Source organism: Brevundimonas goettingensis (assembly GCF_017487405.1).
Lineage (GTDB): Bacteria > Pseudomonadota > Alphaproteobacteria > Caulobacterales > Caulobacteraceae > Brevundimonas > Brevundimonas goettingensis.
Genome location: NZ_CP062222.1, coordinates 1,993,694 through 2,107,648, shown reverse-complemented (window position 1 = coordinate 2,107,648; position 113,955 = coordinate 1,993,694). Strand labels below are relative to the sequence as shown.

General features: G+C 68.0%; 104 protein-coding genes and 2 tRNA genes (2 of these 106 only partly in view). 58 read left to right on the top strand and 48 right to left on the bottom strand.

Going from position 1 to position 113,955, the window contains the following annotated elements; genetic code table 11:
• The 3 genes in view from flgE to IFJ75_RS19720 are tightly spaced (at most 47 nt apart) and all read right to left on the bottom strand, a layout consistent with a single transcriptional unit that may run on beyond the window.
• Positions 1-257, bottom strand: the 5' end (the start) of a protein-coding gene (gene flgE, locus IFJ75_RS10480; protein WP_207867960.1) for a flagellar hook protein FlgE. It extends 1,216 nt beyond the left edge of the window; the window shows 257 of its 1,473 coding nt (coding positions 1-257); it begins with the start codon at positions 255-257; its stop codon lies off the left edge, out of view.
• A 47-nt stretch (positions 258-304) separates the two neighbouring features.
• Positions 305-1,018: a flagellar hook assembly protein FlgD gene (locus tag IFJ75_RS10475; protein WP_207867959.1), complete on the bottom strand. Its 714-nt coding sequence runs from the start codon at positions 1,016-1,018 to the stop codon at positions 305-307.
• A gap of 4 nt (positions 1,019-1,022) precedes the next feature.
• On the bottom strand, positions 1,023-2,780 hold the full coding sequence (locus IFJ75_RS19720) for a flagellar hook-length control protein FliK (RefSeq protein WP_225896774.1): 1,758 nt from the start codon (positions 2,778-2,780) through the stop codon (positions 1,023-1,025).
• Positions 2,781-3,175: 395 nt separating this feature from the next.
• Between IFJ75_RS19720 and flgK the strand changes: the two genes are divergently transcribed.
• The 8 genes from flgK to IFJ75_RS10430 all read left to right on the top strand — a co-directional run bounded on the left by flgK (position 3,176) and on the right by IFJ75_RS10430 (position 12,616).
• On the top strand, positions 3,176-5,299 hold the full coding sequence (gene flgK, locus IFJ75_RS10465) for a flagellar hook-associated protein FlgK (protein WP_207867958.1): 2,124 nt from the start codon (positions 3,176-3,178) through the stop codon (positions 5,297-5,299).
• The gene (locus IFJ75_RS10460) at positions 5,296-6,225 is read left to right on the top strand and encodes a flagellin (protein WP_207867956.1); all 930 of its coding nucleotides are present in this window, start codon (positions 5,296-5,298) and stop codon (positions 6,223-6,225) included. The genes flgK and IFJ75_RS10460 overlap by 4 nt, the downstream gene beginning before the upstream one ends.
• Before the next feature lie 76 nt (positions 6,226-6,301).
• Positions 6,302-7,543, top strand: a complete 1,242-nt coding sequence (locus IFJ75_RS10455; RefSeq protein WP_207867954.1) for a putative DNA modification/repair radical SAM protein — start codon at positions 6,302-6,304, stop codon at positions 7,541-7,543.
• The gene (locus tag IFJ75_RS10450; RefSeq protein ID WP_207867952.1) at positions 7,543-8,991 is read left to right on the top strand and encodes a UdgX family uracil-DNA binding protein; all 1,449 of its coding nucleotides are present in this window, start codon (positions 7,543-7,545) and stop codon (positions 8,989-8,991) included. Before IFJ75_RS10455 ends, IFJ75_RS10450 begins: the two co-directional genes overlap by 1 nt.
• A 108-nt stretch (positions 8,992-9,099) precedes the next feature.
• Entirely contained in the window at positions 9,100-10,218 is a 1,119-nt protein-coding gene (locus tag IFJ75_RS10445; RefSeq protein ID WP_207867950.1) for an ABC transporter permease, read from the top strand.
• Entirely contained in the window at positions 10,215-11,027 is an 813-nt protein-coding gene (locus IFJ75_RS10440) for an ABC transporter ATP-binding protein (RefSeq protein ID WP_207867948.1), read from the top strand. Before IFJ75_RS10445 ends, IFJ75_RS10440 begins: the two co-directional genes overlap by 4 nt.
• A gap of 15 nt (positions 11,028-11,042) precedes the next feature.
• On the top strand, positions 11,043-11,981 hold the full coding sequence (locus IFJ75_RS10435; RefSeq protein WP_207867946.1) for an MlaD family protein: 939 nt from the start codon (positions 11,043-11,045) through the stop codon (positions 11,979-11,981).
• Positions 11,978-12,616 carry an ABC-type transport auxiliary lipoprotein family protein gene (locus IFJ75_RS10430; RefSeq protein WP_207867945.1) on the top strand — a complete coding sequence of 213 codons (639 nt, stop codon included), beginning with the start codon at positions 11,978-11,980 and terminating at the stop codon, positions 12,614-12,616. The genes IFJ75_RS10435 and IFJ75_RS10430 overlap by 4 nt, the downstream gene beginning before the upstream one ends.
• On the opposite strand, the gene IFJ75_RS10425 is transcribed toward IFJ75_RS10430, so the two are convergent.
• From IFJ75_RS10425 to IFJ75_RS10410, 4 genes are all read right to left on the bottom strand, one after another.
• The gene (locus IFJ75_RS10425) at positions 12,613-13,479 is read right to left on the bottom strand and encodes a toxic anion resistance protein (RefSeq protein WP_207867943.1); all 867 of its coding nucleotides are present in this window, start codon (positions 13,477-13,479) and stop codon (positions 12,613-12,615) included. The two genes, IFJ75_RS10430 and IFJ75_RS10425, sit on opposite strands and share 4 nt — an antisense overlap.
• Before the next feature lie 94 nt (positions 13,480-13,573).
• On the bottom strand, positions 13,574-14,224 hold the full coding sequence (locus tag IFJ75_RS10420; RefSeq protein ID WP_207867941.1) for a 3-oxoacid CoA-transferase subunit B: 651 nt from the start codon (positions 14,222-14,224) through the stop codon (positions 13,574-13,576).
• 13 nt (positions 14,225-14,237) lie between these two features.
• Positions 14,238-14,450, bottom strand: a complete 213-nt coding sequence (locus IFJ75_RS10415) for a hypothetical protein (protein WP_207867940.1) — start codon at positions 14,448-14,450, stop codon at positions 14,238-14,240.
• Positions 14,451-14,454: 4 nt separating this feature from the next.
• Positions 14,455-15,159, bottom strand: a complete 705-nt coding sequence (locus tag IFJ75_RS10410) for a CoA transferase subunit A (RefSeq protein WP_207867938.1) — start codon at positions 15,157-15,159, stop codon at positions 14,455-14,457.
• A 481-nt stretch (positions 15,160-15,640) separates the two neighbouring features.
• On the opposite strand from IFJ75_RS10410, the gene IFJ75_RS10405 reads away from it, so the two are divergent.
• The 9 genes from IFJ75_RS10405 (at position 15,641) to IFJ75_RS10365 (ending at position 25,092) form a co-directional block, all read left to right on the top strand.
• A complete protein-coding gene (locus IFJ75_RS10405; RefSeq protein ID WP_225896773.1) occupies positions 15,641-16,525 on the top strand; it encodes an SGNH/GDSL hydrolase family protein in 885 nt (294 codons plus the stop codon).
• Positions 16,522-17,367: a GDSL-type esterase/lipase family protein gene (locus tag IFJ75_RS10400; RefSeq protein ID WP_207867935.1), complete on the top strand. Its 846-nt coding sequence runs from the start codon at positions 16,522-16,524 to the stop codon at positions 17,365-17,367. Before IFJ75_RS10405 ends, IFJ75_RS10400 begins: the two co-directional genes overlap by 4 nt.
• A complete protein-coding gene (locus tag IFJ75_RS10395; RefSeq protein WP_207867933.1) occupies positions 17,368-18,786 on the top strand; it encodes an MBOAT family O-acyltransferase in 1,419 nt (472 codons plus the stop codon).
• A 16-nt stretch (positions 18,787-18,802) separates the two neighbouring features.
• Entirely contained in the window at positions 18,803-19,300 is a 498-nt protein-coding gene (locus IFJ75_RS10390; RefSeq protein WP_207867931.1) for a hypothetical protein, read from the top strand.
• 91 nt (positions 19,301-19,391) lie between these two features.
• Positions 19,392-20,738 carry a tyrosinase family protein gene (locus IFJ75_RS10385; protein ID WP_207867929.1) on the top strand — a complete coding sequence of 449 codons (1,347 nt, stop codon included), beginning with the start codon at positions 19,392-19,394 and terminating at the stop codon, positions 20,736-20,738.
• Positions 20,735-21,514, top strand: a complete 780-nt coding sequence (locus IFJ75_RS10380; RefSeq protein WP_207867927.1) for a zinc metalloprotease — start codon at positions 20,735-20,737, stop codon at positions 21,512-21,514. Before IFJ75_RS10385 ends, IFJ75_RS10380 begins: the two co-directional genes overlap by 4 nt.
• Positions 21,515-21,588: 74 nt before the next feature.
• The gene (locus tag IFJ75_RS10375; protein ID WP_207867925.1) at positions 21,589-22,734 is read left to right on the top strand and encodes a GNAT family N-acetyltransferase; all 1,146 of its coding nucleotides are present in this window, start codon (positions 21,589-21,591) and stop codon (positions 22,732-22,734) included.
• Positions 22,731-23,627, top strand: a complete 897-nt coding sequence (locus IFJ75_RS10370; RefSeq protein WP_225896772.1) for a hypothetical protein — start codon at positions 22,731-22,733, stop codon at positions 23,625-23,627. The genes IFJ75_RS10375 and IFJ75_RS10370 overlap by 4 nt, the downstream gene beginning before the upstream one ends.
• Positions 23,628-23,763: 136 nt before the next feature.
• Positions 23,764-25,092 (top strand): FAD/NAD(P)-binding protein, encoded by a 1,329-nt coding sequence (locus IFJ75_RS10365; protein ID WP_207867923.1) that lies wholly within the window; start codon positions 23,764-23,766, stop codon positions 25,090-25,092.
• A gap of 15 nt (positions 25,093-25,107) precedes the next feature.
• On the opposite strand, the gene IFJ75_RS19955 is transcribed toward IFJ75_RS10365, so the two are convergent.
• From IFJ75_RS19955 to cyoA, 10 genes are all read right to left on the bottom strand, one after another.
• Positions 25,108-25,236 carry a hypothetical protein gene (locus IFJ75_RS19955; RefSeq protein WP_263972974.1) on the bottom strand — a complete coding sequence of 43 codons (129 nt, stop codon included), beginning with the start codon at positions 25,234-25,236 and terminating at the stop codon, positions 25,108-25,110.
• A gap of 137 nt (positions 25,237-25,373) precedes the next feature.
• Entirely contained in the window at positions 25,374-25,991 is a 618-nt protein-coding gene (locus tag IFJ75_RS10360; RefSeq protein WP_207867920.1) for a hypothetical protein, read from the bottom strand.
• A gap of 125 nt (positions 25,992-26,116) precedes the next feature.
• Entirely contained in the window at positions 26,117-26,341 is a 225-nt protein-coding gene (locus IFJ75_RS10355) for a hypothetical protein (RefSeq protein WP_207867918.1), read from the bottom strand.
• Between the two features lie 314 nt (positions 26,342-26,655).
• Positions 26,656-27,195, bottom strand: a complete 540-nt coding sequence (locus tag IFJ75_RS10350; protein WP_207867916.1) for a response regulator transcription factor — start codon at positions 27,193-27,195, stop codon at positions 26,656-26,658.
• On the bottom strand, positions 27,195-28,529 hold the full coding sequence (locus IFJ75_RS10345) for an ATP-binding protein (RefSeq protein WP_207867914.1): 1,335 nt from the start codon (positions 28,527-28,529) through the stop codon (positions 27,195-27,197). The genes IFJ75_RS10350 and IFJ75_RS10345 overlap by 1 nt, the downstream gene beginning before the upstream one ends.
• Before the next feature lie 2 nt (positions 28,530-28,531).
• On the bottom strand, positions 28,532-29,305 hold the full coding sequence (locus IFJ75_RS10340) for an SURF1 family protein (protein WP_404822016.1): 774 nt from the start codon (positions 29,303-29,305) through the stop codon (positions 28,532-28,534).
• Between the two features lie 22 nt (positions 29,306-29,327).
• A complete protein-coding gene (cyoD, locus tag IFJ75_RS10335; RefSeq protein WP_207867912.1) occupies positions 29,328-29,840 on the bottom strand; it encodes a cytochrome o ubiquinol oxidase subunit IV in 513 nt (170 codons plus the stop codon).
• Positions 29,837-30,469, bottom strand: coding sequence for a cytochrome o ubiquinol oxidase subunit III (gene cyoC, locus IFJ75_RS10330; RefSeq protein ID WP_207867910.1), 633 nt, complete (start codon positions 30,467-30,469; stop codon positions 29,837-29,839). Before cyoC ends, cyoD begins: the two co-directional genes overlap by 4 nt.
• Before the next feature lie 3 nt (positions 30,470-30,472).
• On the bottom strand, positions 30,473-32,470 hold the full coding sequence (gene cyoB / locus IFJ75_RS10325) for a cytochrome o ubiquinol oxidase subunit I (RefSeq protein WP_207867908.1): 1,998 nt from the start codon (positions 32,468-32,470) through the stop codon (positions 30,473-30,475).
• A gap of 14 nt (positions 32,471-32,484) precedes the next feature.
• Entirely contained in the window at positions 32,485-33,738 is a 1,254-nt protein-coding gene (gene cyoA, locus IFJ75_RS10320) for a ubiquinol oxidase subunit II (RefSeq protein WP_404822015.1), read from the bottom strand.
• Between the two features lie 105 nt (positions 33,739-33,843).
• Between cyoA and IFJ75_RS10315 the strand changes: the two genes are divergently transcribed.
• From IFJ75_RS10315 to IFJ75_RS10305, 3 genes are all read left to right on the top strand, one after another.
• Positions 33,844-35,178 carry an MFS transporter gene (locus tag IFJ75_RS10315; protein ID WP_207867906.1) on the top strand — a complete coding sequence of 445 codons (1,335 nt, stop codon included), beginning with the start codon at positions 33,844-33,846 and terminating at the stop codon, positions 35,176-35,178.
• A gap of 91 nt (positions 35,179-35,269) precedes the next feature.
• Entirely contained in the window at positions 35,270-35,575 is a 306-nt protein-coding gene (locus IFJ75_RS10310) for a UBP-type zinc finger domain-containing protein (protein ID WP_225896771.1), read from the top strand.
• Positions 35,576-35,677: 102 nt separating this feature from the next.
• On the top strand, positions 35,678-35,935 hold the full coding sequence (locus IFJ75_RS10305; RefSeq protein ID WP_207867904.1) for a hypothetical protein: 258 nt from the start codon (positions 35,678-35,680) through the stop codon (positions 35,933-35,935).
• A gap of 211 nt (positions 35,936-36,146) precedes the next feature.
• On the opposite strand, the gene IFJ75_RS10300 is transcribed toward IFJ75_RS10305, so the two are convergent.
• The 3 genes from IFJ75_RS10300 to IFJ75_RS10290 all read right to left on the bottom strand — a co-directional run bounded on the left by IFJ75_RS10300 (position 36,147) and on the right by IFJ75_RS10290 (position 37,142).
• Positions 36,147-36,302 (bottom strand): hypothetical protein, encoded by a 156-nt coding sequence (locus IFJ75_RS10300; protein ID WP_207867902.1) that lies wholly within the window; start codon positions 36,300-36,302, stop codon positions 36,147-36,149.
• A 57-nt stretch (positions 36,303-36,359) separates the two neighbouring features.
• Positions 36,360-36,815: a helix-turn-helix domain-containing protein gene (locus IFJ75_RS10295; RefSeq protein ID WP_225896770.1), complete on the bottom strand. Its 456-nt coding sequence runs from the start codon at positions 36,813-36,815 to the stop codon at positions 36,360-36,362.
• A 251-nt stretch (positions 36,816-37,066) separates the two neighbouring features.
• Positions 37,067-37,142 (bottom strand) — tRNA-Lys (locus tag IFJ75_RS10290).
• Positions 37,143-37,326: 184 nt separating this feature from the next.
• Here IFJ75_RS10290 and IFJ75_RS10285 point away from each other — a divergent pair.
• Both IFJ75_RS10285 and IFJ75_RS10280 read left to right on the top strand, forming a co-directional pair.
• The gene (locus tag IFJ75_RS10285) at positions 37,327-38,766 is read left to right on the top strand and encodes an amino acid permease (protein ID WP_207867900.1); all 1,440 of its coding nucleotides are present in this window, start codon (positions 37,327-37,329) and stop codon (positions 38,764-38,766) included.
• A complete protein-coding gene (locus IFJ75_RS10280) occupies positions 38,766-39,119 on the top strand; it encodes an Hpt domain-containing protein (RefSeq protein WP_207867898.1) in 354 nt (117 codons plus the stop codon). Before IFJ75_RS10285 ends, IFJ75_RS10280 begins: the two co-directional genes overlap by 1 nt.
• Here the strand turns inward: IFJ75_RS10280 and IFJ75_RS10275 are convergent.
• From IFJ75_RS10275 to IFJ75_RS10260, 4 genes are all read right to left on the bottom strand, one after another.
• A complete protein-coding gene (locus IFJ75_RS10275) occupies positions 39,116-39,388 on the bottom strand; it encodes a type II toxin-antitoxin system RelE/ParE family toxin (protein ID WP_207867893.1) in 273 nt (90 codons plus the stop codon). The genes IFJ75_RS10280 and IFJ75_RS10275 overlap by 4 nt on opposite strands.
• A complete protein-coding gene (locus IFJ75_RS10270; protein ID WP_207867891.1) occupies positions 39,381-39,569 on the bottom strand; it encodes an antitoxin in 189 nt (62 codons plus the stop codon). The genes IFJ75_RS10275 and IFJ75_RS10270 overlap by 8 nt, the downstream gene beginning before the upstream one ends.
• A gap of 24 nt (positions 39,570-39,593) precedes the next feature.
• On the bottom strand, positions 39,594-39,926 hold the full coding sequence (locus IFJ75_RS10265) for a chorismate mutase (RefSeq protein ID WP_207867889.1): 333 nt from the start codon (positions 39,924-39,926) through the stop codon (positions 39,594-39,596).
• Positions 39,927-39,988: 62 nt separating this feature from the next.
• Positions 39,989-40,813 (bottom strand): ferredoxin--NADP reductase, encoded by an 825-nt coding sequence (locus IFJ75_RS10260; RefSeq protein WP_207867886.1) that lies wholly within the window; start codon positions 40,811-40,813, stop codon positions 39,989-39,991.
• A gap of 120 nt (positions 40,814-40,933) precedes the next feature.
• Here IFJ75_RS10260 and IFJ75_RS10255 point away from each other — a divergent pair, with 120 nt between their 5' ends.
• The 5 genes from IFJ75_RS10255 (at position 40,934) to IFJ75_RS10235 (ending at position 47,256) form a co-directional block, all read left to right on the top strand.
• Positions 40,934-43,207 carry a S9 family peptidase gene (locus tag IFJ75_RS10255; RefSeq protein ID WP_207867884.1) on the top strand — a complete coding sequence of 758 codons (2,274 nt, stop codon included), beginning with the start codon at positions 40,934-40,936 and terminating at the stop codon, positions 43,205-43,207.
• A 234-nt stretch (positions 43,208-43,441) separates the two neighbouring features.
• A complete protein-coding gene (locus tag IFJ75_RS10250; RefSeq protein WP_225896769.1) occupies positions 43,442-45,022 on the top strand; it encodes an amidase in 1,581 nt (526 codons plus the stop codon).
• 54 nt (positions 45,023-45,076) lie between these two features.
• On the top strand, positions 45,077-45,571 hold the full coding sequence (locus tag IFJ75_RS10245; protein ID WP_207867883.1) for a low affinity iron permease family protein: 495 nt from the start codon (positions 45,077-45,079) through the stop codon (positions 45,569-45,571).
• On the top strand, positions 45,568-45,843 hold the full coding sequence (locus IFJ75_RS10240) for a SemiSWEET family sugar transporter (RefSeq protein ID WP_207867881.1): 276 nt from the start codon (positions 45,568-45,570) through the stop codon (positions 45,841-45,843). The genes IFJ75_RS10245 and IFJ75_RS10240 overlap by 4 nt, the downstream gene beginning before the upstream one ends.
• 54 nt (positions 45,844-45,897) lie before the next feature.
• Complete coding sequence (locus tag IFJ75_RS10235) at positions 45,898-47,256, top strand: dicarboxylate/amino acid:cation symporter (RefSeq protein WP_404822014.1); 1,359 nt, start codon at positions 45,898-45,900, stop codon at positions 47,254-47,256.
• Here IFJ75_RS10235 and IFJ75_RS10230 read toward each other — a convergent pair.
• Genes IFJ75_RS10230 through IFJ75_RS10220 form a run of 3 tightly spaced genes read right to left on the bottom strand, consistent with a single transcriptional unit; the run spans position 47,253 to position 50,343 of the window.
• Entirely contained in the window at positions 47,253-47,528 is a 276-nt protein-coding gene (locus IFJ75_RS10230) for an Hpt domain-containing protein (RefSeq protein WP_207867879.1), read from the bottom strand. The two genes, IFJ75_RS10235 and IFJ75_RS10230, sit on opposite strands and share 4 nt — an antisense overlap.
• On the bottom strand, positions 47,525-47,902 hold the full coding sequence (locus IFJ75_RS10225) for a response regulator (RefSeq protein ID WP_207867876.1): 378 nt from the start codon (positions 47,900-47,902) through the stop codon (positions 47,525-47,527). Before IFJ75_RS10225 ends, IFJ75_RS10230 begins: the two co-directional genes overlap by 4 nt.
• Positions 47,902-50,343, bottom strand: coding sequence for a response regulator (locus tag IFJ75_RS10220; protein WP_207867874.1), 2,442 nt, complete (start codon positions 50,341-50,343; stop codon positions 47,902-47,904). The genes IFJ75_RS10225 and IFJ75_RS10220 overlap by 1 nt, the downstream gene beginning before the upstream one ends.
• A gap of 78 nt (positions 50,344-50,421) precedes the next feature.
• On the opposite strand from IFJ75_RS10220, the gene IFJ75_RS10215 reads away from it, so the two are divergent.
• From IFJ75_RS10215 to IFJ75_RS10205, 3 genes are all read left to right on the top strand, one after another.
• Positions 50,422-50,811 carry a response regulator gene (locus IFJ75_RS10215; RefSeq protein WP_207867872.1) on the top strand — a complete coding sequence of 130 codons (390 nt, stop codon included), beginning with the start codon at positions 50,422-50,424 and terminating at the stop codon, positions 50,809-50,811.
• Between the two features lie 55 nt (positions 50,812-50,866).
• The gene (locus tag IFJ75_RS10210) at positions 50,867-52,558 is read left to right on the top strand and encodes an MFS transporter (RefSeq protein WP_207867870.1); all 1,692 of its coding nucleotides are present in this window, start codon (positions 50,867-50,869) and stop codon (positions 52,556-52,558) included.
• 220 nt (positions 52,559-52,778) lie between these two features.
• Positions 52,779-55,262 carry a TonB-dependent receptor gene (locus tag IFJ75_RS10205; protein ID WP_207867868.1) on the top strand — a complete coding sequence of 828 codons (2,484 nt, stop codon included), beginning with the start codon at positions 52,779-52,781 and terminating at the stop codon, positions 55,260-55,262.
• 143 nt (positions 55,263-55,405) lie between these two features.
• Here the strand turns inward: IFJ75_RS10205 and IFJ75_RS10200 are convergent, their stop codons facing one another.
• Genes IFJ75_RS10200 through IFJ75_RS10190 form a run of 3 tightly spaced genes read right to left on the bottom strand, consistent with a single transcriptional unit; the run spans position 55,406 to position 59,488 of the window.
• Positions 55,406-56,551 (bottom strand): acyl-CoA dehydrogenase family protein, encoded by a 1,146-nt coding sequence (locus tag IFJ75_RS10200; protein ID WP_207867866.1) that lies wholly within the window; start codon positions 56,549-56,551, stop codon positions 55,406-55,408.
• A 1-nt stretch (position 56,552) separates the two neighbouring features.
• Complete coding sequence (locus IFJ75_RS10195) at positions 56,553-57,734, bottom strand: acyl-CoA dehydrogenase family protein (protein WP_207867864.1); 1,182 nt, start codon at positions 57,732-57,734, stop codon at positions 56,553-56,555.
• Entirely contained in the window at positions 57,731-59,488 is a 1,758-nt protein-coding gene (locus IFJ75_RS10190; RefSeq protein ID WP_207867862.1) for an AMP-binding protein, read from the bottom strand. The genes IFJ75_RS10195 and IFJ75_RS10190 overlap by 4 nt, the downstream gene beginning before the upstream one ends.
• A 145-nt stretch (positions 59,489-59,633) precedes the next feature.
• On the opposite strand from IFJ75_RS10190, the gene IFJ75_RS10185 reads away from it, so the two are divergent.
• Genes IFJ75_RS10185 through IFJ75_RS10170 form a run of 4 tightly spaced genes read left to right on the top strand, consistent with a single transcriptional unit; the run spans position 59,634 to position 64,549 of the window.
• Positions 59,634-60,878 carry a TetR/AcrR family transcriptional regulator gene (locus IFJ75_RS10185; protein WP_207867860.1) on the top strand — a complete coding sequence of 415 codons (1,245 nt, stop codon included), beginning with the start codon at positions 59,634-59,636 and terminating at the stop codon, positions 60,876-60,878.
• A gap of 25 nt (positions 60,879-60,903) precedes the next feature.
• Positions 60,904-62,100 carry a lycopene beta-cyclase CrtY gene (gene crtY / locus IFJ75_RS10180; RefSeq protein ID WP_207867858.1) on the top strand — a complete coding sequence of 399 codons (1,197 nt, stop codon included), beginning with the start codon at positions 60,904-60,906 and terminating at the stop codon, positions 62,098-62,100.
• Positions 62,097-63,614 (top strand): phytoene desaturase, encoded by a 1,518-nt coding sequence (locus IFJ75_RS10175; protein ID WP_207867856.1) that lies wholly within the window; start codon positions 62,097-62,099, stop codon positions 63,612-63,614. Before crtY ends, IFJ75_RS10175 begins: the two co-directional genes overlap by 4 nt.
• Complete coding sequence (locus IFJ75_RS10170; protein WP_207867854.1) at positions 63,611-64,549, top strand: phytoene/squalene synthase family protein; 939 nt, start codon at positions 63,611-63,613, stop codon at positions 64,547-64,549. Before IFJ75_RS10175 ends, IFJ75_RS10170 begins: the two co-directional genes overlap by 4 nt.
• A gap of 1 nt (position 64,550) precedes the next feature.
• Here the strand turns inward: IFJ75_RS10170 and IFJ75_RS10165 are convergent, their stop codons facing one another.
• From IFJ75_RS10165 to IFJ75_RS10155, 3 genes are read right to left on the bottom strand one after another with little or no spacing between them, the layout of a single operon-like run.
• The gene (locus IFJ75_RS10165; protein ID WP_207867852.1) at positions 64,551-64,880 is read right to left on the bottom strand and encodes a type II toxin-antitoxin system RelE/ParE family toxin; all 330 of its coding nucleotides are present in this window, start codon (positions 64,878-64,880) and stop codon (positions 64,551-64,553) included.
• On the bottom strand, positions 64,877-65,116 hold the full coding sequence (locus tag IFJ75_RS10160) for a type II toxin-antitoxin system ParD family antitoxin (RefSeq protein ID WP_207867851.1): 240 nt from the start codon (positions 65,114-65,116) through the stop codon (positions 64,877-64,879). Before IFJ75_RS10160 ends, IFJ75_RS10165 begins: the two co-directional genes overlap by 4 nt.
• Before the next feature lie 41 nt (positions 65,117-65,157).
• Positions 65,158-65,652: a sterol desaturase family protein gene (locus tag IFJ75_RS10155; RefSeq protein ID WP_207867849.1), complete on the bottom strand. Its 495-nt coding sequence runs from the start codon at positions 65,650-65,652 to the stop codon at positions 65,158-65,160.
• Between the two features lie 53 nt (positions 65,653-65,705).
• Here IFJ75_RS10155 and fni point away from each other — a divergent pair, with 53 nt between their 5' ends.
• A complete protein-coding gene (fni, locus tag IFJ75_RS10150; protein WP_207867847.1) occupies positions 65,706-66,737 on the top strand; it encodes a type 2 isopentenyl-diphosphate Delta-isomerase in 1,032 nt (343 codons plus the stop codon).
• Positions 66,738-66,924: 187 nt separating this feature from the next.
• Here fni and hutH read toward each other — a convergent pair whose 3' ends face one another.
• From hutH to hutG, 3 genes are read right to left on the bottom strand one after another with little or no spacing between them, the layout of a single operon-like run.
• The gene (hutH, locus tag IFJ75_RS10145) at positions 66,925-68,454 is read right to left on the bottom strand and encodes a histidine ammonia-lyase (RefSeq protein WP_207867846.1); all 1,530 of its coding nucleotides are present in this window, start codon (positions 68,452-68,454) and stop codon (positions 66,925-66,927) included.
• 2 nt (positions 68,455-68,456) lie between these two features.
• Positions 68,457-70,127, bottom strand: a complete 1,671-nt coding sequence (gene hutU, locus IFJ75_RS10140) for a urocanate hydratase (RefSeq protein WP_207867844.1) — start codon at positions 70,125-70,127, stop codon at positions 68,457-68,459.
• Between the two features lie 9 nt (positions 70,128-70,136).
• The gene (gene hutG, locus IFJ75_RS10135; RefSeq protein WP_207867842.1) at positions 70,137-70,949 is read right to left on the bottom strand and encodes an N-formylglutamate deformylase; all 813 of its coding nucleotides are present in this window, start codon (positions 70,947-70,949) and stop codon (positions 70,137-70,139) included.
• A gap of 50 nt (positions 70,950-70,999) precedes the next feature.
• Here hutG and IFJ75_RS10130 point away from each other — a divergent pair, with 50 nt between their 5' ends.
• The 5 genes from IFJ75_RS10130 to IFJ75_RS10110 all read left to right on the top strand — a co-directional run bounded on the left by IFJ75_RS10130 (position 71,000) and on the right by IFJ75_RS10110 (position 79,161).
• The gene (locus tag IFJ75_RS10130; RefSeq protein ID WP_207867840.1) at positions 71,000-72,430 is read left to right on the top strand and encodes a formimidoylglutamate deiminase; all 1,431 of its coding nucleotides are present in this window, start codon (positions 71,000-71,002) and stop codon (positions 72,428-72,430) included.
• Positions 72,427-73,146 (top strand): histidine utilization repressor, encoded by a 720-nt coding sequence (gene hutC / locus IFJ75_RS10125; protein ID WP_207867838.1) that lies wholly within the window; start codon positions 72,427-72,429, stop codon positions 73,144-73,146. The genes IFJ75_RS10130 and hutC overlap by 4 nt, the downstream gene beginning before the upstream one ends.
• Complete coding sequence (gene hutI / locus IFJ75_RS10120; protein WP_207867836.1) at positions 73,143-74,369, top strand: imidazolonepropionase; 1,227 nt, start codon at positions 73,143-73,145, stop codon at positions 74,367-74,369. The genes hutC and hutI overlap by 4 nt, the downstream gene beginning before the upstream one ends.
• Positions 74,370-74,425: 56 nt before the next feature.
• A complete protein-coding gene (locus IFJ75_RS10115; RefSeq protein WP_207867834.1) occupies positions 74,426-77,488 on the top strand; it encodes a class I SAM-dependent DNA methyltransferase in 3,063 nt (1,020 codons plus the stop codon).
• A 77-nt stretch (positions 77,489-77,565) separates the two neighbouring features.
• The gene (locus tag IFJ75_RS10110; RefSeq protein WP_207867832.1) at positions 77,566-79,161 is read left to right on the top strand and encodes a phytoene desaturase family protein; all 1,596 of its coding nucleotides are present in this window, start codon (positions 77,566-77,568) and stop codon (positions 79,159-79,161) included.
• Between the two features lie 3 nt (positions 79,162-79,164).
• Here IFJ75_RS10110 and IFJ75_RS10105 read toward each other — a convergent pair whose 3' ends face one another.
• A complete protein-coding gene (locus tag IFJ75_RS10105; RefSeq protein WP_207867831.1) occupies positions 79,165-79,539 on the bottom strand; it encodes a response regulator in 375 nt (124 codons plus the stop codon).
• Complete coding sequence (locus IFJ75_RS10100) at positions 79,536-81,053, bottom strand: sensor histidine kinase (protein ID WP_207867830.1); 1,518 nt, start codon at positions 81,051-81,053, stop codon at positions 79,536-79,538. The genes IFJ75_RS10105 and IFJ75_RS10100 overlap by 4 nt, the downstream gene beginning before the upstream one ends.
• A 135-nt stretch (positions 81,054-81,188) precedes the next feature.
• Here IFJ75_RS10100 and IFJ75_RS10095 point away from each other — a divergent pair, with 135 nt between their 5' ends.
• The 3 genes from IFJ75_RS10095 to IFJ75_RS10085 all read left to right on the top strand — a co-directional run bounded on the left by IFJ75_RS10095 (position 81,189) and on the right by IFJ75_RS10085 (position 84,407).
• Positions 81,189-82,745 (top strand): carboxylesterase/lipase family protein, encoded by a 1,557-nt coding sequence (locus IFJ75_RS10095; RefSeq protein ID WP_207867828.1) that lies wholly within the window; start codon positions 81,189-81,191, stop codon positions 82,743-82,745.
• 552 nt (positions 82,746-83,297) lie between these two features.
• A complete protein-coding gene (locus IFJ75_RS10090) occupies positions 83,298-83,837 on the top strand; it encodes a hypothetical protein (protein ID WP_207867826.1) in 540 nt (179 codons plus the stop codon).
• 183 nt (positions 83,838-84,020) lie between these two features.
• Positions 84,021-84,407 carry an invasion associated locus B family protein gene (locus tag IFJ75_RS10085; RefSeq protein WP_207867825.1) on the top strand — a complete coding sequence of 129 codons (387 nt, stop codon included), beginning with the start codon at positions 84,021-84,023 and terminating at the stop codon, positions 84,405-84,407.
• A gap of 174 nt (positions 84,408-84,581) precedes the next feature.
• Here the strand turns inward: IFJ75_RS10085 and IFJ75_RS10080 are convergent, their stop codons facing one another.
• The gene (locus tag IFJ75_RS10080) at positions 84,582-85,934 is read right to left on the bottom strand and encodes a GH1 family beta-glucosidase (protein WP_207867823.1); all 1,353 of its coding nucleotides are present in this window, start codon (positions 85,932-85,934) and stop codon (positions 84,582-84,584) included.
• Between the two features lie 256 nt (positions 85,935-86,190).
• Here IFJ75_RS10080 and IFJ75_RS10075 point away from each other — a divergent pair, with 256 nt between their 5' ends.
• The 8 genes from IFJ75_RS10075 (at position 86,191) to IFJ75_RS10040 (ending at position 98,451) form a co-directional block, all read left to right on the top strand.
• A complete protein-coding gene (locus tag IFJ75_RS10075; protein ID WP_207867821.1) occupies positions 86,191-87,264 on the top strand; it encodes a LacI family DNA-binding transcriptional regulator in 1,074 nt (357 codons plus the stop codon).
• 1 nt (position 87,265) lies between these two features.
• Positions 87,266-90,253, top strand: coding sequence for a TonB-dependent receptor (locus IFJ75_RS10070; protein ID WP_225896768.1), 2,988 nt, complete (start codon positions 87,266-87,268; stop codon positions 90,251-90,253).
• Between the two features lie 95 nt (positions 90,254-90,348).
• Entirely contained in the window at positions 90,349-91,782 is a 1,434-nt protein-coding gene (locus tag IFJ75_RS10065) for a glucoamylase family protein (RefSeq protein WP_207867819.1), read from the top strand.
• A complete protein-coding gene (locus IFJ75_RS10060; protein WP_207867818.1) occupies positions 91,779-93,053 on the top strand; it encodes an extracellular solute-binding protein in 1,275 nt (424 codons plus the stop codon). Before IFJ75_RS10065 ends, IFJ75_RS10060 begins: the two co-directional genes overlap by 4 nt.
• A complete protein-coding gene (locus IFJ75_RS10055) occupies positions 93,050-93,949 on the top strand; it encodes a carbohydrate ABC transporter permease (RefSeq protein ID WP_207867817.1) in 900 nt (299 codons plus the stop codon). Before IFJ75_RS10060 ends, IFJ75_RS10055 begins: the two co-directional genes overlap by 4 nt.
• Positions 93,946-94,761, top strand: a complete 816-nt coding sequence (locus IFJ75_RS10050; RefSeq protein ID WP_207867815.1) for a carbohydrate ABC transporter permease — start codon at positions 93,946-93,948, stop codon at positions 94,759-94,761. The genes IFJ75_RS10055 and IFJ75_RS10050 overlap by 4 nt, the downstream gene beginning before the upstream one ends.
• 155 nt (positions 94,762-94,916) lie before the next feature.
• A complete protein-coding gene (locus IFJ75_RS10045; RefSeq protein ID WP_225896767.1) occupies positions 94,917-98,168 on the top strand; it encodes a discoidin domain-containing protein in 3,252 nt (1,083 codons plus the stop codon).
• A 55-nt stretch (positions 98,169-98,223) separates the two neighbouring features.
• Entirely contained in the window at positions 98,224-98,451 is a 228-nt protein-coding gene (locus IFJ75_RS10040; protein WP_207867813.1) for a hypothetical protein, read from the top strand.
• On the opposite strand, the gene IFJ75_RS10035 is transcribed toward IFJ75_RS10040, so the two are convergent.
• The 6 genes from IFJ75_RS10035 to IFJ75_RS10010 form a co-directional block, all read right to left on the bottom strand.
• Entirely contained in the window at positions 98,439-99,527 is a 1,089-nt protein-coding gene (locus IFJ75_RS10035) for an ABC transporter ATP-binding protein (protein ID WP_207867812.1), read from the bottom strand. The genes IFJ75_RS10040 and IFJ75_RS10035 overlap by 13 nt on opposite strands.
• A gap of 233 nt (positions 99,528-99,760) precedes the next feature.
• Entirely contained in the window at positions 99,761-101,851 is a 2,091-nt protein-coding gene (locus IFJ75_RS10030) for a DEAD/DEAH box helicase (RefSeq protein ID WP_207867810.1), read from the bottom strand.
• Positions 101,852-102,112: 261 nt separating this feature from the next.
• Positions 102,113-103,447 (bottom strand): hypothetical protein, encoded by a 1,335-nt coding sequence (locus IFJ75_RS10025; RefSeq protein ID WP_207867808.1) that lies wholly within the window; start codon positions 103,445-103,447, stop codon positions 102,113-102,115.
• 285 nt (positions 103,448-103,732) lie between these two features.
• A tRNA-Val gene (locus IFJ75_RS10020) sits at positions 103,733-103,807 on the bottom strand.
• Between the two features lie 77 nt (positions 103,808-103,884).
• Positions 103,885-105,174 carry a dicarboxylate/amino acid:cation symporter gene (locus tag IFJ75_RS10015; RefSeq protein WP_207867806.1) on the bottom strand — a complete coding sequence of 430 codons (1,290 nt, stop codon included), beginning with the start codon at positions 105,172-105,174 and terminating at the stop codon, positions 103,885-103,887.
• 128 nt (positions 105,175-105,302) lie between these two features.
• Complete coding sequence (locus IFJ75_RS10010) at positions 105,303-106,052, bottom strand: SDR family oxidoreductase (RefSeq protein WP_207867804.1); 750 nt, start codon at positions 106,050-106,052, stop codon at positions 105,303-105,305.
• A gap of 108 nt (positions 106,053-106,160) precedes the next feature.
• Here IFJ75_RS10010 and IFJ75_RS10005 point away from each other — a divergent pair, with 108 nt between their 5' ends.
• The 4 genes from IFJ75_RS10005 to IFJ75_RS09990 all read left to right on the top strand — a co-directional run bounded on the left by IFJ75_RS10005 (position 106,161) and on the right by IFJ75_RS09990 (position 108,976).
• Positions 106,161-106,577 carry a winged helix-turn-helix transcriptional regulator gene (locus tag IFJ75_RS10005; RefSeq protein ID WP_207867802.1) on the top strand — a complete coding sequence of 139 codons (417 nt, stop codon included), beginning with the start codon at positions 106,161-106,163 and terminating at the stop codon, positions 106,575-106,577.
• Positions 106,578-106,579: 2 nt separating this feature from the next.
• Positions 106,580-107,098 (top strand): hypothetical protein, encoded by a 519-nt coding sequence (locus IFJ75_RS10000; RefSeq protein WP_207867800.1) that lies wholly within the window; start codon positions 106,580-106,582, stop codon positions 107,096-107,098.
• A 253-nt stretch (positions 107,099-107,351) separates the two neighbouring features.
• A complete protein-coding gene (locus tag IFJ75_RS09995; RefSeq protein ID WP_207867799.1) occupies positions 107,352-108,326 on the top strand; it encodes a patatin-like phospholipase family protein in 975 nt (324 codons plus the stop codon).
• 11 nt (positions 108,327-108,337) lie between these two features.
• Positions 108,338-108,976: a Pr6Pr family membrane protein gene (locus IFJ75_RS09990; RefSeq protein ID WP_207867798.1), complete on the top strand. Its 639-nt coding sequence runs from the start codon at positions 108,338-108,340 to the stop codon at positions 108,974-108,976.
• Here IFJ75_RS09990 and IFJ75_RS09985 read toward each other — a convergent pair.
• Positions 108,946-109,680 (bottom strand): HAD-IA family hydrolase, encoded by a 735-nt coding sequence (locus IFJ75_RS09985; RefSeq protein ID WP_207867796.1) that lies wholly within the window; start codon positions 109,678-109,680, stop codon positions 108,946-108,948. The genes IFJ75_RS09990 and IFJ75_RS09985 overlap by 31 nt on opposite strands.
• Before the next feature lies 1 nt (position 109,681).
• Positions 109,682-110,653 (bottom strand): alpha/beta fold hydrolase, encoded by a 972-nt coding sequence (locus IFJ75_RS09980; RefSeq protein WP_207867794.1) that lies wholly within the window; start codon positions 110,651-110,653, stop codon positions 109,682-109,684.
• 89 nt (positions 110,654-110,742) lie between these two features.
• Here IFJ75_RS09980 and glmU point away from each other — a divergent pair, with 89 nt between their 5' ends.
• A complete protein-coding gene (glmU, locus tag IFJ75_RS09975; RefSeq protein ID WP_207867792.1) occupies positions 110,743-112,098 on the top strand; it encodes a bifunctional UDP-N-acetylglucosamine diphosphorylase/glucosamine-1-phosphate N-acetyltransferase GlmU in 1,356 nt (451 codons plus the stop codon).
• Here the strand turns inward: glmU and IFJ75_RS09970 are convergent.
• On the bottom strand, positions 112,095-112,634 hold the full coding sequence (locus tag IFJ75_RS09970) for a hypothetical protein (RefSeq protein WP_207867790.1): 540 nt from the start codon (positions 112,632-112,634) through the stop codon (positions 112,095-112,097). The two genes, glmU and IFJ75_RS09970, sit on opposite strands and share 4 nt — an antisense overlap.
• Positions 112,635-112,701: 67 nt before the next feature.
• Between IFJ75_RS09970 and rpiA the strand changes: the two genes are divergently transcribed.
• A complete protein-coding gene (gene rpiA / locus IFJ75_RS09965) occupies positions 112,702-113,385 on the top strand; it encodes a ribose-5-phosphate isomerase RpiA (protein ID WP_207867788.1) in 684 nt (227 codons plus the stop codon).
• A 20-nt stretch (positions 113,386-113,405) separates the two neighbouring features.
• Positions 113,406-113,955: the 5' portion of a hypothetical protein gene (locus IFJ75_RS09960; RefSeq protein WP_207867786.1), read on the top strand. It continues 47 nt past the right edge of the window; the window shows 550 of its 597 coding nt (coding positions 1-550); it begins with the start codon at positions 113,406-113,408; its stop codon lies off the right edge, out of view.

The window sequence follows — 113,955 nt, the reverse complement described above, 5'->3', positions numbered from 1 at the left end:
ATGCCGAGGTCGGTCGACTCGGTCGTGCGCTGCAGCTGGCCGCCTTGCGAGATGTAGTTACGGGTGTTGGACAGGACGCCGCCCGCCGAATAGCCCGCGCCGCGCGTCTGGCTGTTGACCACGGTAGAGAACTCGCTGGCCACGCGCTTGTAGCCGATGGTGTTCACGTTCGCGATGTTCTGCGAGATGGCGGCCAGGGCGGCCGAGTTGGCGGAGAGGCCCGAGACCCCGGCCAGAAGGGCGCTGTTGATGCTCATGGCGTGTGTTCCTTGAAACTAAAACTGTTGGCGTTCGGGGAAGGGAATCAGGCGTCCGCCGTGGCGGGGGTGCTGGCGTCTGTCGGGGTCTCGGCGACGGCCTTCTTCTGCAGCGAGATGACCGTGCTCAGCGGAATGATGGTGTTGCCGACGTTGAGGTAGGGGACGTTGTCGTAGAGCTCGACCCCGTCGACCGTGCCGGTCATCAGGACCTGGCTGCTTATGGCCGTGCCCGCGGCGTTGGTGGCGCTGACTTTCAGGGTATAGACGCCGCCGTCCGACATCTGGCCGCCGGCGGTGGTCTTGCCGTCCCAGGTGAAGTCGTGGGAGCCGGTCTTCAGCTCGCTGCCCTTGCCGGTCCAGACGACCTTGCCGGCGCTGTCCAGGACCGAGAGGCTGACGTCGGTGGCGTCGGCGCCCAGCTCGTAGCTCCAGCTGGCCTTGCCGTCGGTCAGTTTGTCGGCCGCCCAGACCGCGGTGACTTCCTTGCCGATGTAGTTGGAGCCGTTGGCCAGGCCGCCGCCGTTCTGGGCCGCCAGCAGGCTGGTGAGCAGATCATTGGTCAGCAGTTGCTGTTGCACCCCGGTCATCTGGGTCAGCTGGGCGGTGAAGTCCGTGGAGTCCATCGGCGACAGCGGATCCTGGTTCTTCAGCTGGGCGGTCAGCAGGGTCAGGAAGGTGTCGAAATTCGTCGCCAGGCTGGTCCGGGCGGAATTGGCGTTAGCGGCGGCTGAATCGACTGTGGTGACTGCGGCGACCATCGGATCAGACCTTCATATCCACGCCGCGAGGCGTGAGGGACAGGGAAACCCAGGCGGCGGGAACGGGCGGCAGGGCGTCAGCCTGATCGGAGATGCGCGACGCCGAGGCGAAGGCGCGGCCCTGACGCTGCTCGGAGCCGCGATCGTTGCCGTTCGAGGACGAGGCGTCCTGCTGGGTGAAGCTGAGGGCGTCGTCGGCCAGGGTGAAGCCGGCGTCCTGCAGTTGGCTGCGCAGCTCGTCGGCGCGGGCGCGCAGGTCTGCGGCGGCCAGGGGATTGTCGAAGGCCAGCTGGGCGGTCAGCCGGCCGCTGGCGTCGATGTCCATGCTGACATTGACCTTGCCCAGGCCTTCCGGCGTCAGTCCCATCTCGAACCGGGTCGAACGGCCGGCGAGCTGGCGGGTGATCTGGGCTGCGATCTGGACCGTGGTCTCCAGCGTCGCCCGCGAAAGGCCGGACTGGGCCCCTGACTGGGCGATCGCGGCGGGCGTGGTCTGGATCGAAGCAGTGGTCTGGGCGGTCTGGGCCGTCGGCACGGCGTCGGGGCTCAGGGCCAGCGGCGCGGCGGGGTCCTGCGTCTGGGCCTGAGCCTGAACCTGGGCCGCGAAGGCCGAGGTCGAGGCGGAGACGGGGGCGGCCGAAGTCTGTTCCGGCGTCGTGGCGGCCGTCGCCGTGGCCAGGGCCCTGGTCGCGGCGCCCTCGGAGGCCTCGGCCCGAACAGGGGCGTTTGAGACGGCTTCGCCGCGCAGATGGGCGGGAATGCGCGGGGCAGCCTCGGTCACGTCCTGGGTCTCGGCAGACGTCTCAGCGGCGGTCGGGGCGGCGGGAGCCGGCTGCTGAGCTTCGACCGCGACCGGTTCGGCGACGGGAGCTTCTGCCCTGAATGTAGCCTGGCTCGTCGGGGAGACCGCCTTGTCGGAAGCGGACGCATCCTTGGCGGCGACGGCGGCCAGAACCGGCCCCGGCGGCGGGGCCTTGGCGTCCGCCTTCAGGGCCGAGGCCAGAAGATCGCCCACGACGTCGGCGACGGCGCCCGCGACCGGGCCGGCGGTCTCGGCCGCGGCCTGTGCGAGTTCGATGGCGGCGGTCGCGGCGGCGACAGCCGCCTCTTCGGCGGGGCGTGAGGTCGGGGCGGCCTCAGCGGTCGCTGTGGCGCCCGTCGTCTGCGCGGTGGCCTGAGCCGGAGCCTGGTCGAAGGCCTGCGCCGAGGTTTGCGCCGCCGTCTCGTCCGTCGTCTGGGCGGGCTGAGCCGGAACGGGCTCGAGCGACGGGGCCGTCGTGGCGTCGATCGCGGCGGAGGCGGCCTCGGCGGTCTCGGCCGCTGCGGCGGCGATCTGAACGGCTGGGGTGGAAAACGGAATCAGGGGCTGGGCCGGGGCCGGAGCGGCGTTCAGCAGGATGTCGCCGTCCTGGGCCGTCTCATCGGTCTTGTCGGAAGCGGCGTCGGCGACGACCGTGGCGTCGCTCGCGGCCTCGGCGGGCTTGTCCGCCGTCTCCGCTTTCGGGGCGGCGGTCTCTTTAGTCTGGTCGGCGGCGTCGGCCTTGGCTGTCTCGGCTTTGGAGGCGTCCTGTTTGGCGTCGGCTTTCGCGGCCGCCTTCTTCGAAGCCGCCTGTTTGGCGGCGGCTGCGACGGCGTCCCGGTCATCCCGGTCGGCGGCCATCAGGGCGCCGAAATCGTCACCTGAGGCCGAGGCGGCCGCCTTCGCCGCCCGGGTCGGGGCGGGCGGGACGAGCGAGGCGATGGCGGACGAGGGAAGAGACATGCGTCTGCAGGCGACTTTGAAGAGGTGAGGTCGGCGCCTGCTGCGCCCGGGTCATTCGAAGCCTCCATCGCAAAGGTCGGGCCAGTTCGGATTGTGAAGTCAAGTCTATGAAAATATGGGAGAATGTTCGGGGTGGGCTGGCCCGGCAATCTGCGACCTGCGGCCAAACTTGCCGCGCCTTCGCCGTTTTTTGCCCGGCTCGCGAGGCATTCGTTTCACGGCTGAAAGCTTGGCCCGGTGTTTGCGCTCCTTGCACATCATGATTCAGGCGCGATCCACGATTGTCTTTGGTTTCAACGCATTACAGCGTCGTAGCCTTTCCGTGGCCGGGCAAAAAACGCGCGTTGGCAGGCAGGGCTTGCCGGGCAGCGTTCTGGTGAAGAGGGCCTAGGTCGATGTCGCTCAGCTCGATCCTGAACATCGCGAACAGCGGTCTGGCCACGTCCCAAGCCCAGCTGCGCGTGGTTTCCGACAACGTCGCCAACGTCAACACGCCCGGCTATGTCCGCAAGATCGCCGATCAGGTCGCCCTGACGACCGAAGGGGTCGGTTCGGGCGTCGACATCGCGCGCGTCCGTCTGGCCACCGACCGCTTCCTTCAGGCCGCCAGCCTGAACTCGTCGGCCGAGGCCAATCGCCAGGACGTGAAGTACGAACTCTATGACCGGATCCAGACCCTGTTCGGGGACCCGGGCGGGGACACGGGCTTCTTCTCCCAGATCGACGGCATCTTCTCCGCCTTCGCCGCGACGGCCGAGAACGCCACCTCCTCGCCGTTGCGGCAGGAAGCCCTGTTCAAGACCCAAGCCCTGTTCGACGAGTCCGCGCGCATCGCCGGCCAGATCCAGTCGGTGCGTGAAGACGCCGACGGCCGCGTCCAGACGGCCGTGGAGAAGGCCAACGACCTGCTCAAGCAGATCGAGACCCTGAACACCGACATCGCCAAGGCCCTGGCCACCAACGGCGACGCCTCGGGCTCGGAAACGACCCAGGCGACGCTGATCGGCCAGCTGTCCGAGCTGATGGACGTCAAGGTCACCCAGAGGAACAACGGCGGCGTCACCGTCCGCACCAGTTCGGGCTTGCTGCTGGCGGGCGCCGGTGCGGCGAAGATCGAGTATCGCGCGGCCGGCTCGGTCAATGCCGAGAGCAAGTTCGACGACATCTATATCACCGAGCCCGGCGGTCAGAAGCGCTCCCTGACCGACGGCCTGGTCTCGGGCGAGATCAAGGGCCTGCTGGAGACGCGTGACATCGAGGCCCCCGCCGCCGCCGAGCGTCTCGGCGAGTTGATGACCCATGTCGCGGACGAGTTGAACCGCGCCCACAACGCCAACTCCGCCGTCCCGGCGCCCCAGACCCTGACCGGCAAGAATGTCGGCCAGACGCTGGAGACGGCCCTGGCCGGCTTTACCGGAACGACCAATATCGCGGTGACCAATGCCTCGGGCGTGGTCACCACCCGGGTGCCGATCGTCTTCTCGGGCGGGACCATGACGATCAACGGCGTCGCCGCCACGCCCGCGACCTTCCTCACGACGCTGAACACCCAGCTGGCCGGCGCCGCGACCGCCAGCTTCACCGACGGCAAGCTCAGCATCACGGCGGCCGGGGCCACCGACGGCGTCGTCATCGCCGACGACGCGACCTCGCCCAGCAGCAAGGCGGGCAGGGGCTTCTCCCACTATTTCGGGATGAACGATCTGATCACCGCGGATCGCCCGTCGAACTATGACATCGGCCTGACCGCCAGCTCCCTGCACGGCTTCGCGGCGGGCGAGACGGTGATCCTGCGGTTCGCCGAGCCGGACGGCACGCGCCTGCGCGACCTCACGGTGACGGTGCCGACCGGGACGGGCACGATGTCCGAACTGCTGACGGCGATGAACAACCCCGTGACCGGTGTGGGCCGCTACGGGACCTTCAGCCTGGATTCCACCGGATCGGTGGTTTTCAAGGGCAATACCGACCCGGCCGCGACGATGAGCGTCATCAAGGACACCACCACCCAGGTCCCATCCGGCGTCTCCATGACCGAGCTGTTCGGCCTGGGCGGCGGGGTGCGGGCCTCGCGCGCCGACGGTTTCAAGGTGCGGGCCGACATTTCGGGCAATCCGGCCAAGTTGTCGCTGGCCCAGCTGAACCTGTCGGCGGCCGCCGGGACCACGGCCCTGGCCTCCGGCGACGGTCGCGGGGCCCTGGGTCTGGCCGACGCCGGCCAGAAGACGGTGAGCTTCCAGGCCAGCGGCGGCTCGGCCGCGGGCCAGCAGTCTGTGTCGCGCTACGCCTCGGACTTCTCGGGCGACATCGGCGCGCGCGCCGCGGCGGCCAAGACCCGCGCCGCCAGCGCCGATGCGGTCCACACCGAGGCCCAGACGCGCCAGACGGCCTATGAGGGCGTCAATCTGGACGAGGAGCTGGTCAACATGACCACCTTCCAGCAGTCCTTCAACGCTTCCGCCCGCCTCATTCAGGCGGTCAAGGACATGTACGACACGCTTCTGGGGATGGTCCAATGAGCCGCGTTTCGACCACGGGCAATTATCAGTCGGCACTTCTCAATCTGATGTCGGCCCAGGCCCAGCAGAATGAGGCCCAGACCCGGCTGTCGACGCAGAAGATCGCCACCGACATGAAGGGCTTCGGGCGCGGGGCCGAGAGCCTGACCGCCCTGAAGGCCGCCCAGAACCGCGTCCAGGGCTTCATCGACACCGGCACGGCGGTCGCTGACCGGCTGGAGAGCCAGGACCTTGCCCTGAACCAGGTCGGCGACGGCGTCACCGGCGCCCGCTCGGCCATAGGCAGCGCCCTGGCCACCGAGAACATCAACACCCTGATGCTGGAGCTGCAGGGCCAGTTCCAGTCGATCCAGAACGGGCTGAACGCCCAGCACCAGGGCAACTATCTGTTCGCCGGCTCCGACTCGACCAAGGCGCCGGTCACCGTCTCGACCATGGCCGAGTTGAAGGCCGCACCGAGCATCGCCTCGACCTTCACCAACGACGATCTGCCCCAGACCTCGCGTCTGGGCGAGCAGACAACGGTCCGCACCGGCTATCTGGCCGACGACCTGGGCACGACGATCTTCCAGATTTTCAAGGACATCCAGGCCTATAACGACGATCCGGCGACCGGCCCCCTGACCGGCAAGCCGACCGACGCCCAGAAGACCTTCCTGACCGCCCAGCTCAACCGGCTGGATACGGCCAGCACCGCGACGATCGAGGTCATCTCGCGCAACGGCGCCCTGGCCAAACAGGTCGAGAGCACCAACGCCAGCCACGAGGCCCAGGTCGCCCAGCTCGGCGACATGGTCAACACCAAGACCGAGGCCGATATGGCCAAGGCCGTCACCGACATCCAGCTGGCCCAGCTGGCGGTCCAGGCATCGGCCCAGGTGATCAGCCAGCTCAAGGATACGTCCCTGCTGAACTATCTGCGGTAGGGTGGCCTAAGGGCTTGTCCACATTGATTTTATAGCCACGCTGGACGTGGCTTCCGGTTGAGAACATAACCGGAACATGGCTCAACTCGATCTGCGCAAGAAGTTGTCGGTCCTGGCGGACGCGGCGAAATACGACGCCTCCTGTTCCTCGTCCGGCACGGGGAAGCGGAACTCCATCGGGGGCAAGGGCATCGGCTCCACCGAGGGGATGGGCATCTGTCACGCCTATACGCCGGACGGGCGCTGCGTCAGCCTGCTCAAGATCCTGCTGACCAATTTCTGCATCTACGACTGCGCCTACTGCATCAACCGGGTGTCCTCGAACGTCCAGCGCGCGCGGTTTTCGGTGCAGGAGGTCGTGGACCTGACGCTGAACTTCTATCGGCGCAACTATATCGAGGGGCTGTTCCTGTCCTCGGGCATCATCCAGTCCGGCGACTACACGATGGAGCAGCTGGTCCTTGTGGCGAAGTCGCTCAGGCTCGACCACGACTTTCGGGGCTATATCCATCTGAAGCTGATCCCCGAGGCCGATCCCCGGCTGGTCGAGGAGGCGGGCCTCTACGCTGACCGGCTCTCGGCCAATATCGAGGTGCCGCGCGAGGAGGCCCTGACGCGCCTCGCGCCGCAGAAGGACCTCGCCGTCATCAAGAAGGCCATGGGTCAAGTCCGGCTCAAGGTCGAGGCCGCGAAGCCGCAGAAGAAGGACCGGATCAAACCGCCGAAATTCGCTCCGGGCGGCCAGAGCACTCAGCTGATCGTCGGCGCTGACGGGGCGCCGGACACTGAAATCCTCGACCGCAGCGCCTCGCTCTACGGCGGCTACGGCCTGCGCCGGGTCTATTATTCGGCCTTCAGCCCGATCCCGGATTCCAGCGCGGCCCTGCCTTTGTCGAAGCCGCCGCTGATGCGTGAGCACCGGCTTTATCAGGCCGACTGGCTGATGCGGTTCTACGGCTTCTCGGCGCCCGAGATCGGCGAAGCGACGACCGGCGGTATGCTGGACCTGGCCGTCGATCCCAAACTGGCCTGGGCCCTGAACCGGCGCGAGCTGTTCCCGGTCAATGTGAACACGGCCGACCGCGAGGCCCTGCTGCGCGTGCCCGGCCTGGGGGTGAAGTCGGTCGATCGGATGATTTCGGTGCGGCGCTATCGGACGCTGCGGCTGGAAGACGTGGCGCGGCTGTGTCGGGGCATCGACAAGGTCCGGCCCTTCATCACCGCCCTGGACTGGACGCCCGGCGGCCTGACCGACGCCGTCGACCTGCGCGCCCGGCTGACTCCGACGGTCGAGCCGGTTCAGATGAGCCTGTTCTGATGCGCGTCGCGGTCCTGGCCTCGGAGACCGATTTCGACGGCTGGCGTCTGGCCGCGCGGGCGTTCCGGCTGGCGGGGGTGGCGCCGGGCGAGGCCCGGTTCGTGGTCGGGGAGGACCTTCAGGGCGGGTTGTTCGACGCCGCGGCGGGCGAGGGAGAGTCTGCGCTTCCGGACAAGGCGCGGCCGCTCCGCGTGCCCCAGGCCTTCGTGGATATGGCCCACGACGTGGTCCTGCACCGCACCCCGGACCGGTTCGACCTGCTGTACCGCATCCTTTGGCGGCTTCAGGCCGAGCGCGACCTGATGCGGGTGCGCTCGGACCGCGACGTCTCCGACGCCATGGACCGGCAGCGCAACGTCAGCCGCGCCAGCCACAAGATGAAGGCCTTCGTCCGCTTCCGTCAGGCCTTCGACGAGGAGGGCGAATGCTGGGTGGCCTGGTTCGAGCCCGCGCATAGGGTCCTGGCTCGCACCGCCCCCTTCTTTGCCAACCGGTTCACCACCATGCGCTGGTCGATCCTGACGCCGGACGGCTCATGCTTCTGGGACGGCAAGGCCATGAGCTTCGGCCCGCCCGCCCAGGCCTCGGACGCCCCGCAGGAGGACGAGATCGAGGAGTTCTGGAAAACCTACTACGCCTCCACCTTCAATCCGGCCCGGCTGAAGACAAAGACCATGCAGGGCGAGATGCCCAAGCGATACTGGAAAAACCTGCCCGAAGCCGCCCTGATCCCGGAACTGGTCGCCGCCTCGGCGGTTCGCACGGAAACCATGGTCGGAACTCCGCATTCCGAACCCAACGCCCGGCTGGCCAAGGCGATCTTCCGACACAACCGCGACGGCGCCTTCGAGGAGGGGTTTTCGCCGTCGAACCTCGATGAGCTGCGCCACGGGGTCCAGGCCTGCCGCCGTTGCCCGCTGTGGCGTGATGCGACGCAAGGCGTCTGCGGCGAAGGCCCGCCGCGCGCGAAGCTGATGATTGTGGGCGAGCAGCCGGGCGATCACGAGGACCTTGCCGGCCGTCCTTTCGTCGGTCCGGCGGGACAGCTGCTCAACGATGCTTTCCGCGAGGCCGGCATCGACCGGGACGAGGCCTTCGTCACCAATGCGGTCAAACACTTCAAGCACGAGCCGCGCGGCAAGCGCCGCCTGCACCGAACGCCGACGACCAGCGAGGTCACCGCCTGCCGCTGGTGGCTGGATCACGAGCGGGCTCTGGTTCGGCCCAAGGTGGTGCTGACGCTGGGGTCGACCGCGACACTGGGCGTACTGGGGCGAAAGGTCACGGTGACCCGCGAGCGGGGGATGCCCATTCCTCTGACGGACGGCTCCCATGCTCTCGTCACCGTCCATCCGGCCTATCTGCTGCGCCTGCCCGACGAGGCCGCCAGGCGCCGCGAACACGCCGTCTTCATCCAGGATCTGAAACGCGTCCGTCAGCTGCTGTGACGCGTAACTGCCACGGTCGACTGAACAACTTGACCATATGGGCGTTCAGAGGCCTCGGGCCCGGCTTCGCCATGGGCGTTCGGCACGGGCTCGGCTAAAGGGGAGGGGATGAGCGCAGCGGATTTCCAGATCGATGAGTCGGGCGGCGACAGTGCGGTTCTGCGCCTCAGCGGCGACTGGACCACGGGCGGTCTTGGCCATGCGGCGCGCCGGCTCAGCGACCAGCTGTCCGGGCGTACGGTCTCGCGCATCGACATCTCGGGTCTGGGACGGTTCGACACCGCCGGCGCCCTGATCATCGCCCAGGCGACTGACAAGTCCCTGCCGGCCGATGCCTGGTCCTCACGACCCGAGGCGGGTCGCGTCTATGCGATGGTCGAAAAGCTGGAGCGCGAGAGCGCCCCGCCGCCGCGCAGGCCCGACCCCCTGACGCGAACCTTCGCCAAGATCGGTCAGGGCGTTTACGACATCGGCGGCGAGATGATCCTGTCGATGGCCTTCCTCGGTCGTCTGATCACCGCCTCTGGCGCGGCGGTGCGGCATCCCTCGGACATCCGCTGGCCTGCCTGGTTCAGCCAGGGTGAACGCGCCGGTCTGGACGCCATCCCCATCATCGCCGTGACCAATTTCTTCATCGGCGCCGTCATCGCCTTCCTCGGCGCGAACCTGCTGACCCAGTTCGGGGCTGGGGTGTTCACCGTTCAGCTGGTCGCCGTCGCCACCCTGCGTGAGCTGGCGGTCCTGATCACCGCCATCCTGCTGGCCGGTCGTTCGTCGTCGTCCTTCGCGGCGGAGATCGGGTCGATGCGGATGAACCAGGAGGTCGACGCCATGCAGGTTATGGGGGTCAATCCCTTCCAGGCCCTAGTCATTCCGCGGCTTGCCGCCATGCTGGTGATGATGCCGCTGCTCACCTTCGTCGGCATCCTGACCGGCCTGCTGGGCGGCATGCTGGTGACCTGGAGCCAGCTCGGCTATGGCCCGGCCTTCTTCATCCAGCAGCTGGGCCAGGACAATACGATGGCGACCCATCTGTTCGTTGGCATGGTCAAGGCCCCGGTCTTCGCCATCGTCATCGCCGCCATCGGCTGCCGTCAGGGGATGTCGGTCGCCGGCGACGTCGAGAGCCTGGGACGCAGGGTCACCGCGGCGGTGGTTCAGGCCATCTTCGCCATCATCCTCCTGGACGCCGTCTTCGCCCTGATCTTCCTGGAGCTGAACCTGTGACCAAGGCGAAGACCCCGGAGGCGGAAGCGCCCGCGAACGACAAGGCGCCCGACAACCTCATCGAGGTGCGTGATCTGGTCAGTCAGTTCGGCGATCAGGTCATCCACGACGGGCTGAATCTCGATGTTCAGCGGGGCGAGGTTCTGGGCGTGGTCGGCGGGTCCGGGACCGGCAAGACCGTGCTGCTCAACACCATCATCGGGCTCAAGGAGCCTGATGGCGGCACGATCCGCATCTTTGGCCACGATACCTCGGACCTGAGCCCCGAACAGTCGGCCGACATCGAGCGGCGCACGGGAACGCTGTTCCAGCAGGGGGCGCTGTTCTCGTCGCTGAGCGTGCTCGACAACGTCGCCTCGCCGCTGGTGGAACATACGAAGTTGCCGCGCGAGACCATTCGCGAACTGGCCGAGATGAAGATCGCCATGGTCGGGCTGAAGCCGGAATCGCACCATCAGAAGCCGTCGGAGCTCTCGGGCGGGATGCGCAAGCGCGTGGGCCTCGCCCGCGCCCTGGCTCTGGATCCCGAACTGCTGTTCCTCGACGAACCGACGGCGGGGCTGGACCCCATCGGCGCCGCGGCCTTCGACGAGCTGATACGGACCCTGTCGGACGACCTGGGCCTGACCGTCTTCATGATCACACACGACCTCGATAGCCTTTACGCCATCTGCGACAAGGTCGCGGTCCTGGCCGACAAGGGGATCGTCGCCAAGGCCACGGTGCAGGAACTGGAGCGTTCCGATCATCCGTGGATCAAGGAATACTTCCTCGGACCGCGCGGACGCGCGGCCACCAAGGCCGCCTGAGGAGAGCGGACGACTATGGAAAGAGACGCACACTACGCCGCCGTCGGCATCGCAACGGTCTTCCTGTTGCTGGCCCTGGCGCTGTTCACGATCTGGATGGCTCGCCTCCAGTTCAACAAGGACTATGACGTCTATGACATCGTCTTCTACGGGCCGGTGCGCGGCCTGTCGGAGGGCGGCGAGGTCCATTTCAACGGCATCCGCGTCGGCGAGGTCACCGACCTGAACCTGGATCCCAAGAAGGGCGATCAGGTCATCGCCCGCGTCCGTCTGAACGGCACCACCCCGGTCCGCGTCTCCTCGCGCGCCCAGCTGGAGCCCCAGGGCATCACCGGGCTGAACTACATCCAGATCACCGCCGGGACCGAGGGCAGCGCCCTGCTCAAGAGCCAGTATCCCGAGAACGTCGTGCCGGTAATCCAGAGCCAGCCGTCGCCGATCGCCGAACTTCTGTCCGGCTCGGGCACGGTGCTGGCCCAGACGGTGGACGCCCTGAACCGGATCAACCGGGTCATGTCCGACGACAACATCCGCTCCTTCTCTACCAGCCTGAAGAACATCGAGGCCCTGTCGACCGAGCTCGAAGCGCGCAAGGGGATGTTCAAGGAGCTGGAAGACGCCCTGGCCAAGGCCAATGCGGCCGTTGAGGAATACCGTCAGCTAGCCGTCGATGCCCGTACGGTCGTCAATGGCGACGGACGCCAGGCCATCGCCAACATCAACAAGGCGACCGAGGACGCCCGCACGGCCATCGCCTCGATCAACCGGTCGGCCAATGCGCTGGAGCGTCCGCTGGGCGAGTTCTCGACCACGGGCCTGCCGCAGCTGACCCAGACCATCGAGGAGCTGAACGAGGCCACGGCCTCGCTGCAGAGCCTCATCGACGACGTCCGCGCCAGTCCGCGCGACTTCATCGGCCGTCCCGCATCCAAGGAAATGGAGGTCCAGCCGTGATCCCGACCCGCATCCTCACCGTCGCGGCGGTCGCCTTCGCCCTGTCGGGCTGTTCCCTGTTGTCGACGCCCAAGCCGGTGCAGCTTTACCGGTTCGGCTCCAGCGCTCCGGAAGCGCCCGGCGTCACGCCCCAGGCCATGACGCCCATCCCGGTGGCCCTGCGGCGCATCGACTTCCCCGAGGCGTCCAAGGGTGATCGCCTGCTCGGCGTGACTGGCACGGAAGCCGCCTACATCAAGGGCGCGCGCTGGGTCTCGCCGGCCGAGGTCCTGTTCAACGACAGCCTGGAGGCGGCGTTCGCCAGCAACCCGCGGGTGCGGCTGATCGGTCGGCGCGAGCCCGGGATCGCGACCCGGGTGCTGAGCGTCGATGTGACCCGCTTCGAGGCCCGCTACGACGCACCCGGCGGAACACCCACGGTGGTTATCACGGCCCGGGCCCGGATGACGATCCTGCCCGAGCGTAACGTGACCAGCGAGGAGGTTTTCACCGTCTCCCAGCCGGCCAACGAGAACCGGGTCTCGGCCATCGTCAGCGCCTTCGACATCGCCTCGCGTGACCTGAACGCCCAGATCGCCGACTGGACGGCGACGGCGGCGCCCACCGCGGCTCCGGCTCCGGCGACGACCCGCTAGATCGCCTTGCGGGCGGCCTCGATGCGGGCGTCGGCCTCGACGCGGCGCTGGCGGGCGGTCTCGACCTCGCGGGCGGCGGCGTCGAGCATGGCCAGCACCGTCTGGCGCGAGGTGATCAGCCGGGCCTGATCGGGCGCGACCTTCTTCTGCTTCTTCGGGCCTTTGACGCCCAAGGCCCGGACCCCGAGGTTATCGGCCCATTCGTGGTGCCACTCGATGATGGCGTCGCAGGCCATCTTGAGCCGCCGCGCGGCCTGGCCGTCGGCGTTCTGGCCCACGCGAACCTGAGGCAGGAGGCGGACCCCGGCGTCGCGGGCGTCGGCGAGGCGGTGGCCGCGCTGATGCACGGGATGCAGGACGGGCGCGGGCCCGGGCTCGGTCGCCTGGACCGGGGCGATCTTCCTCAGGCAGGCGGCAACGAAGTCGTCCATCTCGAGCACGCCGTGGCGGATGTCGGTCCAGAGCTGCTCCAGCACGCCCGAGCGGCGGGTCACGGCCCCGACGCGGACCTGAAGGTCGTCCAGGGATTCAGCCAGGGTGCGGGTCACCTCGGCGAAGCGGTCGCGGAAGGCCTTGAGGCGGCGCTTGCGGCTGTCGAACAGGCCGCCCAAGCCCTTGCGAGGCTCCAGATCGGCCGGGTTCAGGCTCTCCAGACCGGCGCGCAGGTGGTGGATGACGGCCAGGGCCTCGGTCAGCTCACCGCTGCGCATCTCGGCCCGGACCCGGTCGGCCAAGGCCGCCAGACCTTTACGGGCGTCCTCGCCGAAGCCGTCGGAGACGGCCTCGGGCGAGAGCTGGGCCACGCGCGCCTCATCCGGGGCGGGAAGACCCGGCCAGACCCGATGCGTATTGGTTGCCGACATGCCGCCCATCTCCTTAACCACTATCGTCAGGGATCGGCCGGTTTGCCAAGCGGCATCGCGTCTCAGGTGCGAGATTTGGTTAAGCGTCAGTCAGTTAGGCGAGCGAAGGCGCCACGGAATAGGTCGCCTGGGTCTTGGCCGCGACCTCGTCGAGGGTCACGCCCTCGGACAGTTCGATCAGCTCCAGCCCGGCGCCGTCCGGCTTGACGTCGAAGACAGCCAGGTCGGTGATGATACGGCTGACCACGCCCGTGCCCGTCAGGGGCAGGGTGCAGGCCTTCAGGACCTTGGATTCGCCGTGCTTGTTGGCGTGATCCATGACCACGACCACGCGCTTGACGCCCGCGACCAGATCCATGGCGCCGCCCATGCCCTTCACCAGCTTGCCGGGGATCATCCAGTTGGCGATGTCGCCGTTCTCGGCGACCTCCATGGCCCCCAGGATCGACAGGTTGATATGGCCGCCGCGGATCATGGCGAAGCTGTCGGCCGAGCTGAAGTAGGCGCTCTCGGGGATTTCGGTGATGGTCTGCTTGCCGGCGTTGATCAGGTCGGGGTCTTCCTCACCGGCCCAAGGGAAGGGGCCCATGCCCAGCATGCCGTTCTCGGACTGGAGGGTGACCTCCATGCCTTCGGGGATGTAGTTGGCGACCAGGGTCGGGATGCCGATGCCCAAGTTCACATAGAAGCCGTCCTGCAGCTCTTTCGCGGCGCGTTCAGCCAGTTGTTCGCGGGTCCGGGCCATTGTTGTTTCTCTTCTAGACGGGTTGGGCCGACAGGGTGGTGACGCCTTCAGCGGTGTCGATGGTCAGCACAACCAGATTGAGGTCCTTGAGGTTTTCGCGCCTCAGATAGATTTCTTCGCCAAGCTCGATTTTGCAGACCATGGCGTCGACCTCAGCTTGGGTGGCCTCGACGGGCGGCATGAGGTCCACGCCTGTCTCGCTATGTTTCCAGACCACCTTCGGCATCGGTTCAGGCGTCCGCGCGCTGACGGACAGTGCGCTGTTCGATTCGCTTCTCGAACTGACCGACGAACAGGCGGTCGACGTAGATGCCGGGGGTGTGGATCTGGTCCGGATCGAGCGAGCCGGTCGGGACGATTTCCTCGACCTCGACCAGGGTCACCTTGCCGGCGGTGGCCATCATCGGGTTGAAGTTGCGGGCGGTCTTGCGGAAGACGAGGTTGCCGCGCTCGTCGGCCTTCCACGCCTTGACGATGGCCAGGTCGGCGACGAGGCCGGTTTCCATGACGTAGTCGCGGCCGTCGAAGTTGCGGACCTCCTTGCCCTCGGCGACCAGGGTGCCGACGCCGGTGGCGGTGAAGAAGGCGGGGATGCCGGCGCCGCCGGCGCGGATGCGTTCGGCCAGGGTGCCTTGGGGGTTGAACTCAAGCTGCAGCTCGCCGGCCAGGTACTGGCGCTCGAACTCCTTGTTCTCGCCGACGTAGGAGGAGATCATCTTGGCGATCTGGCGGGTCTCCAGCAGCTGGCCGAGGCCGAAGCCGTCCACGCCCGCATTGTTGGAGATGACGGTCAGGCCCTTGACCCCGCTGTCGCGCAAGGCGGCGATCAGGTTCTCAGGAATGCCGCATAGGCCGAAGCCTCCGGACATGACGGTCATGCCGTCGAAGGCCACGCCCTCAAGGGCCGCCTTCGCGTCAGCGACGATCTTCCCCATACGCTTCCCTTTTTCACTCTTTGATGAATATTCTTGGGTCCGGTGAATAGTCCGGCCCGAACCGCTTCGCAAGCCGGATCGTAGCCCGTCGGAGCCGCCGGTGAAATGGCGGTCCTGTCCGCAAAGAAACACCGCCACACCGCCAAACACCGCCAAACCCGGGTCTGAACGAATGGCGGTGTCGTTCGGCAAAAACATACTGACAGACTGCCAAATCCTGCCAGATCGCAGTCTCGCCTCCGGTCTGGATTGTTCGTCGAAAAGGCTATCACGGCCGCCGGGCGTGCCTAACAGAAGGCTGCTTATCCCGCCTCCGTCAGGCCCCGCCTGACATCACGGCTCCAGACCGAAAGTTTCGAACGCCACAGTTAACCTTTTTCTTCGCTCACGACGCGCAGGCGGTGGGCGAGGTTCCGGGGATCGGTTATGGCTGTCGGGTCAGTAAACGTGCGGGTGGGGCGTGCGGGCGAACATCAATTCCTTGACGGCGGCGCTTCTGGTCGGCGTGGGCATCGGTCTGGTGCTGACCCCGGACGGTCGGAACTGGCTGCAGCATCCGACCCTGCTGTTCGGCTCGACCGCCAGTGCCTCGGCGGGGCCTGAGCCGGTCTCGGCCGCCGTTCAGCCCGTGGCCAACGCTTCCACCGGCCCGGCCATCACACCGTTGAAGGTGCGGATGGCGAGCGGCAAGCTGCGCGTCGGCGTCTTCGGCGATTCCATGGGCGACGGCCTGTGGGCCGGCCTGTACCGCGACCTGAACGGCACGCCGGGCGTGACGGTGACCAAGTTCTCGGAAGTTTCCACCGGCCTGTCGCGCTACGACTACGTCGACATCCAGGCCAAGACCGAGCGGCAGATCGCCGAGACCCCGGTCGACGCCGCCATCATTCTGTTCGGCACCAATGACGCCCAGGGCATCAGCATGGACGGCCAGATCCACGCCTTCGGCTCGGAGGGCTGGAAGGCCGCCTACGGCAAGCGGGTCGACGACCTGGTCAATCTGCTGCGCAGCCGCGACATCGCCGTCTACTGGGTCGGCCTGCCCAAGATGAAGCGAGAGAGCTTCGACGCCAAGATGACCCTGATCAATAAGGTGGTTGAGGCGCACATGAAGGCGCTGAACGTCCCCTATATCTCGACCGTCGCCCTGACCTCGGACGATACGGGCGACTATGACGCCTATCTGACCGCCCACGACAGCGGCCGACGCCAGCTGATGCGGGCCAACGACGGCATCCACATGTCGATGGCGGGCTATCTGCGGATCAGCGAGCCGGTGGTCGAGCGGCTGAGGGCCGACGCCGGTCTGGCCTCTCCGCAGGCTACGGCTCCTGCTCAAGTCAGCGCGGGCGGCGCCGGGGCGTGATCCGGGGGCTGGTTCTGGCGTCGGTGCTGTCGGCGATCGCTCTTGCGGCGGTTCCTGGCTTTGCCGTGGCGCAGGAACGGCCGTGGACGCCCCTGCCGTCGCCGCCGAGCCGGTCCTGTCCCGATGGTCTGTGCCAGGCCGAAGAGCTGGCGCCCCTGTTCCGGGCGCTGGACGGGCGTTGGGGCGGGGTGGTGCGCATCGTCCAGTTCGGCGACAGCCATACGGCCGGGCGGCTGATCACCGGATCGCTGGAGACCCGGCTGAAGGCCCGGTTTCCGAGGCGCGATATCCGCATCGAACCCATCGGGGTGGTCGGGGTGACCCTGACCGATCTGCGCAATCATCCGCTGCCGGTGCTGGATGCGCCCATCGACCTGATCGTGTTGGAGTACGGGGTCAATGAGGGCTTCGACGATACGCTCGATCCCGCCGCCTATGAGCGGCTGCTGCGGTCCGAGATCGCCCGGCTGAGGGCCGAGGCGCCGCGCGCGGCCCTGCTGATCCTCGGCGCGCCCGAGGCCCAGCGCGGAGAGGGCGGGGGAAGCTGTCCCGGAGACGCCGAGGCGCGTTGGCGCTCCCCGGCCATGCTGGCGGTGGTGCGCGACATCCAGCAGCGGGTCGCGGCGAGCCTGAACGTCGCCTACTGGGACTGGCGCGGCCGCATGGGCGGCGACTGTTCGGCCTTCCGCCTGACCCTGCCGGGCGCGAACGGCGAGGACCCGATGATGCGCGGGGACCATGTGCATTTCACCCAGGCCGGGGCCGACTGGATCGGTTCGCTGCTCTACGACGACCTGATGACCGCTGGCCGCGACTGGTACCGCCGGGGGGGCGCGAACTAGATGCTGTTCCCGACCCTCGCCTTCGGCGTCTTCTTCCTGTTCGTCTATTTCGCCTCCTGGTCGCTGGACCGGGAAAATGGACGACGAAAATTGTTCCTGCTGCTGGCCAGCTGGTTCTTCTACGCCCAGTGGGACTGGCGTTTCGTCGGCCTGCTGATCGCCTCGGCGGTGCTGAACTGGGCGATCGCGGCGATGATCGCGAGGAAGCCCATCGATGGCGAGGGCCGCCGGATCGGTACGGGCTGGTGGGTCGGGCTAGGCGTCGCGGCCAACCTCGTGATCCTCGGCTTCTTCAAATACTACGGCTTCTTCGCCGTGCAGATGGGCGAGCTGCTGACCCGGTTCGGCTGGGAACGGGACCTGCCCCTGCTGCAGGTGGTCTTGCCAGTGGGGATCAGCTTCTTCACCTTCCAGGGCATCAGCTATGTCGTGGATGTGAACCGGGGCCGGACGCCGGCGGCGAAGTCGCTGCTCGACGTGATGCTGCTGATGAGCTTCTTCCCGCATCTCGTCGCCGGGCCGATCGTGCGGGCCTCGGACCTCTTGCCGCAGTTCGACCGGGTGCCGCGCCTGACCAGGGAGATGGCGATCCACGGCCTGCTGCTGATCGCCTGGGGCCTGTTCAAGAAGACGGTGATCGCGTCCGAGCTGTCGATCCGTCTGGTGGACCCGGTTTTCTTCGACCCTTCCGCCCATTCGGGGCTGGATATCGCGGCCGCCGTCTATGGCTATGCGGTCCAGATCTATTGCGACTTCTCGGCCTATTCGGACATGGCGATCGGGATCGCGGCCCTGCTGGGCTATTCCTTCCCGCGCAATTTCGACCAGCCGTATCGGGCCAATTCGATGCAGTCGTTCTGGCGGCGCTGGCATATCAGCCTGTCGAGCTGGCTGAGGGACTATCTCTATGTGCCGCTGGGCGGGGGGCGGAGGGGACTGGTCATGTCCTGCGTCAACGTCATGATCACCATGCTGCTGGGCGGGCTGTGGCACGGGGCGGCCTGGACCTTCGTGGCTTGGGGCGGTCTGCACGGCGGCGCCCAGGTGGTGGAGCGGCTGGGCCGCGCGGCCTTCGGGGAGAAGAAGGTCGTCCCGCATTGGCTGGGGGTGCTGATCACCTTCCACATCGTCTGCCTGGGCTGGATCCTGTTCCGGGCCGAGACTTTCGGCATGGCGATGGCGGTGCTCCAGGGGCTGGGCCGCGCCGGGCCGGTGCTGCTGACGACGCCCTTCCTGCTGCTGCTGATCGTCGGCGGGCTGGCCATGCACTGGCTGCCGCCGCGCATGGTCGAGGGTGTCGCCGAGCGGCTGAAGCCGGCGCCGGCCCTGACGGTCGCGGTGCTGATCGGCGTCGCCATCCTGCTGGTCGAGGCGGTGCGGCCGGATGGCGTCGCCCCCTTCATCTATTTCCAGTTTTGAGGGAGGTTCGAGAGCGATGACCGATCATCCTGAAGACCCGCCCGTCGAGCCCTTCCCCACGGCGACCGGCGCCTCGCCCTTCCCACCGCTGGAGGGGGAGGTCCCGGCCGATCCCCCCAGCGACTGGATCGAAACCGCCAATCCGCACGACCTGCCGACGCGCCATCCGCTGGTCCCCGAGCCCTTGGCCGCTCTGGGCCGGTTCGCCTTCCCGCCCGGACCACCGCCGGACGAGGAGGGGGTGGCCGCGCGCGACCGGCGCTGGACCAGCCATGTGATCCTGCTGGTCACCGTCTTCCTGCTCGTCTTCAACGCCGCTTCGATCCAGAACTGGTCGCGGCAGCAGGCGCCGGGCTGGGTGACCTCGACCGTGCAGCAGCTGTCGGACGTCTGGGTGGCCCAGATCGCCCAGTTGGGCGCCGACCAGCCGCGCCAGGCCGTCCGCGACGCCTATGAGGGCCTGCACGCCCTGCGCTTCCCCGGCCAGGCGCCGGAGAAGAAGGGCGAGGACTGACGCCACTCGCCGGTTGGGCTAGCCGACTGGACAGAGACCGGCGTTTGCTGGACTGTCCGGGGAGAAGTGACGACCGGCCGGGGGGCTGACCATGACCATCGACAGACGTCAGGCGCTCGCAAGGGCCGGGGCCGCTCTCGCTGCGGCGACGGCGATGCCCGCCTGGGCCCAGACCGGCAGGGTGCGCAAGGGCGCATCGACCCTGTCGCCGAACTCCGACGATCTGGTCGCCTTCCGCGATGGGGTGGCGGCGATGAAGCGGCGCACCGACAACCGGTCCTGGGCGCGCCAGACCCGGCTACACCGCGAGAAGGCCCAGCACGGCAGCGGCCTGTTCCTGCCCTGGCACCGGCTGGAGCTGGCGCATCTGGAGCGGATCATCGCCCGGCTGACCGGCCATACGACCTTCGCCCTGCCGTATTGGGACTGGCAGGAGGATCGCTTCCTGCCCAGCTGGGTCACGACGCCGGGCTCGCCGCTGTACGAGCGCCAGCGCGGGCCGAACGCCAACACCATGGACTTCGCCAAGGCGCGCTGGGCGACGTCGCGCAATGTGGCGCGACTGGCGTCGGACAGTTTCGAGGTCTTCGCCGGCCTGCCGCGCTCGGCCGGGGCGGTCGAGGCCTATGGGCACAACCATATCCACGTCCTGGTCGGCGGGCTGATGGGGCGGACCGAGACGGCGGCGGCGGATGCGGTCTTCTGGCTGCACCACTGCAATATCGACCGCGTCTGGGCGACTTGGCACAATCTGGCCAAGCCGGTCTATCCGAGCGATTGGAGCAAGGTTCCGCTGACCGGCTATGTCGGCGCGAACGGCGAGGATACGGGGACCTGGACGCCCGGCGCCATCGTCGAGACCCGGTCGCTTGGCTACAGCTACGACCGGCTCTATCCGTTTCCCCTGTTCAGCGTGGCCAGCAACGGGCCGGCGGGGGCGACGCGGCAGGAGCCGATCGGCCAGACCGCGATTACCCTGAAGACGGCCTGCGAGCCCGGCCAGACGAAGATGTCGGTGACCATCCCCGAGGACATCGCCGCCCGGCTGCGCGCCGCCGACGATACGCTGCTCATCTCGGGCGTGGGGCAGGCGACCTACAAGCGGGACGAGCGGCTGCTGGACCGATGCCTGAACATCGACATCCTGGCGGGCGAGCGGAAGCTGGCGCTGGGGTCGTCGCCGACCTTCGTCCATGTGGGACCGATGGGCGGGATGGATCATTCGATGCCGGGCATGGTCCACGACCATACGACCGGCGAGGACTATGGCGTCAGTTTTCAGTTCGGGACCGAGATCCTGAACCTGCTGGCGCGGGATGCGGGGCCGGTGGTGGTCACGGTCGACGCCGAGGACCTGACGCCGACCGTGCAGCGGGCCAATACGGAAGGGCTGTCGCTGGAGGTCGTCCTGACCCTGACCGAGACGCGTTGGGTATGAGCCTGTTCCGCCGGATCACGGCCCTGCTGGCGATCGGCCTGCTGGCCGGGTGCGCGACGCAGCAGACACCGCCGCCACCGCCGCCGCCCTATGTGGCTCCGCCGCCTCCGCCCCCGCCGATGGTGACTATGGCCGCGCCGCCGCCGCAGAGCGACACTTGGGATGGCGGGATCGTGCCCATGTGCTTCGAGGCGCCGCAGCCGGAGGACGACTGGGCGCGCGAGCAGGTCCGTTCGGCCGCCGCGACCTGGGAAGCCGCCGCCGATGTGCATTTCAGGATCGCCGACGACTGCGCGGTCGGGGGTGACGGTCGGGCCGTGCCGATCCGCATCGTCCACAATCCCCAGATGTTCGCCTCGTCCAGCCACCTCGGCCGCAGCCTGCTGAACGGCGGGGAGATCACCCTGAACGCCGAATATCTGGTGACCAACCGGCTGTGTGGGCCGAGGGGCACGTTGGGCGAATTCAAATGCTTCTATGCCGACTCCCTGCACGAACTGGGGCATGCCCTGGGCTTCTCGCACGACCACGTCAGCCCGCGCGCACCCAACTGCCTGGCGCGGACCCAGACTCCCGAGGCGGTCAATGCGGCCGAGAGCTATTACGACCCTGACTCAATCATGAACTACTGCAACGACAAGCGGTGGGAAGGGAAGCTGAGCCCCGCGGACCGCTGCTCGGTGGCCTCGGCCTATGGGGTGGTGGACGGCGACCGGCCGACGCGGGCGGAGTGCTACGCCATGGTCGGCGCCGTGCCGACGACGCAGGAGCCCTGACGTCCCAAAGGGGGTGCGACAGTTTGGCAGACGCATTGCACGGCTGAAACGGAGCCGTTTGCGAGTGTGTCAAAATGACTGTCCGAGCCACGCCTTTCGAAGTCGAGATCGTCCGGCCCTCCATGCTGAGGGTCGCCGACACCGCCGCATGGTCGGCGCTCCAGCGAGCCGATCCGGCCTTCCGCAGTCCGTTGCTCAGTCCCCATTTCGCCCGCGCGGTGGGCAGGGTCCGCGATGACGCCCGGGTGGCCGTGATCAGCCGGGACGGGGAGAGGGTCGCCTTCTTCGGCTTCCACCAGCGTCCGGGCGGCTTCGGCCGGCCCCTCGGCGCCCCGTTCAGCGACTATCACGGGGCGGTCTCGACTTCGGACACGGGGCTGAAGCCCGGCCAGATCATCGCGCTCGTGGGCCTCAAGGCCTTCCGCCACAACGGTCTGATCGACCCGTACGGCCTGTTCCCGGCGACCGAGACGCCGGTCGAGGCCTTCGCCATCGAGCTGAACCAGTCGCCCGACGACTATCTGGAGGCCGTTCGCGCCGCCAGCCCCAAGAAGTTCAAGAACTGGCGCCGTCTGGCCCACCGTCTGGCCGAGGTGGGGCCACTGACGATCCGCGCCGACACCTCACAGGACGCCTTCGACACCGTGATGCAGTGGAAGAGCGACCAGTTCTTCCGCACCGGGGTTCAGGACGTGCTGCGCCCACAATGGGCGACCGATCTGATGCAGTCCCTGTTCGAGACCCGCAAAGGGCCGATGACTGGTCTGCTGCTGTCGCTCTATGCGGGTGACACGCTCGTGGGCGGCCATTTCGGGGTGCGCGAGGGCGGGGTCTATCACCCGTGGATCGCCTCGATGTCGCCGGAGATGGCGGCCTTCTCGCCCGGCCAGACCTTTATCGATCAGGCCATTCGCGCCATGCCGGAGCTGGGGCTGGAGGTCTATGACCTCGGCTGCGGCCATGACCACTACAAGCGGCCCTTCGCCCCGGCGATCAGCCTGGTCGGATCGGGCTTCCATTCCGCCCCCGGCGGAACCTTCAAGCGCGCCGAAGAGGCTGCCTGGACCGTCGGGCCGCTGGGCCGGTCCTCGGCGGTCGACAAGGTGCGCCGTCGTCTGGACCATATCGCCACCGCCGACCCGTCCATGCGCGGTCGGGTGCAGGGTCTTATCGAGGCCGTTTCCGCGACGCGTCGTCGCTCGCTGGGAGCGGACCAGTGAGCATCATCACCGACTGGACCGCCGAAAAGGCCGCGTCGCTGACGAAGGCCAATCTCGGCTTCGACCACGGTCTGCACGAACGGCCGATGTTCAATGACGAGGGGCTGATCTCCCTGCTGGACCGTTATCCGCGCGACAAGCTGGGCGTCTTCACCATGGGTCACGACCCGGTCGACTGGCAGAGCTGGCGCCGGGGTTCGGCGGGCGATCTGTCCGGCGAGGAACTGCTGCGCGCGGCGCAAGAGGGCCGCATCTGGCTGAACCTGCGCCACGCCAACGACTATCTGCCGGAGTACGCCGCGCTGGAGGAGGAGATCTTCGCCGAGAAGCGCGCCCATGCCGGGATCAAGACCTTCAAGCGCGATCTGGGCATGCTGATCTCCTCGGCCAACGCCCAGGTCTTCTACCACCTCGACGTGCCGCTGGTGTCGCTGTGGCAGCTGCGGGGGCAGAAGAAGGTCTGGGTCTATCCGGTCGCCGAACCCTGCGTCGGCGCCGAGCAGCTGGAGCGGGTCGTCCTCAAGGAAACCGCTGAACAGCTGGCGTTCCGGCTGGACATGGACGCCGAGGCCGAGGTGTTCGACCTGACCCCCGGCAAGATGGTCACCTGGCGCCAGAACGCCCCGCACCGGATCGAGAACGGTCCGATGCTGAACGTCTCCCTGAGCGTGGAATTCATGACCCCGACCGCCCTGATGCGCGCCAATGTGCTGTACGCCAACGGCGTGATGAGAAAGGCCGGCGTCCGCCCGCGCGTGCAGCAGGCCCCGCATCCGACCGCCCTGGCCAAGATCGCCTTCGCCCGCGCCGCCAAGATGTCGGGCATGACGAAGACCTTCGAACGCAGCCTGCCGGAGACCTTCAGGCTGGACGGGCAGCGTCTCTCCGCCTGAACAGGTTCCGCGAATAATTCTCTATACCTAGGATAGGATATTGCCGTCGCTCTCCGGCGAGGGCCGCGCCATGCTGGGACATGGTCGAACACTGTCCCCCACAGCCCAGGGTTTTCATCGCCGCGCGAGGCCGGAGGTGACCGCGCCGCGCATCGCCGTGATCGGGGCGGGGTTCAGCGGTCTGCTGACGACCGTCCATCTGTCGCGGAAACTGCCCGAAGCCGAGCTCTGGCTGATCGAGAAGGCGCCCCGGTTCGGGGAGGGGGCGGCCTATGGGACCCGCGAGGCCGACCATGTGCTGAACGTCCGGCTCGGCAATATGAGCGCCTTTCCCGACGATCCGGAGCATCTGTCGCGCTGGCTGGCGACCCAGCCGCACTGGTCTGCACAGGGCGCCTTCATCACGCGCGGCGACTATGGTCGGTATCTGCGCGCCATCCTGTCCGAGACGCTGGGCCACTCGGGATCGCGGCTGAAGCTGGTGCATGACGAGGGCGTGGAACTGGCGCGCGAGGGCAATGGCTGGCGCATCGGCTTCGTCTCGGGCGAGCGGCTGGACGTGGATGTGGTGGTGCTGGCCCTGGGCAATCTGGAGCCCGCCGATCCGCCGGGTCTGGATCCCGCGGTGGTCGAGGCGGGTCGCTATGTCGCCGATCCCTGGCGCGGGGTTACGGCGCTGGACGGCGAGGCGCGGCGCGTCCTGCTGATCGGATCGAGCCTGACCATGGTCGATGTGGTCCTGTCGCACGCCCGGACGGGGCGGCGCTTTTTCGCCCTGTCGCGTCGGGGTTTCGCGCCCCGGGCGCACAAGGCGGCGGATCTGGCGGTGGCCTCGCGGCCCTATTCCGGATCGCCGGGCGTGGTGCTGAGACGGGCGCGGGAAGCGGCCCAGACCTCGGACTGGCGGGCTGTCACAGACGATCTGAGACGATCGGCCCGGTCGCTGTGGCGGTCGTGGACGCGGGCCCAGCGCGGCCGGTTCCTCAGGCATCTGCGGCCCATCTGGGACGTGCACCGGCATCGGCTGGCGCCGGGCGTCGCGGGCCGGGTCCAGGCCATGCTGGCGGCGGGCGAGCTGTCGATCGACGCCGGACGCATCGTTCGCATCGAGCCCGCCGAGGACAAGGTGCTGGTCACCTGGCGGCCGCGCGGCTGGACCCGCACCACGACGCGCAAGGTGGATGCGGTGATCAACTGCACCGGCCCTCTGGCCGATGTGGCGGGCAGCCAGATCCCCTTGATCCGGGGTCTGGTGGAGGGCGGGCTGGCGCGGGCCGATCCGGACGGTCTGGGCCTGGACGTCGATGACGATTGCCGGGTGCGCGACATCGACGGCGCGGCCCAGGACGAGCTTTACGCCGTCGGGCCGATGACGCGCGGCGCCTTCTGGGAGGTGACCTCCGTGCCCGACATCCGCCTTCAGGCCGCCGAGGTCGCCGAGGTCATTTCCCGGACGGTGGGCTGAAGCGGGCGTCCGGCTTCAATGGTCCTCGGGCGGGGGCGTCTCGTCCTCCTTGCGGCGGTCCGCGACTTCGATCCACAGGTCGGCCAGGGTCAGGAGGCCTTCGCGGCGCGCGCCGTCATCCTCGACGACGGCTTCGCCGATCATCTCGCTGATTTTCTTCAGACACTCTTCGCGGGTTCTACGGGGAGACATGACAATCGGACGCTGGGGGTCCGAAGAACCGCTATCGCATGCCGATGTTCCGTATGGCGGCGCTGGCCGCCCTGGTCCCGCTTCGAGCGTCAGGACGCGGGCGGCGTGCCGTTCAGCGAGCGGGTCAGGCTGCGGGCCTGGGTCTGATCCGGCGTCGGCACGGGCGGCGGGGCCGGGACGGGCGCCGGGCTGGCGACGAAGGCGGGTTCGGGCGGGGCCTCGGCGACCGGAGCGGGGACTGGAGCGGCGACTGGGGGCGCGGAGGGCGCTGAAGGCGGCCCAGCCACAGGAGCAGCCACGGGGGCGGCAGGCTCAGGCACGGGGGCCTGTTCGGGCGCTGGCTCGGGCGCGCGGGCGGGCGTGGTCTCGGCTTCGCCGGCGCTCACAGTCTGGCTCTCCAGCGCTTGCCGGTCCTGGTCGCGGGCGACGATGTTGCCGACGGGCGGCGGCAGATAGATCAGCGGGCGTGACGGCGCCGGGTTCTCGGGGACCTGGTCGGCGGGCAGGGGCTCGGGAGCGTCGCCGGTGCGGTAGTTGAGGCCGATCAGCTGGTCCATGACCGTCAGGTCGCCGATGCCGGTCTGCGACAGGCAGATCTTGTTGACGTAATAGGCCTTGCCGAAGCGGACGAAGACCCAGGACTTGCTCAGGCCGTCGAAGCGCGGGCCCGCGCCGTCGGTCCCGCCCCAGCTGAAGCGGTCGACCACGCGGGTGTCGCCGGTCCCCTCGCGCGTGCGCTCACCGGTGCGGACCAGATCGGGGTGGTCGCGCTTGATGGTCTCGAACTCTGCCGTGGCCAGTTCGGGGTTCAGGCTGTTGGCCTGGTCCTGGGTCAGGGGCGCTCGACCGCGCGGAAGGTCAGCGAGCAGGAGGCGGCGTTGGGCGCGTTCAGGGCCCAGGCGTCGATATAGGTGGCGCGGACCCGCGACTGGAACGGGTCGAAGTTCAGGACGCTGAGGCCGTACTGGTCGCTGCCGTCAATGGTGGCGACGCCGCCGTAGAAGGAGACGCCGTTGCCGTCGCGGCGCTCGATCTCGAACACCTTGGGCCAGGTCACGCCGGCGGCGACCGGGCGGCTGAGGGTGGGGGCGATCAGGGTCCCGGTCGAACGGGGCGGCGGGGGCGGCAGGGCGGCGGCTGGCGGCGGCCTGAAGCGTCGGTTGCGCGAAGGGCAGGGCTCGCCGCGCCCGCGAGGACGGCGACGGCCGCTCCGGAGGCCAAGCCCCTGAAAATGCGATCAAACCCCAGCATGGTCCTTCCCCTAGGGGAGGCGACCGCCGTTCGGCAACCGCCTTCCCGCGCCGGGTGTGCGATGTGGTTAAGAAAGCCGGGCACCGTTGCGGATTTGACCGGCTTCAGGTGGCCCGGTTCCTAGGTGACCTGCCGCTTGGCCAGTTTGCGGGCCAGGGTGCGGCGATGCATGCCCAGACGCCGGGCGGCCTCGGAGATGTTGAAGCCGGTGTCGGCCAGGGTCTCGTGGATCCGCTCCCACTCCAGTGTCTTGATCGAGGTCGGGCGGGCGCTGAGGGCCATGTCGGGGTCGCCCTCAACCTTGCCGAAGGCGGCCTCGATGTCGTCGGTGCTGGAGGGTTTGGCCAGATAATGGGAGGCGCCCAGCTTGATGGCCTCGACCGCCGTGGCGATGCTGGCGAAGCCGGTCAGGACCACGATGGTCGTCGCCGGGTCGGCCGCGTGCAGGGTCTGGACGCAGGTCAGGCCCGAGGCCCCGCCCGCCAGCTTCAGATCGACCACGGCGTAGGCGGGCCTGTGCACCTCCAGCACCGTGACCAGCTCGTCGTGGTTGGCGGCGGTGACGACCGTGTAGTCGCGCCGTTCGAACGACCGCTTCAGGGTGCGGGCGAAGGCCTCGTCGTCCTCGACCAGGACCAGCAGCTTTTGGGCGGAGGACATCAGGACGCCTTTCCGGGCAGGGCGATGGCGGACAGGGGCAGGCGCAGGACGACCACAGCCCCGCCGTCCTTGCGGTTGCGGGCCTGAACCTCGCCGCCCAGCTTGCGCAGGACGTTGGACAGCAGGAACAGACCCAGACCCGCGCCGGGGCGGTTCTTGGTGGACTGATAGGGCTGGCCGAAACGGGCGAGGACGCTGTCGGCGAAGCCTGAGCCGTTGTCGCTGACGGTGATCGACAGGTCGTCCTCGGGGCGCTCGGCCAGAATGACGATGTCGGTCGCGCCCGCCTCGGCGGCATTGTCCAGCACATTGACCAGGACCTGAAGCAGGGCCGGGTCGGAGACGACGTTGACGTCCTCGCCCAAGCCGTCGCGCAGGGTCACCGCCACGCCGGGCCGGGTCGGCTTCCAGCCGGCGATCAGGTCGTTGATCAGGGCGCGGGGCGTGGTGACGACCGGGTCCTGACCGCGCGCCTCGCCGGCCGACATGAGGATGCCGGTGACGATGGATTTGCAGCGCTCGACCTCGGCCTGCATGTCGGCGATGTCCTGCGACAGCTCGGGGTCGGCCTTGATGATCGGCATCCGCCGCCAGTCGCCGAGGATCACCGCCAGGGACGACAGGGGGGTGCCCAACTCGTGCGCGGCGCCGGAGGCCAGCAGGCCCATGCGGACGATATGGTCCTCCTCCGCCTCGCGCTGGCGCATCTCGGCCAGATAGGAATCGCGGGCCCTGAGGTTGCCGCTGATCCGGGTCACGAAGACGACCAGCAGGAAGGCGATCAGGCCGAAGCAGACGAGGCTGCCCTGCAGATAGAGGCTGAAGTCGTTGTCCTGCAGCCGTTCCGGCAGCAGCAGGGGGCGGTGAACCCCGAGCAGCAGCAGTGAGCAGAAGGTGGTCACCCCGACCATCAGCCACGCCGACAGGGGCCTGAGCAGGACCGAGGCCAGCACGACCTGCAGCAGATAGAGCGGCGTGAAGGGGTTGGCCGCGCCGCCGCTGAGATAGAGCTGCCAGGTCAGGGCTGCGACGTCGACCAGCAAGGACAGGACCAGCTCGCCCTCGGACACGTGCGGGTGCAGCTTCAGCCGCTGCAGACCGAGGATGTTGAAGGCCAGAAGGGCGAGGGGCGCCGCCAGGATCAGCTGCAGCGGCAGGGCGACCTTCATGCCGAAGTGAACGACCAGGATGGCCAGGATCTGGCCCGCGACGGCGATCCAGCGCAGCTGGATCAGCAGCTGCATATTGCGCCAGCCGGTGGAGGCGGCGACGTCGGCGTTGCGATCGCGCCAGACGCCGAGGCCAGCCAGCCGGCTCAGGGTCTCGGCCACCATGTTCAGGCCGCTCCGTTGGCGAAGGCGCGGCGGACGCGGCGCTCGTCCCACGCCAGGAAGGCCCCGCCGGCGGCCAGCATCAGGGCCAGGCCGAACCAGGTCAGGGCATAGACCAGATGGCTGTTGGGGAAGCGGATGACGGTCAGCCCGCCTTTGGGCCAGCCGCCCGCATTGGCCGTGGCGTCTGCGTCGACGAAATAGGGGGCGACCTCGGTCAGGCCGCGTTTGGCCGCGATGGCGGCCACGTCGCGCGAGCGCCAGCTGTCCGCCGCCGGGTCGTTGGCGCGCAGGAAGCCGCCCCTGGGCTCGGTGATGCGCAACAGGCCCTGGACCGTGGTCTCTCCCTCGATCTGTCCTGCGGCCCGGCTGTCGGGGGCGCGGCGATCCGTGGGAACGTAACCCCGATTGACCAGAACCGTGAAGCCGGCGTCGGTGCGGAAGGGCGTCATGACCCAGAAGCCGGGGCCATAGTCGGTGACCGCCTGGGTCAGGGTTTCGCGGTCGTTGTCGAAGCGGCCGCGAAGAGTGACGTGGCGATACTGGTCGCTGTCACGCGTGACGGTCGGCCAGCGGTCGGGCCCGGGGGCGGGGACTGCGGAGGCGTGGACGCGGGCGTCGACCTGACGGATCAGTTCAACCTTCCACTGCAGCCGTTCGACTTGCCAGACGCCCAGCGCCAGCAGCCCCAGGATCATCCCCGGAATCAAGACGCCGAGGATGGCCAGGGTCAGGGTCGACCTTGGCTTCCTCGGCGCTTCGTGAGGCCCTTCGGGCATCGGCTGGTCCCGACGACCCGGCTCAGGGAGCCGGGTTCATGTCCATGCCGTGCGGCATCATGTTGGTGTTCAGGTGGTACATGACCCACAGCGAACCCGTCAGGGCGATGACCACCAGGATGAGGGTGAAGATCAGGGCCAGGATGGTCCAGCCGCCCTCGGACTTGGCGTTCATGTGCAGGAAGAAGATCATGTGGACCACGATCTGGGCCACGGCGAAGGCCATGATGATCCCGCCGGTCAGCTGGGGCGCGAAGACGCCCGACATGACCAGCCAGAACGGAATGGCGGTCAGCACGACCGACAGGCCGAAGCCGATCAGATAGTCGCGCATCGAGCCGTGGGCGTGCTCGTCATGATGACCGTGGTCGTCATGCCCGTGGCCGTGATCGACGTCATGGGCGTGGGTGTGACCGTTCGGTTCGACCGCGGCGGCGCTGACCGCGACGGTCGTCTTCGCGGCGGCAGCCTTGGGGGCGGCCGGCTTGCGGGCAGGGGCCTTGGCGGCGGGCTTTTGGGTCGGAGCCTTGCTCATCGCAGCATCCCCATCAGGTAGACGAAGGTGAAGACGCCGATCCAGATGACGTCGAGGAAGTGCCAGAACAGCGACAGGCACATCAGGCGGCGCTGGTTGGCGGGGATCAGGCCCTTCCAGCTGATCTGCACCATCAGGGTCACCAGCCAGATCAGGCCGAAGGTGACGTGCAGGCCGTGAGTGCCGACCAGGGTGAAGAAGGCCGACAGGAAGCCGCTGCGTTGCGGGGTCGCGCCCTCATGGATCAGGTGCGCGAACTCATAGAGTTCGATGCCCAGGAAGCAGAGGCCGAAGACGCCGGTGATCGCCAGCCAGATCAGGGTCTGGGAGACGTTCTTGCGGACCATGGCCAGCATGGCGAAGCCGTAGGTGATCGACGAGAACAGCAGCATGGCGGTGTTCAGGGCCACCAGAGGCAGCTCGAACAGGGCCTTGGGCCCCGGACCGCCGGCGTAGTTGCCGCCGATCACGCCGAACACGGCGAACAGCATCGCGAAGATGAGGCAGTCGCTCATCAGATAGAGCCAGAAGCCCAGCATGGTGCTGGAGCCCTCCGGATGATGCGGCTCTTCCTTCAGGTGGAAGACGACTTCCTCGCCGGGGGCGAGAGGTTTCACAGCGCTCGCCATGGATCAGGCCTCCGCGGCCAGGGCGCGAGCCTTCGCCTCGGTCTCGGTTACTTCCGAAGCCGGGATGTAGTAGTCGCGCTTGTAGTTGAAGGTGTGGAAGATGGCGTAGCCGATGATGCCGACGAAGCTGATCGCGGCCAGCCACCACATGTACCAGATCAGACCCACGGCGCAGGCGACGCTCAGCCCGGCCAGGACCACACCGGCGCCCGTGTTGGACGGCATGTGGATGTCGCGATAACCGCCGGTCGGCTTCTTGTAGCCGCGGTTCTTCATGTCCCACCACGCGTCCGAGTCATGGATGACGGGCGTGAAGGCGAAATTGTAGTCCGGCGGGGGCGAGGAGGTGGCCCACTCCAGGGTGCGGCCGCCCCACGGATCGCCCGTCTTGTCGCGCAGCTTCTCGCGGTCGCGGATCGAGACGAAGAACTGCATCAGCATGGCGGCGATGCCCACGGCGACCAGGGCCGCGCCGAAGCCGGCGATGATGAACCAGATCTGCAGCGAGGGGTCGTCGAAGACCCGCATGCGGCGCGTCACGCCCATCAGGCCCAGGACGTACAGGGGCATGAAGGCGAACCAGAAGCCGACGACCCAGAACCAGAAGGAGATCTTGCCCCAGGTCTCGTCGAGCTTGAAGCCGAAGGCCTTGGGCCACCAGAAATTGATCCCCGCGAACAGGCCGAACAGCACGCCGCCGATGATGACGTTGTGGAAGTGGGCGACCAGGAACAGGGAGTTGTGCAGGACGAAGTCGGCCGGCGGCACGGCCAGCAGCACGCCCGTCATCCCTCCGATGGTGAAGGTGATCATGAAGGCCACGGTCCACATCATCGGCAGCTCGAAGCGGATCCGGCCCCGGTACATCGTGAACAGCCAGTTGAAGATCTTCGCTCCCGTCGGGATCGAGATGATCATGGTGGTGATGCCGAAGAAGGAATTGACGCTCGCGCCCGATCCCATGGTGAAGAAGTGGTGCAGCCACACCAGGTAGGACAGGATGGTGATCACGACCGTGGCGTAGACCATCGACGTGTAGCCGAAGAGCTTCTTGCCCGAGAAGGTCGAGACGACTTCCGAGAAGATGCCGAAGGCCGGCAGGATCAGGATGTAGACCTCGGGGTGACCCCAGATCCAGATCAGGTTCACGTACATCATCGGGTTGCCGCCGAGATCGTTCGTGAAGAAGTTGGTGCCGACGTAGCGGTCCAGACCCAGCAGGGCGAGAACGGCGGTCAGGACGGGGAAGGCGGCGACGATCAGGACGTTGGTGCACAGCGCGGTCCAGGTGAAGACGGGCATCTTCATCAGGCCCATGCCGGGCGCGCGCATCTTGACGATGGTCGCGATCAGATTGACCCCGGATAGAAGCGTACCTACCCCCGCGACCTGTAGCGCCCAGATGTAGTAGTCGACCCCGACGTCAGGGCTGTAGGCCAGGCCCGACAGGGGCGGATAGGCCAGCCAGCCGGTGCGGGCGAACTCGCCGACGAACAGCGACATCATGACGATGATCGCGCCGCCCGCCGTCATCCAGAAGCTGAAGTTGTTCAGGAAGGGGAAGGAGACGTCGCGTGCGCCGATCTGCAGCGGCACGATGTAGTTCATCAGGCCGGTGACCATGGGCATGGCCACGAAGAAGATCATGATCACGCCGTGGGCGGTGAAGACCTGGTCATAGTGGTGGGCGTTCAGGTAGCCCTCGGACCCGCCGAAGGCCATGGCCTGCTGCAGGCGCATCATGATGGCGTCGGCGAAGCCGCGCAACAGCATGATCAGACCCAGGATCATGTACATGATGCCGATCTTCTTGTGATCGACGGTCGTGAACCACTCTTTCCAGAGATAGGCCCAGAGCTTGAAATAGGTGATGGCGCCCAGAAGGGCGACGCCGCCGAGGCAGACCACCGCGAAGGTGGCGACCAGGATGGGCTCATGGAAGGGCAGGGCCTCGATGTTGAGGCGCCCGAAGACGAATTGAATGATCTTGTCGGCGGACATGGGATGCGGTCCGATCAGGAGGCGGCCCGCGGCGCCGACGGCGCTGCAGGGCTGAAGGCGGCGGGAGACATATCAGGGCGGGGGAGGCCGGCGCCCATCATGGGGGCTGAGCGGGCCAGATCGGCGGGCGAACCGAGCGAGGCCAGACGGGTCTGGGCCTTCGCGGGCTCGGGGTCGGTCGGGGAGCAGAGGGTGGCGACATAGGTCGGCGTGGGGCCGAACACCGCGCCGCGACGCTCGGTCTTGTCATAGGTCAGGGCCAGCATGCTGTGAGCGCTCTCCATGTCGAGGCCGCCCTTGGCGTCGATGGCTTCCATCTCGTGCATGCACATCTTGCCCGGCTCGACGCACATGTTGACGATGGCGCTGAACAGGCCGCTGTCGACCTGGGCGAAGCGCATGGCGGGGACGTTCTCGCTGGGGGCCTCGAGGCGGCGGTAGCCGTCGCGGTCCAGGGCGAAGCCGCTCGACTTCACCTGGGAGACCCACTGGTCGAACCCGGCCTGGCTCTGGCCATGGAATTTGAAGCGCATCCCCGAGAAGCCCGAGCCGGAATAGTTGGCCGAGAAGCCCTCGTATTCGCCGGCCTTGTTGATCACGCCGTACAGCGTCGTCTGCATGCCCGGCATGGCGTAGATCTGGCCGGCCAGGGCGGGGACGTAGAAGGAGTTCATCACCGAGGACGAGGTGATCGTGAACTGGATCGGACGGTCGACCGGCGCGGCCAGCTCATTGACCGTGGCGATGCCGTACTCGGGGTAGATGAACAGCCATTTCCAGTCGAGGGCGACGACGTTGACCTGCAGCGGCTTGACCGTTTTCTCGGCGGGACGGCCCGCGGCGATCCGGTCGAGCGGACGGTAGGGGTCCAGCAGGTGGGTGCCGGCCCAGGTCACGGCGCCCAGGCAGATGATGATCAGCAGAGGCGCGCCCCAGATGGCCACTTCCAGATAGGTGGAGTGGTCCCAGTCCGGTTCGTACTTCGCGTCCTTGTTCGACTGGCGGTATTTCCAGGCGAAGATGACGACGAGGGCGATCACCGGTATGATGATGAAGAGCATCAGGATGGTCGAGATGACCAGCAGATCGCGCTGTTGGGCCGCGACGTCGCCCGACGGGGCGAGGACGACGGCGTTACATCCCGCCAGAAGGGCGAGGGCGGGCAGGGCGATCCACGGGGCGAGACGTCGCGCGGTGGATCGAATCGGGTGCTGGGGAGGCATGGTGCGGGCCTCTAGGCTGACGCGTTCGGGAACAACATTGGACAATCTGCCCTATCTCCTTTTGACGCGTTGGGTTCCAATAAGCGCGCCACAAGTCCGTGACTCGTCGTCGCGCGTCACACCCAGAATTTGCAAGGAAGCGATCAGTCGATGAGCGCCACCACCGGAGCCTCCTCTACTCCCCTTGAGAGAGACGCCCAACAGATCAACGCCCGTTCGCATGACAAGATCGACGCCGGCGAGATCGCCATCGGGGTCGTCATCGGCCGGGCGTCGGAGTTCTTCGACTTCTTCGTCTTCGCCATCGCCTCGGTCATCGTCTTCCCGCAACTGGTCTTCCCGTTCGCCGGTCCGTTGATGGGCACGGTCTATTCCTTCGCCATCTTCGCCCTGGCCTTCATCGCCCGGCCGCTGGGCACCTGGGGCTTCATCGCCATCGACCGCTTCTTCGGGCGCGGGACCAAGCTGACCATCGCGCTGCTGCTGCTGGGCACCTCGACCGTGGCCACGGCCTTCCTGCCGGGCTACGAGACCATCGGCCTGTGGTCGGTGGTGCTGCTGGCCCTGCTGCGCATCGGTCAGGGCGTGGCCCTGGGCGGCACCTGGGAAGGTCTGGCGTCACTGCTGGCCATGAACGCCCCCGCGGGCAAGAAGGGTTGGTACGCCATGCTCGGCCAGATCGGGGCCCCGATCGGCCTGATCCTGGCCAGCGCCCTGTTCGCCTTCTTCGTGTCCCTGCTGTCGACCGCCGACTTCCTCGACTGGGGCTGGCGCTATCCGTTCTTCGTGGCCTTCGCCATCAACGTGGTGGCCCTGTTCGCCCGTCTGCGCATCTCGGCGACCCCGGCCTTCATCGAATCCTACGAGGACCGCGAACTGCAGCCGACGCCGTTCCGCCAGACGGTCCGCGCCGAGGGCAAGAACATCGTCATCGGCGCCTTCGCCCCGCTGGCCAGCTTCGCCCTGTTCCACATGGTGACCGTGTTCCCGCTGTCGTGGGTGCTGCTCTATACCAAGGAGCCGCCGGCCCGCTTCCTGGTCATCGAGCTGATCGGCGCCATCGTCTGCCTCATCTGCGTGATCCTGTCGGGGCCGCTGGCCGACCGCTATGGCCGCCGCAACCTGCTGGCCGCCACGGCCGCCGCCATCGCCGCCTTCTCGGGCTTCGCGCCCCAGATGCTGGCCGGCGGTGAAATCGGCGGCATCGTCTTCATGATGAGCGGCTTCATCCTGCTGGGCCTGTCGTTCGGCCAGTCGTCGGGCTCGCTGGCCTCCAACTTCGCCGCCATCAACCGCTATACGGCCTCGGCCCTGACCTCGGACCTGGCCTGGCTGTTCGGCGCGGGCTTCGCCCCCCTGGCGGCCCTGCTGCTGGCCTCGAACTTCGGTCTTGGCGCGGCGGGCGTCTATCTGTTGTCGGGCGCCGCCGGCACCCTGATCGCCCTGTGGATCAACCGCGAGACGACCCAGCACCGCAAGGCCTGATCCTCAAGACCTGACGCTGTGAAGGCGGCTCCGGCTTGACCGGGGCCGCCTTTGCTTTGCACGATGCCGCCCGTAACCCGGGAGCCTGATCTTGACCCTGTCGTGCGGCCATTCCCCCACCATCCAGACGGTCACGCCCGGCTCGCGCGGCTGCGAGGAATGCCTGAAGACCGGCGGCTGGTGGGTGCATCTGCGTCTGTGCCGCCGCTGCGGCCATGTCGGCTGCTGCGACGACTCCCCGAGCAAGCACGCCCGCGCCCATTTCCACGCCAGCCATCACCCGATCATCGAGGGCTATGATCCGCCCGAGGGCTGGGGCTGGTGCTATGTCGATGAGGTCCAGGTCGACCTGCCCGACCAGACGCCGCAGCTGGGCCCGATCCCGAAATTCTTCTGACGCGCGAAGACTTCGCGAGGCGGGCGCAAACCCCGGATATTATAGCTAAAGTTATAGCTGTAATTGGCTTCTCACAACCTGTGACTGTGTTATCTGCGGACGATGATGTACGTTGTCCAGGTGGAACAGAACGCTCTGCGGGCCAGCTCCGACCCCATGGAGGCGACGATCGCGCTGAAGGTGGCCAGGGCCTGGCAGAGCCATGGCGATCGCGACCTCCGCATCGTCGAGTCGCCCCGGGGAAGCGAGGGGCCGTCCGCCCGCTCCTGGACCGTCCGGGAGTTCATGGCCTTCGTTCGTGGCGGCGCCAGGTCCCGGTCCCGGGTTCCGGAAGCCGCCGGAAATGCGGCGAGCCGCTGACCGGCGTCGCGGACCTGCAACAAAGTCGCCTTCGTACCGCCTTGGCGCGGGACTAGATCGGAGATGCGCCACGGCGCACGCCCTTCCGGGCGTTTCCCTCCCAAAAAACCTTCAGGGCCGTGCACGATCGCGCGGCCCTTTTTTGCGTCCGATGAGGGGGAGGGCGGGCGTAGGCCAGAGAATCCGGCCGACAAGCCGGCCGGCGGACCCGCTAGTGAAGCTTGGCCTTCACCGCGCGCTTGGACAGGTCCAGCCAATACGCCGCCTGCCGCAGCAGTTCGGCCCGCGTCTCCTGATCCGGCTCGACGATGGCGCGGCGGATCAGATCCAGGGTGCGGGCCTGATAATGAGGGACGGGGTCGATCATGACCCGATCTTGCATGGTTCGCATCGCTGCGAATGTCACGGCTGAAGCCCGGCCCGTTCAGGCTTCGGCGGAGGTCTCGTGGAGCATTTCGCGCACCATATCGAGCGCCAGCTTCTGCCGGCGGGTCGAGAGCTGCGGCGCCAGGGCGGACATTTCCAGCGTCATCCGCGTCGGCGGATAGTCAAGGTTGGGCGTGGGCACCAGGGCTTCGGTCTCGCCCTCCGCCGAGTCGCGTGGCAGGCCCTCGAAGAAGTAGCTGATGTCGACGCCGAAGAACTGGCTGATCATCCAGAGCTTGGAGGCCGAGATCCGGTTGGTTCCCTTTTCGTACTTCTGGATCTGCTGGAAGGTCAGGCCCAGGGCCCGGCCGAGATCGCCCTGATTGTATCCCAGGGCCACGCGCTTTTCAGCGACCCTGCGACCGACCAGCCGGTCGACCGGATGGGGATTGGTTGCGCTATCACCGTCGCCGCGCGCCATGTCGTACTCCAATGCCGTGACTTTCCCACGCATTCCGGGCCGCCGAATTGGGGGAGGGGCGACCGGTGATGCAGACTTCGAAACCCTTGAACGGCGCTCCGCAGAGACTCCGTCGCTGACTGGCACAAAGACTGTGTCGATTCTCGCGAACGGTCGTCCCTTGAGATGTTTCACTTGATGTCAAACGGGGACAGGGGGGCGCGAGACCCCGCGAGGCGGTCGTTGCGAACTAGGTCTCCTCGGGGCCGAGGATGTCGCGATGTCTGGGGAATGGGGGAGGACGATGGTGGGTGATGTAGGGTTCGAACCTACGACCCGCTGATTAAGAGTCAGCTGCTCTACCAACTGAGCTAATCACCCGTACCGATCGTCTCGGCTCCCGTTCGGCGACAAGGTCGTTGGCGGGGAGGGGCGGACATACTGGCTGTGTTCGCAGGATGCAAGCCCGTAATTGCGACTTCGGTTTCTAAACCGCAGAACCGCGCGCTAAGGTCGCGGGAATCACGGCGGGGAGCCGTGTCGTGAAATCAGGGGAGTGGGCCGTATGGCGTTCTGGAACCGACGCAAGTCGATCGATGCGATGCATACGCCGCATGACGAGGCCGCCCACGGGCCGCGGCTGAAGGCGACGCTGAGCTGGCCGCATCTGCTGGCCCTCGGCGTCGGGGCCATCGTCGGCACCGGCATCCTGACCCTGATCGGCGTCGGCGCGGGTCTGGCGGGGCCGGCGGTTCTGGTGTCCTTCGGTCTGGCCGGTCTGGTCTGCGCCTGTGCGGCCCTGGCCTATGCCGAGCTGTCGACCATGATGCCGGCGGCGGGCAGCGCCTACACCTATTCCTACGCCGTCCTGGGCGAACTGATCGCCTGGATCGTGGGCTGGAGCCTGATCCTCGAATATTCGCTGGTCGTCTCGGCCGTGGCCGTGGGCTGGTCGGGCTATGCGGTCGGCTTCCTGAACGGGCTCGACATCGGCGGAATGAGTCTCGCCCTGCCGCACGCCCTGACGGTCGGACCGCATGCGGGCGGGATCGTCAACCTGCCGGCGGTCTTCATCATCGCTGTGGTCACCGGCCTGCTGCTGCTGGGCACGCGCGAGAGCGCCAACCTGAATGTCGTGCTGGTGGTGATCAAGATCGTCGCCCTGATCGTCTTCGTGGCCATCGCGCTTCCGGCGTTCAATCCGGACCACTTCCATCCCTTCATGCCGAACGGCTTCGGCGCGCCCTTCGTGAAGACCGGGGTGATGGCGGCCGCGGCCATCATCTTCTTCGCCTTCTACGGCTTCGACGCCATCTCGACGGCGGCGGAGGAGACCAAGAAGCCCGAGCGCGACCTGGCGATCGGCATCGTCGGCTCCATGCTGATCTGCACAGCGTTGTACATGATCGTCGCGGCCGCCGCGATCGGTGCGCGACCCGTCGCCGCCTTCGCCTCCAGCTCCGAGCCCCTCTCCCTGATCCTGCGCGAGCTGGGGCAGGGCGGGGCGGCGACCATCGTCGCCGGAGCGGCGGTGATCGCCCTGCCGACCGTCCTGCTGGCCTTCCTGTTCGGCCAGAGCCGCATCTTCCTCGGCATGGCCCGCGACGGCCTGCTGCCGGCCCGTCTGGCGAAGATCTCGACCCGAGGCGTGCCCGCCGTGGTGACCGTCTTCACCGCCATCGTCGTTGCGATCCTCGCGGGCCTGCTGCCGCTGGACGAGCTGGCTTCGCTGGCCAATGCCGGGACCCTGGCCGCCTTCTGCGCCGTCGGCGTCTGTCTGGTGGTGCTGCGGCTGCGCGATCCGGGCCGCAAACGCCTGTTCAAGGCCCCGCTGTGGCCGGTGGTCGCCGCCATCACCGTGGTCGGCTGCGTGGTCTTCTTCCTCAGCCTGAAGCCGGTGACCCAGTATGGCTTCCTGATCTGGAACGCGATCGGCCTGTTGATCTACTTTGTCTGGTCGTCGCGGAACGCACGGCTGGCGAAGAACCCGGCCGAGGCGGCCTGATGTCGCGACGAGACCTCTCCGGGGCGGTCGATTTCTCGGTGCTGGACCGGATGACGGGCGGCGACGATGCGATCTCCGAAGAGGTCCTGGGCCTGTTCGCCGAACAGGCGGCCATGTGGTCGGCCATGCTGGAGCCGAAGACCGACGGCTGGCGCGACGCCGTCCACACCATCCGGGGCGCGGCGGCAGGCATCGGCGCGGGTGCGCTGGCGGAAGTCTGTGCTGCCGCTGAGGCCACGGAACAGGCCCTGGCCGCCCCGGCGCTGGACCGGGTGCGCGACGCCCTGCAGACCGCCCTGGCCGACGTCGCGGCCTGGCGGCACGAGCTGATGCTCAGGAGCTTGCGGGCTTAGGGCGCGTCCTCCGCCGCGTGGCGAACTTCGAGGATGGACACGACGCTGTCGCGATAGATGTAGCGGATGAGATAGGGCGGGACGGTGGTCAGCTGACGACGCGCGCCGGACATCGCCATGCCGCGTTCCGGGAAATCTCGCAGGGTCTCGCCTGCGTTGCGAAGGCGAAGCGCCAGTCGTTGTGCGGCGAGTGGGCTGAACTGGCCGACATAGGCGCGGATCGCATTGATGTTCTGCAGCGCGCGTCTCGACCAGACGACCCTAGTCATCCAGTCCCCAGGACGCGGGAGGGGGACCTTCTTCAGGCGTGCCCCATGTCGCCAGCCATTTCGCGACTTCCTCGTGCGGGATCACTCGGCCGGCGGCGACGTCCGCTTCGCCCTCGAGCAGGGAGCGTTCCTCGGCGTCGGGGTCCGGGGTCTCGAAGATGGACGGTTCAGGCTTGGCCATGCCCCATCCTAGCACGAAATTCGTTCAGGACCGCGTGCGGTCGTAGACCGAGAACTCATAGGCGATGCAGCGGTCGATCAGCAGGCGCCAGACCGGCTCGGCGATCAGGGGCGACAGATGCTGCTGTTCGGCCGAGGCCAGGACCTTGGCCACCACATCCTCGATACGGGCGTCGTCGTGGACGGCGTCGCGGTCTGGCTTGATGCGGGCGGCGGCGTCCATATAGCGCTGGCGCTCGGCCAGCAGGGCGACCAGGGCGCGGTCCAGAGCGTCGACGCCCTGACGGACCTCGGCCATGGATTTGCATTCGGCGGGATTGACCCGGGATTCGACGGCGACGAGGGCAGGGTGGTGCATGGCCGTGGGGTTAGCCGTTCCCGCGCCGTCCGCCAAGGTGGGCATATCGCCCAACCGGGTTCCTAGCCTACGAAGGCGCGCTCCAGCACATAGTCGCCCGGCTCGGCGTTGGAGCCTTCCTTCAGACCATAGGTCTCCAGCAGCTCGGCCGTCTCCTTGATCATGTGCATGGAGCCGCACAGCATGATCCGGTCGGTGTTGGGCGAGAAGCCGATCGGCAGGCCGAGGTCGGCGAAGACGTCGCCCGACTTGATCCGGTCGGTGATCCGGCCGGGTGTCTCGAAGCGTTCGCGGGTCACGGTGGGATAGTAGGTCAGCTGGGCCTTCGCCTCGTCGCCGATCAGCGGATCTTCGTGGATGCCGTGGGTGAAGAAGTCGCGATAGGCCAGGTCGGCGACGTTGCGCACCGTGTGGCACACGACAACCTGGCCGAAGCGGGAATAGGTCTCCGGATCGCGGGCCACCGACAGCCAGGGCGCCAGGCCCGTGCCCGTGCCGATCAGCCACAGCCGCTCGCCGCCGGTCAGGGCGTCCAGCACCAGGGTTCCGGTCGGCTTCTTGCCCATCAGGACCTCGTCGCCCGCGACGATCTTCTGCAGCCGCGAGGTCAGGGGGCCGTCCTCGACCTTGATGGAGAAGAACTCGATCTCCTCCGCCCAGGCCGGGCTGGCGATCGAATAGGCGCGCATGACGGGCTTTCCGCCGTCTTCGCCCGGCAGGCCGATCATCACGAACTCGCCCGAGCGGAAGCGGAAGTCCTCAGGCCGTTCGACGGCGAAGGAGAACAGCTGGTCGGTCCAGTGTTTGACCCACAGCACCTTCACCCCGTGGAAGGGGCTGGGCTTGGGCGGGGTCGGGGCGGCGGAGGCGATTACGGCGTCGGTCATTGTCCCTGCTGTTTAGGCGCTCGTTCGCCGGTGCGAAAGGATCGCAGGCGTCGCGACGGCTTTGAGGGGCCGAAAAAATCTCGGTGACGGCGATAGAATCCATGGCTAGCGTCCCGCGCCATGCGCACCCTTCTTTTGACTTCGACGCTCCTGATGGCCGTCGCCGGTTCCGCCTTCGCCCAGACCGGAGGGGGAGCGAGCGCCCCTCCCGAAGCCGATCCGGCCGTCCTGACGCCCGAGCGCGTCTTCTCTGATCCCGGCCTCAGCGGCCCCGTGGCCAAGGGCGTCAGCCTGTCGCCCGACGGCGCCTTGGTCGCCTTCCTGCGGTCGCGGCCGGACGATGTCTCGGTTCAGGACCTGTGGGCCGCCCCCACGGGCGCGGGCGAGCCGTTCAAGCTGATCGACGCCCGCGCCCTGGTCCCCGAGGCCGGTGAACTGTCGGAGGCCGAGAAGGCGCGGCGCGAGCGGATGCGGATCTCGGAGCGCGGCGTGGTCGAATATTCGTGGGACAGCCAGGGTCGCTACATCCTCGCCCCGCTGGAAGGCGACATCTATCTGGCCAATCGCGCGGACGATACGGTCAAGCGGCTGACCGCCACTCCCGCCGACGAGATCGACGCCAAGGTCAGCCCCAAGGGGACCTATGTCTCCTATGTCCGCGATCAGGATCTGGTCATCCAAGACCTGGCCACCAATACCGAGACCCCGGTCACGACGGACGGCGACGGCCTGATCACCTGGGCCACCGCCGAGTTCATCGCCCAGGAGGAGATGGACCGCGACACCGGCTATTGGTGGAGCCCGGACGAGCACTACATCGCACTCCAGCGCACCGACGAGAGCGGTGTGGACGTGGTCCCACGCCTCGACATCAACGCCTCGGGCTCGACCGTGGTGCAGCAGCGTTATCCGCGCGCCGGCCGTCCCAATGCGGTGGTCGATCTCTATGTCCACGACGTCACGACGGGCCGCCGGATCAAGGTCGATCTCGGCTCCAACACCGACATCTATCTGGGCCGCGTCGACTGGTCGGCGGACGGCAAGACCCTCTATGTCCAGCGCCAGTCGCGGGACCAGAAGACGCTGGACCTGCTGGCCGTCGATCCGGCGACCGGCGCGTCGCACGTCATCGTCACCCAGACCAGCACGACCTGGGTCGATCTGACCGACGACTTCCACGCGCTCAAGGACGGCGGCTTCATCTGGTCGGATGAGAGCACGGGCTGGCGGCACCTCTATCTCTACGACAAGGACGGCAAGAAGGTACGCCCGATCACGCGCGGCCTCTATCCGGTCAAGGGCCTGAACGGGATCAACGAAGCGACCGGCGAGGTCTTCTTCACCGCCTCCATGCACGCCGGGACCGAGCTGCCGATCGAGCAGCAGATGTTCCGCGCCTCGTTCCGCCGCACCACGACCCCGGTTCAGGTCACGACCTCGGGCGGCTGGTGGGGCGTGTCGATGAACAAGACCGCGACCGCCTATGTCGGCAACTATTCCGATCCGGGCACCCCGCCGCGCTCGGGTCTCTATAAGTCCGACGGGACCTTCGTGCGCTGGATCGAGGAGAACAAGCTCGACGAGCATCACCCCTTCTGGCCCTACCGCTCGCGTCTGCGCACGCCCGAGTTCGGCACGCTGGAAAGCCACGGCCAGACCCTGGTGTGGCGCATCACCACCCCGCCTGGCTTCGATCCGGCGAAGAAATATCCGGTCGTGATGCAGGTCTATGGCGGTCCCTCGACCGGCGCGGGCGTGATGAAGTCCTGGCAGCCGATCACCAATCAACTGTTGACCGAGGCCGGCTATATCGTCTTCCGCCTCGACAACCGGGGCGAGGGCGATCGCTCCGCCGCCTTCCGTTCGGCCCAGTATCTGCACATGGGCACGGTTGAGACGGAAGATCAGGTGTTGGCCGCCAACTATCTGAGAACCCTGCCTTACGTCGACGCCTCGCGCATGGCTGTGATGGGCTGGAGCTATGGCGGCTTCATGAGCCTGAACATGCTCACCGAGCCGAAGATGGGGCTCGCCGCGGCCGCCGCCGGTGGTCCGCCGACCAACTGGGCGCTCTACGACACCCACTACACCGAGCGCTTCATGTCGACGCCCCAGGCCAATGCCGAGGGCTATGCCGGGACCGACGTCTTGAACCGGCTCGACAACCTGACCGGACGGTTGCTGCTGATGCACGGCATGGCCGACGACAATGTGGTGTTCGAGAACACCACCCGGCTCATGGACGCCCTGCAGGCCAGGAGCATTCCGTTCGAACTGATGGTCTATCCGGGCCAGCGCCACGGCATTCGCGGCAATCCGCGCCAGCTCCAGCAATGGCGCACCTACCTCGACTTCTTCGACCGCACGATCGGCTCGCGGTCGCACACGGAGTAACCACCCCTCCGCGTTCTCTCTCACCGCTCACCCCGGCGAACGCCGGGGTCCAGATCCAGAATCGCATCATCCGCCAGGGCGCCGTCGTTGGGAAACATCTTTCGCCGCATGTGAATCTGGATCCCGACTTTCGTCGGGATGAGCGGTGAGGGCGTGGGGCATGCCCCTTGCCTTCCCGACCGAACCCCGGTCACTGTCACGCTTCCGTTCGCATGACATCCGGGGCCCAGGCCGATGAAACTCTCCACCGGCCTCGGCCTGCTCCTCCTGTCCGTCGCGCCCGGCGCCATGGCCCAGACGGCTCCGGCGCAGACCCCTCCGGCGCCGACAGCGGCCCCCACCGTCCCGGCCGTGCCCGACGACTTCCGCATCTCCCGGGCCGTCGCCGCGCAGACGGTCGATTGCGCCTATCTGGAGGCCGGCGGCGCGGGCAACGCCGGGGCGATGCTGCGCGCGGCCTGCGAGCGGGAGGCGGCGACGTCCCACGCCGTCATCCGCTGGGCCGCGACGGCCGATGTGATCGCCTTCGCCGCCAGCCACCCGGACGGCCTGCCGATCCTGCTCAAGGACAATATCGAGACCCGCGACATGCCGACGACCGCCGGCTCGCTGGCGTTGGCGCACAACGCACCCGGCCGCGACGCCCCCCTGGTCGCCCGGCTGCGCGCCTCGGGCTATTTCATCATGGGCAAGGCCAATCTGTCGGAATGGGCAAATATCCGCTCGTCCAACTCGATCAGCGGCTGGAGCGCCGTCGGCGGCCTGACGCCCAACCCCCATGATCCGGCCCGCACCGCCTGCGGCTCCTCCTCGGGCAGCGCCGTGGCGGTCGCCGTGGGGCTGGCGCCCGTGGCCATCGGGACCGAGACCAACGGCTCGATCACCTGTCCGGCCTCGGTCAACGGGGTGGTCGGGTTCAAGCCGACCGTGGGTCTGGTCAGCCGCACCCATATCGTTCCGATCAGCCATTCGCAGGACACCGCCGGACCCATCGCCACGACCGTGGCCGACGCCGCCCGCGTCCTGACCGTCATCGCCGGCACGGACGCCGAGGACGCCGCCACCGCCGAGGCCGACGCCCACAAGACCGACTATGCCGCCGCGCTCGACGCCGGCTCGCTGAACGGCGTCCGCATCGGCGTCCTGCGCTATGCGAAGTCCTATTCCGCCCCGACGCTGGAGGTGTTCGAGCGGAACCTGCAGGTGCTGCGCGACGCCGGCGCCGTTCTGGTGGACATCGACACCGCGCCCGACCTGCACACCATCGGCGCCGAGAGTTTCAAGGTGCTGATGTACGAGCTCAAGGCCGACCTGAACGCCTATCTGGCCTCGACCGACGCAGCTCAGGTGCCGAGCCGCACCCTGGCCGACCTGATCGCCTTCAACAGTAACAGCGCCGAGGAGAACGCCCTGTTCGGTCAGGAGCTGTTCCTTCAGGCCGAGGCCAAGGGCGATCTGACGACCCAGGAGTATGTCGACGCCCGCGCGACCTCCTTCCGCCTGGCCGGGCCGGAGGGCATCGACAGGATGATGGCCGATAACTCGGTCGTGGCCCTGATTGCCCCGACGACTTCGCGCGCCTGGACCAACGCCCGCGACGACGACGATAATGCGCAAGGGTCGACCTCGACCATTGCTGCCGTCGCCGGCTATCCCCACCTGACCGTGCCCATGGGCTTCGACCGCGACATGCCGATCGGCCTGAGTTTCATCGGCGGCAAATGGGACGACGCGAAGATCCTGTCCCTCGGCTACGCCTTCGAACAGAAGACCCACGCCCGCCGTGCGCCGGGTGAAGGCCCCGCCGTCGAATAGGGGCGTCTGCGACCGGACTCAGGAACCTCGGCCAAGCGGAGCCGTTCCGGCGCCATGGAAAAGCTGTTCGTTCGGTTCGCCACCCTCACGGCCAAGATCGCGGGCAAGCCGTGGACCTTCATCGCCTGCCTGCTGATCGTGCTGGTCTGGGCGATGTCCGGGCCGGTCTTCAAGTTCAACGAAACCTGGCAGCTGGTCATCAATACCGGCACGACGATCATCACCTTCCTGATGGTGTTCCTGATCCAGAACACCCAGAACCGGGACGGCGCGGCGATGCAGGCCAAGCTGGACGAGTTGGTCTTCGCCGTGCGTCAGGCCGACAGCCGTTTCATTGGCATCGAGCATCTGACCGAGAAGGAACTCGACGCCATCCTGGCGGAAGTCGAGAAGCGCGGGCTGGCGGTCCAGTCTGGTAAGCCGGCGGCTCCCATTCCCGGCAAGCGCGGCAAGCGCGCCGACGAGATCGAGGCCGAACAGCCGGCTAAGGCCAGTCCCGCGAAGGAACGCGCTGCCAAACCCGCCACCCGCAAGCCGGCCGCGAAGTGAGCGACCTCATCGCCAATGTCGTCGGCACGGCGGCGGCCATCTGTTCGATTACCAGTTTCGCGCCCCAGATGATCAAGATCTGGAAGGAACGCGACGCCTCCTCGGTCAGCCTCAAGACCTATTCCCTGACGGTGACCTGTTTCGTGCTCTGGGTCGTCTATGGCGTGCTGACGACGGCCTGGCCCATCGTCGTGGCCAACGGCTGCGCCTTCCTGATGGCGCTCGGCGTGCTGGTGATGAAGTGGCGCTTCCGCGACGGTGAGCCGGGCTGACGGCGGTCGCCGGGATCGCGTAGAAGGGTCTGAAGACTCACAAGGACGCGACGCTTGCAGATCTCCGACACCGCCGCGCCGACGCTTCACGAAAAGAAGCCCTTCTACGCCCACCTGTATTTCCAGGTGCTGACGGCGATCGTGCTGGGGGCGGTGATCGGGCATTTCTGGCCGGAGTTCGGCAAGTCGCTGAAGCCGCTGGGCGACGCCTTCATCAAGCTGGTCAAGATGGTCATCGCCCCGGTGATCTTCCTGACCATCGTGACCGGGATCGCCGGGATGCGCGACCTGGGCAAGGTCGGGCGGGTGGCGGCCAAGGCCTTCGCCTATTTCCTCGTCTTCTCGACCCTTGCGCTGATCCTCGGCCTGATCGTGGCCAATGTGGTCCAGCCGGGCCGGGGGCTGAACATAGACCCCTCGACCCTGAACGCCGGGGCGGTGGCCCAGTATTCTTCCGCCGCCCATGAGACGACTATCCAGGGCTTCCTGATGGGGATCATTCCCGACACGGTGGTCAGCGCCTTCTCGACCGGCAACATCCTGCAGGTCCTGTTCGTCTCGATCCTGTTCGGCGTGGCCCTGGCCCTGATCGGCGACGTCGGCAAGCCGGTGCTGAGCTTCCTCGAGTCGATCTCGGCGGCCTTCTTCAAGCTCGTCGCCATCCTGATGAAGGCGGCGCCGGTGGGGGCCTTCGGGGCCTTCGCCTTCACCATCGGGGCCTACGGGATCGGCTCGATCGCCAATCTGGCCGCGCTCGTGGCGACCTTCTATCTGACCGCCATCCTGTTCGTGGTCGGCATCCTCGGACTGGTCGGGATCGCCAATGGATTCAATGTCCTCAAGCTGATCCGCTATCTGAAGGAAGAGCTGCTGCTGGTGCTGGGCACCTCCTCGTCGGAGGCCGCCCTGCCCAGCCTGCTGGAGAAGATGGAACGGGCCGGCGCCGCCAAGTCGGTGGTCGGTCTGGTCGTGCCGACGGGCTATTCGTTCAATCTGGACGGCACCAACATCTATATGACGATGGCGGCCCTGTTCATCGCCCAGGCGCTCGGCATCCACCTCAGCCTCGAGCAGCAGATCCTGCTGCTGCTGGTCGCCATGCTGTCATCCAAGGGCGCGGCGGGCATCACCGGGGCCGGCTTCATCACCCTGGCCGCGACCCTGGCCGTCGTTCCCTCGGTGCCGATCGCGGGCATGGCCCTGATCCTGGGCGTCGACCGGTTCATGAGCGAATGCCGGGCCCTGACCAACTTCATCGGCAACGCCGTGGCCACCCTGGTGGTGGCCCGCTGGGAGAACCAGCTCGACCGCGACGCCCTCAAGGCCGCCCTCGACGGCCACCCCCAACCACTCGCCGCACAACCCGATCCCGCCGCCGGGCCGGGGGACGATGCGCTCGTTACCGCCGACTAGGGCTTGGGCGCCGCCACGGCCTGAAGTTCGCGCACGAGGCGGTCGAAGGCCCCGGGGCTGGGCGTCCGCCCCGCCGTATAGGCGTCGTCGATCACGACGGCGGCCTCGCTGAGCGCGGGGAAACCGAAGGTCCCGGCCGCGCCCGCGATCCCGTGCGCCAGCCGTCGCAATTCAACTTCGTCCTTCGCCTCCAGCAGGGTCTTCAGCCGGGCGAGATCATCTACCGAGCGGAGGCGGAATTTCTCGCGCAGCGGGGCGAGGGGGTCGGTCACCGGCCGGCGCCGGCAAGGATATCGCGCACCTGACCGGCCAGGGTCATGGGGTCGAACGGCTTGATGATCACCCCCACGGCGCCCAGGCCGATGAAGCGGGCCTGTTCCTGGGCCTGGGCCCGGGCGGTCATGAAGATGACGGGGGTGTCGGCGAACCCGTCCATCGTCCGGACCTGTTCCAGGGTGCCGGGGCCGTCGAGGCCGGGCATCATCACGTCCAGCAGGATGGCGTCGGGCCGCAGCCCGCCCTGCAGCGCCGCCAGCCCCGCCTGACCCGAGGGACAGGAGGTCAGCTGGATCCCGGGGTCGATGCCCAGCGCCAGGGCGGTGACTTCGCGAATGTCCGGCTCATCGTCGATATGCAGAATTCTCATCACTCAGCCCCACTGGTTTCGAGAGTTTTTCTGGCGTCGGTCAGGCGTCGCACGGTCCGCGCCAGCCCGGCCAGGGAGGTGCGGGACTTGGTCAGGACGGCTTCGACCCGGTCAGCCAGGGCGGCGTCCATCTCCTGGGCGGAATAGACGATCACCGGGATCATATGGCCCGCGCCGTCGCCCAGCTCGTTGAGCAGCTCCAGCCCCGAACCGTCGGGCAGGCCGAGGTCGAGAACGACCAGATCCGGCTTGCGCTTCGCCAGCACGGCCCGGGCGGCGGCGAGGCTTTCGGCGGCCAGGATCTCGGCGGCGTCTGACAGGGCGGCGGCGGTGACCTCTAGGATGTCGCGGTCGTCGTCGACGTGCAGGACCACCGGGCGGACGTCGCCCTTGCGCCGATTGATGGCGGTGACGGCGGCGCGCAGGCGGGACTGGTCGACCGGCTTCTCCAGCCAGTCCAGAACCTCCAGCGAACGGCCCCGCGCCTTGCCGTGGGCGGCGTCGCCGGAGACGACTACCACCGGCATGTCGTGCGCCCCGGGGGTGGCGCGAATCTCGCGAATCAGGCTGATGCCGTCGGCGTCCGGCAGCTGCAGATCGACCAGACAGGCGTCGTAGTGGGCGGACCGGATGGCCACCAGCGCGTCGCGCGTCGAGCCGGCGATATGGGCGGCGAAGCCGTCGCGCTCCAGCATCTCGCGCAAGATGTCGGCGGCGTCGGGATCGTCCTCGACGATCAGCAGGCGCGGGCCGTCGTCCTCGGCGCTGGCAACAGGCGCGTCGGCCAGCGGCAGGTCGAGGTGGAAGGTTGCGCCCTCGCCCTCCGCGGATTCGAACCACAGCCGGCCGCCGTGGCGTTCGGCGATCTCGCGCGCGATGGCCAGACCCAGACCGGTGCCGCCCTTGGCACGGGTGTCGGAGCCGTCGGCCTGGGCGAATTTGGAGAAGATGCGCGAGCGGAAACTCTCGGGAATGCCGGGGCCCTGATCGACGACGCTGAGGCGGGCCAGGCGAGTCTCCCGGTCCACGGTGACGGTCACCACACCCCCGGCGGGCGAGAATTTCGAGGCGTTGGACAACAGGTTGGTCACGACCTGGATCAGCCGGTCGGCGTCGCCGCGCACCGGAGCGTCTTCGGCCTCGCCCAGGGCCACCACGACGCCGAGCTCGCGTGCATAGCCCTGAACCCCCTCGATGGAGCGTTCGGCGATCTCGCGCAGATCCAGCGGGGCCAGGTCGAGCCGCAGCTTGCCCGACTCGATCTTCTCGATGTCGAGGATGTCGTTGATCAGCCGGACGAGGCGCTGGCTGTTCGACTGGGCGATCTGGATCAGCCGCGCGGCCTTCTCGGGCAGGGGGCCGGCCGCGCCGCCGGACAGCAGGCCCAGCGAGCCGGCGATAGAGGTGAGGGGGGTGCGAAGCTCGTGGCTGACGGTCGAGACGAACTCGTCCTTCAACTGTTCGATGCGGCGGCGTTCGGAGATGTCGCGGACCACGGCGACCACATGGGTGCCGGTCGGCAGCTGCATGGCGCCCAGGGCCACATCGACGGGGAAGGTCTCGCCCGAACGGCGCAATCCCTCCATCTGGCGGATCAACCCCCGCGTCAGGGCGCCCTGGGAGGCGCCGAGCCGCTTGAGGAACTCGCCCTCGCCGTCAGGCGCGATATCGATCAGCAGGGACACGTCGCGACGGGCCAGCTCGGCGGCGGAATAGCCGAACATCCGTTCCCCGGCCGCATTGACCGTCTCGATGCTGCCTGAGGGGTTAAGGGTGATGATGGTGTCGATGGCGCTGTCGAAAATGACCTTCTGGCGCGCCGTGGTGGCCTGAAGGTCGGCGAGGATGATCCGCCGCGCGCGCATATAGCGCCAGGTCAGGTAGGCGGTCGCCGAAATGACGGCCAGCAGCAGCAGGAACAGACCGGCGACCAGCCATTCGGTGCGGATGCTGCGATCGTCCGCCGCCGTGGATCGCTCGTTCAGCGCGGCTGCCTCGCGGTCGATCATGCGGGCCACGACAATCCGGACGTTGTCCATGACGATCTTGCCCTCGTTGCCTGAACTGACGACCAGGGTTTCGTAGGGAATGCCAGCCCGGCGCGCCTCGATGGCGCGGGACAGGATCTGCAGCTTGCGATCCGCCAGAGCCTGGAGGCGGATCAGATCGTCCGCCTGCTCTTTCTGGGACGTGACCAGATCAGCCAGCCTTGATTCCTGGTCCCCGAGCGACGCCACCGCGTTCGCATAGGGCTCGAGATATTGATCGTCGCGGGTCAGGACAAAACCGCGCACCCCGGTCTCGGCGTCCTGCAGCGAGGAGAACACCTTCTGGATCTGAAGCCGGGTCTCATACGATTTGTTGACCTCGGCCCGCAGCACCCGGCTGCTGTCGAATTCCCGAACCAGTTCAACGCCAACGAGCACCAAAAGCAGCGGCACAAGCACCCCTGCAATCAAGGCGAGCAGATTGTTGCGGTGCAACCAAGGTTGACGGGCGGGGGTCAAAACGCCGTATCCTTGCAGGCGTTCGCACCGTCCAGTTGGAGCATCGAATTGAAAATCTGCGTCATCGAGGACGATCCGCTCATGCTGAGCCACCTGGAGGGGATGCTCACAACCGCGGGTCATGACGTCGTCACGGCCCTCGATGTCGATACAGGACTGACCCGAGCCGAAACGCAAGGGGCGGACGCTGCCGTAGTAGACATACTGATGCCCGAGCGGGACGGCCTGAATTTCATCATGGAAGTGCGCCGCAAGCTGCCGGACATCCGGATCGTCGCGATCAGCGGCGGCGGGCGTCTGGGGGCGGGGTCGCTGCTCAAGATGGCTTCGGGCCTCGGGGCTGACGCGACCCTGGTGAAACCCTTCTCCGCCAGCGATCTGGAGATCGCCCTCAACGGGTGAATCGGGCGGGTTCGGCCTTGCATCCGCCACGCCCCGGGTGTTGATCGGGCAGGCATTGACCGACGCCTCCGCACCCGAACCGACGCCGACGCCGCCTGTCGAATGGCTACGCTCCGGCTCGCTCGCGCCCTTGGCCCATCCGGTGTTCCGGGCGGTGTGGATCACCAGCCTGGCCTCCAATTTCGGCGGCCTGATCCAGTCGGTCGGCGCGTCCTGGATGATGACCTCCATGGGCTCGGCCCAGATGGTCGCTCTCGTTCAGGCGTCGACGACCCTGCCGATCATGCTGCTGTCGTTGCTGGCGGGCGCCATGGCCGACACCTCCGACCGGCGCATCGTCATGCTCTGGGCTCAAGGCTTCATGCTGGTGGTCTCGGTGGCGCTGGCGGCGGCGACCTGGCTGGGCTGGATCAATCCCTGGCTGCTGCTGCTCTTCACCTTTCTGATCGGCGTAGGCACGGCCTTCAACGGCCCGGCCTGGCAGGCCTCGGTCGGCGAGATGGTGCCGCGCAGCGACCTGCCGGCGGCGGTGACCCTGAACTCGGTCGGCTTCAACATCGCCCGCAGCGTCGGCCCGGCCATCGGCGGGATCATCGTGGCGGCGGCCGGGGCGGCGACGGCCTTCGCCGTCAACGCCGTCTCCTATGTCGGCCTGATCATCGTCATCGCCCGCTGGCGGCCCGAGCGTCCGCCCCAGACCCTGGCGCGCGAAGGCCTGTGGCACGCCATGGGGGCAGGGGTGCGCTATGCGGCCATGTCGCCGCGCGTCTATGCGGTGCTGATCCGGGCCGCGGTCTTCGGCTTCGGGGCCATTTCCGTCCAGGCCCTGCTGCCCCTGGTGGCGCGCCATCTGGTCGGGGGCGGGCCCCTGACCTACGGCCTGCTGCTGGGCGCCTTCGGCATCGGCGCCGTGGTCGGAGCCTTCGGAGCGGGGCGGCTGCGCGCCCGGTTTTCCAATGAGGTGCTGAGCCGGATCACCTGCGCGGCCTTCGGCGTCTCCGCGGTGATTGTCGGGCTGAGTTCCTCGATGGTGGTGACCCTCCCGGCCCTGGCCCTGTCCGGGGCGGCCTGGGTCCTGACCTTGTCGGCATTCAACGTCACGGTGCAGATGTCGGTGCCGCGCTGGGTCGTGGCCCGGGCCCTGGCCCTCTATCAGATGGCGGCCTTCGGCGGCATGGCTCTGGGCGCCTGGGTCTGGGGCGTGGTGGCCGACGGTCATGGCGTCGGCGTCGCCCTGATCGCCTCGGCGGTGGTTCAGGTGATCTGCGTCTTCATCGGCCTGCGCCTGCCCCTGCCGACGGCAGGGGATCTGAACCTCGACCCGCTCAGCCGCTGGACAGAGCCGCGCATCGCCGTCGAGATCGAACCCCGCAGCGGGCCGGTTGTCATCTCCATCGAATACCGCATCGACGAGGACCGTATCCCGGAGTTCCTCGACGTGATGAACGAGCGGCGCCGCATCCGCCGCCGGGATGGGGCGAGGCACTGGACTCTGTTGCGCGACCTGGCCGACCCCGCCGTCTGGGTCGAGCGCTATCATACCCCCACCTGGGTCGATTACGTCCGCTACAACCAGCGCCTGACCCAGGCTGACGCGGTCATCTCCGAGCGGATCGCCGAACTGCACACCGGATCCGAACGTCCCGTGGTGCACCGTCTGATCGAACGCTCGACCGGCCATTCTGTCGAGCATGGCGACGCCCCGTCGATGACCGAGGCCCTGACGGACGCGACCCGCTCCGCCTGATGCCATCAACTTCCCTTGGGGAAGCTTTTTTCCATACCGCTCATACCAAGGCGCTTCAGTGGCGTCAGAATAGGCCTTTCCTCGCTGAGACGCGCGCTATCACAGCTTGGTTCAGCATGCCCTTGCTCCATACCGGTCTTTCGATATAGCCTCCGGTCAGGGTCGGAGCCCGGCCCTTAAAATACGCACCGTCCAACAACGGATGGGCAGGGAGGGAATCATGAAGCTGCAATACCGGATGAACGGCCGCGCCTCGGCGCTTGCCCTGATCGCTTCCGTCGGCGTGCTCGGCCTGGCGGGAGCCGCAAACGCCCAGCAGGCGGAGCCCGAGGTCAACCGGGTCGAGGACGTCATCGTCACGGCCGCCAAGCGCGAACAGAATCTGCAGGACGTGCCGATCGTGGTCACGGCCCTGAGCCAGGAGGCGCTGGAGGGCGCTGGCGTCCACGATATCAAGGATCTGCAGATCCTGACGCCGGGCCTGATCGTCACCTCGACCTCCAACGAGGCCATCACCACCGCCCGCGTGCGCGGCGTCGGCACCGTCGGCGACAACCCCGGGCTGGAAAGCTCGGTCCTGGTGACCATCGACGGCGTCTATCGGCCCCGCAACGGCGTCGGCTTCGGCGACCTGGGCAATCTGCAGCGCATCGAGGTGCTGAAAGGTCCGCAAGGGACCCTGTTCGGCAAGAACGCCTCGGCGGGCGTCATCAACATCATCACCGAAAGCCCCAGCTTCACCTTCGGCGCCGAGGCCGAACTGACCGGCGGCAACTACGGTCAGCTGGGCGGATCGGCCTATGTCACCGGCCCGATCATCGCCGACACCCTGGCCGGCAGCCTCTATTTCGCCGACCGCCAACGCGACGGCTTCCTGGACGTGGTCACCACGCCCGGACCGCGCACCAACGACCAGGACGTCGACCAAGGCTTCTATACCGTGCGCGGCCAGTTGCTGTGGCAGCCGTCCGACAAGCTGTCGGGCCGGTTCATCGCCGACTACACCAGCCGTGACGAGAACTGCTGCTCCGCCACCCAGCTCTACGTCGGCTCCTCGGCCGCCTCGCGGGCAGTCCTGATCAATCAGGTGCGGCCGGGGTCCGTGGATACGACCGCCCATCCGTTCGACCGGATCGCCAGCGCCAACCGCGACACCACCCAGAAGATCGAGGACCAGGGCGTCTCGGCCGAGTTCAACTATGACCTGACGCCGGACATCACCCTGACGTCGATCACGGCGGGTCGCAGCTGGCGCACCGAGAACGGCCAGGATTCGGACTTCACCGGCGCGGATCTCGTCTATCGCCCCACTGACGGGACCAACTTCACCGAGATCAAACAGTTCTCGCAGGAGTTCCGGGCGGCAGGCACGGACGGGCCGGTCGATTGGCTGGTCGGCGCCTTCTACGCCAAGGAAGACCTGACGGCGGGATCGCAACTGCTCTACGGCACGGATTACTATGCCTATATCGCCGGCAAGCTGCTGGGGGGTGTGCCTGCACTCCTGGGCCTGACCCCGGCGGCCATCTTCCAGCCGGGCAACGGCAGCCGCGACAGCTATGACCAGACCACCGAGAGCTGGGCCCTGTTCACCGACAACACCGTCCACATGACCGACAAACTGTCCCTGAACCTGGGCGTGCGCTGGACGCTGGACGAGAAGGATCTGACTTCGGTCTACACGACCACGGGCTCGTCCTGCGATCAGGCCGAGGCCGCCTATCTGACGCTCGTCGGTCTGGCGGGGGCGACGGCCGCCGGTTCCATCGTCGGCACCCTGTGCCTGAACAACGAGAACAACGACTTCGACGCCCTGGGCGCCAACAAGCAGACACGCAGCGAGGACGCGGTCACCGGCACGCTGAAGCTGAAGTACGACCTCACCGACAACGCGATGGTCTACGGCTCATATTCCCGCGGCTTCAAGGCGGGCGGGTTCAATCTGGACCGTGAACAGGCCGTCGTGATCACCGCGACGGGTCCCAATTTCACCGCCGACCCGAACACGGCTTTCCGCGGCGAGTATGTCGACTCCTTCGAGTTGGGGACCAAGCTGCGCCTGTTCGACGGCTCACTGCTGTTCAACGCCGCGGCCTTCCACCAGACGTTCGAGGACTTCCAGCTCAACACCTTCGTCGGCACGGCCTTCATCGTGGAGACCCTGCCGGAAGTGATCTCCAAGGGGGTGGACGCCGACTTCAACTGGGCCACGCCGGTCAACGGCCTGACCTTCCAGGGCGGGGTGACCTATGCCGAGACCACCATCTCGGAGTTCACGGCCGCCGATCTGTTGGTCGCCAGCCGGTTCAACAGCCTGCGTCGTCTACCTGGCGCCCAGCTGTCGTTCGCGCCCAAGGTCTCGATCTCCCTGGCCGGAAACTATGAGACGCCGATCGGCGCTGGCCTGATGTTCAAGACCAATGTGACGGCCAAATATCTGAGCGAATACAACACGGGCTCGGACCTTCACCCGTCCAAGCTCCAAGACGCCTACACCCTGGTCAACGCCCGGATCGGCATCGGTTCGGAGAGCGGCCGCTGGATCCTGGAGGCCTGGGCTCAGAACCTGACCGATCAGGACTATCTGCAGGTCGGCTTCAACGGCCCGTTCCAGGTCGACGAGAACAACGATTCGATCAGCGTCTACGACGCCTTCCTCGGGGCGCCGCGGACCTATGGTCTGACCCTACGGCTCACCTACTGATCCCGAGCCCACTAAAGCCGCCCCGGTCGCAAGGCCGGGGCGGTTTTCTTTTTGGTGCGCTAACGCTCCGCTCGCGGAGCGTCGCTGCTTAAGCGCATTCCTGTTGCGCTAACGCCCGTTCGGGCTGCTTGAGCGCGCGTCCTTCAGGCCGCCAGCGAGATGAACCGCTTCAGGTGGGCTTGCGGGCTGCCCAGCTCGATCATCAGGGCTGTTGCGCGGCGGAAGTAGTGGCTGAGCGCCAGTTCGTCGGTCATGCCGATGCCGCCGTGGGTCTGGACCGCGTTCTGGGACACGAACTTCAGCGCCTTGGCCACGCCGACCTTGGCGGCGGAGACGGCGCGGGCGCGCTCGGGGGCAGGGGCGTCCAGCTTCAACGTCGCCATCAGGGTCAGGGAGACCGCCTGTTCGACGGCGATGAACATGTCGACCAGCCGGTGCTGCAGCACCTGGAACTCGCCGATGGCGCGTCCGAACTGCTTGCGCTGGCGGGCGTAGTCCAGGGTCTGGCCGTGCAGTTCGCGCAGGACGCCGACGGCTTCCGAACACAGGGCCGCGACAGCCTCGTCCATCACGGGGGCGATCAGGGCGTCATAGGCCTGACCGGCCTCGCCCAGCAGGGCGTCGGCGGGCAGGGTCAGGCCTTCCAGATCGATCTCGGCGGCGTGGCGCTCGTCCACGGTCGGATAGCCGCGCATCGACAGGCCGGAGCCCGCTGAAGCGACCTCCACCAGGAACAGGCTCAACCCCGCCGGATCGCGCGGATCGGTTCCGGCGGTGCGGGCGCTGACGATCAGATGGGTGGCCCAAGGGGCGGCCGAGACCACGGCCTTGGCGCCGGTCAGCTTCCAGCCGTCGCCGTCCGGCGTGGCGGTGGTCGCGACCGACAGCAGTTCGTGGCGGCCTTTCGCCTCTCCATGGGCGAAGGCGACGATGGCCGTGCCCGTCACGATCTCCTCCAGCAGGGCCTCGGCGCGGGCGCCGCCGGCCCGCTTGAGCAGGGAGACGCTGGTCAGGGCGGTCTCGAGGAAGGGCTCGACCACCAGGGCCAGGCCCATGGCCTCCATCAGCACCATGGCCTCGACCGGGCCGCCGTCCAGGCCGCCCGCGGCCTCGGGCGCCATGACGCCGACCACGCCCAACTCCTCGGCCAGGGCCTGCCAGATCTCGGGGCTCCAGCCCGCCTCCGAGGCGACGATCTTCTTGCGCGCCTCGAAGTCGTAGCGGGCCTTGAGGAAGCCGGAGACGGAATCGTTGAGCAGGGACTGCTCTTCGCTCAGGTCGAAATTCATCTCAGAGCCCCAGAACCATCTTGGCGATGATGTTGCGCTGGATCTCGTTCGAACCGCCGAAGATCGAGACCTTGCGCATGTTGAAATAGGTCGGCGCGGCGCGGCCCGCGTAGTCGGGACCGACCGGCCCCACGTTCCCCAGCCCCCGCGCGTCGGGCAGGGCATAGGATCCGAGCGCCTGCACGGTCATCTCGGTCAGACGCTGCTGGATCTCCGTGCCCTTGATCTTGAGCAGGGAGGATTCCGGTCCCGGACCCTTGCCGGCGCTCTCGCGGGCCAGAGTGCGCAACTCGCTGTATTCCAAAGCCAGCAGGTCGATCTCCAGATCCGCCAGTTCAGCCTCGAACACCGGGTCGTCCAGCACGCCTTCGTTGGCCGCGACCTTCCTCAGCTTCTCCAGCCCACGCTTGGCCCGGGCCACGCCCGCAATGCCGGTGCGCTCGTGGGCCAGCAAGAATTTGGCGCAGGTCCAGCCCTCGTTCTCCTTGAAGATGCGGTTCTCGACCGGGACGCGCACGTCCTCCAGCCAGACCTCATTGACCTCGTGCGAGCCGTCCAGGGTGATGATGGGCCGCACGGTGATGCCCGGGCTCTTCATGTCGATCAGCAGGAAGCTGATGCCCGCCTGCTGTTTGGCGTCCGGATCGGTGCGGACCAGGAAAAAGCCCCAGTCGGCGAACTGGGCCAGGGTCGTCCAGGTCTTCTGGCCGTTGACGATGTAGTGGTCCCCATCGGCGTCAGTGCCGCGCACGGCGCGGGTCTTCAGGCTGGCCAGGTCGGAGCCGGCGCCCGGTTCGGAATAGCCCTGACACCACCAGATGTCGCCCGCCAGGGTCGGCGGCAGCCAGCGCGCCTTCTGCTCGGGCGTGCCGAAGGTGTAGATCACCGGCCCGACCATATTGATGCCGAAGGGCAGGATCGGCACTGTGTCGGCTGCCGCCATCTCCTCGGACATCAGGAATCGCTGGGTCTGGCTCAGGCCGGGGCCGCCGTATTCGACCGGCCAGGCCGGGGCGCTCCAGCCGCGTTTGGCCAGGATCCGGTGCCAGGACAGGAAGTCCTGATCGTCCAGCTCGACGCCCGCATCCTGTTTGGCGCGCAGCTCGGCCGGATATTCGGCGGCGATGAAGGCGCGGACCTCGTCGCGGAAGGCGAGGTCTTCGGGGGAGTAGTCGAGGTTCACGCAGAAGGCTCCGTCAGGACGAGGGCTTTGACGTCCGCCTTCACGATCTTGCCGGCCGCGTTGCGGGGCAGGGCGTGGGGCAGGATGAAGACGGTCACGGGGACCTTGAAGGCGGCGAGGCGTTCGGCGGCCAGGGCGCGCAGGGCCTCGGGATCGACCGACTGGCCGGGGGCCAGCGACACCACCGCCACCGGCTCCTCGCCCAGCACCGGGTGCGGGCGGGCGATCAGGGCGGCCTCGGCGACGGCGGGGTGTTCGAACAGGATGTCCTCGACCTCCTGGCAATAGATGTTCTCGCCGCCCCGGATGATGATGTCCTTCTTGCGATCGACGATGAAGCAGAAGCCTTCCTCGTCCAGCCGCGCCAGGTCGCCGGTGTGGACCCAGCCGTCGACGAAGGTCTCGGCCGTGGCTTCGGGCCGGTTCCAGTAGCCCTTCACCACATTGGGGCCATAGGCCAGCAACTCGCCCACCTGACCGACGGGCAGGTCGTTTCCGTCGGCGTCGATGACGCGCAGGTCGCTGACGGGAAGGGCCGGACCGCAGCTGTCGGGCCGGTTCAGATAGTCTTCGCCGAGATGGTGGGTATGGGTCGCCGAGGTCTCGGTCATGCCCCAGCCCGAGCCGGGCAGGCCGGTGGTCTCGCGTGCGATCTCGCCGACAAGAGCCGTCGGCGCCGCCGCCCCGCCGTAGGTAACGGTCTCCAGCGAGGACAGGTCGTATTTGTGCCGGTCGGGGTGCTGCAACAGCTGGATGGCCACGGCGGGAACGCCGCCGATCAGGTTGATCGTCTCCCGCTCGATCAGCATCAGGGCTTCGGCGGCGTCGAAGCGGCGCTGGCAGACCAGCTTCTGGCCGTTGACCAGGGCGGGCAGCAGCAGGGCGTTGCAGCCGGTGGTGTGGAAAAAGGGGATGGAGACGAGGCCGGCCTTCTGCGGCGCGGTCGGATCGGGCTGGGGCGGGGCCTCGCCCCGTCGCACGAAGGCGCGGCTGTAGGAGAAGAGGCCCGCCATGATGCCGGTGCCGGCGTTGCGGTGGGTGGCCAGCGCCCCCTTGGGCTTACCGGTCGTGCCCGAGGTGTAGAAGATGGCCGACAGGTCCTCGGAATCCAGCGCCACGGCGGGCATGTCGCCCGGCGGCAAGGCGGCCCAGTCGCCGGACGGGCCGATGACGCTCTCCAGCAGGGTGATGCGGGCGTCGACGCTGCCGGGATCGCCCCGGCTGACCAGCACCTGCTCCAGATCGGGCAGGGCGTCGCGATGCTCGGCGATCCGGGCCAGACGCTCGATGTCGAAGATCGCGACCTTCGATCCGGAGTCCCGCAGGCCGAAGGCCAGTTCGGCCCCGCTCCACCAGGCGTTCAGCGGCACCACTATGGCCCCGATCAGGGAGGCGGCGAAGAAGGCGACCGGCCATTCGGGCAGATTGCGCATGGCCACGGCGACGCGGTCGCCCTTCTGAACGCCGCGGGCCTGAAGGTCGGCGGCCAGGGCCAGGGTCGCGCGGGCGAAGGCCTCGAAACTGACCCGTTCGCCCTCATAGACGATGAAGGTCCGGTCACCGTGCATCCGCCCGGCCATGAAGGAATGCATCAGGGTCGGTGGGCCGTTCTTCCAGATCTTCGTGGGCCGGCCGTCGATCTCGATGGTGTCGATCTCGAACGGCGACCCGGCTTGCGTCAGGGCGGCGTGGGCCTGAGCCAGCGATATGGCAGGCCAAACAGGGACCTCGGCTTTGGCGACCGCATCGGTCATGGCGTTCCTCATTCCGGTCGCCTGTTGCGACTCTGACTGGACGCGTTCACAAGTGGATGTTTCCGTAACGGAAATCTCAAGCCAAACGCGCAAACCCGGTATAGGCTGGAGCGTGCGCCATACTCAATCTTCTAATCAAGACCGAATGACCCGTACCGGAGCCGCCACTCGCCAGACTGAACGCTATGAGGCCAAGCGCGACGCGATCCTCAATGCGGCGGCGCGGCTGTTCAACCGCAAGGGGCTGAAAGGCGCGACCCTAGCCGATGTGGCGGAAGCCGTCGGCCTGATCACCACCAGCGTGACCTACTACTACCGCAGGAAGGAAGACCTGGCGGCGGCCTGTCTTCTACGCACCATCGATCTGCTGAACGGGCTGGTCGAGACGGCGAGCGCCGCCCCCACGCCCGAGGCCCGGGTCACCGCCTTCATCGACGCCTATTTCGAGGTCCTGGCCGACATCGCCACGCACCGGCGGCCCGAGCCGATCAATTTCTACGACATCCGCGCCCTGACCGGGCCGCAGGTGATGACGGTCAAGGACGCCTTCAACGACCTGTTCCGCGCCATCCGCGCCCTGCTGCGGCCCGAGGCGGGCTCGCCGTTTGACCGGCTGGAGGAGAATGCGCGGACCCATCTGTTCTTCTCCCAGATCCTGTGGGCCCGGACCTGGCTGCGACGCTATGACCCGGACGACTATCCGCGCGTGGCCAGGCGGATGGCGGTCCTGATCCTGGAAGGGATGGCGGAGGAGGGGGCGGTCTGGCACGGCGCCGAGGGTCCCGCTGTCGATCCCGACCCGCCGGTGGACGGCGAAATCTCCCAGGCCAGCTACCTCAAGGCGGTGACCCAGTTGGTCAACGACCAGGGCTATCACGGCGCCTCGGTCGAGCGGATCGCCGCGAAGCTGAATGTGACCAAGGGCTCCTTCTACCACCACAACGACACCAAGGACGATCTGGTGGCCAGCTGCTTCGAGCGCAGCTTCGCCATCGTGCGCGGGGCCCAGAAGCAGGCCGTGGGCGAGACTGGCTGGGACCGGATCACCTCCGTCACCGACGCCCTTGCGCGGTTCCAGCTTAGCCCGAATGGGCCCCTGCTTCAGTATATGGCGCTGGCCGCGGCGCCTGGCGGCATCCGAGGCGACCTGCTGGCCGCCATGGACCGGCTGTCCAAGCATTTCGCCGGAGAAGTCTCGGACGGAATCGCCGACGGCTCGATCCGGCGCATCGATCCCGCCGTGGCGGCACAGCTGATCACCGGCGCCGTCAACGCCGCCGCCGACCTGCCGCGCTGGATCAAGGGCAAGCAGTATCCGGCGGCCATCGATACGGACTGGGCCTCGCAGACCTTCGTCCGTCCCCTGTTCACGGGACTGTTGTGCGCCTGATCGCGCAGCCGTGCTAGCCTTAGGTATGGATGCAAGGACGGACCACGACCTGATCCTCGTCGGCGGCGGGTTGGCGGCCGGGCTGACCGCCTGGCGACTGGCGCTCGACCGGCCCGGCCTGCGTGTGGCGGTGGTCGAGCGCGACGGCCGGATCGGCGGGCGCCACACCTGGTCCTTCTTCGACGGCGATGTGTCTGAGGCCGACCGCGACTGGCTGAGTTTCGCGACCGCCCATCGCTGGGAAGCCGGATACGACGTCTTCTTCCACGGCCTGAGCCGCACTCTGGACACGCCCTATAACAGCCTGACCTCCGAGCGGCTGCATGACGCCGTCGCGCCCCTGCTGGGGGACCGCCTGATTGCGGGCGAGGCGGTCGAGATCGCGCCGGACCATGTCACCCTCTCCGATGGCCGCACCCTGACGGCGACCGGCGTCATCGACGCGCGCGGCCCTTCGGCGACCCCGCACCTCGGCCTCGGCTGGCAGGTCTTCCTCGGCCGGACGTTGAAGCTGGCCCAGCCTCACGGCCTGACCCGCCCGACCATCATGGACGCGACGGTCGGCCAATTCGCCTTGGGAGAGGGCGACGCCTACCGCTTCGTCTATCTGCTGCCGTTCGACGCCACGACGGTGCTGATCGAGGACACCTACTATGCCGACGCGCCCACGCTGGATCGCGAGCTGATCCGCGCCCGCGTTGACGCCTATGCCCGGTCGCGCGGCTGGATGGTGGAGGCGGTTGTCGCAGAGGAGGAGGGCGTCCTGCCCATCGTTCTGGATGGCGACATCGACGGCTTCTGGGTGGAGGGCGGGGCCGTCGCCCGCGTCGGCCTGGCCGCGGCCCTGTTTCATCCAACCACCGGCTATTCCCTGCCCGACGCTGTCGCCACGGCCCGGATGATCGCCGGGATGGAGGACCTGTCCTCCGCCGCCCTGCGCGCCGCCACCGAGGCGCGATCGAAGGCGCTGTGGGCCGACCGGGCCTTCTACCGCTTGCTGGACCGGATGCTGTTTCGTGCGGCGGAGCCCGGCGAACGCTGGAAGGTGCTGCGCCGTTTCTACGGCCTGAACGAGGGGATCGTGCGTCGCTTCTACGCAGGGCGCAGCACGGCGCTGGACAAGTTGCGGCTTCTCGCGGGAAAACCCCCTGTGCCCGTCGTCAAAGCCCTCCACCAGTTGCGTGAGACGCGAACCGGAAACGTGGCCGGAGCAGTCGCATGAGAGACGTCGTCGCCAAGCGTGCGGTGGTTATCGGGGCCGGCTTCGGCGGTCTGGCCCTGGCCATCCGGCTGCAGCGCGCGGGCGTCCACACCACCCTGGTCGAGAAGCGCGACAAGCCCGGCGGCCGCGCCTACGTCTGGCATGAGGACGGCTTCACCTTCGACGCCGGCCCGACGGTCATCACCGATCCGGCCTGTCTGGAAGACCTGTTCGAGGGAACCGGCAGCCGCCTGTCCGACTATGTCGAACTCCTGCCGGTCAATCCCTTCTACCGCCTGTGCTGGGAAGACGGGGCGACTTTTGACTACGTCAACGATCAGGCGGGGCTGGACCGCCAGATCAAGGTCTTCAACCCCGATGACGTCGAGGGCTATCGCCGCTTCCACCAGTATTCCGAAGAACTCTATCAGGAAGGCTATGTGAAGCTGGGCGCCGTGCCTTTCCAGTCCTTCTGGTCGATGATCAAGGCGGCGCCGGAGTTGGCCCGGCTGGAGAGCTGGAACAGCGTCCACGCCATGGTCGCCCGGTTCATCAAGGACCCGCATCTGCAGCAGGCCTTTAGCTTCCACACCCTTCTGGTCGGCGGCGATCCGTTCAAGACCTCCAGCGTCTACGCCCTGATCCACGCCCTCGAGCGGCGTGGCGGGGTCTGGTTCGCCAAGGGCGGCACCGGCGCCCTGATCGCCGGGCTGGTCAAGTTCTTCACGGACCTCGGCGGCGACTTCCGCCTCAACGCCCCGGTCGAGCGTATCGAACTGGAGGACGGCCGCGTGCGCGGTGTCACTCTCGAAGGCGGAGAGGTCGTGCCCGCCGACATGGTCGCGTCCAACGCTGACGTCGTCCACACCTACGACAAGCTGCTGGGTCACGTCCCGCGCGGCCGGGCCAAGGCGAAGTCGCTCAAGTCGAAACGCTTCTCCATGTCGCTGTTCGTGCTGCACTTCGGCCTGAAGACGCCCCAGCCGCAGTTGGCCCATCACACCATCTGCTTCGGCCCCCGCTATCGCGAACTGATCGCCGAGATCTTCAAGGGACCGGCCCTGCCTGAAGACTTCTCCCTCTATCTGCATGCGCCGTGCGCCACGGATCCGTCGATGGCGCCAGAGGGGATGTCCAGCCACTACGTCCTGTCGCCGGTGCCGCATCTGGGCGCCGCGGACATCGACTGGGACGTCCAGGGCCCGCTCTATCGCGAGAAGATCCTCGACTATCTGGAAGAGCGCTACATCCCGAACCTCAGGCGTGATCTGGTCACGACCCGCATCTTCACCCCCGGCGACTTCAAGGACGAGCTGAACGCCCATCTGGGCAGCGCCTTCTCGCTGGAACCCATCCTGACCCAGAGCGCCTGGTTCCGGACCCACAACCGCGACGACAAGGTGCCCAACCTCTATGTCGTCGGCGCCGGGACCCATCCGGGGGCGGGCATCCCGGGCGTGGTCGGTTCGGCAAAGGCGACGGCGGGGCTGATGCTGGAACAGGCCGGACTTTCAAAAGCAGGGGCGCACGCATGACCGACGCCGTCCTGGCCGCCTCGAAAGACTCGATCGTCAAGGGATCGAAGAGCTTCCGCTCGGCCTCGCGCCTGTTCGACCCTGCGGTGCGCGAGGACGCCTGGCTGCTCTACGCCTGGTGCCGTCGCTGCGACGACGAGATCGACGGTCAGGACCACGGCTTCGGCCATGAGGAGTTGTCGGAGAAGGAGCAGCGACGTCGGCTCAAGAGCCTCTACAGCCAGACCCGCGCGGCTCTGGCCGGCCAGCCGATGGACGACCAGACCTTCGCCGCCTTCCAGCGCGTGGCCCTGCGCCACCATCTGCCGGAACGCTGGCCGCTGGACCTGCTCGACGGCTTCGCCATGGATGTGGAGCATCGCGAATATCGAACTCTCGACGACGTCATGGCCTATTGCTGGCACGTCGCGGGCGTCGTCGGGGTGATGATGGCCCGGGTCATGGGGGTGTTCGACGCCCAGGTCCTGCGCCGGGCCCAGGATCTCGGTCTGGCCTTCCAGCTGACCAATATCTCGCGCGACGTGGTCGAGGACGCCGAGAACGGCCGTGTCTATCTGCCCGCCGACTGGCTGGTCGAGGCGGGGCTGGAGCCGACGCCCGAGGCCGTCGCCGATCCGAAGAACCGCGAGGCCGTCCACGCCGTCACCGCCCGGCTTCTGGCCGTCGCCGAACCCTATTACGACAGCGCCCGCATCGGTCTGCGCGGCCTGCCGTTCCGGTCCTCCATGGCCATCGCGGCGGCGCGCGGCGTCTATCGCGAGATCGGCCGCAAGGTGATCCGCTCCGGCCCCGGCGTCTGGAAGCATCGCGTCTCGGTCGGCAAGCCGATGAAGCTCTGGCTGTTCGGCCGCAGCGTCCTGATCGCCGTCTGGACCCGCGCGCTCGACCGCGGCCGCACCCCGCCGCCCCGCCCGGAGATGTGGACTCGGGTCTAGGTCAGGTCTCGTCCGGGGCCTGCAGGGACTGCGGAATGTCCCTCTGGGCATGCAGCACCCGCCACACGTCGATGTGGGCCGCGCGCTCGACATAGAAGATGACGAGGGGATGGGCCTGCAGCGGCCAACTGCGCAGCTCGGGCAGGCCCAGCTCGTGCGCATAGCAGGGTGAGCCCGCCGCCGGAATCTGGCCGATGGTCCGGTAGGCCTCTTCGAGGGCGTCGATGAGGCCGAGCGCGGCGTTCGCTCCGAATTCCTGCTCGCAGTAAAGCACGGCGTCCTCGACGTCTTGCCGCGCAAGCCGTCGCGGAACGACGGGTTTGGTGGTCACGCCCCGGACCGGGACCCGACCCGGGCGCGCAGGTCCGCGAAGTAAGCCGTGTCCGCAGGCGCCGTTGCCTCGGAGGCAGCGCCGTCGAGAAGCAGTTTCTTCAACGCTTGCCGATCCTGATCCCGCCGGATCAGCTCACGAACATATTCGCTGCTCGTCCCGTAGCCGCGCCCGGAGACCTGGTCGTCGACGAAGGTCTTGAGCGCTTCCGGAAGAGAGATGTTCATCGTGCTCATCGGGTAAGAATGCCCCTTTGGCAAAAATTGGCAAGGGGCGCCTAAGGCAGCGGTTGTCTGTGGCGAGCGGCCCTGAGGGCCTTCAGCTCAGCCGCGAGCGCCTTGGGATCGGGCGCGATCAGGAAGCCGAACGACACCGCGCCGCCCTTGGACATCACCGCATGATGCAGCCGGTGCGCCTGGATCAGGCGGCGCAGATAGCCGCCCTTGGGCACCCAGCGGAACGGCCAGCGCTGATGCACCAGCCCGTCGTGGAAGATCGCATAGGCGAGGCCGTACAGGGTCACGCCGCTGGCGAGCGCGTAGAGCAGCCACGACTTCGTCAGCCAGGCGGTCAGGAACAGGCCGAACCCCACCGCCGACCCGACTACGGCATAGAGGTCGTTCCTCTCGAACAGGCCGGTGCGGGGTTCATGGTGGCTCTGGTGCCAGCCCCAGCCCCAGCCGTGCATGATCCACCGGTGCGAGGCCCAGGCCACGCCCTCCATCGCCAGGAAGACAGCGATCACGATCAGGGCGAACTGGGCGGGGATCATGGACCGATCCTACGTCCGTTCCCCTTGGGGGTCGAGCCGGGTACAAGGGCCGGATGAGTGATGACAGTCCAATTCTCGGCCGAAAAGACCAGCATCTCGATGTCGTCCTGTCCGGCGCAGGCCGTCACGCCAATGACGCGGGCTTCGATCAGGTGCGCTTCGTCCACGAGGCCCTGCCGGATCTGGATCACGCCAAGATCGACCTGGGCGCCGACTTCCTCGGGCGGCGGCTCAAGGCGCCGCTGCTGATCAGCGCCATGACCGGCGGTCCGGCCCGGGCCGAGGCGATCAACGCCCGTCTGGCCGAGGCCGCCCAGCATCTGGGCATCGCCCTGGCCGTCGGCTCCCAGAGGGCGGCGCTGGAAGGCGAGGGCGGGACCGGCGGTCTGGACGCCTCCCTGCGCGACCGGGCCCCCGACACCCCCATCCTCGCCAATATCGGCGCGGCCCAGCTGACGCGGGGCTTCGGCGTGGACGAGGCGCGGCGGGCTATGGCCATGATCGGCGCCGACGCCCTGATCGTGCATCTGAACCCCCTGCAGGAGGCCTGCCAGCCCGAGGGCGACCGCGACTGGTGGGGCGTAGGCGCCGCGCTCGAGGCCCTGATCCGCAAGCTGGATGCGCCGGTGGTGGTCAAGGAAACGGGCGCGGGACTGTCCGCCGCCACCGCGCGCCGCCTTATCGACATGGGGGCCGCCGCCATCGATATCGCGGGCGCCGGCGGGGCCAATTGGGCCCTGATCGAGGGCGAGCGCGCCACCGACATCGCCGACAAGATCCACGCGGCCGCCTTCGCCGACTGGGGCATCCCCACCGCCCGCGCGATCGCGCAGGCCCGCGCCGCCTGTCCGAACGTCCTGATCATCGGCTCGGGCGGTATCCGCGACGGCGTCGATGCCGCCAGGGCCATTCGCCTAGGCGCCGACGTGGTGGGTCAGGCCGCCAATGTGTTGGCCGCGGCGACGATCTCGACCGAGGCCGTGGTCGCCCACTTCCAGACGGTGATCCGTCAGTTGAGGACGGTGTGTTTCGCGACCGGCTCGGCCAATCTGGCGGCGTTGAAGCGGGCGGCATTGCAGGACTGATCCTTTTCGGTGGCTACGTAAGAAGCCTCCCCCACTTTCACACTTCACCGCTCATCCCGGCGAATGCCGGGATCCAGATTCATATGCGCTGTTTGGGTTTTCGTACGGCCGGTGTGCCTGCGGCCGGCAAGGCATCTGCATCTGGATCCCGGCATTCGCCGGGATGAGCGGTGTAAGGGACGTGTTCTTACGCCGACGGCAGCAGCCCGCCGGCGAACCCGCGATACCGTCCCGCCCGCACCCCGTCCGTCGCCCGTTCGATGTCCGGGGCGAAATAGTGGTCCGAGCCGTATGCGGCGGCGGCCTCGCGCACGATGGCGAAGACCTGCTCCAGCGGCGCCGAGCTCTTCAGCGGGCGGTGGAACTCGATCCCTTGCGCGGCGGCCAGAAGCTCGATCCCGACCACGGTGGCGGCGTTCTCGGCCATCTCCAGCAGGCGGCGGGCGCCATGGGTAGCCATCGAGACGTGGTCTTCCTGATTGGCGCTGGTCGGGACGGTATCGACGCTGCACGGATGGCTCATCATCCGGTTTTCGGCGACGAGGGCGGCGGCGGTCACCTGGGCGATCATGAAGCCCGAGTTCAGCCCGCTCTCGCGCACGAGGAAGGCGGGCAGTTCGCTCATCTTCGGATCGACGAGGATCGAGGTGCGGCGCTCGGAGATGTTTCCGATCTCGCACAGGGCCATGGCGATCTGGTCGGCGGCGAAGGCCACCGGCTCGGCGTGGAAATTGCCCCCCGAGATCACATCCCCGTCCTCGATGAAGACCAGCGGATTGTCGGTCACCGCATTGGCCTCGCGCTCCAGCATGGCGGCCGACGCGGTCAGGACGTCGAGCACGGCGCCCATCACCTGCGGCTGGCAGCGCAGGGAATAGGGGTCCTGCACCTTGCCGTCGTCTTCCAGATGGCTCTCGCGGATGGCGCTGCCGGCCATGAGGTCACGCAGGCGTTCGGCGACCGCGATCTGGCCGGGCTGGCCGCGCAGGGCGTGAATCCGGGGGTCGAACGGGGCGTCGGACCCCTTCAGCGCATCGACCGACAGGGCGCCGGCGGCGATCCCGGCGGCATAGACGGCCTCGGCCGCAAACAGACCCGCCAGCGCCAGCGCCGTCGAGCACTGGGTGCCGTTCAGCAGGGCCAGACCCTCCTTTGGGCCGAGCGTCAGGGGCGATAGCCCGACCTTGGCCAGGGCGGCCTCAGCGTCCAGCGTCTGGGTCTGATAGCGGGCTTCGCCGACGCCGATCAGGACGCAGGACATATGGGCCAGGGGCGCCAGATCGCCCGAGGCCCCGACCGAACCCTTCGACGGCACGCAGGGCAGGACGTCGGCGTTCACCAGGGCGATCAGGGTCTCCAGCGTCTCGCGCCGGACGCCCGAGGCGCCGCGCGACAGGGACGCGATCTTGAGAACCATCATCAGGCGCGTCACCGCGTCGGGCAGAAGCGCGCCGACGCCGCAGGCGTGGCTCAGCACCAGATTGCGCTGCAGGGTCTCCAGATCGCCGGGCGCGATGGAGGTATTGGCCAGCAGGCCGAAGCCCGTGTTGACGCCATAGACGGTGCGGCCCTCGGCGACGATGGCGGCCACGGTCGCGGCGCTCTTCTCGACACAGGCCCAGGCGTCGGCGGTCAGTTCGACGGTGACGGGCGCGTCGAGGACGGCGCGGAGCTGGGGCAGGGTGAGGGGGGCGGAACCGAGCGTGAGGTTGGTCATGATCAGGCCTTCAGGCTCGGCAGGTTCAGTTCGTGCTCGCGAGCCGAGGCACGCGCGATCTCATAGCCGGCGTCGGCGTGGCGCATGACGCCGGTCGCCGGGTCGTTCCACAGGACGCGCTCGAGACGCTTCGCCGCCTCCGGCGTGCCGTCGGCGACGATGACCACGCCCGAGTGCTGGGAGTAGCCCATGCCCACGCCGCCGCCGTGATGCAGCGACACCCAGCTGGCGCCCGAGGCGGTGTTGAGCAGCGCGTTCAGCAGCGGCCAGTCGGACACGGCGTCCGATCCGTCCATCATTGATTCCGTCTCGCGGTTGGGGCTGGCGACCGAGCCGGAGTCGAGGTGATCGCGCCCGATCACGACCGGCGCCGACAGTTCGCCCGACGCCACCATCTCGTTGAACATCAGGCCGGCGCGGTGACGATCACCTAAACCAATCCAGCAGATACGGGCCGGAAGTCCTTGGAATGCGATACGTTCTCCGGCCATGTCGAGCCAGCGATGCAGGCCGGCGTCGTCGGGGAACAGCCGCTTCATGGCTTCGTCGGTCTTGCGGATATCCTCCGGATCGCCGCTCAGCGCCGCCCAGCGGAACGGGCCGACGCCCCGGCAGAACAGCGGGCGGATATAGGCGGGCACGAAGCCGGGGAAGTCGAAGGCGTTCGCCAGCCCCTCGTCGAAGGCGACCTGACGGATGTTGTTGCCATAGTCGACGACCGGGACGCCCGCCGCCTGGAAATCGAGCATGGCCTGGACGTGTTTGACGATCGACGTCTTGGCCGCCGCCTCGACCGAGGCCGGGTCGGACTGGCGCTTGCCTTCCCACTCCGCGACGGTCCAGCCGCTCGGCAGATAGCCGTTGACCAGGTCGTGGGCGCTGGTCTGGTCGGTGACCAGATCGGGCCGCACGCCACGCTTCACCAAGTCGGGCAGGACGTCGGCGGCATTGGCCAGCAGGCCGACCGAGACCGGCTTGCCGTCCGTCAGCGACTGTTCGATCAGGGCCAGGGCTTCGTCGAGAGTCTCGGCCATGACGTCGAGGTAGCGGGTCTCCAGACGCTTCTCGATCCGGCTGCGCTGGCACTCGACGGCGAGGCACGACGCGCCGGCCATGGTCGCGGCCAGGGTCTGGGCGCCGCCCATGCCGCCGAGGCCCGCCGTCAGGATCCACTTGCCCGACCAGTCGCCCTCATAGTGCTGACGCCCGGCCTCCATGAAGGTCTCATAGGTGCCCTGAACGATCCCTTGCGTGCCGATGTAGATCCAGGACCCGGCGGTCATCTGGCCGTACATCATCAGCCCCTTGCGATCGAGTTCGTTGAAATGCTCCCAGGTCGCCCATTTGGGCACCAGGTTGGAGTTGGCGATCAGGACGCGCGGCGCGTCCTCATGGGTGCGGAAGACGCCGACCGGCTTGCCCGACTGGACCAGCAGGGTCTCGTCGGCCTCCAGCGTCTGCAGTTCCGACACGATGCGGTCGAAGCTGGCCCAGTCACGCGCCGCCTTGCCGATGCCGCCATAGACGACCAGGTCGTCGGGCCGCTCGGCCACCTCGGGATCGAGGTTGTTCATCATCATCCGCATAGCCGCCTCGGCGACCCAGGTCTTCGCCGTCTTCTCGGGACCGCGGGGGCTGCGGACGACGCGGGCATTGGGGGTCTTGTCGGTCATGGCAGTCCGTCAGGCTTGGGCGAAGTCGATGCAGGCGGTCAGGACGGCGCGCAGGGTCTCGCGCATCCGTTCCGCCCGGGCGGGTTCATAGGGGGAGGGCCAGTTCGTCTCGTCGACAGGCCCGGCCGGATCGACCATGTAGCCGCGGTCGGCCAGCTCCATCTGGATGGCGTGGACGCCCGACGCCGGCTGGCCGTAGTGGCGCGTGGTCCAACCGCCACGGAAGCGGCCGTTGACGATATGGCTCAGGCCCGACACGGCGCAGGCGGCCTCGACGCCCTGCGTCAGGGCGCCGTCGCAGGTCGTCCCGCCGTTGTCGCCGATGTTGAACTGGGGCAACTCGCCCTCGAACAGGCGCGGCACGACCGAGCGGATCGAATGGGCGTCATAGAGGACGACGGGGCCCTTCGCCCTCAGTCGGTCGATCTGTCCCTGCAGGGCGGCGTGGTAGGGATCGAAGAAAGCGGCGCGGCGGGCGTCGATCTCGGCCTGATCCGGCTCTTGGCCCGGCCGATAGAGCGATTCGCCGTCGAAGGTCTCGAGCGGGCACAGGCCGGTGGTGGTCATGCCGGGATAGAGGGAGACGCCCGAAGGGTCGCGGTTCACGTCGATGACGCTGCGCGAGATGCCGGTGCGCACGAAAGTCGCGTCCAGCTCGACCGCGAAGTCATAGAGCCGGTCCACCCACCAGTCAGCGTCCTTGCGCGCCAGCCAGGGCGAGGTCATCCGCGCCTCGATCTCCGCCGGGATCGCCGTGCCGGTGTGCGGAAAGCCGATGATCAGGGGCGACGCGCCTTCGCGGATCGTGAGCCAGTCCTGCATGATGTCAGCCTCCCTCGCGATTCCGTTTGGGTGTGGTATGTCTATACATAATGTTCGAGTCTGATCGGGATTGTCCAGTGCCGCAAACGTCGCGTGGGGGTCGCAGCCTGTGGTTCGAACAGGCTTTGCTGGGGGAAGCCTGGGCGTCCGACGTCCGGATCACCGTCGCGGACGGTCTGATCGCGACCATCGAGACCGCCGTCGCCCGGACCGCGACGGATCAGGGCGGCGGGGTCGCAATCCCAGGCGTCGCCAACGTCCACAGCCACGCCTTCCAGCGCGCCATGGCCGGCCTGACCGAGGGGCGGGGTCCCGAAGGTGGCGAGGATGACGACTTCTGGAGCTGGCGCCAGCTCATGTACCGCTTCCTCGACCGGGGCGGGCCGGAGGAGATCGAGGCCATCACCGCCCTGGCCTTCGCCGAAATGCTGGAGGGCGGCTTCACCCGCGTCGCCGAGTTCCACTATCTGCACAACGCCCCGGTCGGCCGGCCCTATGCCGATCCGGCCGAGCTGACGGGCCGGATCGTGGCGGCGGCGGAGGCGACGGGCGTCGGCCTGACCCTTCTGCCGGTCTTCTACGCCCATTCGCAGTTCGGCGGGGCCGAGCCCAACCATGGCCAGCGGCGGTTCATCACTGATGTGGACCAGTTCGCCGATCTGGTCGCGCGCGGCCGGACCCTGACGGCGGCCCTGCCCGACGCCGTCGTCGGCGTCGCCCCGCACAGCCTGCGCGCCGTGTCGCCGGAGGAACTGGCGGCCATGCCGGGCCTCGCCGGAGACGGGCCCATCCATATCCACGTCGCCGAACAGACGAAGGAGGTCGACGACTGCCTCGCCTGGTCGGGCGCCCGACCCGTCGAATGGTTGCTGGCCAACGCCCCGGTCGATCCGCGCTGGTGCCTGATACACGCCACTCACGTCACCCCGGCCGAATGGGGCGAGGTCGCCGCGCGCGGCGCCGTTGTCGGCCTGTGCCCGGTCACCGAGGCCAACCTCGGCGACGGCGTCTTCCCGGCCTCGGCCTATGTCCAGCAGGGCGGCCGGTTCGGCATCGGCACCGACTCCAACGTCCGCATCGGCTTGGCCGGCGAGCTGCGCATGCTGGAGTACAGCCAGCGCCTGTCGCTCAGGAAGCGCGCCGTCATGGCCGATGGGGCTCGCACCACCGGCCGCGCCCTGTTCGACCGCGCCCTGTCCGGCGGGGCGCAGGCCACCGGCGCCCAAAACGGACTCGGGGGCGGCCTCGCGGTCGGTCAGGCGGCTGACATCGTCGGCCTCGACACGCGCGGCATCGCTTTCGAAGGCCGCTCGGGCGACGCCATCCTCGACAGCTGGATCTTTGCGGCGGACCGCAACGCCATCCGCTCCGTCTGGCGGCGTGGCGAACAGGTGGTGGTCGAGGGCCGGCATGTCGCGCGCGACGCCATCGAATCCCGCTACCGCAAGGCGCTGAAGACCGTTCTTGGACAGGATGCATGAGCGAACCCGCCACCCTGCACCGCCGCATCTATGCCGAGCTGGAGGGCCGCATCCTGTCCGGCGACTGGGCGCCCGGCTCGCGCATACCGTTCGAGCATGAGCTGACGGCCCAGTACGGCTGTTCGCGCATGACGGTGAACAAGGCCATCTCCGAACTGGCCGGGCGGGGACTGGTCACGCGCCGCCGCCGGGCGGGCACCTTTGTCGCCCAGCCGCGCGCCCACGCCGCCATCCTGGCCATTCCCGACCTGGGCGCCGAGATCGCCGAGCGTGGTCAGATCTACGGCTTCCGCCTGCTGGACCGCCTCGAGCGCGAGCCGCGCAATCGCGAGGAGCGGGATCTGGCCGCCGGCGGGGTGCTGCTGGAGCTGGCGGGTCTGCATCTGGCCGACGACGCCCCCTTCGCCCTGGAGCGCCGCCTGATCGCCTTGGCCGCGGCGCCCGAGGCGGCGACGGCCGACTTCTCCATCATGCCGCCGGGCGCCTGGCTGCTGGACTCGGCGCCCTGGACCGAGGCCGAGCATCGCATCTCCGCCATCGGGGCCGCGGGCGGCGATGCAAGGCTGCTGGGCCTCAAGCCCGGAACCGCCTGCCTCTGCGTGGATCGCCGCACCTGGCGGGACGGGCAGGGGGTGACCCAGGTCCGCCAGACCTTCCCCGGCGACCGCTACGACCTCGTCGCCCGCTTCTCGCCCGCGCGCGGAGATCGCCCGTGAAGGCCGACCTCAAGATCACCGACTGCCACGTCGCCACCATGGTGGAAGGCGGCGTCCCCTATGGCGCGATCGAGGATGCGGCCATCCTGATCCGCGACGGCGCCATTGTCTGGGTCGGCCCCCGCGCCGACCTGCCCGCGCATGAGGCGGCGGAGACCCACGCTCTCGACGGCCGCTGGGTCACCCCCGGCCTGATCGACTGCCACACCCACCTCGTCTTCGGCGGCGACCGCTCCGGCGAGTTCGAACAGCGTCTGGAGGGCGCGACCTATGAGGAGATCGCCCGCGCCGGCGGCGGCATCGTCTCCTCGGTCCGGGCCACGCGCGAAGCCTCGGAGGACGATCTCTACGCCTCGGCCCTCAGCCGTCTCGAAGGCCTGACGGCGACGGGCGTCACCACCGTCGAGATCAAGTCCGGCTATGGCCTCGACCGCGACAGCGAGCGGAAGATGCTGCGCGTCGCTCGGCGCATCGGCCGCGAGGCCGGGGTTCGAGTCCGCACCAGCTATCTCGGCCTGCACGCCGTCCCGCCCGAGTTCCGGGGCTCGGACGAGGCCCGCGCCGCCTATGTCGACCTAGCCATCGACGACATCCTGCCCGCGGCCCACGTCGAGGGGCTGGTCGACGCCGTCGACGCCTATTGCGAGCCCATCGCCTTCTCCGGGGAGGAGGTGTCGCGCCTGTTCGACAGGGCGAAGGCGCTCGGCCTGCCGGTCAAGCTGCACGCCGACCAGCTGTCGGACGGCGGCGGCGCGGCCCTGGCGGCGCGTCACCACGCCTTGTCCGCCGACCATATCGAACACGCCACCGAGGCCGGGATCGAAGCCATGGGCCAGGCAGGAGTGGTCGCCGTCCTTCTGCCCGGCGCCTATCTGATGCTGCGCGAGACCACCCCGCCGCCGATCGCCCTGCTGAGGAAGCACGGCGTCGCCATGGCCGTGGCCACCGACTGCAACCCCGGCACCTCGCCCGTCGCCTCCATGACGGCCGCCATCACCCTGGCCTGCGTCCAGTTCCGGCTGACCCCGGAAGAGGCCCTGGCCGGCGCCACGCGTCATGCGGCCCGGGCGCTCGGCCTGTCCGACCAGATCGGGACCCTCGCGCCCGGCAAACGTGCGGACCTCGCCGTCTGGGACATCACCCGGCCGGCCGAACTGGCCTACTGGCTGGGCAAGCCCTTGCTTTCACGACGGTATCGCGACGGGTTAAGGTTAACAACTTAAGAGTGTAAAGATCTTGTGAATTAATCTAAGGTTGGTCCCGAGTTGGGGGCTCAACCATGGATCTGGATACCTTCATCGACACCTGGACGCGCGCCACGGTCAGCGAGCTGTCGGGCGGTCAGACCTTCATCATCCAGCTCTGCCGGGTCCTCGGCGTGCCCGCGCCGAACGACCAGATCGTGGGCGACCCGGACTATGCCTTCGAACGCTACCTCCGCTTCCGCGGCGAGGGACCGTCGCAGCGCCGCATGCGGGCGGACTGCTACCGCAGGGGCGCCTTCGTGCTCGAGACCAAGGCCTCGGCCTCCTCGTCTGGCCAGCTAGAGCGCGACATGGAGAGAGGGCTGAGGCAGGCCGAGTTTTATGCGGACCGGCTGGAGCGCCGGCCGCCCTTCCTGGTGATCGTCAACGTCGGCCGCTCGATCGAGCTGTGGTCCAGCTTCGGCCCGGACGGCGGCCCCTATGCGCCCTTCCCGGACGCCGAGAGCCACCGGATCGCGCTGGAGGACCTGCGGCGGCCCGAGATACGGGACCGGCTGGTCCGCGTCTGGATGGACCCGCACTCGCTGGATCCGACGCTTCAGGTGCGCAAGGTCACGGCCGTGGTGGGGCGGGCCCTGGCGGGGCTGATCCCGATCATCGGCTCGCGCCTGGCCGCCGACATCGCCGCCGCGTCGGGCGCCAGCGAGATCGACCCCGTCCACCGTCAGGCCTGCCAGTCCAAGGCCGCCAACTTCCTGACCCAGTGCATCCTGGCCATGTTCGCGGACAGCACCGGGCGGTTCGAGAACCACGCCTTCCTGCGGCTGCTGGAACGCTATCGCCGGACGCCCGAGGAGTTCCATCGGGCCGCCGCCCAGCTGTTCCGCGAGATGCGGCGCGGCGGCTTCAGCGTCATCCTCGGCCAGGCCATCCCGAGGTTCGACAGCGAGGTGCTGGACGCGGTGGCGCCCATCGCCCTGACCCCGGCTGACCTCGACCAGCTGATCGCGGCGGCGCGGCAGGACTGGCGGGACGTGGAGCCGGCGGTGTTCGGCTCCCTGCTGGAACGGGCCTTCACGACGGGCGAGCGGGCGGCGGGCGGGGTCCACTACACCGACGTCGCGACCATCGAGGCGGTGGTCACCCCGACCATTATGGAGGTGCTGCGCGCCGAATGGGCCGAGGTCCGGGCCGGGGCCGCGCGCCGGGCGGGGCAGGGCCGCACCGACCTGGCGCGCCAGATCCTGTGTCGCTTCCACCACCGCCTCTGCACCGTCAGGGTGCTGGACCCGGCCTGCGGCTCGGGCAACTTCCTGTATGTGGCCATGCGGATGATGCGGGTCCTGGAGGCCGAGGTCTTCGTCGCCCTGGAGGACCTGACCGACAACCAGGGACGGGCCGGAATCGGCCAGCGTCGGGTCTCGCGCCGTCGGTTCATGGGGCTGGACATCGATCCGCGGGCGGTCTGGATCGCCCGTCTGGTCATGACCATCGCCGACCTTCAGTCCGAGGCCCGGCGACGGGTCGAAACCGCCGCGACCCGGATCTCGGTCGTGCGCGCCAGCCATGGGGCCATCGTTCAGAGGGACGCCCTGCTGGCGCCGGGGCGATCCCCCGCCGGCCTCTATCGACGCGGGTCGACGCCTCGACAGTCCGACTGGCCGGACGCCGAGTTCATCATAGGCAATCCGCCCTATCTCGGCGCCGCCCAGGCCCGCCGCCAGCTGGGCGACGCCTATGTCGATGACCTCTGGGCCGTGCGGCAGGGCCGGTTCCGACAGGCCGATCTGGTCATGTGCTGGTGGGATCGGGCGGCCCGCATCCTGGCCCGACCGAAGTCGCGCCTGCGCCGGTTCGGCTTCGTGACCACCAACTCCATCGCCCAGCAGGGCTCGCGTGCGGTGCTGGCCGGCCATCTGGAGGGGGAGGGGGCGATCCATCTGGTCTATGCCGTCACCGACTATCCCTGGAGCGGCGGCTCGGCGGCCTCGGTGCGGGTGGCGATCACGGTGGCGGAGAAGACCCGGTCGGACCGGGCCGGGCGTCTCGGCCGGATCGTCGCCGAGCGGCGCGGCCCCGACGGCGCCTCCCTGCTGTCGCTCGACGAGACCCGGGGCGTGATCGGCTCCAACCTCCAGATCAGCCCCGACCAGACCCCGGTCCAGCCCCTGAAGGCCAACGCTCTTCTGGCCTCGCGCGGGGTCCAGCTGATGGGCGCCGGCTTCCTCGTCTCGCCGGAGCGGGCGGCCCAGCTGGCGGCCCTGTCGGAGCGGAGCGAGACGGCCCCGACCCGGCCCTATCTGAACGGCCGCGACGCCGCCGAACGGTCACGCAACCTGATGCTGATCGACTTCTCGGGCCTGTCGGAGGCCGAGGCGCGGCGGCGGCATCCGGGCTTCTATGAGCACCTGCTGGAGACCGTGAAGCCCGAGCGGGACCGCAACCGCCGCCAGACCTATCGCGACCGCTGGTGGATGCCGGGCGAGCCGCGGCAGGCCCTGCGCGCGGCTCTGGCGGGCCTCGGCCGCTTCATCGCTACGGTGGAGGTGGCCAAGCACCGGTGGTTCCACTTCGTCGACGCCGCCTTCGTGCCCGACAACCGGCTGGTCTGCGTCGCCAGTGACGACGCGGCGCTGCTGGGCGTCCTCTCGTCGCGCGCCCACCGGTGCTGGGCCGAGGTCTTCGGTGGGCGGCTGGAGGACCGGCCTGTCTATGTGAAGGGCAGCTGCTTCGACCCCTTCCCCTTCCCGGAGCTGACGGAGGTCCAGAGACGGGCCCTGGCCGAGCTGGCCGAGGACCTCGACCGGACCCGGCAGGAGACGCTGGCGCGCCTGCCGGCCCTGACGATGACCGAGCTCTACAACCTGCTGGCTCGGGTCAGGGCGGGGGAGGCGCTGCCGCCGGACGCCGCCTCGACCTGCACCCAGGCCCGCATCCGCACCCTGGGGCGTCTGCAGCGCCAGATCGACGATCTGGTGGAGGCGGCCTACGGCTGGCCGCCAGGCCTGACCGATGCGGCGGTCGTGGAACGGCTGTCGGCCCTGAACCGGCAGCGCGCCCGCGATGAGGCCGAGGGGGTGGTGCTCTATCTGCGGCCCGGCTGGCAGATGCGGCGGCCGGCCTCGCGCGCCGCCTGAGGCGACCTCCGCCGCTCTCTGGCGGCTTCCCTCCGCCCACGGCGCGCGCTAGGCCTCGGGTCCAACGAGGGCCGCCGATGACCACCAGCACCACCGACGTCGTCATTCTGGGCGGGGGGCATAACGGGCTGGTCTGCGCCTTCTATCTGGCGCGGGCGGGGCTGAAGGTGACGGTGCTGGAGCGCCGGGGCGTGGTCGGCGGGGCGGCCGTGACCGAGACCTTCCACCCCGGTTTCCGCAACTCCACCGCCAGCTACACGGTCAGCCTGCTGAACCCCCGGGTCATCGCCGACATGGAGCTGGCGCGGCACGGCCTGCGAGTGGTGGAGCGCAAGGTCTCCAACTTCCTGCCGCTGGACGACGGTCAGTACCTGCTGGCCGGGGAGGGGCGGACGCAGGGCGAGGTGGCGAGGTTCTCGGCGCGGGACGCGGAGCGCCTGCCCGAGTACGAGCGGCGGCTGGAGGTCGTGGCGGCGGTGCTGCGCGACTGGATCCTGAAGGCGCCGCCGAACATGACCCCAGACACTGGAGTGGCCGGCTGGATGGCGGCCCTGCCGGAGCTGGCCAGTGCGGCGGGCCTCGGGCGGCAGGCGGCGGGGCTGGACGTCCAGGGGCGGCGCGACCTGCTGGACCTGTTCGCCAAGTCGGCCGGCGACTGGCTGGACGGCTGGTTCGAGAGCGACCCGATCAAGGCCCTGTTCGGCTTCGACAGTATCGTCGGCAACTACGCCAGCCCCTATACGCCGGGCTCGGCCTATGTCCTGCTGCACCACGTCTTCGGCGAGGTGAACGGCAGGAAGGGGGTCTGGGGCCACGCCCTCGGCGGCATGGGGGCGATCACCCAGGCCATGGCCGCCGCCTGCGCCGAACAGGGCGTCGAGGTGCGGCTGGAGGCCCCCGTCGCCGAGGTCCTGACCGACAAGGGCCGGGCCGTGGGCGCGGTGACCGAGGCCGGAGACGTGGTGCGCGGCCGGGCCGTCGTGTCCAACCTGCACCCCCGGCTGCTGTTCGACCGGCTGGTCGATCCGGCAGTGGTCCCGGCCGACTTCAGCGAGCGGATGCGGAGCTATGCCTCGGGCTCGGGCACGTTCCGGATGAACGTGGCGCTGGACCGGTTGCCGTCCTTCGCGAGCTTGCCGGGGGAAGGCGACCACCTGACCGCCGGGATCATCATGGCCCCCAGCCTGGCCTATATGGACCGGGCCCATGCCGAGGCGCGGCTGCACGGCTGGTCGCAGAACCCCATCATCGAGATGCTGATCCCCTCGACCCTGGACGACAGCCTGGCCCCGCCGGGGCAGCACGTCGCCAGCCTGTTCTGCCAGCACGTCTCGCCGGACCTGGCGGATGAGCATCGCGAGACGGTGGCGGACCTGATGATCGAGACGGTCGACCGGCACGCCCCGGGCTTCAAGGCCTCGGTGGTCGGGCGGCTTGCGCTGGGGCCGCGCGATCTGGAGCGGCGCTTCGGCCTGGTGGGCGGGGACATCTTCCACGGGCGGCTGACGCTGGACCAGCTGTTCAGCGCCCGGCCGGTGCTAGGTCATGCCGACCACCGGATGCCCGTCCCGGGCCTCTACCTCTGCGGCTCGGGCGCCCATCCCGGCGGCGGGGTGACGGGCGCGCCGGGGCACAACGCCGCGAAGGCGGTGCTGAAGGACCTCAGGCGCTAGGTCTCAGGCGCTGACCCCGAGCACCTTCATCAGGGCCTGCTGCACGGCGTCCTCGGTGAAGGGCTTCTGGATGGTGGGATGGCCGCGCCATTCCTCGGGCAGGCCGCCCTCGCCATAGCCGGTCGAGAAGACGAAGGGCACGCCCCGTTCCTTCAGGGCGGCGGCGACGGGGAAGACCTCCTTGCCCGCCACATTGACGTCCAGCAGGGCGCCGTCGAAGGGTGCGCCGTCGCTGACGACCGACAGGGCCTCGTCGATGGTCGAGACGGGGCCGAGGGTGGCGCAACCCATGTCTTCGAGGATGGTCTCCAGCAGCATGGCCACCAGGGACTCGTCCTCGACCACCAGGATGGTCCGGCCTTCCAGTGCTTGGGTCATTGATCGTTTCCTCTGTCGAGCGGAAGGGTGATGGCCGCGCGCAAGCCATCGGCGGCGTAGGTGAGTTCGGCCTCGCCGCCAAGGTCGTGGCGGACGTTGCGTTCGATGAGGCGGCTGCCGAAGCCGCGGCGGGTCGGGGCGGTGACGGGCGGACCATCGAGCTCGCGCCATTCGATGGTCAGGCGGCGGTCGGCCTGGTTGGCCACGGACCAATCGACGAACACCCGGCCGTCGGCATTGGACAGGGCGCCGTACTTGGCGGCGTTGGTCGCCAGCTCGTGGAAGATCATGCCCAGAGACAGGGCCGCGGCGGGGCCGAGGGCCACCGGGGGGCCGTTGACCACCAGTCGGTTGGCGTCGTGGGCCTCGGTCTCGTGCCGCAGGATCTCGGCGAGGTCGGCGCCCTCCCAATGGCTGCGGGTCAGGAGGTCGTGGGTGTGCGACAGGGCCATCAGCCGGGACTGGAAGCTCTCGGCGAACGTCCTCGGATCGTCGTGGGACCGGGCCGTCTGCATGGCGATGGACTGGACCGTGGCCAGGGTGTTCTTCACCCGGTGGTTCAGCTCGTCGATCATCAGCTTCTGGCGCTGGGCGGCCACGACACTGTCGGTGACCTCATGGCCCTGGACGAAGATGCCCGTGATCCGGCTGTCGCCGTCGCGGATCGGCTGGTAGATGAAGTTCAGCCAGACGGTCGTCACCGGGCCGCCGGGCGTGTGCTGGAGCTGGACCTGGCTCTCCTTGCCCTCGAACGGCTCGCCCGTTGCGTAGACGTCGTCCAGCAGCTCGAAATAGCCCTGACCCTGGAGCTCGGGCAGGGCGACGCGGATGTCGAGGCCGGTCACGGGGCGGTGGCCCACCAGCTGGGCATAGGCCGGGTTGACCATCTCGAAGACGTGGTCGGGGCCGTTCAGGACGGCGACGAAGCCCGGGGCCTGCATGAACATGTCGATCAGGCGGCCGCGCTCGACCTCCAGCCGTTGGTTGTCCTCCTGCACCCGCTGGGCCCGGGCCATGACGCCGCCGCCGACGATGGCGTCCAGCGCGCTCTCGGATCCGCCGCCCTCGCGCGCCTGCCGCCGCAACAGCTGGAGCTCGGTGATGTCGGTGGTGTGCTGAAGGATGAAGCGCAGCTTGCCGTCGGCGTCCACGATCGGGCTGTGGGTGGCGCTCCAGTAGCGGTCGACATAGTGGGAGCCGCCCTGGCCGTCTGGCAAGGGTATGGCGTAGTGGAGCACCGGCAGGTGGTCGGCCTCTCCCGTCGCCAGCACCTTCTGGAACGAGCCCAGCAGCCGTTTGGCGTTGTGGTCGTCGCCGCCGCCGTCGAAGGCCTCCATGACGTAGCGGCCGATCAGGGCCTCGCGGGTCTGCTGGGTGACCTGGAGGTAGGCGCGGTTCATCCCGGCGTAGCGCAACTCGGGCGTCAGCAGCATATAGGGGTTCGGCGAGGCGTCGAACGCCGCCGCGAGGTCGGCGCCCAGGTCGCCGGACTTAGCCAGTTCTTTCAACGCCATCCCCACTATGCGCGCGTCTAAACGCACAGCTTGGCGTTCGGTTCAATGGTCTGTCGCCGATACGGCGCCAAACGGTCACGAGACCGTCAGCCGGGCGGGGTTGGGCGATGCGGCCCGGGTCGCTAGGGTGGGGTCATGCCTCTGACAGCCCTCCTCGGCGCCGCCCTTCTGATGACCACACCGATGCAGGACCCGCCGCCCCCCGCTTCGCCCACCGTGACCATCGGCAGGGGCGCGCTGATCGGGCGCGAGAGCGGCGGGGTCGAGAGCTTCAAGGGGGTGCCCTATGCCCAGCCGCCGATCGGGCCGCTGCGCTGGCGGCCGCCGGTCCCCGCCGCGCCTCTGACCGGGCCGCGCGACGCGGGTCAGGTGGGGGCCATCTGCATCCAGCCGCCGGCCAATGGCGACAACGGCGTCGGACCCTTGCCGATGAGCGAGGACTGCCTGACCCTGAACGTCTGGACCCCGAAGGAGAGGGACCATCCGCTGCCGGTCATGGTCTGGATCCACGGCGGGGGCTACATCAACGGCTCGGGCACGGCGGCCCTGTACGACGGGACCAGCCTGGCCCGCCGGGGCGTGGTGGTGGTGACCCTGAATTACCGTCTGGGGCGGCTGGGCTTCTTCGATCACCCGGCCCTGGCGGCCGAACGACCCGCCGGGGAGCCGGCCGGCAACTACGCCGTCATGGACATGATCCTGGCGCTGCAGTGGGTGCGGGACCATGTCGCGGCCTTCGGCGGCGACCCGGAGCAGGTGACGATCTTCGGCGAGTCAGCCGGGGGCGTGGCGGTGACCCAGCTGATGGTCGCCGAGCAGGCTAGAGGACTGTTTTCAAAGGTGATTGTCGAGTCCGGCCTGGGCCGCCAGCAAGGGGTGGCGCTCGAGGATGTGGCGGACGCCGAAGCCAGCGGCCAGACGCCGCGCTCGACCCGGGCGCGGGGCGCGGCCTGGGCGGAAGCGGCGGGGGTGGAGCCGACCGCCGAGGCCCTGCGCGCCGTGCCCGCCGAGCGGCTGCTGCAGCCCGCGCCGAGCTTCTACGGCGGCGACCTGATCCTCAACGACGGCGTGGTCATCAAGGAGGATGTCGAGACCGCCTTCGCCGCCGGGCGGGAGGCGCCCGTGCCCCTGATCATCGGCACCAACTCGGCCGAGTTCTGGTGGATGAAACCGTCGGACCTGACCCCCTATGGCGAGATCGACGACGCCCTGACGCCGGAGGAGAAGGCCGCCTTCCTGACCGGCTACGGCGGGCAGGAGGGCTATGACGCCCACGTCCTGAGCGACCTGGTGTTCAATGAGCCGGCCCGGCATCTGGCCCGGCTGCATGCGAAGAACGGCCATCCGACCTTCCTCTACCGCTTCGACGTGGTCTCGGCGGCGATGAACGAGCCGCACGCGGGGGCGACCCACGCCTCGGAGCGTCAGTACGTCTTCGACACCCTGAGCGCCTCGCCCTGGGCGACCGACGAGCGCGACCAGCGCGCGGCGGACCTGATGAGCGGCTATTGGCTGCAGTTCGCGCGCGAGGGCGACCCGAACGGCGAGGGCCGTCTGCGCTGGCCCGACCTGAGGCCGGAGCCCGACCTGTTGCTGGAGTTCACCAACGACGGGCCGGTGATCAGGCCGGTGCCCGAGGCCGGTCGGCTGGACCTGATCGAACAGCTGTACGGACGGCGCAAGGCGCGGTGATCGGGAGCGGTTTTGCACGCAAAAAAAGCGGGTGCAAAAGGTGCAATTTTGAAGGCGTAAGGTGAGGTTTGTCTCCTTGTGCATTGAAATTGCAGTATCGTTATTGCGGTAAGGATTTGCACTTGACGTGCAATGGGAGTGCAAGGGCGCAGTGTGTTGTGCCGGTGATTTCAAAGACCAGAGGGGGACTTTAGCACCTGTAGGTGGGGTGCTTAGCCGAAAGGGCGCGGTTGCCGGAAAGTGTCGGGATTTCAAGGGGCGGGTGGTCGAATGACTGCGAGGCCCCTCTCCGGGAGGGAGAGGGAGGGGCCCGCGAACGCAGTGAGTGGGAGGGTGAGGGGTTATGCCCGCACCGGTGGGCGACTGAACCCCTCACCCTTTCGGCTGCCGGATCGCCTGCGGCTCTCCGAGCCTCAAGCCCTCTCCCTCTGGGAGGGGGTGATCTTCTCTGCACAGCTTCTGCACGGAAAGGCCTCCGGTCGTCCTCGTGACGGGCGGCTGGAACGGGCGCATCCGTGAACCCGTGATATCCGCCGGAGAGGGAGACGGGCGATGACGCGGCTGATCGAGAGCGGGATGTGGCGCATCCCGATGTGGGGCGGGGCGGTGACGGTGCTGTTGCTGCCGCTGATCTTCCACGCGCCCTGGACCGGGTTCGACTATCTGGTCGCCGGCGGGATGCTGGCGGTGGCGGGCGCGCTGGTCGAACTGGCCATGCGGGCGCCGGGCGGGCTGGCGTACAAGGGCGGCGCCCTGATCGCGGTGGCGGCCAGCGTCCTGCTGCTGTGGGTCTGCGGGGCGGTGGGCTTCCTCGGCGATGAAGGCAATCCCGCCAACCTGCTGTTCCTCGGCGTCATCGGCGCGGCGGTCGTGGGCGCGGTGCTGGGGCGGTTCACACCGATGGGCATGGCGCGGGCCATGTTCGCGGCGGCGGCGCTGCAGATGCTGATCGGCGCGGTCGCACTCCCTCTGGGCTGGGCCTCGCCGGGCGGCGCGGGCCTTTACGAGGTCGCCCTCGGCACGACTGTGTTCACCGTGCTGTGGTTGATCGCCTTCGGCCTGTTCCGGATGGCGGCGGAGGCCGGGCGTTGAGCCGGGCCAGGCCGGGGTGGCGTCTGATCGCCGTGATCGCGGCCGTGATCGTCTTCGTCGTGATCGCGCTGAGGTTTGCCTTGAGAATCCTGTGGGGCTGATCCGGTCAGGCTGAGGAGGAAGCCGACTTGACATCGGCGGTCGGCGGAAGCCTGCTCTCACCGGAACTCGGGGGAGACGACCATGATCCAGCGCACAGCCTTGCTGGCCGTAGCCGCCCTGACGGGCGCCGCGACCCCGGCTCTGGCCCAGACGGCGCCGGCGCCGACGGAACAGGCCGTGTCGTCACAGGTGATCGCCCCGGACTGGGTGCGGAGGCCGCGGCTGGAGTTTCCGCAAGGCGCGCTACAGAGCGGCGTCTGGGCCGGGGATGTGGTCCTGCGCTGCCGCGTGGGGCCGGAGCGGCGGCTTGAGGCCTGCGAGACAGTGTCCGAGCGTCCGGCCGGGGTCGGCTTCGGCGCGGCGGCCATGATGGGGCTGGAGGAGGGCGTCATCTCCGAGGGCTGGCTGAAGACCCATCAGGTCGGGGAGACGGGGTTGCTGTCGGTGAAGTTCCGGATGGCGCAATAGGCCCGGGGGCTCAGCCCGGATCCGTCATCCTCGGGCTTGTCCCGAGGACCCAGCGATCAGCAAATCGGACGGCGGAGATCAAACGCTGACGCATCTCCGCATACGATCCCTTTCCGGACATCGGAGACATGGGTCCTCGGGACGAGCCCGAGGATGACGGTGTTTTGGGGCTGCCTAACCCAACACCCCGCCGTTGGTCCGGATCACCTCGGCGTACAGCAGCCCCGAGTCCTTGATGGTCCGTTCCTGGGTCGCGTAGTTGACGTGGGTGATGCCGAAGCGTTTGGCGTAGCCCAGAGACCATTCGAGGTTGTCGAGCAGGGACCAGGCCATATAGCCGCGCACGTCGACGCCCTTTGAAATGGCGTCGTGCAGGGCCTTGAGGTGGTTCCGGAGGTAGTCGACGCGCATCGGGTCGTGGATGCGGCCGTCGATGGCGTGGGGCGGGTCGTACCAGGCCGAGCCGTTCTCGGTGACCATCAGGGGCAGTTTCCCGCCGGTCTGTTCGTGGAGCCACACCAGGGTGTCGGTGAAGGCGGGGGGATAGACCTCCCAGCCGGTCTCGGTGTGGGCGTGCTGGACCTGTTTGACCGGCCGGGCGCGGACGGGCCAGGCGTCGGGAGCATTCTCGGGCACGGCGCGGGTGTACCAGTTGAGCCCCATCCAGTCGGTCGGTTCGGCGATCAGGTCGAAGTCTTCGGACGGGAAGTCCCGCATGGCGTCGCCGTAGACGTCTTTCAGCTCCTCCGGATAGCCGCGGCCCATCAGGGGATCGAGGAACCAGCGGTTCATCTGGGCCTCGGCGCGGCGGCGGGCGGCCTCGTCCTCGGGCCGGTCGGAAGCCGGGTATTTGGGCTCGATATTGAGGACGATGCCGATGTCGTGCTTGCCGACCTGGCGATAGCGACGAACGGCCGCACCGTGGGCGCGCAGGACGTTATGGCCGGCGATGACCGCCTCATAGGCCGAGCGATGGCCGGGGGCGAGGACGCCGTGCAGATAGCCGCCGTCGACGATGACCCAAGGCTCGTTGATGGTGCCCCAGGTCTTCACCCGGCCGTCGAATTTCTCGAACAGGACCTGACCGTAGTCGGCGAACCAGTCGGCGATATCGGGGTTCAGCCAGCCGCCGCGATCGTCGAGCGCGGCGGGCAAATCCCAATGATAAAGGGTACATAGGGGGGTGATGCCCTTCTCCAGCAGGCCGTCGACCAGGCGGTCGTAGAAGTCGAGGCCCGCCGGGTTAATCCGGCCGCGCCCCTCGGGCATGACCCGGCTCCAGGAAACGGAGAATCGGTAGGCCTGGAGGTTCAGCCGGGTCATCAGATCGATGTCGGAGCGCCAGCGGTTGTAGTGGTCGCAGGCTGTGTCGCCGGTGTCGCCATTGGCCATCATTCCCGGCGTATGGACGAAACGGTCCCAGATGGATTCCCCCGCGCCGTCGGCCATGGAAGAGCCCTCAATCTGATAGGCGGCGGTCGCCGCGCCCCACAGAAAATCGTCTGGAAACAGGTATTTGGAGGTCATCAGGGGAGGGGCCTGCAAAGCTGGGGAACAGGGGGGTGAACGGTACGGAACCGAACCTTGCTGCACCGCATTACTGCGGCGGTTGGGGTTGTGACCAAACTACGGCCCTTGCGGGGCCGCCGGTGAATGTGCCATGTAACCGCTTACATCGTTCATGTCGACGGACCTTCGATAAGAAGGCCGGCACGATCAGGGTGACAGGGAAAACGCAGTTGGGATCATCGGGCGGCCAGCCTTCAGCGTACGGACTCGCGGCGTGAAGCCGGCGACGATCCGTGACGTGGCGCGCCACGCGGACGTGTCCGTGGCCTCGGTTTCGCGCGTCCTGAACGGCGTCGGCGTGGTCAATGAGCCGACCCGCCAGCGCGTCCTGCAGGCCGTCGACCTCCTGAAATACGTGCCTCATTCCGGCGCCCGCAGCCTGTCGACCAGCCGTACCGACACGGTCGGGGTGATCCTGCCGGACCTGTTCGGGGAGTTCTTCTCGGAGCTGATCCGCGGCATGGATGTGGCGGCGCGGGCCCATGGCCTGCACCTGATCGTTTCCAGCTCGCACGACGACGCGGACGAGGCCTCGGCGGCGATCCGCTCGATGCGTGGCCGGGTCGACGGACTGGTCGTTCTGTCGCCCTATCTGAACGCCGCCAGCCTGACCGCCAGCCTGGCCGGACGGACGCCAGTGCTGCTGATGAACGGCGGGGCGATGGATGCGGCCCGGCCCTCGATCGTCATCGACAACCGCGCCGGGGCCATGACGGCGGTGGAACATCTGCTGGGCCTGGGCCGTCGCCGGATCGCCCATATCTCGGGCCCCTCGGGCAACCTGGAGGCCGAGGCGCGGCTGGCCGGCTACGCCGAGGCCCTGGCCGGGTCGGGCGTGGTCGCCCAGGTGTTGGACGGGGACTTCACCCAAGGGTCCGGCCATCGCGCCGTGACGCGGATGCTGGCCTCGGGCGAGCGGCCCGACGCCATCTTCGCCGCCAACGACATGATGGCCGTGGGCGCTCTGCTGGCCCTGCAGGAGGCGGGCGTCCGCTGTCCGGAGGAGGTCGCCGTGGTCGGGTTCGACGACGTGCCGATCGCCGAGCTGGTCAGGCCCGCCCTGACTACCCTGCGCATCGACATCGCAGGCCTGGGCAAGCACGCCGTGGAGCGGCTGGTCGGGCTGATCCAGGCGCCGGACAGCGAAGAAGCCAACAACGAAATCCTCCGCCCGACCCTCGTCGTGCGCGGATCCAGCACGGCCGATGCATCGGCCCATTCATCCCCGGCGGAGGCAAAACCCACCGCGCCGGGCGAAATTCTCATGGGGGAAATCCAGGATGTCTAGGATGAACACTCGCACCCGTATCGTCATGGGGGCTTCGGCCCTGGCCATGGCGGCCCTGCTGGCCACGGCCGGCGCGGCCAACGCCCAGGCGACCAACTCCACCCTGCGCGGCGTGGTCACGGAAGGCGCCACGCCCGAGCCGGGCGGCACGATCACCGCGACCGACGTGGCCACCGGCTTCGTCTCGCGCGCGCGCATCTCGGACCAGGGCGCCTATGTCATGACCGGCCTGCGCCCGGGCACCTACCGGATCGAGGTGACCAGCGCCGACGGCTCGACCGCCTCGGACACCGTAACCCTGGCCACCGGCCAGGTCGGGACGCTCAACCTCGACGTCGCTCCGGCGACCGTGGCCTCCTCCAGCGACGCCTCGGCGGTGGGCGATATCGTCGTGACGGGCCGCCGCATCTTCGAGGTTCGCACCTCGGAAGTGGCCACCGGCGTCAGCCAGCAGCAGATCAACAACCTGCCGCAGATCAACCGCAACTTCCTGAACTTCGCCGCCCTGGCTCCGGGCGTGCGGGTCACTGAAGGCGACAGCGAGCGCACCATCTCGGCGGGGGGGCAGTCGGCCCAGGCGATCAATGTCTTCGTCGACGGCCAGAACCAGAAGTCGACCATCATTGACGGCGGCGTCGCCGGTCAGGACGACAGCCGCGGCAACCCCTTCCCGCAGGCGGGCGTGCAGGAGTTCCGGGTCATCACCCAGAACTTCAAGGCCGAGTACGAACAGGCCGGTTCGGCCATCATCACCGCCGTGACCCGCTCGGGCGGCAATGAGTTCCACGGCGAGATCTTCGGCACCTACCAGAACCAGGACTGGATCGGTCAGGACGTGTTCGCCCAGCGTCGCGGCGACGACAAGCCCGAGCTGAGCAAGAAGCAGTACGGCTTCGCCCTGGGCGGCCCGATCATCCAGGACCGTCTGAACTTCTTCGTCACCTATGAGCGCAAGGACGAGGAACGCGCCAACTCGGTGTTCCTGAACAACCCGGCCTATACGACCCAGTTCGCCTCCGAGCTGGGCACCTATGCCGCGCCGTTCGAGGAAGACCTGCTGTTCGGCAAGCTGTCCTGGCAGATCAGCGACCGCCAGAAGTTCGAGATCAGCGGCACCTATCGCAGCGAGAACGACATCCGCAGCTTCGGCGGCCAGACCGCCTATTCGCGCGCCGAACAGACCAACACCGATGTGCGCTCGATCAATGCGCGTCACACCTACACCGGCGACCGCTTCCTGAACGAAGCGAGCTACGACTATTTCTCGTACACCTACAACCCGACCGCGCTGAACTTCAGCGACTACGGCCGGACCTATGCGATCTTCCGCGACAACAGCGCCACGACACCGGGCTTCCAGTTCGACATCAACAACCGGGTCGACACGATCTTCTCGGACGGCGGCCGCAGCGACAACCAGTATGTCGAGCAGGAAAGCCACACCTTCAAGGACGAGCTGACCATCCCCGATCTGCAATGGATGGGCATCCATACCCTGAAGATGGGCGTGAAGTACTCGATGCAGAACTACTTCGTGAACAAGCAGTTCGGCCGGAACCCGCAGTTCACCTATGACATCGCAGGCACCAGCGGCCTGGGCGGGACGAACATCCCGGTGGCGGTGCAGCTGGGCGCCTTCGTGCCGCCCGCCGACGTCGACAACAATGTCCTGGGCCTCTACTTCCAGGACGACTGGCAGATCACCGACAAGCTGGAACTGAACCTCGGCATCCGCTGGGACTACGAGGACAATGCGGTCAACAACGACTGGGTCACCCCGGCTAATATCCGCGACACCCTGGCCAAGATCCAGGCGCTGCCCGGTTATGACTTCCCGTCCTACTTCAACCCGAACGACTATATCTCGGACGGTGATCGCGACGCCTTCACCGGCGCCTTCCAGCCGCGCTTCGGCTTCAGCTACGACTGGTTCGGCGACGAGCGCACGGTCGTGTTCGGCGGCGCCGGCCGCTACTACGACCGTCTGGGCTTCAACTTCGCCTTCGACGAGCGCTTCAAGCCGACCCAGTTCAACAAGCAGATCTTCTTCTCCCAGACGGGCGGCGTGGTCAGCGGCGTGAACACTGTGGCCTGGAACCCGTCCTATCTGACTGCGGCGGGTCTGGATCCGCTGCTGGCGGCGACGCCGGGCGCGGGTGAGATCTTCCTGGTCAACAACAACGCCGAGCCGCCGCGGACGGACCAGTTCAACTTCGGCGTCCGCCAGAAGGTCGGCATCTTCCAGACCGCCCTGACCCTGGCCTATTCCAAGACGGTCAATCTGTCGGCCTGGTACATCGCCAACGCCGGCTCGGCGACCGGCGACCGGTTCTCGGGCCCGACCCCGACCTCGGTGGGCCACCCCGAGTTCAACAACCTGATCTTCTTCCAGAACCAGGACAAGGAAGCCGAGTTCAAGGCCCTGTATCTGACGATCGACAAGCCCTTCGACCGCGAATCGAACTGGGGCGTGAACATCGCCTACACCCTGTCCAAGGCGACCCAGAACGGCAGCCGTGACTCGGGCCTGACCGGCTTCGACTTCGACTACAACACCCCGGGCCTGTCGCCGGAATATCCGTCGAACACCGACGAGCGTCACCGTATCGTGGCCTCGGGCACCCTGGGTCTGCCGATGGACTTCCGTCTGTCGGGTATCGTGACCCTGGGCTCGGGCCTGCCGTACAACGTCTTCGATTGCCCCAACGCGACCAATCCGAACATCTGCTGGAACGGCGGGCGTCCGGACAAGCGGGCCTTCCTGCCGGGTCTGAACTTCGCCTTCCGTCAGGTCGATCTGCGCCTGTCCAAGTCGTTCAAGACCTTCGAAGGCCAGAACGTCGAGTTCATGCTGGACGCGATCAACATCTTCGACTTCCACAACTACTCGTCGTTCGACGGGGGCTACAACAGCTCGACCTACGGGCTGCCGAACGCCCAGTTCCTGCCGACGCGAAGCTTCCAGGTGGGCCTGCGCTACACCTTCTGAGTTCTCCCCTGAGACTGTGCCGCTCCCTGTTCGCAGGGGGCGGCTTTTTCTTATTCCGTCCCCCGTTCGTGCCTGATTTCGCGTAGGAGTCCCCCATGGATCGTCGTCTGTTTCTGATGGGCTCCGTCGCCGCCGCCGCCTCGGCCGCGGCGCTGCCCGCGTTCGCGGCCCAGCGGGTGCGCCTGCCGGCCGCCAAACGGCTGGACCCCGAGATCGACGATCTGCAGCGCAAGACCTTCCAGTGGTTCGTCGACGTCACGGATCGCAAGACGGGACTGACGCCCGACCGCTGGCCGACCAAATCCTTCTGCTCCATCGCTGCGGTGGGCTTCGCCCTGAGCTGCTGGCCGGTGGGGGTCGAGCGCGGCTGGATGACCCGGGCCGAGGCGCGCGAGCGGACCCTGACCACTGTCCGCTACTTCTGGGAGCTGCCGCAGGGGCCGGGCGAGCATGACGCCGCCGGCTACAAGGGCTTTTTCTACCACTTTCTCGACATGGAGACCGGGCTGCGGTTCGGGCGCACCGAGCTGTCGACGGTGGACACGGCCCTGCTGGTCGCCGGAATGCTGTTCGCCGCCCGCTACTTCGACCGCGATACGGCCGAGGAGCGCGAGATCCGCGAGCGAGTCCAGGCCATCTATGAGAGGATCGAATGGCCCTGGGCCGTGGTGCGGCCGAACCGGATCACCATGGGCTGGCATCCGGACACGGGCTACATCCCGTCCGACTGGTACGTCTATAACGAGGGGATGCTGATCCTGCTCATGGCCATGGGCAGCCCGACCCATCCGGTGGACGCCGGGGTCTGGTCGGAGTGGGTGACCAGCTATGACCGCAGCTTCGTGGAGCGCGAGACCGACCGCTACCTCGAGTTCGCTCCCCTGTTCGGGCACCAGTACAGCCACATGTTCGTGGACTTCCGCGGCATTCGTGACGCCTGGATGCGCGGCCAGTCGGCCATGCGCGGGGACACCCTCGACTATTTCGAGAACAGCCGCCGGGCCGTCTATGCCCAGAAACAGTATGCGACCGACAACGTCGGCGGCTGGGGTTATTCGTCGGAGATCTGGGGCCTGACGGCCTGCGACGGGCCGGGCGATTTCAAACAGACCATCGACGGCAAGGAGCGCGAGTTCTTCAGCTATTCGGCGCGCGGGCCGGGCGACCGGGACGACGGCACCATCGCGCCGACGGCGGCGGCGGCCTCCATCGCATTCGCGCCCGAGATCGTCGTGCCCTGCATCAAGGCGATGAAGGCGAAGTACGGGTCGGTGATCTATACGCAGTACGGCTTCCTCGACAGCTTCAATCCGACGCTGAACGTGCTGGAGCATCCGCTGCAGCACGGGCGGATCGAGCCCGGCGTCTGCTGGGTGGACGGCGACTATCTGGGTATCGACCAGGGGCCGATCGTGATGATGATCGAGAACCATCGGTCGGAGCTGATCTGGCGGCACATGCACGGCGAGCCCAACCTGAGGCGCGGTCTGGAGGCAGCGGGCTTCACCGGTGGGTGGCTGGCGGCATGACCGACTTCGCGCCCGACCGGCGGACGGCGCTCGGCCTGTTGGCGGGAGCGGGCGCGGCCTTGAGCGGGTGCGGACGGAACGACGGGCGCACGGTCCTGCAGTTCTGGGCCATGGGCAATGAGGCGACCAATGTCGGTCAGATCCTGCCCGAGTTCGAGAGGCGCAACCCGGACATCAGGGTGGTGGTGCAGGCCCAGCCCTGGACCTCGGCGCACCAGAAGCTGCTGACCGCCTATGCAGGCGCGTCGCTGCCGGACCTCAGCCAGGTGGGCAATACCTGGATCGGCGAGCTGACCGCCATCGGCGCCCTGTCGCCGGTCCCGGCCGAGGCGGCGGACCTGCAGACCGACCAGTTCGGCGCCGTGCTGGGCACGATGATGATCGACGGCAAGGCCATGGCCACGCCCTGGTATGTCGACACACGGCTGTTGTTCTATCGCTCCGACATCCTGGCCAAGGCGGGCTACGACGCCGTGCCGCAGGACTGGGCCGAGTGGAAGAAATCCATGCACGCGATCAAGCGGGCGGCGGGGGAGGGCAACTATGCCATCCTGTTGCCCGTGAACGAGTTCGAGCAGCTGCAGACCCTGGGCCTGCAGGGCGACGATGCTCTGCTGCGGGACAATGAGACCCGGGGCAATTTCGCCAGTCCGTCGTTCGTCGAGGCCCTGGCCTTCTACAAGAGCCTGTTCGACGAGGGGCTCGCGCCGCTGGCGTCGTCGACGCAGATTTCCAACGTCTGGACCGAGTTCGGACGCGGGTATTTCAGCTATTATTTCAGCGGCCCGTGGACCATCGGTGACATGAAGGCGAAGCTTCAGCCGGCGATCCAGCCGCACTGGACCACGGCGGGCGTGCCGGGGCCGCGCGGGCCGGGGGCCTCGGCGCCGGGCGGGTCGTCGCTGGCGGTGTTCAAGTCGTCGGATAAGCAGGCGGCGGCGTGGAAGCTGATCCGATACCTGTCGGAGCCCGAGGTGCAGGCGCGGTTCAACGTCATCACCGGCGACCTGCCTGCGCGCCAGTCGGGCTGGAACGCGCCCCAGGTGGCCAACGACCCCTATATCGCCGCCTTCAAGGGCCAGTTGAGCCGCGCCAAGCCCCTGCCCAAGGCGCCCGAGTGGGAGCGGATCTCGGCCGAGATGCAGATCGTCGCCGAGCGGATGGTGCGCGGGGAGTTCACGCCCGCGGCCGCCGGTCGCGAGATCAATCGACGTGTCGACCGGCTGCTGGAAAAGCGCCGCTGGATGATCGAACAGGGGAGGGCGGTATGAGCTCGACCGTCACCGCCCGCGAGCGTGCGGCCTGGGGGTTCGTCGCCCCGGCCCTGATCGCCATCGCCGTCTTCTTCGCCGTGCCGGTGATCGCGGCCCTGCTGCTGAGCCTGACCGATTTCGACATCTACGCCCTGGCCGATCTGAAGAACCTGCGGTTCGTGGGCCTGCAGAACTATGAGCGGCTGCTGACCAATCCGCTGTTCTGGGGGGCGATGAAGAACACCCTGTGGTTCAGCGTGCTGGGCGTGCCCCTGGCCATCGCGGCGTCCCTGTTCGCGGCGGTGATCCTGAACGCGCGGACGGTGCGGTGGCGGCCGATCTGGCGGGTGGTCTTCTTCGCCCCCTATGTGACCACCCTCGTCGCGACGGCGGTGCTGTGGAACTACATGCTCCATACCAAGTACGGGGTGATCAACTGGATCCTGACCTCGGTCGGCCTGCCCGCGGTGGACTGGCTGGGGAGCCCGGCGACCTCGGTGCCGGCCATCCTGATGTTCGTGGTGTGGAAGATCTTCGGCTACAACATGCTGATCTTCCTGGCGGTGCTGCAGACCGTGCCCGACGACCTCTATGAGGCGGCGCGGATCGACGGGGCGGGGCCGTGGAAACAGTTCCGGCATGTGACCCTGCCGGCCATCGCCCCGACCCTGTTGCTGGTCTCGATCATCTCGGTGGCGGGCTTCTTCCAGCTGTTCGCCGAGCCCTATGTGATGACGCAGGGGGGACCGGCCCAGTCGACGGTGACGGTGCTCTACTTCATGTACGAAGAGGGCTTCAAATGGTGGAACCTGGGCTCCGCCTCGGCCGTGGCTTTCATCCTGTTCCTGTGCATCTTCGCGGTGACGATGGTGCAGCTGTGGGCGTCGCGGAAGCTGGGGGGAGACCACACGTGAAGCTGCGCGTCATCCTGCTGAATGTCGCGGTCGCCCTGATCGGGCTGATCGTCCTGTTCCCGCTCGCCTGGATGGTCTCGGTCAGCTTCATGTCGACCGGGGAGGCCGCGACCTTCCCGCCGCCCCTGCTACCCAAGGTCTGGACCCTGTCGCACTATCGCGAGCTGTTCGTCGATCAGGGCATGGGCCGGTATATGTGGAACAGTCTGGCGCTGGCGACGCTGGCGACCGTGCTGGCGCTCGGCTTCACCGTGCCGGCGGGCTATGCCTTCGCCAAGCTGAGGTTCCGGGGACGGGACCGGATTTTCCAGATGCTGATCGGGGCGCTGGTCATCCCGGCGCAGATCGGAACCCTGCCGCTGTTCCTGATGCTGAAGTCGGTGGGGCTGGTGAACACCTATGCCGGCGCGCTGGTGCCGTGGCTGGCGTCGATCTTCGGTATCTTCCTCGTCAGGCAGTATGCGCTGTCGATCCCGGAGGAGATGCTGGAGGCGGCGCGGATCGACGGGGCGTCGGAGGGGCGGATCTTCCGCTCGGTGGTGCTGCCGACCCTGACGCCCATTCTGGTGACGCTGGCCCTGTTCGTCTTCCTGGGCAGCTGGAACGACTTCCTGTGGCCGCTGATCATCCTGACGGACCAGTCGAACTATACGCTGCCGGTGGCGCTGGCGGCCCTGTCGCGCGAGCATGTGCAGGACGCCGAGATGATGATGGCCGGTGCGGTGATCACGGTCGCGCCGGTTCTGCTGCTCTTCCTGGCGCTGCAACGGTACTACATCCGCGGCATGCTGGCGGGGAGCGTGAAGGGATAGCATTCAATTCCGCTCATCCCCGCGAACGCGGGGACCCAGTGCTTTCGTAAGGCACGGTGCGTGGGATCAACGATCGGGCACGATCGGCAGGGCTGATCGCCCACAGAACTGGGTCCCCGCCTTCACGGGGATGAGCGGAGTAAAAGATGCGATTCATGGCGGCGATGATGTTTGGGGTTCTGGCGGTTCTGGCCGGGCCGTCGTTCGCCCAGACGCCTGCGCCGGTCGAAACCCCCCTCGTCGAGATCGCGCCCGCCGAGCCCGCGACGCCCGCGCCCGTGGTGCTGGACGATCTCGAGGATCTGACGCCGTGGAAGGCCGACGCCTCGACGGATGTGTCGTCGGCGATTTCGTCGGTGGCGGGTCCCGACGGCGGCCGGGCGATGCGGCTGGACTACGACTTCAACGGCAAGTCGGGCTACGCCTTCGCGGCGCGGGCGCTGAGTTTCAACGCGCCGGCCAACTATGAGATCCGCTTCCGGGTGCGTGGCGCCGGGCCGTCGAACACCTTCGAGGTCAAGTTCACCGACGCGACCGCAGAGAACGTCCACTGGCGCCAGACCACGCGCTACACATTCCCCGACGGCTGGACCGAGTTCGTGATCAAGAAGCGGCAGGTCAGCTGGGCCTGGGGGCCCAACCCGGACCACGCCTTCCGGGGCGCCGAGCGGATCGAGTTCGTGGTCACGGCGGGCGAGGGCGGGAAGGGCTTCATAGAGGTCGACGACCTGAGCTTACGCGAACTGCCGCCCGAGCCGGCGGTCCCACCGCGGCCGCTGGCGACGGCGACCAGCGAGGACGGAATGTCCCTGGCGGCCAATGCCGTGGACGGCGACCCGGCGACGGTGTGGCGGTCCACGGCTGAGGGCGAACAGAGCCTGACGCTGGACCTAAGTTATGAGCGGGAGTTCGGCGGGCTGACGCTGAAATGGGCCGAGCGGTCGTCGGCGACGAAATACCGGGTCATGGCCTCCTCGGACGGCGAGGTCTGGACGGCGCTGGCCCAGGTCGATCAGGGCGACGGCGGGACCGACTGGCTGAGGACGCCGGAAGCCTCGGGGCGATACCTCCGGTTTGATTTCCTGGCGCCGCCCGCCGTTCAGGCGCGGACCGGAGCCCAGATGGGGGCCGGGCAGGGGCGGGAGGCGGCGCAGACGTCCTACGCCCTGTCCGAAGTGACCGTCGAACCGCTGGCCTTCGGCAAGGACGAGACGGCCTTCCTGTCGGCGGTGGCGCGGCAGAGCCGGCGGGGCCTCTATCCGCGCGGCTTCGTCGGGGAACAGCCCTACTGGACCCTAGTCGGCGTCGACGGCGGCGGCGAGAGCGGGCTGATCTCGGAAGACGGCGCCATCGAGCTGAGGCGCGGCGGTCCGTCGGTCGAGCCCTTTGTGCTGGACAACGGCCGTCTGGTCACCTGGGCCGATGTGCGGATCGAACAGGGGCTGGTGGACGGCTATCTGCCGATCCCGACAGTGACCTGGACCCATGAGGGCTGGACGTTGAAGGTGACGGCCTTCGCGGACGGGACGGCGCAGAACGGGGCCATCTATGGCCGCTACGACCTGACCAACACCTCGAGCCGCCCGATCACCCTGAGCCTGGCGCTGGCGGCGCGGCCGATGCAGGTGAACGGACCGGTGCAGTTCCTGGCCGTGCCGGGCGGAGCCAGCCCGATCACGGCCATGGGCTATGACGGGACGAAGCTGACCATCGCGGGCAGCCGGGACGTGATCCCGGTGGTCAGGCCTGACCGTTTCGTGGCCTCGGTCTTCGACGCGGGCGCCGATCCGCAGAGCCTGCTGGCGACCGGGCGGCGGACGCCCGATGCGGTGACAGATGCGACCGGTCTGGCCTCGGGCGCGATGATCTATGAGGTGACCCTGGCGCCGAACGAGACGCGGACCTTCGGCATCCGCTCGGCGCTCGAAGGGCGGGGCGGGGATGCGACGGTCAGCCTGGCCGCCATCGCGACCGCCCAGATGGGGGTCGAGACCGCCTGGCGCGAAAAACTCGACCGGTTTGATCTGATCACCCCGCCGCAGGGGCAGAGGATCGCGGATACGATGAAGACCTCGCTGGCCCATATGCTGATGTCGCGGCAGGGGCCGAGGCTGCAGCCGGGGACGCGGTCCTATAACCGCAGCTGGATCCGCGACGGGGCCATGATGGCCGAGGGGCTGGACCGGCTGGGCCATGCCGATCTGTCGGCGGACTATCTGCGCTTCTATGCGCCCTATGTGTTCAGTGACGGCAAGGTGCCCTGCTGTGTGGATCAGCGCGGGGCCGATCCGGTGCCCGAGAACGACAGCCACGGGGAGTTCATCTTCCTGGCCGCCGAGACCTATCGCTACACCCATGATGAGGCCCTGCTGCGCTCGGTCTGGCCGCAGGTCCAGGCGGCGGTCGCCTATATGGACACGCTGCGCGCCTCGACCCGGGTTCCGGAGAACCGCACGCGGGAGACGCGGCATCTGTACGGACTGCTGCCGCCGACGATCAGCCACGAGGGCTATTCGGACAAGGCGGCCTTCAGCTTCTGGGACGATTTCTGGGGCCTGCTGGGCTACAAGGACGCGGTCTTCATCGCCGAGACGCTCGGCGACACGGCGGCGGCCCAGCGGTTCGGAGCCGCGCGCGACGAGTTCCGGACCGACATCCGGAACGCCATCACCGGCACGGCCATCCGCCACCACATCGACTTCATCGCCGGGGCGGCGGATCGGGGCGACTTCGACGCGACCTCGACCTCCATCGCCCTGTCGCCCGCGGGCGAGCAGGCGGAGCTGCCACAGGGGCTGATGAAGCGGACGTTCGAGAAATACTGGGAGAATTTCACGGCGCGGCAGGAGAACCGCAACGCCTGGAAGGACTACACTCCCTATGAGCTGAGGAACGTCGGGGTCTTCGTGCGGCTGGGCCAGAGGGACCGGGCCATGCGGGCGCTGGACTTCTTCTTCGCCGACCGCCGGCCCCAGGCCTGGAACGGCTGGGCCGAGGTGGTGGGTCGCGACCTGCGCGAACCGCGCTTCATCGGCGACATGCCCCATGCCTGGATCAGTTCGGACTACATCCGCTCGGCCCTGGACCTGTTCGTCTATGAGCGGGACAGCGACCACGCCCTGGTGCTGGCGGCAGGCCTGCCGCTGGACTGGGTCGACAGCCCGACGGGTGTCGGGGCGCGCGAGGTGCGGACCGCCTATGGGTCGCTGAGCTACAGCTTCAGGAAGGACGGGGCGGTCAGGGTGCTGATCCTCGAGCCGGGCGCGACGCCGCCCGGCGGGTTCGTGGTGCAGTGGCCCGAGGGCGTCGACCTGCCGCCGCGTCCGCGCATCGACGGGCGGCGCGGCGAGTGGAAGGGCCGCGAGGTGGTGATCCCGGCCGGGGCGAGGCGCGTCGAGTTCCGCTGATGCTTGACGATCACGGTTCTGTGGCTAACGATCCAACCTTTACGGGAGTCGTGCGATGCGCCGCTGGATGCCGATGGGTCTCATGCTCATGGGGGTGATCGCCCTGGCCGTCCTCGCCCTGCCTCTGATCGAGCCGAGCCTGCTCTGGGTCTTCATCGACAATCCCGGCCTGACCCTGATGTGGGACGTGGCCTCCGTCGTGGCCGCCGGCCTGTTCGTCAGCGGCGGGCTGTGGTCGATGGCGCGGATGCGGCGGTCGGGGCGGCGAGACTACAGCCGCTGAAACGCCTGGCCGTCGGCGTCGAACAGATGGGCCTGATCGGCGGCGACATGCAGTTTCAGGGCATCGCCCATCGCCGGGCGGATGTCGCCGGGGAGCTGGACCGTCAGGGTGTCTGAGACGCCCGCCAGGCCGACATAGGCATAGGTGGCGTGGCCCAGGGTCTCGACGAAGGCGGCCCTGGTTGCGATCACATTGGCCTTGCCCGACAGGGTCAGGTGCTCGGGACGAACGCCGAGGGTGACGCTGTCGCCGGGCCGGGCGCGCGAGGCGTCGACGTCGACCCGGACGGTCTCGCCCCCGGGCAGGGTGACCGAGGCGCCGCCCTTGCCGACGATGGAAAGCTCGGCCGGGATCAGGTTCATCTTCGGGCTGCCGATAAAGCCGGCGACGAAGAGGTTGGTCGGGTGCTCGTAAAGCTCCATCGGCGAGCCGACCTGTTCGATGACGCCGCCATTCAGGACCACGATCCGGTCGGCGAGGGTCATGGCCTCGATCTGGTCGTGGGTGACGTAGATCATGGTCGTCTTGAGCCGCTCGTGCAGGCCCGCGAACTCGTAGCGCATACGCACGCGCAGGGCCGCGTCGAGGTTGGACAGGGGCTCGTCGAACAGGAAGACCTCGGGCTCACGCACGATGGCGCGGCCGATGGCGACCCGCTGGCGTTGGCCGCCGGACAGGGCCTTGGGCTTGCGGTCGAGGTAGTCGGTGATGTTCAGGGTCTCGGCGGCGGCGCGGACCTTGGCGTCGATCTCGGCCTTGTCGGTCTTGGCCAGCTTCAGGCCGAAGGCCATGTTCTCGTAGACCGACATGTGCGGATAGAGGGCATAGGACTGGAAGACCATGGCGATGCCCCGGTCGGACGGCGACAGGTCGTTGACCCGCTGATCGCCGATGGCGATGTCGCCCGCAGAGGCCTCCTCAAGCCCCGCGATGGTGCGCAGCAGGGTCGACTTGCCGCAGCCGGACGGACCGACGAAGACCACGAACTCGCCGTCCTGGATGTCGAGGTCGATGCCGCGCAGGACCTCTGTCGCGCCGAAATTCTTGCGAATGCCGCTGAGCCGGACTTCGGCCATCTGTTCCTGCCTGTCGTTCTTGTTTTACAGGCTTTGTAAGCGGTTACGCGAAGAGGGTGAAGGCTTTCCTGATACCCTCTCCCATGGGGAGAGGGCTTGAGGCTCGCAGAGCGTAGCGATGCGCCAGCCGAAAGGGTGAGGGGTTACGGCGTTCGATCGTCAACGACAGAACCCCTCACCCTCCCACTCGCCGTGCTCGCGGGTCCCTCCCTCCCTATGGGAGAGGGGAGGTCCTAGCCGTTCGACTTCTTCTTGCCCTTGAAGGGCTTGCCGGTCCAGGGCTTGTCGCCGGCGGGAGCGGGGGCGGCGTCGCTGCGCGGGGCCCAGGCCTTCTTCGGGCCCTTGGGCTTTTCGACCCAGGCCGTTTTGCCCTCGGGCGTCGGGGCGTCCTTGGTGCGCTTGACCCATTTGGGCTTGGCGTCGCCGTCGGTGGCATGAGCCGGAGCGTCGCGCTTGACCCAGGGCTTCTTCTCACCGGCGGGCGCGGCGTCCTCGCGCTTGACCCAAGGTTTCTTCTCACCGGCAGGCGCGTCCTTGGCCCAGGGCTTCTTCTCGAAACCGCCTTCACGGTCCTTCCACGCAGGCTTGTCTCCACGCGGAGCGCCGCCCTCGGACTTCTTCGCCCAGGGCTTCCGCTCGGGACGATCGCCGTCGCCCGAGGGCTTCTTGTCCCAGCGGCTGGCGGGCTTTTCCTTCGGGCCCGGGGCGACGGCGTCGTTGACGGTCACGCCGTCTTCCAGACCCGAGGCGATGGCGGCGCGGAACTTGGCTTCAGCCGATTTGGTGATCTCGAACTTGGTCTCGCGGTCGAAGATCTTGATCGAGCCGATGTCGCCCTTGGTGACGTGGCCCAGACGGCAGAGCGTCGGCAGCAGCCATTTCGGGTCGGCGTTCTTGTCGCGGCCGATGTTGATGCGGAACCAGGCCATATCGCCGCCGCGGGCGAAGTCGGTAAGCGGGCCGTCGCGCTGGCCGCGGTCGTTCACGCCGGTCGCCTGGGCGCGCTTCATGCGGTCGTCGTCATAGACGTCTTCCGGCGAGGGCAGCTTCTGGCGGTAGAGGCGGATCAGGGAGGCGGCGATCTGTTCGGCGGAGGTGCGTTCCAGCAGCAGCTTGCCGAGTTCCAGAGCCTCGGCGTCATCGACGGGGGCGGTCAGGGCGGGATCGGCCAGCAGGCGCTCGCGGTCCTTCTCGAGGATCATCTCGGCCGAGGGCGGGCCGGCCCATTCGGCGGTGATCCCGGCCGACTGGAGCATCAGCTCGACCTTACGGCGACGGGTGTAGGAGACCATCATCACCGAGACGCCCTTCTTGCCCGCACGGCCGGTGCGGCCCGAACGGTGAAGCAGGGTGGCCTTGTTGACCGGGATTTCGGCGTGGATGACCAGGCCCAGGTCGGGCAGGTCGAGGCCGCGGGCGGCGACGTCGGTGGCGACGCAGACGCGGGCGTGGCCGTCGCGCAGGGCCTGAAGCGCCTCGGAGCGGGCCGCTTGGGTCAGTTCGCCCGACAGGCCGACGACGGCGAAGCCGCGCTCGCGCAGGGAGGCGGTCAGGTGCTTCACCCGCTCACGGGTGTTGGCGAAGACCAAGGCGCCGGGGGCCTCGAAATAGCGCAGGACGTTGACGACGCCGAGCTCGACCTCGTTCGGGGCGATGCGGATAGCCTTGTATTCGATGTCGGCGTGCGAGCCGGCGCCGGCGACGGTGTCGATGCGGATGGCGTCGCGCTGATAGGTGCGGGCCAGCTGGACGATGTCGCGGGCCAGGGTCGCCGAGAACAGCAGGGTGCGACGCTCGGCCGGGGCGCTGTCGAGGATGAAGGTCAGGTCTTCGGCGAAGCCCATGTCCAGCATCTCGTCGGCCTCGTCGAGGACGACGGCCTTGAGGCCGGAGAGGTCCAGCGCGCCGCGCTCCAGATGGTCCTTCAGACGGCCGGGGGTGCCGACGACGATGGCGGCGCCGCGTTCCAGGGTGCGGCGCTCGGCGCGGGGGTCCATGCCGCCGACGCAGGTGGCGATGCGGGCGCCGGCCTTGGAATAGAGCCACTCCAGCTCTTTCGAGACCTGCAGGGCCAGTTCGCGGGTCGGGGCGATGATCAGGGCGGCGGGGGCGCCGTTGTCCTCGATACGGTCGGCGTCGCCAATCAGGGTCGAGGCGAGGGCCAGGCCGAAGGCGACGGTCTTGCCGGAGCCGGTCTGGGCCGAGACCAGCAGGTCACGTCCGACTTCGCTTTCCAGCACGGCGGCTTGGACGGGGGTGGGCTCGGCATAGCCGCGTTCGGAAAGCGCGAGGTCGAGCGCGGGGTGGCTGGCGGGGAAGGGCATAAATTGTCTCGTACGGCGCTTCGGACTGAAACGCGAGGTGGGGCGCGGATGTGGGGGGCGAGGCGCGCCCCCATTCGCAGGATCGGGTGCGGTCACTTCTTGAAGGGGCGGGCCTTTGCGCCCGGAACAAGGCCGAATGGTGGTGATATATCAGATTTGGCGGGCGCCGGGGCGCCCGCGTGCGGCCGGCGGCGAAAACGAAGCGGGCGGCGGGACCGAAATCCCGCCGCCCTCCCGTAGACACGCCCCAAAGCGTTGGTCTTATTGGAACTGGTTCGGACCGGTGTTGTAGGTCTGAACGGGCTGGCCGTTGACGTAGGCGGTCTGGCCCGAGGCGGTGTCGGTGTAGGTCGTCGTGGCCTCGTAGCGCGAGCCTTCGACGGCGTGGGCCGAGTATTGCGAGCCGGTGGCCGCGTCGACCGAGGCCGGCGAGGCCACGGTGCAGCAGTCGTCTTCCGGATGCGGCTGGGCCGGGGTGTAGTGGATTTCCGGCGGGGCCACGGTCACTTCCGACGGACGCACGCGGACGTTGGGCGCTTCCAGATAGATCTGGGCGGGCGCGACATTGACCGGCGGGGCGTCGACATAGACGGGCGGGCCCTGGATGTAGACCAGCTGCGGCGGGACGTTGACCGGCGGCGAGGCGACGCGGACGCCTTGCGAGCGCAGGGTGACCGGACGCGGCGCCTGGGGCTGGCCGTAGAAGGGCTGGACATAGGCCGGGACGTCGCAGTCGCAGTCGCCCGGATAGGGCAGGGGCTGGGGCTGCGGAACCGGAGCGCAGCCATTGCCGCCGTTGCCGTAGCGGTTGGGATAGCCGTTGCCGGGGTAGCCGCCGCAAGGGTTGGGCGGGGGAACCGGCACGGGGCCGCAAGCGCCGCCGCCGTAGCCATTGCCGTAACCGCCCTGGTAGCCGCCCGGATAGGATCCGCCGTAGGCGCCGCACGAGGGAACGGGCGCCGGAGCCGGAGCGCAGGAATAGCAGCCCTGGCCGCCGCCCTGATAGACGGTGGTGCTGGAGTAGCTGGAGCCCTGCGTATAGGCCACCGAACCGCGCGTCTGGGTCAGGGTGCGGCCGAAGCCGGAGACCGAATAGCCGAAGGGCTGGCTGGGACCGGCGACGCAGTTGCAGTTGTCCGAGATGGTGACGCCGCCGCCGTAGCCCGGACCGGCCGGATAGAAGCCGTCGTCGACATAGGCATAGCCGCCGCCACCGCCGCCGCCACGGATCGAGCCGTAGCCGCTGTACGAATGGGCGTTGATCGCGCTGCCGTAGTTGGCGTTGCTGTTGGCGTTTGCGTTCGCATTGGCGTTCGCATTGACGTTCACGTTGACGTTGGAATTGAAGTTGCCGTTGTACGACCCTCGGCCCCCGTGACCGCCGCCATGGCCACCGCCACCCCAGTTGCCGCCGCCGCCGTGGCTTCCGCCGCCGCCGCCCGAGCCGCCGCAGGTTCCGCAGCCGCCCGACGAACCGCCGCCCGAATAGCCGCCGCCGTGGCTTCCGCCGCCGTTTCCGCCGCCGCCGTTTCCGGCCCAGGCCGCGCCGGCCGAGGCCAGGGTTGCGGCGATCGCGATGATGATGACCCGTTTCAAAGTGGTCGCTCCAATCTGTCTTGAACCGACTAGAGCAAGAGGTGCGCCGCGTGGGGCCCTTGCACCGCACGCGGACAAACCGGACGCCCGTTTACGCGCCCGGGGCGAGCCCGACGGCTGATTTCACTGACGAAGTTTTCCAAGCTTGGCCGTAAGCGCCGCAAACGGTCGCCCGGCGGGGGAAATGTAAAATCGCGTCCCGGGAGGCGTCGGCGCCGCCTGACAGGCGAAACGCCCAAACCCAGAGTGGGCCTGGGTTTGGGAGGTGATGGGGAAGGGAGGGAATGGTGGATGCTGCAGGGATTGAACCTGCGACCCCCTCGGTGTGAACGAGGTGCTCTCCCGCTGAGCTAAGCATCCATACCGGAGTGTCGGGGCTGAATCGGCCTCGACCGGGGAGGCGGCGATGTAGCTTGGCCCCGGCCAAAGCGCAAGCGTCAGATGCCGCTCGCCTTGACCAAATCCGGCTGATCCGTTTCGGGATCGCCCGGGAGCCAGGCCACATGGCCGTCGTAGATGTCCCGATTCAGCACACCTTCCTCGCGGGCGACCAGAACCGGGACAAGCATCTGGCCCGTTACGTTGGTCGCCGTGCGCATCATGTCGATGATCCGGTCGATGGCCACGATATAGCCGATCCCCTCCAGCGGCAGGCCGGCGGTGGACAGGGTCAGGGTCAGCATGACGATCGAGGTGCCGGGGACGCCCGCGGTGCCCAGCGAGCCGAGAACGGCGGTCAGGCCGATCAGGATGTACTGGGTCAGCGACAGGTCGATCTTGAAATACTGGGCGATGAAGATGGAGGCGATGGCCGGATAGATGGCGCCGCAGCCGTCCATCTTGACGTTGGCCCCCAGAGGCACGGCGAAGGCGGCATAGGCCTGGGGCACGCCGAGGCGCTCGACGGTCTGGCGCAGGGTGATGGGCAGGGTGCCGAGCGAGGAGGAGGTGGCGAAGGCCGTCTGCTGGGCCGCGAAGGCGCCGCGGAAGAAGGAGACGACCTTTAGCCCGTGGAGCTTCAGCAGGCCCGAATAGACCACCAGGATGTGGAACAGGCAGGCCGCATAGATGGCGACGATGAACTTGACCAGCGGCAGCAGGGCCTCCCAGCCATAGCCGCCGACGACCGAGCCGATCAGGCCGAAGACGCCGATGGGGGTCAGTTGGATCACCCAGCGGGTGATGCGGAAGATGATGGCCGCGCCCTCGTCGACCAGACGGCGGGCGTTGGCGGCGCGGTCGCCGAGCGCGACCAGGGCCACGCCAACGAACGCGGAGAAGAAGATGATTTGCAGCACCTTGCCGTCGCTGAGCGCCTTGAACGGATTGGTGGGCACGATGCCGAGCAGGACCTCCAGCGGCGTCGGAATGACCCGCTCCTTGACCTCGCCCAGCGGCAGGTTCGACAGGCCGACGCCCGGATTGATCAGGTGTCCGAAGGCGAAGCCGACCAGAACGGCCAGAAGCGAGGTGATGGCGAACCAGACGATGGTGCGCACGCCCAGCCGCACGGCCCCTGTCCCTTCGCCCAGTTTGGCGATGGAGGAGGCGATGGTGAACAGCACCAGGGGCGCGACCACCATGCGGATCAGGTTCAGATAGAGGTCGCCGATCGGCTGAAGCCAGGTCTCGGCATTCTCCCTGAGGATCAGGCCCGCGACGATGCCGAGGCCGAAGCCGACGGCGGTGCGGATCCACAGGGGAATGGCGAAGAATCGGGCGAGCATCGGCGAACGGCTTTCGGGAAGCGAGGGTTCGCGAATGTGCGGGGTGCGGCGGAACACCGCAACCGTGGAAGTGGCGAAAGGATTGGCGGGCGGGCTTTAGAAATATTCGCCCGCCGAACCCTGTGCGGTCAGTGCGCCCCGTCGTTCAGGATCGAGAATACCTTGGCGTATTCCCCCCGGCCCTCGGCGCCGGAGAGGAATTTGACCCGCTCGACCAGGACCTCGTCGTCGCCGCGCTCGAACAGGGCGAGGCTTTCGGAGGTGAACTCGGCGAGCGGCATGGAGTTGGGGTTCTCCGCATGGCCCGGCATCAGGTCGGTGGCGACGGCGGGCGGGGCCCATTCGACGACACGGACCGGGGTGTCCTTGAGCTGGTGGCGCAGGGACTGGCTCCAGGAATGGATGGCGGCCTTGGTGGCGTTGTAGGTCGGGGTCGCCGTCAGGGGCACGAAAGCCAGACCGGACGAGACGGTCACCACCGTGGCGGCTTCTTTCGTCAGCAGGTGCGGAAGCAGGGCCGCCGTCAGCCGGATCGTGCCCAAGAGGTTGATGGCGATGGTCTCGTCCACGATCGACAGGTCGAAGGCGCCGCCCGACAGGGTCTCGGCCTTCATGATGCCGGCGTTGTTGATCACGACGTTCAGGGCGGGGTGGTCGGCGACGACCTGGGCCGCGACGGTCTTGACGGCTTCCGGATCGGCGACGTCGAGGACGACGTAAGCCATGCCCGGGTTGGCGGCGACGACTTCCTGAAGCGGGGCGGCGCGACGGCCCGCGATGATGACCTTGGCGCCTTTCGCATGCAGGGCCTCGGCGAAGGCGCGGCCGATGCCGGTTCCGCCGCCGGTGATCAGGACGGTGTCTTTCGAGGTGTTCATGGGAGGGCTCCTTGAAGGTCTGTCAAAGCGACGTCCGGCGATGTATGAGTGTCACTCTCCATTGGAAAGTAGGCACCGAAAAGTTCGGTACTTACCGAAAGGAAAGTCATGACCGCCCCGGCCTTCAAGCCCCATCATCTCGCCGACGGCCGCGTCCAGTATCCGGCGGTCGATCCGCGCATCGAGGCCCTGGTGACCGAGGTCATCGGCCGGGTGGCGGACAAATGGACGATGATCGTGCTGGACGTCCTGGCTGAGAACGGCGAGTTGCGCTTCACCCGCATCGGCGAACTGTCCGAGGGCATCAGCCAGAAGATGCTGACCCAGACCCTGCGGGCGATGGAGCGCGACGGGCTGGTGGTGCGTACGGTTCACCCGGTGGTGCCGCCGAAGGTCGAGTACCGCCTGACCGACATGGGCTTCAGCCTCGCCGAGGCGTTTTGCGGGGTGTGGACCTGGGCGGCGGACCATCTGGAGCGGATCGAGGCGGCGCGGGCGCAGTTCGATCGGGCGAAGGTCGGGTAGGGGTGGCGCAGTCTCCCAAGGCGGGGGTCAGTGGGGTCCTGTCTCGTTGCGAGATTGACGGTCACCGGGTCGAAGCGAGGATCTCGCCCTTCCTCTTTGATCTCGACGCGGCCGAAGCGCCGGTCTGGCGGCTCGTTTTCGAGGGAGCGACCTTCGATGCGGCGGAACTCCAGCGCATGGTGGAAAGCGAGGTCGAGGTCGACATCCACGATGACCGGGCTGTCTTCTATGATGTTTTCGCAGGGGCCCAACAGGACTGCGGCTCGTCTCGCCTAAGCGTTGATCGGGTGGGATATGATGCGATTGATCACACAAGCCGTATCCGGCGCCTGCAGGCGGAAGTTCAACGGCTTGGCGCACACCTCGGGATCGCCCGGCAAAAGGACGACCGGGGAAAGGCCATTCTCGACGAACTGATCCGCCGGGCCGAAATCAAGGCGGCCGCGTCCGATCATCTGCATGATCGACAGGCCGCCGCGATCGAGGCGCTGCGACGCCTGAAGGTCCACTTTGACGGGTAGCGAGTGGCGCGCCTGAGTGCGGCCTCGGCGGCGCATTGACACATCGGTGTTCGGCATATCCAGTGAGCCCGTTTTCCGGGGGATTTTCATGGACATGCGCCGGTGGGGCGGAATGGCGGCGGCTGTGGGCGTGTTTGCCATGGCGGGATGCCAGTCCTTGAGCCGGACCGCTTTTTCGGTGGAGGATATCGGGGCGGCGAGCCCTGTGATCCGACTGGATAGAACCTCGGACGCGCGGTTTCGCGAAGGACTCATGGCGGCGGCGGCCAGCCCGAAGGATGGCGCCTTCGATCTTCTGGCCCTGTCGGGCGGCGGGGCCGAGGGGGCCTATGGCGCAGGGCTGCTGACCGGCTGGGGCGAGCGGGGCGACCGGCCGGTGTTCGAGGTGGTGACCGGGGTCAGCACCGGCGCCCTGATGGCCCCGTTCGTCTTCATCGGATCCGAGGGCGACGCCGAGCTGCGCGCGGCCTTCACCGACGGCCGGTCGAGCCGGGTGCTGAGCCCGCGCTGGCTGATGGCCCTGCGCGGCCCTGGCGTCTTCCGCCAGAAGCCGCTGCGCGATCTGGTCGCCTCGGCCGTGACGCCCGAGGTGATCGCGGGCGTGGCGCAGGGCCATCGGGAGGGACGCCGGCTCTATGTCGCGACCACCAGTCTGGATACCCAGGATCAGGTCATCTGGGACGTGGGGGCGCTGGCCGCCTCGGACCGGCCGGACGCGCGCGAGCGTTTCATCGACATTCTGGTGGCCTCGTCCTCGATCCCCGGGGTGTTTCCGCCGGTCTTCATCGATCTGGAACGGGACGGGCGGCGGGTGCGGGAACTGCACGCCGACGGGCGGACGACCGCCAACTTCTTCGTCGCGCCCGAGGGGTTGATGATGGCCCGCGACCTGTTCGGGCCGGCGGAGGCGGGGCAATCACGCCGGTTGTGGGTGATTCTGAACGGAAGACCGGAGCCGGTCTTCTCGGTGGCGCCCTATCAGCCCCTGTCGGTCGCCGGGCGCGGACTGGACGCGATGATGAAGGCCTCGACGCGGATGAACCTGATCGCCTCGCGCCGCTTCGCCGAGGCCAACGCCATGGGGTTCGATCTGGCCATGGCCCCGGTCGGAGCCGTGGAGACCAGCCTCGACTTCAGCCCGGAGCATATGCAGGCCCTGTTCGACGCAGGCCGCACACAGGGGCTGTCGGGCGCGGCTTGGAGCGCAGGGACTCTGGCGACGCAGTGAGGGCAATGGTCGTGACGCGATATTCAACGACGGGACGGATCGCCGCCGGGGTGGCCGCCGCTACGGCGTGGGTGGGGCTCGGCCTCTATCTGGCGACCGAGATCGCGGGGCAGAAGGGCAATGTCCTCGGCGCCCTGTGGGTCAATGCGAGTTTCCTGACCGACCTGACCAATCTGTGTCTGGCCGTGGTCATGTCCGGGGTGGCGCTGGGCGTGGCGCGGCTGTCGAAGCCGGTGGTGGTCGGCTGGGTGGTGACGGCGATCCTGACGGTCGGGATCGGCTTCTGGCTGATCGGCGGGCGGCTGGTGCTGGGCAAGTCGGATCTGTCAGACATCCTGCTGCACGGGGCGACGCCGCTGCTGGCCTTCGTGTTCTGGGCCGGGTTCGCCGTTCGGGGCGTGACCTGGAAGAACGTTCTGGTCTGGATGTTCTGGCCGGCGATCTACTGGTCCTACGCCCTGGTCCGGGGCGGGCTGACGGGGGAATACGCCTATGGCTTCCTCGACTGGCCAAGGCACGGCGTCTGGTCCGTCGGCATCACCCTGTCCGCGCTTATCGGGCTCTACGCCGCCTGCGGGCTGGTCGTGGTCTGGATCGACAAAACCCTGGGGCCCAAACGTCAGAGCCCCGCCAGGGCCCGCGAGACGTAGAGATCGGTCAGCAGGCCGTCGATGGCCTCTTCCAGATCCTCGAAATGGTCGATCAGAACGTCGCCGCCCAGCTCCTCGGGCGGGATCTGGGTATAGCCGAAGGTGACGACGATACAGGGCATGTCGGCGTCCTTCGCCGCCCCGACATCAGGAGAGGCGTCGCCGACCATGATGGCCATGGTCGGTTCGCCGCCGGCCAGCAGCACGGCCTCCTTCAGGTGGGCGCCCGAGGGCTTCTTCGCGCTGACCTTGTCGGGGCCGACGATGGCGGCGAAATGCCGGGTCAGGTCCAGCTTGCCCAGCAGCAGCTCCGACAGATCGGTGCGCTTGTTGGTGGCGACGACCAGCCTGGCGCCACGTTCGGCCAGCTGTTCCAGCGTCTCGACCACGCCCTCGAACGGATGCGACTCGTCGGCGATGTGCTCGATGTAGTCGGCGATGAAGGCGTCGAAGAGGGCGTCCTGGCTGGCCTCCTCCCACGAGGCGCCCGCCGCGACGAAACCGTGCTCCAGCAGGGCCCGGGCGCCGCTGCCGATCAGCTTGCGCGCGCTCTCCATCGGCACGGGCGGATGGCCCTCGCGGACCAGCATCCGGTTCAGGGTGCCGACAAGGTCGCCCTGGGTTTCCACCAGGGTGCCGTCCAGATCGAAGGCGATGGTCCAGCCTTCAAGGTCGCGGTCGGGCAGGTCGTGGTCGGGGGTCATGTCAGTCCGCTCGGGCTATGAAATCGCCGACGGCCTGTCGCCAGGCATCGGGCTGGTCGAACTGGGCCATATGACCGGCGTCGGCAAGCGTAACGAGCGAACCTTTTTGCAGGCGAGGCAGAAGGGCGCGGTTGGTGGCCGGGGTAACGAGGTCGTACTCGCCGCCCAGAAGCAATGTTGGCTGGGTCATCCGGCTCAGCAGAGGCTCCTGATCGAAATCCCTCAGAAATCCGGTCATGCGCGGGATGCCGTCGCCCATGGCGGCAGCGGCGAGGGCGTCGCCGCGATCAGTGGGGACGTCGCGCATATAGGCCCTGGCGTAGGCCGGGGAGCGGGTGCGGTTCAGGTGGGTCTCCATGAAAGTCCCGAAGGCGGCGCCTGTCTTTTCCGGGGCATCGCCGGGCGTCGGGGCGCTGATCAGCCGACCCTGTCCGTCGGGCATTCCGGCCAGCAGTTCGTCCATGCTGGAGGCCCAGCCCCGAGCCGACATCGGCGCGCCCTGCAGGATCACGCTGCTGATGCCGGACAGCTGTCCCGATACATGATTGGCGACGAGGATGCCGCCCCAGCTGTGGCCCAGCAGGTGGATCTGGTGCAGATCCAGGGCCAGCCGGATGGCGTCGATCTCTGAAGCAAACCGTTCGATGGTCCAGTTGGCGGGATCGCCGGGCGCCGAGGACCGGCCGCTGTCGAGCTGGTCATAGAGGATGATGGCGCGGTCGGCGGCGAAAGGCAGGGCGGGGAACATTTGCCAGCAGGCGCCGCCCGGACCGCCATGCACAAGCATCAGCGGTGTCTTGCCTGATTCCAGGTCGCCGTTAATCCGGACATAGACCTCGCCGCCCTGAACAGGGACGCGATGCTCCTGATCGGGGCGGGGCACGGCGGGATCGTCGGCCGCGAAGGCGGGGAGGGCGGGAAGGACGGCGGCAGACGCCGTCGCCGACAGGAAGGACCGTCTCGAAATCCGCATTTCAGCACCCATTGATATCCGGGGAGGATGCCGGTTTTCCACGCCCGCGCCACCCTGTAGAGATCAATAGAAATTCGCCGGATCGACTCATGACCATCACCCACCCTCGCGCCGCCATCATTCTCGCCGCCGGACAGGGCACGCGGATGAAGTCGCCGCTGCCCAAGGTGCTGCACCCGGTCGGGCATCGCGCCATGCTGGACCACGCCATCGACGCGGCGGAGGCCCTGGGCTGCGAGCGGATCGTCGTGGTGGTGGGGTCGCATTCGCCAGAAGTGCGCGCCCATGTCGTCAAGCGGCTGGGCGAGGACGCCATTGCCGTGCAGGATCCGCCGCTGGGCACCGGCCATGCCGTCCGGGCCGCCGAGGCCGTGCTGGGCGACTTCGTCGGGCAGGTGGTGGTCACCTATGGCGACGTGCCCCTGCTCAAGGCCGCCGATATTGAGCCAGTGTTCCAGAACCATGACGGGGTCACCGTTATCGGCTTCGAGGCGCGCGATCCCGGCGCCTATGGCCGGCTGGTCATGGACGGGGATGCGCTGACGGCCATCACCGAGGCCAAGGAGGCTTCCGAACAGGTTCTGGCCATCACCGCCTGCAACTCGGGCGTCATGGCCGCGCCGGTGGGCCTGCTGTTCTCGCTTCTGGCCGAGGTCACCAACGAGAACGCCAAGGGCGAATACTATCTGACCGACGTGGTCGAGCTGGCGCGTAAGCGCGGGGCGCCGACGCGGGCCGTGTTCGCGGGCGAGGATCAGGTCATGGGGGTGAACGCCCAGGGCGAGCTGGCCCAGGCCGAGGCCCTGTTCCAGAAGGTGCAGCGCGAGACCTTCCTCGCCGCCGGGGTGACCATGCCGGCGCCCGAGACCGTCCACTTCGCCTGGGACACCGAGATCGGGGCGGGCACGACCATCGAGCCCTTCGTCATCTTCGGCCCGGGCGCGAAGATCGCCGAACGGGTCCGCATCCGCGGCTTCAGCCATATCGAGGGGGCGACGGTGGCCCCCGGCGCCGAGGTCGGCCCCTATGCGCGGCTGCGGCCGGGCGCGGCGCTGGCGGAAGACGTGAAGATCGGCAATTTCGTCGAGGTGAAGAATGTCGCCATGGCGAAGGGCGCCAAGGCCAATCACCTGAGCTATCTCGGCGACGGCTCGGTGGGGGCGGGGGCCAACATCGGCGCGGGGACGATCTTCTGTAACTACGACGGCTTCAACAAGGCGAAGACGGTGGTGGGCGAGGGGGCCTTCGTCGGCTCCAACTCCGCTCTCGTGGCGCCGGTGACCATCGGGGCGGGCGCCATCGTCGGCTCGGGCTCGGTGATCGTCGAGGACGTCCCCGCCGACGCCCTGTCCCTGGCGCGCGGGCGTCAGGTGAACAAGGACGGGGCAGGGGCCGTGTTCCGCGAAAAGGCGGCGGCGATCAAGGCGGCGAAGAAGAAGGCCTAGCCCACCCGCGTATAGCCCACCGGGGTCCGGATGCAGCCGGCGACCAGCGGCTGTTCGACGACGGTCGGGGACGGAGCGCCGGGCGTCTGGTCGGTGACCGTGGTCCGGCATTTTCCGCTGCCGAAGGTCTGGAGCAGGGTGTAGGCGTGCCCGGCCTCGGGCGTGAAACGGATCAGGTTGATGCACTGTATGTTGGTGGAGAGACCCCCCGGGCCGGCTGGGAGGATCTCGGCCAGCAGGTTGACCGGCGCGCCGCCGGCGAGGCGGAAACTCTTCGAACCGACGGTCATCGGGTCATAGGCGGCGATGCGCAGCACCTCGGCGCAGTCCGGGCTGTTGGACCAGGAAACGATCTGTCCGGTTCCGAACCGGCCCACTTCCGGGTCGCGCGGATAGTCGATGCGGGCGGTGGCCGGCGACTCGGTCGGCTGAACGAAGACCGTCTCGCAGGCGGTCAGGCCGAGGCCCAGGCCGGCGACCAGAAACGCGGCCTTGAGGCGTGCGGTCGCGAACGTCTTACGCTTGTGCTTTCCCATTGCCCTCTCCCCCGATAAAGCGCGGGGAGCCAGCCACGAATCCTTCTCCGCCGCAAGCGAGTTCCCGATGTCCGACGATCAGAAACGCCGCGCAGGCGAGGCGGCCGCGGAACGGGTCGAGGCGGGGATGGTGGTCGGGCTGGGAACCGGCTCGACGGCGGCCTGGTTCGTCAAGGCGCTGGCGGCGCGGGGTCTGAAGGACCTGCGCTGCGTCCCGACCTCCGAGAAGACCGCCGATCTGGCGCGCGAGCTGGGCCTGCCGCTGGTCTCGCTGGAGGATGTGTCGAAGATCGACCTGACCGTGGACGGCGCCGACGAGGTCGGGCCGGGGCTGGCCCTGATCAAGGGCGGCGGCGCGGCCCTGCTGCGCGAGAAATTGGTCTGGGAAGCCTCGAAGAGCTGCATCGTCATCGCCGACGCGGCCAAGGTGGTGCCGGTGCTGGGAACCTTCCCCCTGCCGATCGAGGTCGTCGCCTTCGGTCACAAGACGACCGGCAACCGCATCGCCGACGTCCTGCTGGACCACGAGATCACCATGCCCGCCCGCGCGCGCACGGCCGAACGGGGACTGGTGCGCACCGACGGCGGCAATCTGATCTATGACGCCAAGTGCGGGGCGATCCACGATCCCGTCCGTCTGGCCGACGACCTGAAGCTGATCACCGGCGTGGTCGAGCACGGTCTGTTCCTCGATCTGGCGGATGAGGCGATCATCGGCAAGGACGACGGGATCGAGGTCCTGCTGCCGTGAGGCGCTCCGGGCGGATCGCGATGGCTGTAGGGCTGGTCGTGGTCGGCCTGATCGGGGCGGGCTTCGCCGGACTGGCGGGATGGTACGCTATGGACCGGACCGCGATGATCGGAGGGTTGTGCCGGGCGGGATTACCCAATCTGTCGCGGCCGCACGATGTCGATGCGCGTCTGCTGGGTTGCGCCGTTCTCGGGCCGAAACAGCGCGTGACAGGAATCCTTTTGGGCGACTTCGAACTGTCAAACCTTGTCATAGGGGATCGTCTTCGTTTCGATCAGAACGATCAGGTTACGAATGAGACGGCGTGGTTTTCCGGCGCCAAAGGGCTGATGGAGCGAGGGGGAGACCGACTTGGCGAGCAGATGCGCCGCTACGTCCCCGGAGGATGCGGTATGCGCTTCGCCTCGGTGACCGTGGACGGCTGGATGACCGTGTCCGGCGGCAAATATGGCCATCTCGGATTGGCGAGCAAAGAATTCTATGCAGACCGCGTCGTGTCCGTTGGGCCGCCGTCCGCCGAAGTCGTCAAGGTCTATGGCGGGTCGCTCGCGGCAAGCCCCGAAGCGGCTG

Bases quoted from the DNA above. Each gene is read 5' to 3' on its own strand.
- crtY (WP_207867858.1), top strand. From the start codon at position 60,904: ATGGATGCAAGGACGGACCACGACCTGATCCTCGTCGGCGGCGGGTTG.
- IFJ75_RS10305 (WP_207867904.1), top strand. From the start codon at position 35,678: ATGATGTACGTTGTCCAGGTGGAACAGAACGCTCTGCGGGCCAGCTCC.
- IFJ75_RS10450 (WP_207867952.1), top strand. From the start codon at position 7,543: ATGCGCGTCGCGGTCCTGGCCTCGGAGACCGATTTCGACGGCTGGCGT.
- IFJ75_RS10005 (WP_207867802.1), top strand. From the start codon at position 106,161: ATGACCGCCCCGGCCTTCAAGCCCCATCATCTCGCCGACGGCCGCGTC.
- IFJ75_RS10460 (WP_207867956.1), top strand. From the start codon at position 5,296: ATGAGCCGCGTTTCGACCACGGGCAATTATCAGTCGGCACTTCTCAAT.
- IFJ75_RS10390 (WP_207867931.1), top strand. From the start codon at position 18,803: ATGACCGATCATCCTGAAGACCCGCCCGTCGAGCCCTTCCCCACGGCG.
- IFJ75_RS10200 (WP_207867866.1), bottom strand. From the start codon at position 56,551: ATGAATTTCGACCTGAGCGAAGAGCAGTCCCTGCTCAACGATTCCGTC.
- IFJ75_RS10205 (WP_207867868.1), top strand. From the start codon at position 52,779: ATGAAGCTGCAATACCGGATGAACGGCCGCGCCTCGGCGCTTGCCCTG.
- IFJ75_RS10410 (WP_207867938.1), bottom strand. From the start codon at position 15,159: ATGGGGAAGATCGTCGCTGACGCGAAGGCGGCCCTTGAGGGCGTGGCC.
- hutC (WP_207867838.1), top strand. From the start codon at position 72,427: ATGAGCGAACCCGCCACCCTGCACCGCCGCATCTATGCCGAGCTGGAG.
- IFJ75_RS10015 (WP_207867806.1), bottom strand. From the start codon at position 105,174: ATGCTCGCCCGATTCTTCGCCATTCCCCTGTGGATCCGCACCGCCGTC.
- IFJ75_RS10295 (WP_225896770.1), bottom strand. From the start codon at position 36,815: ATGCGTGGGAAAGTCACGGCATTGGAGTACGACATGGCGCGCGGCGAC.
- hutH (WP_207867846.1), bottom strand. From the start codon at position 68,454: ATGACCAACCTCACGCTCGGTTCCGCCCCCCTCACCCTGCCCCAGCTC.
- IFJ75_RS10045 (WP_225896767.1), top strand. From the start codon at position 94,917: ATGGCGGCGATGATGTTTGGGGTTCTGGCGGTTCTGGCCGGGCCGTCG.
- IFJ75_RS10255 (WP_207867884.1), top strand. From the start codon at position 40,934: ATGCGCACCCTTCTTTTGACTTCGACGCTCCTGATGGCCGTCGCCGGT.
- IFJ75_RS10175 (WP_207867856.1), top strand. From the start codon at position 62,097: ATGAGAGACGTCGTCGCCAAGCGTGCGGTGGTTATCGGGGCCGGCTTC.
- hutU (WP_207867844.1), bottom strand. From the start codon at position 70,127: ATGACCGACAAGACCCCCAATGCCCGCGTCGTCCGCAGCCCCCGCGGT.
- IFJ75_RS10420 (WP_207867941.1), bottom strand. From the start codon at position 14,224: ATGGCCCGGACCCGCGAACAACTGGCTGAACGCGCCGCGAAAGAGCTG.
- IFJ75_RS10380 (WP_207867927.1), top strand. From the start codon at position 20,735: ATGAGCCTGTTCCGCCGGATCACGGCCCTGCTGGCGATCGGCCTGCTG.
- IFJ75_RS10375 (WP_207867925.1), top strand. From the start codon at position 21,589: ATGACTGTCCGAGCCACGCCTTTCGAAGTCGAGATCGTCCGGCCCTCC.
- IFJ75_RS10265 (WP_207867889.1), bottom strand. From the start codon at position 39,926: ATGCACCACCCTGCCCTCGTCGCCGTCGAATCCCGGGTCAATCCCGCC.
- IFJ75_RS10340 (WP_404822016.1), bottom strand. From the start codon at position 29,305: ATGCCCGAAGGGCCTCACGAAGCGCCGAGGAAGCCAAGGTCGACCCTG.
- IFJ75_RS10385 (WP_207867929.1), top strand. From the start codon at position 19,392: ATGACCATCGACAGACGTCAGGCGCTCGCAAGGGCCGGGGCCGCTCTC.
- IFJ75_RS10100 (WP_207867830.1), bottom strand. From the start codon at position 81,053: ATGGCGTTGAAAGAACTGGCTAAGTCCGGCGACCTGGGCGCCGACCTC.
- IFJ75_RS10280 (WP_207867898.1), top strand. From the start codon at position 38,766: ATGTCGCGACGAGACCTCTCCGGGGCGGTCGATTTCTCGGTGCTGGAC.
- IFJ75_RS10160 (WP_207867851.1), bottom strand. From the start codon at position 65,116: ATGAGCACGATGAACATCTCTCTTCCGGAAGCGCTCAAGACCTTCGTC.
- IFJ75_RS09985 (WP_207867796.1), bottom strand. From the start codon at position 109,680: ATGACCCCCGACCACGACCTGCCCGACCGCGACCTTGAAGGCTGGACC.
- IFJ75_RS19720 (WP_225896774.1), bottom strand. From the start codon at position 2,780: ATGTCTCTTCCCTCGTCCGCCATCGCCTCGCTCGTCCCGCCCGCCCCG.
- IFJ75_RS10260 (WP_207867886.1), bottom strand. From the start codon at position 40,813: ATGACCGACGCCGTAATCGCCTCCGCCGCCCCGACCCCGCCCAAGCCC.
- IFJ75_RS10395 (WP_207867933.1), top strand. From the start codon at position 17,368: ATGCTGTTCCCGACCCTCGCCTTCGGCGTCTTCTTCCTGTTCGTCTAT.
- IFJ75_RS10080 (WP_207867823.1), bottom strand. From the start codon at position 85,934: ATGACCTCCAAATACCTGTTTCCAGACGATTTTCTGTGGGGCGCGGCG.
- IFJ75_RS10315 (WP_207867906.1), top strand. From the start codon at position 33,844: ATGAGCGCCACCACCGGAGCCTCCTCTACTCCCCTTGAGAGAGACGCC.
- IFJ75_RS10115 (WP_207867834.1), top strand. From the start codon at position 74,426: ATGGATCTGGATACCTTCATCGACACCTGGACGCGCGCCACGGTCAGC.
- fni (WP_207867847.1), top strand. From the start codon at position 65,706: ATGAGTGATGACAGTCCAATTCTCGGCCGAAAAGACCAGCATCTCGAT.
- IFJ75_RS10415 (WP_207867940.1), bottom strand. From the start codon at position 14,450: ATGCCGAAGGTGGTCTGGAAACATAGCGAGACAGGCGTGGACCTCATG.
- rpiA (WP_207867788.1), top strand. From the start codon at position 112,702: ATGTCCGACGATCAGAAACGCCGCGCAGGCGAGGCGGCCGCGGAACGG.
- IFJ75_RS10030 (WP_207867810.1), bottom strand. From the start codon at position 101,851: ATGCCCTTCCCCGCCAGCCACCCCGCGCTCGACCTCGCGCTTTCCGAA.
- IFJ75_RS10245 (WP_207867883.1), top strand. From the start codon at position 45,077: ATGGAAAAGCTGTTCGTTCGGTTCGCCACCCTCACGGCCAAGATCGCG.
- IFJ75_RS10155 (WP_207867849.1), bottom strand. From the start codon at position 65,652: ATGATCCCCGCCCAGTTCGCCCTGATCGTGATCGCTGTCTTCCTGGCG.
- IFJ75_RS10085 (WP_207867825.1), top strand. From the start codon at position 84,021: ATGATCCAGCGCACAGCCTTGCTGGCCGTAGCCGCCCTGACGGGCGCC.
- IFJ75_RS10445 (WP_207867950.1), top strand. From the start codon at position 9,100: ATGAGCGCAGCGGATTTCCAGATCGATGAGTCGGGCGGCGACAGTGCG.
- IFJ75_RS19955 (WP_263972974.1), bottom strand. From the start codon at position 25,236: ATGATCGGCGAAGCCGTCGTCGAGGATGACGGCGCGCGCCGCGAAGGC.
- IFJ75_RS10185 (WP_207867860.1), top strand. From the start codon at position 59,634: ATGACCCGTACCGGAGCCGCCACTCGCCAGACTGAACGCTATGAGGCC.
- flgK (WP_207867958.1), top strand. From the start codon at position 3,176: ATGTCGCTCAGCTCGATCCTGAACATCGCGAACAGCGGTCTGGCCACG.
- IFJ75_RS10300 (WP_207867902.1), bottom strand. From the start codon at position 36,302: ATGATCGACCCCGTCCCTCATTATCAGGCCCGCACCCTGGATCTGATC.
- IFJ75_RS10250 (WP_225896769.1), top strand. From the start codon at position 43,442: ATGAAACTCTCCACCGGCCTCGGCCTGCTCCTCCTGTCCGTCGCGCCC.
- IFJ75_RS10270 (WP_207867891.1), bottom strand. From the start codon at position 39,569: ATGGCCAAGCCTGAACCGTCCATCTTCGAGACCCCGGACCCCGACGCC.
- IFJ75_RS10275 (WP_207867893.1), bottom strand. From the start codon at position 39,388: ATGACTAGGGTCGTCTGGTCGAGACGCGCGCTGCAGAACATCAATGCG.
- IFJ75_RS10435 (WP_207867946.1), top strand. From the start codon at position 11,043: ATGGAAAGAGACGCACACTACGCCGCCGTCGGCATCGCAACGGTCTTC.
- IFJ75_RS10060 (WP_207867818.1), top strand. From the start codon at position 91,779: ATGACCGACTTCGCGCCCGACCGGCGGACGGCGCTCGGCCTGTTGGCG.
- IFJ75_RS09980 (WP_207867794.1), bottom strand. From the start codon at position 110,653: ATGCGGATTTCGAGACGGTCCTTCCTGTCGGCGACGGCGTCTGCCGCC.
- cyoD (WP_207867912.1), bottom strand. From the start codon at position 29,840: ATGAGCAAGGCTCCGACCCAAAAGCCCGCCGCCAAGGCCCCTGCCCGC.
- IFJ75_RS10055 (WP_207867817.1), top strand. From the start codon at position 93,050: ATGAGCTCGACCGTCACCGCCCGCGAGCGTGCGGCCTGGGGGTTCGTC.
- cyoC (WP_207867910.1), bottom strand. From the start codon at position 30,469: ATGGCGAGCGCTGTGAAACCTCTCGCCCCCGGCGAGGAAGTCGTCTTC.
- IFJ75_RS10345 (WP_207867914.1), bottom strand. From the start codon at position 28,529: ATGGTGGCCGAGACCCTGAGCCGGCTGGCTGGCCTCGGCGTCTGGCGC.
- IFJ75_RS10090 (WP_207867826.1), top strand. From the start codon at position 83,298: ATGACGCGGCTGATCGAGAGCGGGATGTGGCGCATCCCGATGTGGGGC.
- IFJ75_RS10130 (WP_207867840.1), top strand. From the start codon at position 71,000: ATGTTCGAGTCTGATCGGGATTGTCCAGTGCCGCAAACGTCGCGTGGG.
- IFJ75_RS10170 (WP_207867854.1), top strand. From the start codon at position 63,611: ATGACCGACGCCGTCCTGGCCGCCTCGAAAGACTCGATCGTCAAGGGA.
- IFJ75_RS10425 (WP_207867943.1), bottom strand. From the start codon at position 13,479: ATGTCGGCAACCAATACGCATCGGGTCTGGCCGGGTCTTCCCGCCCCG.
- IFJ75_RS10455 (WP_207867954.1), top strand. From the start codon at position 6,302: ATGGCTCAACTCGATCTGCGCAAGAAGTTGTCGGTCCTGGCGGACGCG.
- cyoB (WP_207867908.1), bottom strand. From the start codon at position 32,470: ATGTCCGCCGACAAGATCATTCAATTCGTCTTCGGGCGCCTCAACATC.
- IFJ75_RS10065 (WP_207867819.1), top strand. From the start codon at position 90,349: ATGGATCGTCGTCTGTTTCTGATGGGCTCCGTCGCCGCCGCCGCCTCG.
- IFJ75_RS09995 (WP_207867799.1), top strand. From the start codon at position 107,352: ATGGCGGCGGCGGCCAGCCCGAAGGATGGCGCCTTCGATCTTCTGGCC.
- IFJ75_RS10475 (WP_207867959.1), bottom strand. From the start codon at position 1,018: ATGGTCGCCGCAGTCACCACAGTCGATTCAGCCGCCGCTAACGCCAAT.
- IFJ75_RS10070 (WP_225896768.1), top strand. From the start codon at position 87,266: ATGAACACTCGCACCCGTATCGTCATGGGGGCTTCGGCCCTGGCCATG.
- IFJ75_RS10105 (WP_207867831.1), bottom strand. From the start codon at position 79,539: ATGACCCAAGCACTGGAAGGCCGGACCATCCTGGTGGTCGAGGACGAG.
- IFJ75_RS10035 (WP_207867812.1), bottom strand. From the start codon at position 99,527: ATGGCCGAAGTCCGGCTCAGCGGCATTCGCAAGAATTTCGGCGCGACA.
- IFJ75_RS10285 (WP_207867900.1), top strand. From the start codon at position 37,327: ATGGCGTTCTGGAACCGACGCAAGTCGATCGATGCGATGCATACGCCG.
- IFJ75_RS10110 (WP_207867832.1), top strand. From the start codon at position 77,566: ATGACCACCAGCACCACCGACGTCGTCATTCTGGGCGGGGGGCATAAC.
- IFJ75_RS10350 (WP_207867916.1), bottom strand. From the start codon at position 27,195: ATGTCCTCCGCCCAAAAGCTGCTGGTCCTGGTCGAGGACGACGAGGCC.
- IFJ75_RS10095 (WP_207867828.1), top strand. From the start codon at position 81,189: ATGCCTCTGACAGCCCTCCTCGGCGCCGCCCTTCTGATGACCACACCG.
- IFJ75_RS10010 (WP_207867804.1), bottom strand. From the start codon at position 106,052: ATGAACACCTCGAAAGACACCGTCCTGATCACCGGCGGCGGAACCGGC.
- IFJ75_RS10190 (WP_207867862.1), bottom strand. From the start codon at position 59,488: ATGACCGATGCGGTCGCCAAAGCCGAGGTCCCTGTTTGGCCTGCCATA.
- glmU (WP_207867792.1), top strand. From the start codon at position 110,743: ATGACCATCACCCACCCTCGCGCCGCCATCATTCTCGCCGCCGGACAG.
- IFJ75_RS10225 (WP_207867876.1), bottom strand. From the start codon at position 47,902: ATGAGAATTCTGCATATCGACGATGAGCCGGACATTCGCGAAGTCACC.
- IFJ75_RS09970 (WP_207867790.1), bottom strand. From the start codon at position 112,634: ATGGGAAAGCACAAGCGTAAGACGTTCGCGACCGCACGCCTCAAGGCC.
- hutG (WP_207867842.1), bottom strand. From the start codon at position 70,949: ATGCAGGACTGGCTCACGATCCGCGAAGGCGCGTCGCCCCTGATCATC.
- IFJ75_RS10040 (WP_207867813.1), top strand. From the start codon at position 98,224: ATGCGCCGCTGGATGCCGATGGGTCTCATGCTCATGGGGGTGATCGCC.